This window comes from Micromonospora sp. MA102, from assembly GCF_025460765.1.
Taxonomy (GTDB): Bacteria; Actinomycetota; Actinomycetes; order Mycobacteriales; family Micromonosporaceae; genus Micromonospora; species Micromonospora halotolerans.
The window spans coordinates 170446-282709 of the sequence record NZ_JAMWEG010000001.1 but is presented as its reverse complement, the minus strand read 5'-3'; the positions used below and the strand labels follow the sequence as shown (position 1 = coordinate 282709).

Here is a 112264-nt window from a genome sequence, read left to right as displayed (position 1 = left end):
GCCGCCCCGGCGTTGCCGTTGGTCGGCATGGCGATCCGCTCGACGCCCAGCTCACGGGCCCGGCTCACCCCGACCGCCGCGCCCCGGGCCTTGAACGAACCGGTCGGGGTCAGTCCCTCGTCCTTCACGATCAGGTCCGGGATCCCGATCTCGTGCCCGTACGCCGGCGCGCGCAGCAGCGGCGTCCAGCCCTCGCCCAGCGTGGTGACGAAGCGGGGATCGGCCACCGGCAGCAGCTCCCGGTAACGCCACAGGTCGGCCGGGCGCAGCCCGAACTGCTCCGGGGTGACCGCCGCGGCCACGGCGGCCAGGTCGTAGCGGGCCAGCAGCGGGGAACCGCATCCGCACAGGTTCTGCAGCTCGTCGGCCGGATGCCGCTCGCCGCAGCGCGGGCACTCCAGGTGCGTCAGGTGCACGAGGCTCCTCAGCTCGGGTCGAGGCTCAGCCAGTGCCGGCTGCGCCGACCCGGCTCGTAGGGGGAGTCGAGGCGCTTGGCCACCACACCCGGGAGCCCCTGTTCGCGGGCGGTCCGCAGGGCGTCCGCGCCGACCCCCGGGAACCACGGCGGAGTCTGCCAGTGCGGGCCGGTCAGCGCCAGACCGTCGAGCAGTTCCCGGCGCTGCGCGTACGGCACGTCGAGGCTGGTCACGCCCTCCAGCCAGAGCAGGTCGACGGCGAGGAACTGCCCGTCGCGCTTCGTCGGCGGCTTCACCCGCCCGCCGGGGTCGATCCGGACCAGCACGCCGTCCAGCACCGCCTCGACCGGGGCCAGCTCCTCGGCCATCGCCCGCAGCCACGGGTACGCCCCGGTGACCTCCTCGTCGGAGGAGTCGAGCAGCCGGAGCCGGCCGCCGGAGACGTACGCCATCGCCCGCACCCCGTCCCAGCGCAGCTCGTACCCCCAGGCGGCCTCGTCCTTCGGCAGCCCCCTGCCGGCGGTGGTGTGCATCGGCCGGACCAGCTCGGGCATCGGGGTCCAGCCCTCCGGGGCCGGGTCGGTGCGGCGGACCATCCAGTCCCGGCCCCGGCCGCCGGTGGCGAAGAGGACGTACCGCCCCTTCGTCCGCCGGCCGTCCAGGACCACGATCACCTCGTCGTCACGCCACTTCTCCACGCGGTAGGTGCCGGTGTCGTGGACGGTCATCCTGCCGCCGCCGTACTCGCCGGCCGGGATCTCACCGTGGAAGGTGAGGTACTCCATCGGGTGGTCCTCGGTGTGCACGGCGAGGTGGTTGCGGCCCGGGTCGCGGGGCAGCCCGCGCGGCACCGCCCAGGAGGCCAGCACGCCGTCGTGCTCCAGCCGCAGGTCCCAGTGCAGGCTCCGGGCGTGGTGCTGCTGGATGACGAAGCGGGGCTTGCGCCGCGCGGCCCGCTTCCGCTCCGGGGTCTCCTCCGGCACCGGCTCCGGGGTACGCGCCGCGTCCCGTTTCCGCCGGTACTCCTCCAGCCGGTCAGCCACCCCCGCATTCTCCGGCAGGTTCGGCCCTGTCGCCCGGTTCCTGCCTCTTCCGTCCCGTTCGGCCGCCGCTCGGCGGGTCGCCGGCATGGCGGCGGCGATCACGGGTAGAAGCGTCCGTATGGACCTCGACCAGCCCACCGTCCCGCTCACCGGCGACGTCCGGATGCCGCTGCTCGGCTTCGGCACCTGGCAGGCCACCGGCAACGCCGGGTACGACGCCGTGCTCGCCGCCCTCGACGCCGGCTACCGGCACATCGACACCGCCACGATGTACGGCAACGAGAAGGAGGTCGGCCGGGCCATCGCGGAGAGCGGGCTGCGCCGCGAGGACCTCTTCATCACCACGAAGCTGCCGCCGGACCGGGTGGGCCGGGAGCGGCAGACCATCGAGGCGAGCCTGGCCGCCCTGGACACCGACCACGTCGACCTGTGGCTGATCCACTGGCCGCCGTCCTCGCCCGGCGACAGCATCCCGGTCTGGCGCGAGATGCTCGCGGCCCGGGACGCGAACCTGGCCCGGGCCGTCGGGGTGAGCAACTACAGCATCAGCCAGATCGACGAGCTCATCCAGGCCACCGAGGAGACCCCCGCGGTCAACCAGATCCGCTGGAGCCCCTCCCTGTACGACCGGCAGGTGCACGCGGCCCACCGGGACCGCGGGGTGGTGCTGGAGGGCTACAGCCCGTTCAAGACCAGCGACCTCTCCGACCCGGTGCTGGTCCGGATCGCCCAGGCGCACGACGTCTCGCCGGCCCAGGTGGTGCTGCGCTGGCACATCGACCACGAGATCGTGGTCATCCCGAAGTCGGTCACCCCCGACCGGATCCGGGCCAACGCCGACGTGTTCCGGTTCTCGCTCACCGCCGAGGAGATGCGCGACATCGACGCCCTCGGCGGGTCGGCGTGAGACGGGGCGCGGCCCGTGCGGACCGCGCCCCGGGATCAGGTGGGTGTCACGCCCTGGTGCAGGTGCTGCCGTTGAGGGTGAAGCTGCTCGGCGTGGAGAACCCGCCGCTCAGCGTCGCCTGGTAGCCGAAGCTGGTCGAGGCCCCCGGTGCCAGCGTGCCGTTGTAGCTCAGGTTCCGCGCGGTCACCGCGGACCCGCTCTGCGTCACGGTGGCGTTCCACGAGCCGGTGATGGTCTGCCCCGAGGGCAGGTTGTAGTTCAACGTCCAGCCGTTGACGGTGCTGGAGCCGGTGTTGGTGACCGTCACGTCGGCCGTGAAGCCGTTGTTCCACACGTTGGTGGCGTACCGCACCGAGCAGGCGGCGTTGCCGGGCGGCGGCGGGGTGGTGGCCGGCGGCGTGGTCGGCGTGCCGCCGCCGGTGTTGACGCTCTGCGAGAAGGAGTTGACCGCCAGGCCGACGCCGCCCTGCCACGGCTCGAAGCCGGCCTGGATGCTGGTCAGGTACCAGTCGCTGGTGATCGCGCCGCGGTTCTTCGTGTCGTTGATGAACGCCATGGCGTCGAAGCTCAGGCTCGTGATGGGGGACGGCGCCACGTACGAGATGACGTTGTTCGAGCCGTTGCTGCCCCGCCAGACCTCCCAGGTCCGGCCGGCGATGCTGGCGTTGCCGACCACGGAGCCGATCGGCTGGATCGGGCCCTGCCGGTTGAACCAGATCATGATCTCCATCTGGCTGACCCCGTCCTTCTTCGGCGTCGGGTCCAGCCAGATGTCGTAGGCGGCGTCGTAGACCGCGCCGCTGACGTAGTTGTAGCTGATGCTGCTCGGCGCGCTGCTGATGTTCTTCACCTGCAGCGGCAGGTTGGTGCCGGGCGAGCAGTTGGTGTAGTGGCAGCCCACGAAGATCGACGGGTACGACACCGGAGCGCCGCTGGTGTTCCCCGTTCCGTCCTGCCGGGTGATGGAGAAGCCGGTGGAGGTCACGTTGATGCACTGCTGCGCGCTGGTGCCCCAGCGGTTGTTCTGCACGACGTACTTTCCGCCGATGGTGGTCGAACCGTACTGGTCGCAGATCTGGGTGTCGGCGGAGGCGGTGCCGCCGAGCGCGACGGCGACGATCGAGCCGGCGGCCAGCAGGCCGGCCGCGGCGAGGGCCCTCAGTGGACGCTTCATGATGCTCCGATTCGTGTCGGTGGGCGGTGCCGGGAGCGCTCCCACGCTTCGCCCACACATTTACATGTCTGAAACTCCGGCGCAACCGTTCGGGCCGAGTTGATCACCTTGGACACGGTCTGTCATGGGGCGGTAGCTGGGTGCTGTCGGGTCCGGCGGCCGGGTCCCCCGGTCGGGGCGGGATTCCCGCCGGTGGGAGGGCTCCCGGCCGCTGACCGGGCGTCCACGCCGGGGCCGATGGGCACTTCCGCCGCTTGGTTGCGGCGAGTAATGTCTTGCCTCCAACGCGTTCCGAACCCCTCCGGAGGCGTACCCCACGATGGGTGGTTCCCCCCTGCGCATCCTCGTCGTCGGCGCGGGCATCGCCGGTCTCGCCGTGGCCCGTGCGCTGCGCCTCGCGGGATTCCGCCCCGACGTGACCGAGAAGCTCCCGCCGAGCGAGCGCGCCGACATCGGCCTCTACCTCCCGGGCAACGCGGCCCGGGCGCTGCGCCGACTCGGCCTCGACGGCCCGGTACGCCCCCTCGGCGCGGTCATCCACCGGCAGCGCTTCCTGGACGCCACCGGCGCGCCGCTCTGCGAGGTCGACCTCGACGCGCTCTGGGCCGGGGTGGGGGAGTGCCGCGCGCTGCCCCGCGCCGAGCTGCACCGGGTGCTGCTCACCGGCGCCGGCGGCGCCGTCCGGCACGGGGCCGAGGTCAGCACCGTCGACCCGCTCCCCGGCGGCGTCGCGGTCGGGTTCACCGACGGCACCAGCGGCGAGTACGACCTGGTCATCGGCGCCGACGGGCCCCGCTCGGCGGTGCGCACCCTGGCCGCGCTGGGCGGCCCGCCCCGCCCCGCCGGCCAGGTGGTCTACCGCAGCGTGGTGCGCGGCGGTCCCCGGGTCGCCGACTGGACCGCTCTGCTCGGCCAGCGCGCCGGCTTCCTGGTGGTGCCGCTCGGCGCCGGCCGGCTGCACTGCTACGCCGACGAGGCCGGCACCAGCCTGCCGGCCGACCCGCGCGCCCGGCTGCACGAGCTGTTCGACGACTACGGCGGCCCGGTGCCCGAGGTGCTCGCGGCCCTGGAGACCGTGGACGTGGAGCTCACCGAGGAGGTCGAGCTGGGGCGCTGGTTCCACGGCCGGGTGCTGCTCGTCGGTGACGCGGCTCACGCCACCGCGCCGTCGCTCTCCCAGGGCGCCGCCATGGCGCTGGAGGACGCCGTGGTGCTCGCCGAGTCGCTGAGGGCCGCCGGCAGCGTCGACGCCGCCCTGCTCGCGTACGAGAGTCGCCGCCGCCCGCGTACCCGCTGGGTGCGGGACCGGACCCGGGACCGCAACCGCACCCGCGACGTGCCGCCGGCGCTGCGCGACCCCTTGCTGCGCGGACGCGGCGGACGGATCTTCCAGGAGCACTACCGGCTGCTGACCGGCCCGCTCTAGAAGGGGCGGTGATCGTAGCCGCCACCCCACGAAGCGGGGCCACCTACCGGGGACTATCCTCCTTGCGGATGACGGCTGCGCAGATCAAGAGCGCGCCGAGCGGGACAACCCAGAACCGGAGGCCACTCGTGACCACCGTCGCACCCAAGCCGGTCGTGACCCGGCCCTGGCCGGTCCGCGAGCCGGTCAAGGGGTCGGCAATCGCGCGGCTGCTGCGCACCACGGACGCGAAGCAGATCGGGATCATGTACATGGTCACCGCGTTCGCGTTCTTCATGATCGGTGGGCTGATGGCCCTGATCATGCGCACCGAGCTGGCGCGGCCGGGCCTGCAGTTCCTGTCGCCCGAGCAGTACAACCAGCTCTTCACCATGCACGGCACGATCATGCTGCTGTTCTTCGCGACGCCGATCGTGTTCGCCTTCGCGAACTACGTGGTGCCGCTGCAGATCGGCGCGCCCGACGTGTCGTTCCCCCGCCTGAACGCCTTCGCCTACTGGCTGTACCTGTTCGGTGGCACCATGGCCACCGCCGGTTTCATCGCCCCGGGCGGCGCGGCCGACTTCGGCTGGACGGCCTACACGCCGCTGAGCACGGCCGAGCACTCGCCGGGCGTCGGCGCGAACATGTGGGTGGTGGGCCTGGCCATCTCCGGTCTGGGCACCATCCTCGGCGCGGTCAACCTGATCACCACGATCCTGACCCTGCGCGCCCCCGGCATGACCATGTTCCGGATGCCGATCTTCACCTGGAACATGCTGGTCACCAGCCTGCTGGCGATCCTCGTCTTCCCGCTGCTGGCCGCCGCGCTCTTCGCGCTCGCCGCGGACCGCCTGATCGGCGCGCACGTGTACGACCCCGCCACCGGCGGCCCGATGCTCTGGCAGCACCTGTTCTGGTTCTTCGGGCACCCCGAGGTCTACATCATCGCGCTGCCGTTCTTCGGCATCATCACCGAGATCATCCCGGTCTTCTCCCGGAAGCCGATCTTCGGTTACAAGGGCCTGGTCGCCGCGACCATCGCCATCGCCGCCCTGTCGATGAGCGTGTGGGCGCACCACATGTTCGCCACCGGCCAGGTGCTGCTGCCGTTCTTCAGCTTCCTGAGCTACCTGATCGCCGTGCCGACCGGCATGAAGTTCTTCAACTGGATCGGCACCATGTGGCGGGGCCAGATCACCTTCGAGACGCCGATGCTCTTCGCGATCGGCTTCCTGGTGACCTTCCTCTTCGGTGGTCTCACCGGTGTGCTGCTGGCCAGCCCGCCGCTCGACTTCCACCTGCACGACTCGTACTTCGTGGTCGCGCACTTCCACTACGTGCTCTTCGGCACCATCGTGTTCGCCGTGTTCGGCGGCATCTACTTCTGGTTCCCGAAGATGTTCGGCCGGATGCTCGACGAGCGGCTCGGCAAGATCCACTTCTGGCTGACCATGATCGGGTTCCACACCACGTTCCTGGTGCAGCACTGGCTCGGCGCCGAGGGCATGCCCCGCCGCTACGCCGACTACCTGCCCGGTGACGGCTTCACGTTCCTGAACACGCTGTCCACCATCGGCGCCTTCATCACCGGTATCTCGACCCTGCCGTTCATCTGGAACTGCTGGAAGTCGTACAAGACCGGTCCGGTGGTCGAGGTCGACGACCCGTGGGGCCACGGCAACTCGCTCGAGTGGGCCACCAGCTCGCCGCCGCCGCTGCGGAACTTCGACCGCATGCCGCGGATCCGCTCCGAGCGGCCCGCCTTCGACGCCAAGTTCCCGGAGCTGGCCGCCGGCCACTCCCTGGCCGGCCCGCCCGAGGGTGGCGCCAAGCCGCTGACCAGCGAGTCCGACGGTGGCGCCAGCTACCAGGAGGACACCGAGGGCCGGCTCGACAAGAGCTGACCCGGACCGACACAGCGACGGGCGCCGCACCCCACCGGGGTGCGGCGCCCGTCGCCTTCGCCTTCCCACCCGTCCCCTTGCCCAGCCCTCGCCACCCACCCCCGGCCGATTGATCATGAGGTTGGCGGCGGTTTCGGAGATCCACATCGCCGCTGACCTCATGATCACCCGGAGTGGGCGGGGGCCCAGGGGGTGGGGCGGGAGGTTATTGGGTGGCGGGGGCCAGCTCCGGAGTGGTGGGGGTGGTGGTTGCTTCGCGGCGGTGGCGGAGCTCGATCGGGAGGACGGCCAGGGCGACCAGCACGCCGATCGCCCCGGTGACCGCGAACCCCCAGGCCGGGGCCGAGGCGTCGATCACCGCGCCGGCCAGCGGCGCGCCGAGCGCGATGCCGACCGTGACGGCCGAGCCGTGCAGGCCCATGGCCTCGCCGCGGACGCCGGCCGGGGCGAGCCGGCTCACCGCGTCCGAGGTCGAGGCGATGGAGGGCGCGCAGAGCGCGCCGGCCGGGACGAGCGCCAGGCAGAGCAGCCACCAGTGCGCCCCGCCCAGCCCGACCGGGATGGTGGTCAGGCTCAGCGCCGCCACCAGGGCCAGCGGGGAGAGCGAGCGGGTGACCGCCCCGTACGCGAAGCCGCCCACCAGCGAGGCGACCGCCCACATGGCCAGGACGGCGCCCGTCCAGCCGACCTCGCCGCCCTCGCGCAGCACGGCGACCACCGCGACGTCGGTGCCACCGAGCACCAGGGTGGCGGCCAGGCTGACCGCCAGCACGGCGAGCAGCCGGGGGGTGACCCACTCCCGGCGGGGCACCTTGCGGGCCGGGCCGGCCGGCTCGTCGGCGGCGCGGGTGGGCGGGTCGAGCAGCCAGAAACAGATGCCGGAGGCGACGATCCCGGCGCCGACCGCCCACATGGTGAGCCGGGGCGACACGGCGGCGGCCATGGCCACGGCCAGCGCCGGGCCGACCATGAACGAGAGCTCCACCGACATCGAGTCGAGGGCGTACGCGGGGCGGCGCCGCTCGGCGGGCACCAGCGCGGCGACCGACTGGCGGACCACCGAGAACACCGGCAGCGCGAACAGCCCGGCCAGGAACGCGGTGGGCAGCAGCACCGGGTACGACAGGGTCGGCGCGGTGGCCCAGAAGAGGCCCTCGGCGATCGTGGTGAGCAGCAGCACCGGGCGCAGGCCGCGCCGGTCGACCAGCCGGCCGAGCAGCGGGGAGCCGAGCGCGGCCCCGACGGTGGAGGCGGCACCGACCAGCCCGGCCGCGCCGTAGCCGCGACCGAGGTCGAGCACGACGTGGAAGGTGAGCGTCACGCCGGTCGCGGTGAGCGGGATGCGCGCCAGCACCGAGATCAGCAGCAACGACCGGAGACCGGGCAGGGCGAGTGCCTCCCGGTAAGGCTTCAAGTTCACGACGGTCCGTACCTCCGGCCGCCAATCCTCGACCGGGGGTACGACAGCCGCAACCAATTACCTGCTCAAGCGGCCCTGATCACAGGCTCGCCGACCGTGGTGACCCCGGCGCCGTCGAGGGCCCGCAGCGCCACGTCCAGCGTGTCGGCCGCGACGGCCGCGGTCAGGTCCAGCAGCACGGTGGTCGCGAAGCCCTCCCGCGCCGCGTCGAGAGCGGTGGCCCGGACGCAGTGGTCGGTGGCGATGCCGACCACGTCGACCCGGTCGACGTCGTGCCGGCGCAGCCAGTCGGCCAGGCACTCGCCGTCGTCGGCGTGCCCCTCGAAACCGGAGTACGCGGCCGCGTGCTCGCCCTTGTGGAAGATCGCCTCCACCCGGTCGGTCGCCAGGTCCGGATGGAACTCGGAGCCGGCGGTGCCCACCACGCAGTGCCGGGGCCAGGAATCGACGTAGTCCGGCGGGTCGCCGAAGTGGGCGCCCGGGTCGATGTGGAAGTCCTTCGTCGCGACCACGTGGTCCCAGCGCCCCGGCTCGGCGGCGAGCAGCCGGGTGATGCCGGCGGCGACACCCGCCCCGCCGGTCACGGCCAGGGAGCCGCCCTCGCAGAAGTCGTTCTGCACATCCACGATGATCAAGGCGTTCGCCATCTCGGTCCTCTCAGCTCGCGGGTACGACGGTCACCGGGACGGCCGGGTCGCCGCCGGAGAGCTTGAGCCCCTCCCACGGGATGGAGATCAGGCACTCCCGCAGGTGCTCCCGTGACTCGTCGAGGGTGGGCAGCGCCACCGGCTCGCCCTCGACGACGAACGAGCGCTGGAGCAGCCGGTCGTTGGGCTGCCGGTCCGGCACGCCCTGCGGCACGATGACCTCCTCGGTGGCGGTGCCGGTCGGCTTGTGCCGGCGGACGGCCACCTTCCGGCCGCCGATGGTGGCCTTGTGCTCGGAGCGCTTGACCACCGGACGCCCCTCCACCTCGACAAGTTTGTACACCAGGCCGGCGGTGGGTGCGCCCGAGCCGGTCACCACGGCGGTGCCCGCGCCGTACATGTCGACCGGCTCGGCGGCCAGGGAGGCGATGGCGTACTCGTCGAGGTCGCCGGAGACGATGATCTTCGTTTCGGTGGCGCCGAGCGAGTCGAGCAGTTCGCGGGACTGCTGGGCGATGACCGCCAGGTCGCCCGAGTCGATCCGGACCGCGCGCAGCTCCGGCCCGGCCACCGCGATGGCGTTGCGGATGCCCTGGCTGATGTCGTAGGTGTCGACCAGCAGCGTGGTGTCCTTGCCCAGCGTGGCCACCTGCGAGGCGAACGCCGCCTGCTCGTCGTCGTGCAGCAGCGTGAACGCGTGCGCGGCGGTGCCGGCGGTGGGGATGCCGTAGCGCTGGCCGGCGGCCAGGTTGGAGGTGAACCGGAACCCGGCCAGGTACGCGGCCCGGGCGGCGGCCACCGCGGCCTCCTCGTGCGCCCGGCGGGAGCCCATCTCGATCAGCGCCCGGCCCCGGGCGGCCGTGACCATCCGGGCCGCCGCGGCGGCCACCGCGCAGTCGTGGTTGAGCACCGACAGCGCCAGCGTCTCCAGCACCACGCACTCGGCGAAGGTGCCGGAGACGGTGAGGATCGGGGAGCCGGGGAAGAACAGCTCGCCCTCGGCGTACCCGTCGACGTCGCCGGTGAAGCGGTAGTCGGCCAGCCACTGGGCGGCCCGGTCGTCCACCACACCGGTGCGGCGCAGGAAGTCGACCTCGTCGGGGTCGAACCGGAAGTCGCGGATCAGGTCGACCAACCGGCCCGTCCCGGCGACCACGCCGTAGCGGCGGCCGGCCGGCAGCCGCCGGCTGAACACCTCGAAGACGCAGCGACGGTCTGCCGTGCCGTCCCGCAGGGCGGCGCTGACCATGGTCAGCTCGTAGTGGTCGGTCAGCAGCGCGGGGCGAAGGGTGCTCACCGCTCCAGCCTAGAGTTCAGGCCGGATCCGTGCCGTCGTGGCCCGGCATCGCCCGCAGCGCGGCCCGCAGCTCGGCACGGCCCGCCACCCCGAGCTTGCTGTAGACCCGCTGGAGGTGGTTCTCGACCGTGCGGGTGGAGAGGAACAGCCGCTCCGCGATGGTGCGGCTCGTGACGCCGTCGGCGGCGAGCCGGGCGATCTCCCGCTCCCGGTCGCTCAGCGTCGGGCGGAGCAGCCGCAGCGCCGGGGTGGACACCTCGTCGCAGCGGCGGAGCAGCTCGGCGAGGCGCTCCCGGGCCGGGCCGGTCGCCCCGGGCCGGCCACCGCGCATCCGGTGCAGCGCCATGGCGGTCGCCTCGGCGGCGTAGACGGTCAGCTCCCGGGCGGCGAAGCCGTCGGCCACCGCGAGCAGGTCGTTGGGGCAGCCGTCGACGGCGGCGCGCGCGTACCGGGCGACCAGCGACGGCAGCACCCCGTCGACCTGCTCGGAGAGCTCGGTCAGGCGCTGCGCCACGGTCCGCCGGTCGCCGTCGGTGCAGGTCGGCCCGATCGACGCGGTGGCCTGGTCGAACCGGACCAGGTCGAGCAGGACCAGCAGCTCGTGCCCGGCCAGGCCGTCCTCGCGCAGCCGGTCGGCGAGCGCGGTGAGGTGCTTGGTGGCTGCCGGCAGGTCGCCGATCGCCGCGTGCACCGCGCCCCGGGCCTGCTCCAGCCAGGGGTAGAGCACCGCCATCCCGGGCGCGTGGGTGCGGTCCGCCTCGGCTATCGCCTCCGCCGCGTGCGTGGCGTCGCCGCGCAGCGCCGCCGCCTGGGCCCGCTCGGCGTGCGCCAGGCCGGCGTAGACCCGGCTCGTGGCGAGGACGGCGCAGGCGCCGAGGCTGGTCTTCAGCGCCTCGTCGCCGCGCCCGCGCAGCCGCGCCGCGTACGCCTGGAGGATGGCCAGATAGCCGGTGCCGAGCCGGAAATCCCCGGCGCCGGCCAGGTCGGCGAACTCGTCGGCGACGATCGCGTCGATGCCGGCCAGGTCGCCGGAGAGCGCCAGCCGGGTGCCCCGGGCCAGCTCCATGGCGAGCTGGAGGTACGGCATGTCGCCCCGCCAGCACGCCGCCTCGGCCTGCACCCGGGCGATCGCGGTGGCGCTGCGCCGGTACTGCCCCTGCGCCGCCTGGAGGTGCGCGAGGGTGCACCGGGCCAGCTCGCGCGCGGCCATCGGGGCCGCCGGCCGGTCCAGCACGGCCTGGGCCAGCCGGACCGCGGTGTCGGTGTCCAGCCGGTGCAGCCGCATGATCGCTTCGAAGGCGCGGACCCGGGCCTGGTCGGCGGCGTCGGTCAGCTCGGCGCCGCGCGCCGCGATCTCCTCCACCGTGGATTCCCGGCTCAGCCCCCAGTAGCTCACCATGCCCCAGGCGGTCAGCCACCGGCCGCGCCGCCGGTCGTCCTGGATCACCCCGGCCACCTGGTCGAGCACCGCGATGGCCTCGTCCGGCCGGTCAGCGAACATGAGGATCGTGGCGAGCAGCTCCGCCGCGTCCGAGCCGCCCTCGCCGTCCAGCGCCGCCCGGGCGAGCCTGGTGGCCAGCGGCACGTCGTACCGGCCGAAGGCCTGGGCGGCCGCGTCGAGCAGCAGGGCCGGATTCTGTGCCGTGCCCGAGTCGAGCCGCCACACGGCGACCCGCAGCAGGTCGTCGCGGCGCCGCTTGCCGACCCGTTCGAGCAGCCCGGCCAGGGTGGCCTGCAGCCGCCGGGTGCGGCTGACCGGGCACTGCCGGCGCATCACCTCGCCGTAGAGCGGGTGGGCGAGGCGCACGTTCAGCCGCCGGTCGTCGCGCACCATGGCGATCAGGCCGCGCTCCTCGGCGACCTCCACGTCGGCCGGGTCGACCGCCTGCTCCAGCAGGTGCAGGCCGAGCGGCTCGCCGAACGCGACCAGCTCGACCACCGCGCGCACGCCGGGCGTGAGCTGGCCGATCCGGGTGCCGATCAGGTCGGTGAGGCTGGGCGCCAGCTCCAGCCGGCCGGTCCACTGCCAGATCCCGTACGTCCTGCTCAGCTCGTCACCCCCGGAGGCGGCCAGCACCAGCTCGCGCAGCAGCAGCGGGTTGCCGGCGGAGAGCCGGTGCAGCCGCTCCGAGGAGCCGGCGTCGACCGGCCCGCCGAGGATCGCGGCGAGCAGCCCGGTGGTCTCGTTCGGGCCGAGCGGCCCCAGCTCGACCAGGTCGACCAGGTCGTCGGTCCACAGGGCGCGGATCGGCAGCGGGATCTGCTCGCCGTTGCGCAGCGTGCCGAGCACCGTGGCGTTCTGGGAGCGGGCGATGAGATGGACCAGCGCCGCCGACGGCGGGTCGAGCAGGTGTGCGTCGTCGATCGCCAGGACGATCGGCCGGCCGGCGGCCTGCTCCTGGAGCAGGTCGACCGCCCAGCGCAGGATGCCGGCGGGGGAGAGTCCCTGCGGCTGCGCGGCCGGCAGCACCTGGACGAGCCCGCCGAACGGCAGCGCGGCGGTCGTGGCGCTGGCCGCGACGGACCAGATCGCGTAGCGGTCGGGTGAGAGCGCGGCCACCCCCTCGCGCAGCAGCCGGCTCTTGCCGACTCCGGCGTTGCCGCTGAAGAGCAGCCCGCGTCCCTCCGGACCGCCGACCGCCGACAACAGACGGTTGAGCTCATCCGTCCGGCCGACGAAGTCCCACCGACTCATCGGTGCAGCATATCGATGGTGTTCCGTGCGCGCGCATACCGTCACGCTGCGAAGTTGAGTAATCTGGCGATTACTCGTGAGTATCGAATGTGTTCGGTGTCGGATCGGCGACAGCCGTAGGCTTCCGATATCGCCCTGTGGCCAGGGGAGTTTCCACGCGACCGGACCGCACCCGGTCGCCTGACCGGGAGGCCGCCTGATGAAGCCGGGTCCACTCCCCTCGGTCGACGTGCCCGAACCGGGCGGGCTGGCCGAGCCACCCCGCTGCGCCCCGCTGCCGACCCGGCTCGGGGTGACCGAGCCGGGGCCGGACGAGCCGCTGGGCGTCGTGGTCACCGGTCCGGCCGGCGCCGGCCGCCGCGAGCTGCTCGCCGGCCTGCTCGACCTGGATCCCGGCATGCTCGCCGTCCCCGCCGGCAGTCACCTCCTCGTCCACCACGCCAAGGTGCCCACCCGCGCCGCCTACGTGCCGGGCTACCGCCAGCCGCACTCCTACCGGGCCGACCCGCTCGCCGCCGGCCCGGCCCTCGCGCGTCCGCCGCGCCGGGTGGAGCTGAGCCTGCCGGACCCGCTGCTGCGCCACTTCACCGTGCTCGACACGCCGGACACCGGCGCCCTCGGGGTGGCCGGTGGCCGGGTGCTGCTCGACGCGGCGGGCCGGGCCGGGGCGCTGCTCTTCGTCATCTCCGCCGACCAGGCGTTCAGCGCGGCCGAGCTGCACCTGCTGGCCGAGGTGGCGCGCACCCGGGTCGAGGTGTTCTTCGCCGTCACCCCCGGCGTGGCCGGCTGGGCGGCGCCGGCGGACGGCACGACGACGGAGGACACGGGGGCGTCCGGGTCGTCTGCCGGCCGGTCCGGCCCGCCCGGCCCCGCCGCCCGCCGGTACGACGCCGTGGAGGTCTCCGTCGCGGCGCACCGGGCCGCGCTGCTGGCCGCGGTGCCCGCGCTCGCCCAGGCCCGCTGGTTCCCGGCCCGCCAGGGCGAGCACTCGGTGCTGCGCCGCGCGCTGGTCGGCTGGGCCGCCGACGAGGGACTGCGCCGGGCCAGCTCGCGCCCGCCGGAGCCGCCCGGCGCCCACGGCCGGGTGCCCGTGGTGGCCGGCGCCGAGCCGGCCGACCTCACCGAGCGGATCGACCGCCAGGCCCGCTCCTGTGCCCAGCGGATCCGCCAGCACCTCGCCCTGGAGCTCGCCAACATCCACCTCCGCGTGGTGCAGGAGATCGTCTTCGGGGTCGGCTGCGCCGGCCTGCCGCAGCTGCTCGACCGCGAGATGGAGGCGTTGTCGCTGCTCGCCACCGCGCAGTGCGACGAGGCGGTCCGCGGCATCGTCGACGACGCGGCCGCCCGAGTCTTCGGCGCGCCGCTCGCCGAGGGCGTGCGCCGGCGGATCGTGCACGCCGTCCGCTGGGGCCTGGCCGACCACCCGGACGGCCACGAGCTGGACCGCGTGCTCCTCGTCACGAGCACCGCCGGGGTGGCCGGGCTGGCCGGCGCCGGCGCCCTCGACGCGCTGGCCGCCTATCCGGGCGCCGAGCGCGGCGAGGCGCTCCCGCCCGTCGGGGTGGCGCTCAACGGCGGGTGCTGGCAGCACTGGCGGCTGCCCGGCAACGCCGACCCCAACGTGGCCCGCTCCTGGGCCCAGCGGGCGCTGCGCGAGGTCGAGCTGGAGCTCTCCCGCCAGGTGTCCCGTCGCTTCGAGGTGATCCGCCTCTCGCTCGCCGCGGTCCTCGCCGATGCTGTCGACCACGGCATCCTCCTCGCCTGAGGCCGGGGCCGCCGCACCGCCGTCGCGGTCGGCGTACGCGGCCCGGGCGGGTGATCCCGACCGCCGCGCCGTTCCGGTTCATCGGTTCCCCGGATCCGGTGGCACGATGGGGGGCATGGCGGCTCCACAGGTTGCGCCGGTCGAGACGCCGGACACCGACGAGGTGCCGGTCTCCGACCGGCCATGGGTGACCATCGTCTGGGACGATCCGGTCAACCTCATGACGTACGTGACCTGGGTGTTCCAGAAGCTCTTCGGATACAGCCGGGAGAAGGCCGAGCAACTCATGCTGGACGTGCACCACAAGGGCAAGGCGGTCGTCTCCAGCGGCGCCCGGGAGCGGATGGAGCACGACGCGTCGCAACTGCACGCGTACGGCCTCTGGGCGACGGTGGACCGGTCATGAGCATGTTCCGCCGGCAGGGCGACCGCTACGCGGCCATCTTCGCGGTCGACGAGGTCCGGGTGCTGCGCAAGGTCGCCTCCGAGGTGGTCGGCCTGCTCACCGACGGCTTCGACCACGGCGACCCGGTGGTCGGCCGGCTCTTCCCCGAGGTCTACCCGGAGGACGCGGCGGGCAGCGCCGAGTTCCGCCGCTACACCGAGGGTGACCTCAAGACCGCCAAGATCGACCAGGCCGGCGCGATCCTGGCCGCGCTGCCCGACGGCGAGGCCGGCGGCGAGGTGCGGCTCGACGCCGAGGCGGCCGAGGCGTGGTTGCGCGCGCTCAACGACGCCCGGCTGGCCATGGGCGTCCGGCTGGAGATCAAGGACGGCACCGACCTGGGCGAGGAGTTGGACGACGCGGTCGCGGAGGACCCCACCTCGTCGCGGGTGTTCCAACTGTCGGTCTACGCGTACCTGGGTTATCTCCAGGAATCCCTGCTCAACGCCCTGATCGACTGAGTGGTGACGGTCGCCACCTCGCGGGCCGGGACGGCCAGAGGCTAGGCTTGGCGGCGTGCTGAGCATCGACCGGTCGATCATCGACGCGATCGTGGCCCACGCGCGTCGGGACCACCCGGACGAGGCGTGCGGCGTGGTCGCCGGTCCTGTCGGCAGCGACACCCCGACCCGGCACATCCCGATGGACAACGCCGCCCGCTCCATGACCTTCTACGAGTTCGACTCGATGGAGCAGTTGCGGGTGTGGCGGGAGATGGACGACCGCGACGAGGAGCCGGTCGTCATCTACCACTCGCACACCGCGACGGAGGCCTACCCGTCCCGCACGGACGTGTCCTTCGCCGGGGAGCCGGGGGCGCACTACCTGCTCGTCTCGACCCGCGAGCCCGACACCGAGGAGATCCGCTCCTTCCGGATCGTCGACGGCGTGGTCACCGAGGAGCCGGTCGAGATCGTGGCTGCCGTGGACCCGCACGCCGTCCAGTCCTACATGTTCGGGCAGAGCCCGGCGACGGTCGACTACGAGTGTTCCGACCGCTGATCTTCCAGCGCCGGCACACCTTTTCTTCTTCCCGTCACCTGGCACGACCCGAACAAGGAGCACGAGACATCATGGCCATCGAGGTTCGCATCCCCACCATCCTGCGCAGCTACACCGGCGGCGCGAAGGTCGTCGAGGGCAGCGGCGACACCCTGGGCGACCTGCTCGCCGACCTGGACTCCCGGCACGCCGGCCTGCGGGCCCGGCTGGTCACCGACGCCGGCGCGCTGCACCGGTTCGTCAACGTCTACGTCAACGACGAGGACGTCCGCTTCTTCGGCGCGCTCGACGCCAAGCTCAACGACGGCGACAGCGTGACCATCCTGCCGGCCGTGGCCGGTGGCGCGTTCGGCTTCGCCGCGGCAGCGGCGATCGCGCAGCACAGTGCCGCGGCAGCGGCGATCGCGCAGCACGGCGTCGTGCGCGCAGCGCGCCGCTGAGGGCGGGCGGCATGGCACGGTACGACAGCCTGCTGGACGCCAGCGGCGGCACGCCCCTGGTCGGGCTGCCGCGGCTCTCGCCGACGGTCCCCGACGGCGCGCCGCCGGTGCGGCTGTGGGCGAAGCTGGAGGACCGGAACCCGACCGGCAGCATCAAGGACCGGGCGGCCCTGTTCATGGTCCGCGCGGCCGAGGAGGCCGGCCGGCTCCGTCCCGGTGACACGATCCTGGAGCCGACCAGCGGCAACACCGGCATCTCGCTGGCCATGGTGGCCAAGCTGCGCGGCTACCGGCTGGTCTGCGTGATGCCGGAGAACGTCTCCACCGAGCGGGTCCAGCTGCTCCGGATGTACGGCGCGGAGATCATCTTCTCGCCGGCGGCGGGCGGCTCGAACCAGGCCGTCGCCACCGCCAAGCAGATCGCCGCCGAGCACCCGGACTGGGTGATGCTCTACCAGTACGGCAACGAGGCGAACGCGCGGGCGCACTACGAGACGACCGGGCCGGAGCTGCTGCACGACCTGCCGACCATCACCCACTTCGTGGCCGGCCTGGGCACCACCGGCACGCTGATGGGCACGGGGCGCTACCTGCGGGAGAAGGTAGACGGCATCCAGGTCGTCGCGGCCGAGCCCCGCTACGGCGAGCTGGTCTACGGGCTGCGCAACATCGACGAGGGCTACGTGCCCGAGCTGTACGACGCCACGGTGCTCTCCCGGCGCTTCTCGGTGGGCACCCGGGACGCGGTGCTGCGGACCCGGCAGCTCGTCGAGGTGGAGGGGATCTTCGCCGGCTTCTCCACCGGGGCGATCCTGCACGCCGCCCTCGCGGTGGCGCACGAGGCGGTCCGGGAGGGTCGCCGCGCCGACGTGGCCTTCGTGGTCTGCGACGGCGGCTGGAAGTACCTGTCGACCGGGGCGTACGGCGGCACCCTGGCGGACGCCGAGGACGCCCTGGAGGGGCAGCTCTGGGCCTGACGGCTGGACGGTCGGTTCGGTCCGCGCGCGCCGCTGACCGAACCGACCGTTACCTCCCGGGACCGTACGTGTGCGGGTGTCACGTTGATGACAACTTCCGGCGGATGATTCTTGCCCGACCGGGCCGACGCGTAGGCTGCGCAGCGTGGCGAACGCGTCGGTAGAGATCATCGGCGGTGCGACCGCCGGCGTGTCGACTACCGAGCGTGAGATCGAGGCGACCGGATGCGACTGACCGTCCTGGGATGCGCGGGCAGTTTCCCCGGGCCCGAGTCTCCCTGCTCCGCCTACCTCATGGAGGCCGACGGGTTCCGGCTCCTGATCGACTTCGGGGTGGGTTCGCTCTCCACGCTCCAGCGCTACGTCGGGCTGCACGCCCCCGACGCCATCCTCCTCACCCACCTGCACTGCGACCACATGTTCGACGCGGTGTCCTACGTGGTGGTACGCCGGTACGCGCCGGACGGCCCGTACCCGGCCCTCCCCATGTACGCCCCCTCCGGCGCGCCCGACCGGCTGGCCAGCGCGTACGGGCAGGAGGAGGGCTCGGTGGAGGACGTCTACCAGTTCTACGGCCTGCAGCCGGGCACCTTCCCGATCGGCCCGTTCACCGTCACCGTCGACCGGATGAACCACCCGGTCGAGACGTACGGGGTGCGGCTGGAGCACGGCGGCCGGGTGTTCTGCTACTCGGCGGACACCGCGGCCTGCGACGCGCTGCTGCGCCTGGCCCAGGGCGCCGACGTGTTCCTCTGCGAGGCCAGCTACATGGACGGGGTGGACAACCCACCGGACCTGCACCTGACCGGCCGGGAGGCCGGCGAGGCGGCCACCAAGGCGGGGGTGGGCCGGTTGCTGCTCACCCACCTCGTCCCCGCCTGGGGCAGCGAGTCGCACACGGTGGAGTCGGCGGCCGGGGCGTACAGCGGGCCGCTCGAGGTGGTCCGCGCCGGCGCCTCCTACGAGGTCTGACCACGCTGGTCGGCGCGCCGCGTTGCCGGCGGCCGTCGCCGCGGACGTGATCCCCAAGCCGCTGTTCGTCTGGATCGCTCTGTGACACCCCGTGTCCGGCCCGGTCCGGCCGCAGGGTGCTGGCACCGGCCTTCGCTCTGCAGCCATCCACGCAGCGGTGCTGTGGGGAGACCGCGGGCCGGTTCGATCACGGCACCGCATAGGGTGCAGGCATGGCGCGACCTGACGGGCGGCGGCCCGACCAACTCCGACCGGTGACCCTGACCCGCGGCTGGAGCACCCACCCGGAGGGCTCGGTGCTCGTCGAGTTCGGCGCGACCCGGGTGCTCTGCACGGCCAGCGTGACCGAGGGCGTGCCCCGCTGGCGCAAGGGCTCGGGGCTCGGCTGGGTGACCGCCGAGTACGCGATGCTGCCCCGGGCCACGAACACCCGCTCGGACCGGGAGAGCGTCAAGGGGCGGGTCGGCGGCCGGACCCACGAGATCTCCCGGCTCATCGGCCGCAGCCTGCGGGCCTGCGTCGACCTCAAGGCGCTCGGCGAGAACTCGGTGGTGCTCGACTGCGACGTGCTCCAGGCCGACGGCGGCACCCGGACGGCGGCCATCACGGGCGCGTACGTGGCGCTGCACGATGCGGTGACCTGGCTCGCCGAGCGGAAGGCCCTGGCCGGCAAGGTCGACAAGGTCATGCACCGGTCGGTGGCGGCGGTCAGCGTCGGCATCATCGCCGGCGAGCCGCGACTGGACCTCTGCTACGAGGAGGACGTGGCGGCCGAGGTCGACATGAACGTGGTCTGCACCGGGACGGGTGACTTCGTCGAGGTGCAGGGGACGGGCGAGGCCGGCGTCTTCGCCCGGGAGCAGCTGGACGCCCTGCTCGACCTGGGCGTGGCGGGCTGCCTGGACCTGGCCGACGCGCAGCGGAAGGCGCTGAACTGATGAACCGGACGCGCAGCGGAAGGCGTTGAACATGAACACGGTGCTCCTGGCCACCCGCAACCGGAAGAAGCTCGTCGAGCTGCAGCGGATCCTCGACGGCGCGCTCGGCGCCCACCGGATCGCCCTGCTCGGCCTCGACGACGTCGAGGAATACCCGGAGCTGCCCGAGTCGGGCCTGACCTTCGGCGAGAACGCGCTCATCAAGGCCCGGGAGGGCTGCCGGCGGACCGGCCTGCCGACCATCGCCGACGACTCCGGTCTGGCGGTGGACGCGCTGAACGGCATGCCGGGCGTGTTCAGCGCGCGTTGGGCCGGTTCGCACGGAGACGACCACGCCAACCTGCAGCTCGTGCTGGACCAGATCGCCGACCTGCCGGACGAGCACCGGGGTGCCGCCTTCGTCTGCACGGTGGCGCTGGTCCTGCCCAGCGGCAAGGAGCACCTGGTCGACGGCCGGCAGCCGGGCCGCCTGCTGCGCGCCCCGCGCGGCGACGGCGGCTTCGGCTACGACCCGATCTTCCTGGGCGACGGGCAGGAGCGGACCAACGCGGAGCTGACCCCGGAGGAGAAGGACGCGGTCAGCCACCGCGGGAAGGCGCTGCGCGAGCTGGCAAAGCTGGTCGCCAAGGTGCTCCCGCCGGCCGCCTGACCGACCGCTCAGCGGTGGTGCAGCGTCGTCAGCTCACCGCCCAGCTCGCGTACGGCCACCCGGTCCTCCACCGACAGCGCCGTGAGCACCCGCTCCACCTCGGCCAGGGTGGCGTACCGGCCCACCGAGACGGCCGCCCCGGTGTCCAGGTGCTCCACCCAGAGGCCGCCGGGCTGCCAGGCGGTCTGTACGCAGCCGCCGGAGCGGCCCACGCAGGTCAGGAAGTCGTAGCTGGACGGGCGCAGGGCCCGAACCCGGGCCAGCAGCTCGGCCAGCTCCATCGGCACGTCCCGGTCCGAGCCCCTCGTGTGGTCGCCGGTGACCTCGACGTAGCCGGCCGGGGCGGGCACCGGCTCGCCGGCCGGGGGCAGGCCGCGTAGCGCCCGGACCAGCGTCAGGCCGTCGTGCCGGCCCACGGTCAGCTCCGGCACGTCCGGGTCGTCGTACGTGCCGACCAACGCGTCGCCGCTGCGCCGGACCTCCACCGCGCGACCCTCCCACCGCAGGCGGACCGGGACGGTGGCCGGCAGCCACGGCAGGTGCAGGGCGGTGAATCGGCTGGCCCGCCCCGGCCCCTCCACCGGAGCGTGCACACCGGTCCACGTGCCGAGCAACTCCACGTCGACGTCGGCGTCGTCCGCCACGGCGGCGGGTACGGCGGCGAGCCGGCCGGCCCGGCGCCGCCGCCACCGCAGCGGCACGTGGATGCGTCGGCCGACCTCCCCGTCCCAGTTGACGGTCAGCCCCGTGGACCGGAGCGCAGCTGCCACCTCCCCGCCGATCTCCGCTGCCGAGGCCCCCTCGAACGACCCGTACGCGAGCCACACCCCCGAGCCGTCGACGCCACGTTCGGCGTCCTGCCGGTGGTAGAAGGTGTAGCCGCGCGGCTTCAGGCCCCGCCGCGCCTCGCCACCGATCTCCTCGGCGCCGCAGTTCTGGCAGCAGGTGAAGCTCTCCCGGGCCACGATCCCGGCGGCGTCGAGCGCCCGGAAGGCGGTGGTGAGCCGGTCGCTGTCGGTCACCTCCGGCCAGGTCTCCTGGTCCGCCAGGTGCGCGGCCAGCTCCTCGGCGACCACCGCCCAGGCCAACTCCGCGACCCGGTCCTCCTCGGCCTCGCCGTGCAGGTACTCGACCGTCTCGGTGACGATGGCGGCGGCGGGCAGCTCGGCCAGCGCCACCTGCTGGCGTACGAAGGCCCGGATCTCGCCGAGCGCCGGCGCGGTGTCGTCGTGGGTCACGGCGGCGAACGCTAGCAGCCGCGGCGGTCAGCCCAGCGGGCCGACCTCGCGCTCGATGGCGGCGCGCAGCGCGGGGCCGCCCACCACGTCCCGCGCCGCCTCCATGAGCGGGGCGAGGAACACGTCCGGCCCCGGCTCGCCGATCGCCTCGCCGAGCGCGGCCACCGCGGCCCGGCCGGCCGGTGACGGGGTCAGCGGGGCGCGGAGCTGGAGCCCGCGCACGGCGGCCAGCAGCTCGACCGCGAGCAGGCTGGTCAGGTTGTCCAGCACGGTGCGCAGCTTCTTGGTGGCCGCCCAGCCCATCGAGACGTGGTCCTCCTGCATGCCGCTGGTGGGCAGCGAGTCGACCGAGGCGGGTGCGGCGAGCCGGCGGTTCTCCGCGACGATCCCGGCGGCCGTGTACTGGGCGATCATCAGACCGGAGTTGACCCCGGCGTCGGGGGAGAGGAACGCCGGCAGCTCCCGGGAGCGGGTGACGTCGAGCAGCCGGTCCACCCGGCGCTCGGCGATCGCGCCCACCTCGGACGCGGCGATGGCCAGGTAGTCGGCGGCGAAGCCGAGTGGCGCGCCGTGGAAGTTGCCGGTCGACTCGACCCGCCCGTCCGGCAGCACGACCGGGTTGTCCACCACCGAGAGCAGCTCCCGCCCGGCCACCACCTCGACGAAGTCGAGGGTGTCCCGGGCGGCGCCGGCCACCTGCGGCGCGCAGCGCATCGAGTAGGCGTCCTGCACCGCGTGCGCCAGGTCGTCGCGGTGCGAGTCCATCACGGCCGAGTTCTGCAGCAGCTTGTGGATGTTGGCGGCCGAGGCGGCCTGGCCGGGGTGCGGCCGGATGGCGTGCAGCTCGGGCAGGAACGGCCGCTCCGAGCCGAGCATCGCCTCGATGGCCAGCGCGGCGGTCACGTCGGCCATGGCGAACAGGTGGCGGGCGTCGTGGACGGCCAGGAGCAGCATGCCGAGCATGCCGTCGGTGCCGTTGATCAGCGCCAGCCCCTCCTTGGCGGCCAGCTCCACCGGCTCCAGCCCGACCCGGCGCAGCGCGTCGCCGGCCGGGATGCGGTCGCCCGCCGGGCCGAGCACCCAGCCCTCACCCAGCAGCACCAGCGCGCAGTGCGCGAGGGGCGCCAGGTCGCCGGAGGCGCCGAGCGAGCCGTGCTCCGGCACCCACGGGGTCACCTCGTGGTTGAGCAGGTCCACCAGGGCCTCGGCGACCAGCGGGCGGACCCCGGAGCGGCCGAGGGCGAGGGAGCGCACCCGCAGCAGCATCATGGCGCGGACCACCTCCCGGGGCATCGGCGCGCCCACCCCGGCGGCGTGCGAGCGGATCAGCGCGTGCTGGAGCTCGGCCCGCCGCTCGGGCGCGACGAACGTGTTGGCGAGCGCCCCGAATCCGGTGGACACGCCGTAGACGGGCCGGCCGGCGGCCTCGATGCCGTCCACGATGGACCGGCTGGTGGCCATCGCCGCCACCGTGGCGGGGTCGAGGACGACCTTGGCGGTGCCACGGGCCACGGCGAGCACGTCGGCGGGGGAGATCCCGGTGGGCTGGATGACTACGGTCGACATTGCGGCACTCCGTTGTGCAGAACCTGGCGGATCAGCGGGACACCGGGCCGGTAGGCCAGGTGCAGGTGGGACGGGGCGTCGAGGATCATCAGGTCGGCCCGCGCGCCCCGCGCGAGCCGTCCCACGTCGTCGCGGCGCAGCGCCGCCGCCCCGCCGGCCGTCGCGGCCCACACCGCCTCCGCCGGGGTCATCCGCATCTCGCGGACGGCGAGGGCGACGCAGAACGGCATGGACGACGTGTACGACGACCCGGGGTTGCAGTCGGTGGCCAGCGCCACGGCGGCGCCCGCGTCGAGCAGCCGGCGCGCGTCCGGGTACGGCGACCGGGTGGAGAACTCGGCCCCCGGCAGCAGGGTGGCGACGGTGGTCGGCTCGAAGCCGGAGACCCACGTCGTGCCGGTTGACGCGAGCGCGTCGACGTCGGCGTCGGTCAGGTGCGTGCAGTGGTCCACGCTGGCCGCACCCAGTTCCACCCCGAGCTGGACGCCCGGCCCGGGACCGAGCTGGTTGGCGTGCACCCGCACCCCCAGCCCGGCGGCCTGCCCGCAGGCGAGGATCGCCCGGGCGTGGTCCACGTCGAAGGCGCCCCGCTCGCAGAACACGTCGATCCAGCGGGCGTACGGCGCGGCGGCGGCGAGCATCGGCCCGCACACCAGGCCCACGTACTCGTCGGGGCGGTCGGCGTACTCGGCGGGGACCACGTGCGCGCCGAGGAACGTGGTGTCCTCGGTGAACTCGGCGGCGACCCGCAGCGAGCGGGCCTCGTCGGCGACGGTCAGCCCGTACCCGCTCTTGATCTCGATCGTGGTGGTGCCCTGCCGCATGGCCTCGTCGCGCAGCCGCCGGACGGTGTCCCGCAGCTGGTCGTCGGAGGCGGCCCGGGTGGCGCCCACGGTGGTCCGGATGCCGCCCCCGGTGTAGGGCTCGCCGGCCATCCGGGCGGCGAACTCGGCGGCCCGGTCCCCCGCGAAGACCAGGTGGGCGTGGCTGTCCACGAAGCCGGGCAGCACGGCAGCGCCCTCGGCGTCGATCCGCCGGTCGGCGGCCGGCGCGTACCGGGCCGGGCCGATCCAGGCCACCTGCCCGTCCTCGACCAGCACGGCGGCGTCCCGGCGGATGCCGAGCGGCCCGCCCTCGCCGCCGGTGTCGTTGGTGACCAGTTCCCCGATGTTGTCGACCAGCAGGCTGCCGCTGTTCCGCGGCGCCGGCCGCACCGGGTCGCCCGGCCGCACCGGTCGGTCGCCCGGGCTCATGACGTCACCTCCCGGATGGCGTCCCGCAGCTCGGCGGGCACGTCCACGGTCCGGTGCCGGCCGTCGGCCACGACCGTCCGCCCGTCCACCACCACGTGGGTCACGTCGGCGGCGGTGGCCGCGAAGAACGCGCCGACCGGCGGCACGCCGGCGGTACGGGCGCTGTCCAGCCGTACCGTCACGAGGTCGGCCCGGTCGCCGGCGGACAGCCGGCCCGCGTCGCCCCAGCCGAGCGCGGCGTGCCCGGCGACGGTGGCCGCGGTGACCAGCTCGGCGGCGCTGAAGTGCCCCCGCCGGCGCGTGCGCAGGCGCTCGTCCAGCTCCACGGCGCGGGCCTCCTCGAAGAGGTCCACCACGGCGTGGCTGTCGCTGCCCAGGCTGACCGGGCTGCCCGCCTCGGCCATCCGCCGGGCCGGCCCGATCCCGTCGGCCAGGTCCCGCTCGGTGGTGGGGCAGAGGCACACCCCGGTCCGGCTGTCCCCGAGCAGCGCGACGTCGGCGCTGGTCGGGTGGGTGGCGTGCACCGCCGTGGTGTGCGGGCCGAGCACCCCGTGGTCGGCCAGCAGCCGGGTCGGTGTGCAGCCGTGCACCGCCCGGCAGGCGTCGTTCTCGGCCGGCTGCTCGGAGAGGTGCACGTGCAGCGGCACGCCGTTGCGGTCGGCCCAGCCGGCCACGGTGGCGAGCTGCTCGGCGGGCACCGCGCGGACCGAGTGGATGGCCGCGCCCCGCCGGGCGTGGTCGTTCTCGGGGCGGAACGCGTCGACCCGCTCGACCCAGCGCAGCGCGTCGCCGTCACCGAACCGGCGCTGCGTCCCGACCAGCTCCGCGCCGTCCACGCTCGCGGTCAGGTACGCGGTGTCCAGCAGGGTGAGCCGGATCCCGGCGTGCGCGGCGGCCTCGACCAGCGCGGCGGACATGGCGTTCGGGTCGGCGTACGGCCGGCCCTCCGGGCCGTGGTGCAGGTAGTGGAACTCGCCCACGCAGGTGATCCCCGCGAGGGCCATCTCCGCGTACGCGGCCCGGGCCAGGGCCAGGTACGAGTCGGGGTCGAGCCGGGCCGCGACGTCGTACATGACGTCCCGCCAGCTCCAGAAGTCGCCCCGCCCGCCGTGGGTGCGCCCGCGCAGCGCCCGGTGGAAGGCGTGCGAGTGGGCGTTGGCCAGGCCGGGCAGGGTGAGCCCGGGCAGGCGTACCGCGTCGCCGAGCACCTCGACCCCGGCGGGGGCCGCGCCACCGCCGACCAGCGGGGTGACCGCGGCGATCCGCCCGGCCTCGGCCTCGATCAGCACGTCGGGGGTGGGCTCGGCGTGGTCGGGCAGCCAGGCGTACTCGGCCAGCCAGCGGGTCAGCGGCATGCCAGCTCCTCCAGCACCCGGGCCAGGGCCGTCACCCCGGCCGCGCAGTCGGCGTCGGTGGCGGACTCGGCGGGGGAGTGCGACACCCCGGTCGGGTTGCGCACGAAGAGCATCGCGGTCGGCAGGTGCGCGGCCAGCACCCCGGCGTCGTGCCCGGCCCCGGTGGGCAGCACCGGCGCGTCGAGCAGCGCGGCCAGCCGGCCGGCGAGCCCGCCGTCGAAGGCCACCAGCGGGGTGGCCGACTCCTCGGTGCAGGTCAGCTCGGTGCCGTCCCGCTTCGCCCGCTCCGCGGCCTTGGCCCGGACCGCCTCGACCAGGCCGTGCAGCGTCTCCGGCTCGGCCGCCCGGGCGTCCAGCCAGCCGGTCACCTTCGACGGGATGGCGTTGGTGGCGTTCGGCTCGACGGCCACCCGGCCGACGGTGGCGTGCGCGTCGCGCAGCCGGGCCTCCTTGTTCGCCGCGAGCACGGTGAACGCGTAGGTGAGCATCGGGTCGCGGCGGTCGGCCATCCGGGTCGTACCCGCGTGGTTGCCCTCACCGGCGAAGTCGAGGCGCCAGCGGCCGTGCGGCCAGATGGCGCTGGCCACCGCGACCGGCGCGCCCAGGTCGACAAGCGCGCGGCCCTGCTCGACGTGCAGCTCCACGAAGGACGCGAAGCGGCCGAGCAGACCCGGGTCGGCGCCCGCCGGCCGGTCGCCCAGCGCCTCGGCGAAGCTGACCCCGGCCGCGTCGCGCAGCCCGGCCGCGCGCTCCACCGGGATCTCCCCGGTGAGCAGCCGCGACCCCAGGCAGGGTACGCCGAACCGGCCGCCCTCCTCCTCCACGAACGCGGCCACCGCCACCGGCCGGGCCGGGGCGACCCCGGCGGCCCGCAGCTCGTCCACGGCCAGGAGCGCGCTGACGATGCCGAGCGGCCCGTCGTACGCCCCGCCGTGCGGCACCGAGTCGAAGTGGCTGCCGGTGAGCACCGCGTCCCCGGCGGCCGGGTCGCCCCACCAGGCGAACAGGTTGCCGTTGCCGTCCTCGGTGACCGGCATGCCCCGCTGCCCGGCCTGGTCGCGGAACCAGCCGCGCAGGGCGAGCTCCGGCTCGGTGAGCGCGTAGCGCAGGTAGCCGCCGCTGCCCGCGTCCCGCCCGACGGGCGCGATCTCGTCCCACAGCTTGCGGAACCGGACGGCGAGATCGCTCACGCGGCACCTCGGTTGTTCGCGACTGCGGGGCTCCGCTGCGCCGCGCCCCTCGCGCTCACGCCGTGCCCTCCGCCATGGGCACCCGGACACCGGTGCGGGCGGCGACCTCGCGGGCGTCGTCGTAGCCGGCGTCGACGTGCCGGATGACGCCCATGGCCGGGTCGTTGGTGAGCACCCGCTCGATCTTCTGCCCGGCCAGGGCGGTGCCGTCGGCCACGCAGACCTGCCCGGCGTGGATGGACCGGCCGATGCCCACGCCGCCGCCGTGGTGGATCGACACCCAGGACGCCCCGCTGGCGGTGTTGACCAGCGCGTTGAGCAGCGGCCAGTCGGCGATCGCGTCGGAGCCGTCGGCCATCGCCTCGGTCTCCCGGTAGGGGCTGGCCACGCTGCCGCAGTCCAGGTGGTCCCGGCCGATCACCACGGGCGCGCTCAGCTCCCCGGACGCGACCATCTCGTTGAACCGCACCCCGGCCTTGTCCCGCTCGCCGTAGCCGAGCCAGCAGATCCGGGCCGGCAGGCCCTGGAAGGCGACCCGCTCGCCGGCCATCCGGATCCAGCGGGCCAGGGACTCGTTCTCGGGGAACAGGTCGAGGATGGCCCGGTCGGTGGCCGCGATGTCCTTCGGGTCACCGGAGAGCGCGGCCCAGCGGAACGGGCCCTTGCCCTCGCAGAACAGCGGCCGGATGTAGGCCGGCACGAAGCCGGGGAAGTCGAAGGCCCGCTCGTAGCCGGCGAGCTTCGCCTCGCCGCGGATGGAGTTGCCGTAGTCGAAGACCTCGGCGCCGGCGTCCAGGAAGCCGACCATCGCCGCCACGTGCCGGGCCATCGACGCCCGGGCCCGGTCGGTGAACTCCGCCGGCTTCGTCGCCGCGTAGTCCCGGGCGTCGGCCAGCTCCACCCCCACCGGCAGGTACGACAGCGGGTCGTGCGCGCTGGTCTGATCGGTCACCACGTCGATCTCGACGCCCCGGACCAGCAGTTCGGGGAAGACGACCGCGGCGTTGCCGACCACGCCGACGCTCAGCGCCCGGCGCTCGCGCTTCGCGGCGAGCACCCGCGCGACGGCGTCGTCCAGGTTGTCGGCGATCTCGTCCAGGTAGCGGTCGCGCGCCCGGCGCTCCAGCCGGCTGCGGTCCACGTCGACGATCAGGCAGGCGCCGCCGTTCATGGTGACCGCCAGGGGCTGCGCCCCGCCCATCCCGCCGCAGCCGGCGGTCAGCGTCAGCGTCCCGGCCAGGGTGCCGCCGAACCGCTTCTCGGCCACCGCCGCGAACGTCTCGTAGGTGCCCTGGAGGATGCCCTGGGTGCCGATGTAGATCCACGAGCCGGCGGTCATCTGCCCGTACATGGTCAGGCCGAGCGCTTCGAGCCGGCGGAACTCCGGCCAGGTGGCCCAGTCGCCGACCAGGTTGGAATTGGCCAGCAGCACCCGGGGCGCCCACTCGTGGGTGCGCATGACGCCGACCGGGCGGCCCGACTGCACCAGCATGGTCTCGTCGTCGCGCAGGTCGGTCAGCGTCCGGACCAGCGCGTGGTACGACGGCCAGTCCCGGGCCGCCTTGCCGGTGCCGCCGTAGACCACCAGGTCCTCGGGGCGCTCGGCCACCTCCGGGTCGAGGTTGTTCATCAGCATCCGCAGCGCGGCCTCCTGGGGCCACCCCTTCGCGGTGCGTGCGGTGCCGCGGGCGGCGCGGACGGGCTGGTGCATCTCGTACTCCTCTCAGCCGAGGAACAACTGACGACGGGTGGCGGACGACTCGAACGCCTCGAGTCGGGCCTGGGTTTCGGCGGGTGTGGCGTCGCAGATCGCCTGGAGCACCACCATGGCCAGGGTCATCGGGGCGGTGTGCAGGTCGAAGACCAGGTCGGTGCCGACGGCGGCGGGGAGCACCACGTCGGCGTGGTCGGTGGCCGGGCTCACCGGGGAGTCGGTGATGGCCACGACGGTCAGCCCGGCGTCCCGGGCCTCGCGCAGCGCGTCCAGGGTCTCCCGGGGGTAGCGGGGCAGCACGAAGGCGAGCAGCGCGCGCGCCCCGGCCGCCGCGGCCTGTTCGAGCCGGTCGGCCAGGAGGCTGCCGCCGTCGTCGACGACCCGCACGTCCGGGTGCACCTTCGCGGCGAAGTACGCGAAGTACGCCGCGAGCGGCGCGGCGGCGCGCAGACCGAGCACCGGCAGCGGGCGGCTGGCCGCGAGGAGCTTGCCCACCTCGGCGATCCGGCCGGCGTCGGCGAGCTGCGCGGCGAGCCGGTCGAGGTTGCCCATCTCGGCGTGGACCGCCCGCTGGAGGGCGTTGCCGGCCTCGGCCGGGTCGGCGGCGCCGGTGGCGGTCAGCTCGCGCAGCCGGCGGCGCAGCGCGGGGTAGCCGTCGTGCCCGAGCGCCATGGCGAACCGGGTCACCGACGGCTGGCTGACCCCGGCCAGCTCGGCCACCTCCGCCGCGGACAGGTACGCCGCCGCGCCCGCCTGCTGGACCAGGCAGTGCGCGATGCGGCGCTGGGTCGGGGTGAGCCGGACGCCGTGGAAGAGGTCGAGCAGGCGGTCGGTGGGTGCCGCACCGCTTTCATTCACGGCCTGACTCTATGCATGAAAACTTTCACAACGCAACCTTCAGCCGGTGGGCGTGCGGCGACCGGAGGACGAGCCGGGAGGCGTGCGCTCTGTACTATCCGCACGGCGGAAAAACCAGAGGAGTTGTCGCATGCAGCCGGTCGGCCCGTACAGGTTCACCGAGGCGCTGGGCGTCTGCCAGGTCGGCACGGCGTGGTGGGCCATCGATGGACAGGACCGGCTGGTGACGGTGGCCGTGCTCGAGGGCGCGGCGGCGGCCGACCCACCGTGGCGGGAGGCCTTCGCCAACGCGGCCAACGCCATGGCGCTGACCTCGGGCGGGCAGCGTTACGTCAACGCCGACTTCGCCGCCGCCAAGCCGTGGGTGGCGTACCCGTCGGAGGAGGGGATGGGTGCGCAGCGGCTGTTCCAGACCCTCGGCATGGACCTGCACCCGGCGGAGTCCGAGACCCAGATCCTGATCCCCGAGTCCGGCGCCGTCGGCGGACCGCCCCAGCCGGTCTCCGGGGTGCCGACCTCCGGCACGCCGAGCCCCACCTCGGGAGCGCCGCTGCCCTGGGCCATGCACGCCGCCGTGCCGCACCAGGTGTCGTCCCCGCCCCAGCAGGTGTCCCCGTCGCCGCAGCAGGTGTCCCCCGCGCCGCAGCCGGTCAGCGCCCCGCCGCAGGACCCGTTCACCGCGCCGGTCCGCCGGATCACGCCGTCCGAGCCGCGCCCCCGCCGGACCGGGCTCTGGATCGGGATCGCCGCGCTCGTCCTGGTGATCGTGGCCGGTGTCGGCGGCGCCGTCGTCTGGTTCGGACCGGACGACCCCGGCACGCCGACGACCGAGGGGACCACCAGCCCGGCGCTGCAGCCGGAGCAGAAGACGCCGCCCCAGTCGCCCGGCCTCGAGCCGCCCAGCGCCGGCGACTGGCCGAAGGAGTGGCCGAAGTTCACTCCGGGCGACTCGGTGCGCACCTTCTCCGACCTCGAAGGCCTGGGCTTCGCCCTCAAGGTGCCGGGGGAGTGGGACTGCACGCCGGCCGGCCGCGCGCAGGGGTTCGTCAAGTACAACTGCGGCGTCTCGAACGACAAGCAGCAGATCGGCGGCGAGCTGATCGTGCGGGAGTGCCCGGTGCCGTGCGACGTGCAGCGGCAGACCGCCATGCGCCAGGAGGAGGAGGCCTGGGGTCTGCAGTGGATGCGGGGCGGCCAGTTCGTCTCGTACGCCGACTCCAGCAAGCTCCAGCTCGACGGTGAGCGCCGGTACGGCCTGGTGCTCGTCGCGTACTGGCGGGGCGGGAACAGCGGGCAGATCGACCGTCAGGTCGTCTTCCGGATGACCTCCCCGATCGACGGTGCGGGTCGGCTGCGCCGGGTGGCCAACCACCTGCGCGACACCCTGATCTTCTGACCGCCCGACCCCTCCTCGCCGCGCGGAGTTCCGACATGCCCTCTGGTACGGCCCTGGCACGTCGGTTCGCCGTCCTGCTGGGCACCGTCGCGATCGGCTGGGCCGCCGCCGTCCCCGCTGCGGCGGCGGTACCGACGTACGCCCGCAACGAGCCGGCGGTGGCCGTGGCCACCCCGGCGACCGCCTTCCTCGAGGCGCGGTACGCCGGCTACCTCCGCAACACCGCCACGGGTGCCCTGGTCCGCCCCGAACAGGTGGTCGTGGTGCGCCGGTGCAGCGGGGCGGTGGTGAACCCCGACGGCTACGTGGTGACCACCACGGTCTGCGTGCAGCCGAGCCGGGAGGTGCTGCTGGTCAACGCCCTCTACCGGCTCGGCCGCACGCTGGTGCAGCGCAACGAGCTGCCCGCGGAGCGGCTGGACGCGTTCGTCGCCGGCCTCCAGGGCTCGTCCGCGTTCACCGGGGCCCGGCGCGGCACCGCGCCGACCCTGCGGCTGACCGGCCAGTTCGGTGCGGCGACCTCGGGGGACGCTTCCGTCCCGGCAGTCGCCGGCGCGGTCACCAAGGCGCTGCCGGCGGTGGACGGCAACGTGGCGCTGGTGAGGCTGCGCCGCGCCGGCCTCCCGGCCGTCGAGCTCGCCCTCCACCCCGACCTGCGCGTCGGGTCCTCCGTGGACATCCTCGGCTACGCGCTCGGCGAGGGCACCGGCGACTCCGGCACCTGGACCGTCCGCGACCGCACGGTCGAGGTCATCGGGCGTACCGGGACCAACCGCACCGGAGTCAGCGGCCAGATCGGTCCCGACTCCCGGGGCGGCCCGGTGGTCGACTCGACCGGCCGGCTCGTCGCGCTCCTGGACACCGACACCTCCGCCGAGGGTGAACCGATCCGCGACCTGATCGGCACCGCCAACATCGACCGCCTGCTCGCCCAGAGCGGCGTCGCGAACCGGCTGAGCGAGAGCGACCGCGCCTTCCGGTCGGCCCTGGCCGTCTACTTCGCCGGCCACTACTCGCAGGCGATCGAGCGGTTCGACGACGTGCTCGGCCAGGACCCCGGGCACGCCGCGGCCCGGGCGTACCGGCAGCGGGCGCAGGAGCGGCTGCGGCTGGACGGGGACGCCACCGAGAACGCCGCGAACTGGTGGTCGTACCTCCTCTCCGCGGCGGGCGGCGTGCTGGTCATCGGCGCGGTGACCCTCGGGCAGCGCGCGCTCCGCCGCCGGCTGCGGCCGGTCGGTGCGGGCGGGCCCGGCACCGACGCGGAACCGGTGGCCGTCGGCGCGCCGCCGCCCATCCCGGCGGAGGTCGCCCCGCCGGCCACGAGCGCCCCGCCGGTGCCGCCGTCAGCCGAGGACACCCTCGTGCTGAGCGTGCCCGCGGCCCGCCGGACGGAGGCGCCCGCGCCGCCGGCGCCGGAGGACACCGCCGGCCCGGACCGGACGGACGTGCCGTCCGCCCTGGACGACACGGTGGTGCTGCACCTGCCCGAGGCGGGACCCGGTACGCCGGCGGCCGAGCAGGCCGACGGTGGCGGGCCGGCGACGCCCACCGACACCGCGACGCCCCGCGAGCGGCCCCGGAGCGCGTTCCGCCCGGACATCGAGGGTCTCCGCGCGCTCGCCGTGGTGTTGGTGGTGCTCTGGCACGCCGGCGTCCCGTACGTCTCCGGCGGCTTCGTCGGCGTGGACGTCTTCTTTGTCATCTCCGGCTACCTGATCACCACCGGGATGGCCGCCGAGGTGGCCGCCCGGGGTCGGCTGTCGCTCGGCCGGTTCTGGGCCAGGCGGGCCAAGCGCCTGCTGCCCAGCTCCGCGCTCGTCCTGCTCGCGGCCCTGGTCCTGACGTACCTCCTGCTGCCCGACATCCGCTGGCGGGACACCGCGGGCGACGTCGTGAGCAGCGCCCTCTACCTGGTCAACTGGCGGCTCGCCGACCAGTCCGTCGACTACCTGGCCGCCGGCCAGGCCCCGAGCATCGTGCAGCACTACTGGTCGCTCGCGGTCGAGGAGCAGTTCTACCTCGTGTGGCCGGTGCTGCTGGTGGGCGTCGCCTGGCTGGCCCGGCGGGGACGCACCCCGGCCTCCCGGTTCCGCACTCTCGCGTTCGTCGCGGTGGCTGTCGTCTGGGCGGCCTCCTTCGCCTGGTCGGTCCTGCTGGTCGAGGCCGAACCCGGCCGGGCCTACTTCGTCACCACCACGCGGATGTGGGAACTCGCCGTCGGCGCGCTGCTCGCGCTGGCGCCGATCCGGCGGCTGACCGGCGGGGTCGCCGCGGCGGCGGGCTGGCTCGGCGTCGCGGCCGTCGCCGCCTCCGCCGTGGTGCTGAGCACCTCGACCCCGTTCCCGGGCACGATGGCGCTGCCCGCCACCGTCGGCGCCGCCCTCGTCATCGCCGCCGGGGCCACCGCGCGGTACGGTCCGGTCGCGTTCCTGCGGCTGCCGCCGCTGCAGTTCCTCGGCGGGATCTCGTACACGCTCTACCTCTGGCACTGGCCGCTGCTGGTGGTCCTCACGGCGCGGATGCCCGAGCCGGGCACGCTGGCCGTGGTCGCCACCGTGGCGCTGTCGGTGGTGCTCGCGTACCTGACCAGCCGGCTGGTGGAACGGCCGGTCTGGCGCTCGCCGCGGCTCGCGGTGCGGCCCCGGGTGGCGCTCGCGGTCGGGGCGGCCTGCACCGTGCTGTCGGTCTGCGCGGGGCTGGCCTTCCAGACCGTCACCGGCCCGGCCGCGCCGGCCAGCGGGGGCGTGCGCGACGCGCCGGGCGCCGCCGTGCTCACCGCCGACGGCGCGACCGGCGCCGGGGTGCCCGTCGACCGCGCCTCATCCGTGGTGCCCGACCCGGCGGTGGCCCGGGACGACCTCCCGTCGGTCTACGCCGACCGGTGCCACGCCGGTCCCACCGAACCCGAGGTGCTGCGCTGCGCGTACGGCCCGCAGGACGCCACGGTCACCATCGCCGTGGTCGGCGACTCGCACGCCGCGCAGTGGGTGCCGACGCTGCGGGCGGTGGCGGAACGGCGGAACTGGCGACTGCTGACGTACACCAAGTCGAGCTGCCCGGTCCTCGACGTCGAGGTGGTCGGCGCGGACGGCCAGCGACCCGCCGACACCTGCGCGGCGTGGAACCGGGAGCTGCCCGGCCGGCTCGCCGCCGACCGCCCGAACCTGGTCGTGACGAGCAGCTACAACTACTCCGCCTACCGCGACGGCCGGACGCTCAAGGGGTCGGCGGGCCGCGCCGCGCTGGTGGACGGGATGCACCGGACCTGGCGGTCCCTTGCCGGGATCGCCCCCGTGGTGGTGCTGCGGGACACCCCGGCGCCGCGCCTGGACGTCGCGGAGTGCGTGTCGGCCCACCGGGAGGAGCTGACCAGGTGCGCGGTGCCGCGCGACAAGGCGCTGGCGGGCATCGGTCCGCTCCAGGTGGACGCGGCGCGGGGCCTGACCGGGGTACGGCTGGTCGACCTGAACGACGCCATCTGTCCCGCCGACCGGTGCGCGGCGGTGATCGGTGGGGTGCTCGTGTACCGCGACACCAATCACCTCACGGCGACGTACGCGCGGACGCTGGCGGCCCGGCTCGACGAGCAGTTGCAGATGGTGATGGGGTGAGCGGAATGATCAGCAGGGACGGCGACGCCGCCGGGGTCGATCCTGCTGGCGGGGGCGCCGCCGGCCCGCTGCTGGCCGGCCGGTCGGTCGCCCTCGTGCACGAGTGGTTCGGCGCCACCGGCGGCTCGGAGAACGTCTTCCTGGCCATCCAGGAGGTGCTGCCCGACGCGAAGGGGTTCGTGCTGTGGCGCGACCGCGACGCGCGACGCGGCCTCGACCTCCAGGAGTCGTGGCTGGCCCGGACCCCGTTGCGGCGGTCCAAGGCGCTGGCGTTGCCGCTCATGCCGCTGACCTGGCGCACGCTCAGCAGCGAGCGGTTCGACGTGGTCATCTCGTCGAGCCACGCCTTCGCGCACACCGTCAAGTTCCGGTCCGCCCCGGACGCGCGCTACCTGAGCTACATCCACTCGCCGGCCCGCTACCTGTGGAGCCCGGACTTCGACGGCCGCGGCTCGAACGGGGTGCTGACCGTGCCCCGGCGCGTGCTCCAGGGCGCCGACGTCCGCCTGAGCCGGCACGTCCACAGCTACGCCGCCAACTCGCGCGAGGTGCAGGCCCGCATCCAGCGGTTCTGGCAGCGCGACGCCCGCATCATTCACCCGCCGGTCGACGTGGACCACTTCGCCGACGCGCCGGCCGCGCAGCGCCGGCAGGACCGCGACTACCTGCTCGGCGTCGGACGCTGGATCCCGTACAAGAAGTTCGACCTGATGATCGACATCGCCGACGCCGCCGGGATGCCGCTGGTCATCGCCGGATCGGGGCCGGAGGAGGAGGCCCTGCGCCGGCAGGCCGCCCGCGTCGGCGTCCCGGTCACCTTCGAGCGGCAGCCGTCCCGGGACCGGCTCCGCGAGCTGTACTGGGGCGCGCGGTGCCTGCTCTTCCCCACCCACGAGGACTTCGGCATCATCCCGGTGGAGGCGATGGCCTGCGGCACACCGGTGCTGGGGCTGCGCCGGGGCGGGGTGCTGGAGACGGTCGTCGACGGCGAGACCGGCTTCCTGGTCGACTCGGACGACCCGCGGGCGTACGCCGCCATGCTGCGGCACGTCGACGCCCTGGACCGGGACCGGGTCCACGCCCACGCCGCCCGGTTCTCCACCGCGGTCTTCCGCGCCAACGTCGCCTCGTGGGTCGCCGATGAGACCGCCTGACACCGCCCCGCGCCTGCGCAGGCCGGGCGGCCGCGCCCTGGTCGTGGCCGTCGCGGTGCTGGCCGTCGTCACGGCCCTCGGGGTGACCACCGTGCTGCCCCGCCCGACCGTCGCCGGTGGGCTCGGCCTCGTCGTGGTGGCGGTGTGCCTGACGGCGCTCTACCAGACCACCCGGTCGGCGTCGTTCAGCCCGGTGTCCGTGACGTTCTGGGCCTTCGTCACGGTCTGGGTGGGCTTCGCGCCGCTGCTGCAGATCCGGGACCGGCGGCTGCCCTGGCCCGACCTGCCGCTGGACCAGTACTACGTCAGCGCGCAGGTCATCCTCCTGTTCGCGGTGCTGGCCTACTGGGCCGGCAACACCCGACGCCGGCCCGCGCCGCGGTCGGACACCTCGCCCCGCACCCGGATCACCATCGAGAAGGCGCTGGCGGTCACCGTCACCGCCGCGGTGCTGGCCGTCGTCTGCCTGCCGATGACCGGCGGCCTGGCCGTCCGGTTCGGCAGCCGCGACGACCTCCAGCGCGCCATCGCCGAGGCCGGCCTGAAGAGCCGGCAGGACCTGGCGCTGCTCGGCCTGCTCAGCACCTTCCCGGCCGCCGTCGCCGCGGTCGCCCTGGTGCTGTGCCTGCTCTGCTGGCGGAGCCGGACCTACGCCGGACCGAGGGCACGGTGGGTGCTGCTGGGCACCACGGCCGTCGCGGTGCTCCTCAACGTCGTCTACAACAACCCGCTCTCCGCGAACCGGTTCACCGCCTTCGGCGTGCTGCTCGCCGCCGGCCTGGCGATCGTGCGGTTCGAGCGGCAGCGCTGGCGGACCTTGTTCTCGCTCGGCATGCTCACCGGCCTCGCCGTGCTCTATCCGCTGGCGAACCTGTTCCGCAACGAGCGCTCGCGCGGCGACCTCCGGCTGGGCCTGGACGCCTACTACACGTGGGACTTCGACGGGTTCCAGCAGACCGTGAACGCCGTCTACTACGCCCGCGTGCACGGCCACAGCTGGGGCCATCACCTCGTCTCCGCGCTGCTGTTCTGGGTGCCCCGGTCCTGGTGGGAGGGGAAGGCAATCCCCGCCGGCAACGCGGTGGCGGCCAGCCGGGGCTACTCCTTCCAGAACCTGGCCCTGCCGTTCTGGGCCGAGACGTACCTGGAGTTCGCCTTCGTCGGCGTGGTGGTGCTGTTCTTCTTCTACGGGCGGCTCGCCCGGCGGCTCGACCGGGCGCTGAGCGCCACGCCGGCCGGCCTGGGGACGGCCCTCACGGTCACCTTCGCCGCCTTCCAGATCGGCCTGCTGCGCGGTCCCCTCGGCGCGCAGATCCCGTTCGTCGGCGCCGCGTTCGCGGTGCTCGTCGTGGGCGTGCTCGTCCTGCCCGACCGGGGCTGGCGGCTGACCCGACCGCCTCCACCGGTGGACCACGACCCCCCGACCGTGGCACCCACCCGAACCGAGGAGATGGCGCCCCATGACTGAACCACGGCCCCGGGTCGCCGTCCTCGCCGACTGGTGGTGGCCCGATGAGGTCGGCGGCGCGGAGCGCTCCGCCCGGGCGGCCGCGCGGGAACTGGCCGGCTTCGCCGACGTGTCGGTCTTCGTGCCCGCCACCAGCGACAACACGTACGCCGACGGTCCACTCACCGTGCACGCCGTCCGGCGGCCCTTCGCCCGGCGGCAGCACGCGGACACCCGGATCCGGCGCGGGCTGGAGTTCCTGACCGCCTGGCTGCTGCCCCTCGTCGCGTCCCGCCTGACCCGGCGGATCCGGACGTTCCGGCCCGACGCCGTGGTGGCCACCAACATCTCCCGCACCGGCCCCTGGCTGCCCCGCTGGGTGCGGGCGCGCGGCCTGCGGTACGTCCGGGTCTTCCACGACCTGAGCGACACCTGCTGGCGCCGGTCGCGGCTGAAGGACTCCCGCACCTGCGCGACCCTGTGCGGGGAGTGCCGGGTCAAGGCCGGGATCATGCGGGGCGCCACCCCGCGCGGCGCGGTGAGCGTCTGCGTCTCCGGGTTCGTCCGCGACGAACTCGCCGAGGCGGGCCTGACCACCCCGGCGGCGAGCCTCGTCGGCTACCCGCTGGTCGGCCCGCCGGAAGCGGTACGCCCGGCCCGGCGCGTCGACGAGACCCGGCTCGTGGTCGGCTACCTCGGCCGTCTCGACCCGGTGAAGGGCATCGAGTCGGCCATCCGCACGGCCGGCGCCCACCAGCGGAGCACCGGCACCCCGGTGCGGATGCTGGTCGCCGGGGAGGGGCAGCCCGACTACACCCGGACGCTGGCCGAGCTGGCCCGCTCGGAGGAGGTCGACCTGCACCTGGCCGGCCACATGACGGTCGACGCGTTCTGCGACGCGGTCGACGTCGTCCTCATCCCGTCCCGCTGGATGGAGCCGTTCGGCCGGGTCGCCGTCGAGGTCGGGCGCACCGGCAAGCCGATGCTGGTCGCGCCGCTCGGCGGCCTGCCCGAGGCGGCGGCCGTGTCCGGCGGCGCCTACGCGTACGCCGACTTCCAGGACCCGGCCGCGGCCGCGGCCGCGCTCGGTGAGCTGCTGGCGGGCGCGGCGCCCCCGGTCGCCAAGGGCGGCGGCGGCGCGGCGACGACGCTGCCGCAGGCCGTCGTGGCCGCCACCCGGCGGGCGCTGTCCGGCGTGGACGACGTGACGGTGGGGCGGCGGCGGTGACCGGGACGGTCGCCCCGCCCCGGGCCGCCGCCGGGCGCAACTGGGCCCGGCTCGCCCTGACCCTCGGGCAACTGGCCCTCATGGGCACGAGCCTGGTGTTCAGCCTGGCCCTCGGCTACGCCGGTGACCTGTCCGCGGTCGGCGCCACCGCGCCCGCGATGCTGGTGTTCCAACTGACCTGCGGCGTCCTGCAGCGGTCCCTCGCCGAGGCGACGCTGCTCGCCGAGGCGCACGCCGAGCGGACCGCCGAGCGGACGGACTGCCAGCGGTCGGTGGCCGCGGCGTTCACCGGCGGGCTCGCCGGCGTGGTCCTGGCGGTGGCGTCGGCGCTGGCCGTGTCCGGCGGGTCGATCGAGCTGGCCGTCGCCTACGCGGCCGGCATCCCGTTCGCGATCGCGCTGGACATCGGCCGGGCCGCGGGTGTGGCGGCCGGCGCCGCCCGGTCCGTGTTCCTGGAGACGGCCGCGTGGCTGGCCGCGCAGCTCGTCGTGCTGGTGGTCGCCGCCACCCGGTCGCCGCTGGCCGTCTGCCTGTCCTGGACCGTGGTGAACGTGGTGTTCCTGCTGGCCGCCGCCGGCCGACCCGAGCGGCGGCCGCGCTTCGCCGGGCTGCTTGGCTGGGTGCGGTCCCGGCGGGGCGTGATGGGCGCGGCCTCCCTGGACGCCCTGCTCGTCGGTCTCACCCCGGTGCTCGCCCTGCAGGCCACCGCGTTCGTCGCCGAGGCCGCCACGCTCGGCGTCATCCGCCTCACCCAGCAGCTGTTCGGGCCGTTGGCGTTCGTGTCGATCACCGTCCGGCGGGTGCTGGTCTACCAGCGGACGGCCGACGTCGGCACGACCCGGCGGCAGGACCTGCGGGACGGGGTGCAGGCGTGGGCGTTCATGGCCGCCGGTTCGGCCGCACTCGGGCTGGCGGTGCTCGTCGGGCAGGAGTTCGTCCCCGCGCTGTCGTTCCTGCCGGTGGGCTGGGTCCTGGTCGCCGCCGGGCTGGAGAAGACCGCGCTGGGGTTCTCCTACGGCTGCTCGCTGAGCAGGTTCATCCGGGGGGAGTTCGCGCTGCTCCTGCGCGCCCGCTACGTCATGCTCGGCCTGACGGTGCTCGCCGCGCCGCTGCTGACCGTCCGATTCGGAGCGCCCGGCTACCTGGTCGCGTCGGCCGTCGGGATGGTCGTCTACTCGCTGGTTCTCGTCGCGCTGCCGGCCCGTGACCGTCCACGGCCGACACCTGTCGCGTCGGACACCGGTCTGTCCTGACCGGCGGCCCTCGCTAAGGTTGTCGGCATGAGCGACAGTGTCGGCCTGCTGCTGCGGCGTGCCGGATTCGGCCCGACCGCGGTCGAGCTGGCCGCCGCTCGCCAGGCCGGCTACGCCGCCGCCCTGACCGGTCTGACCGCCCCGCCCGGTCCGGACGTCGGCGCGACGGGCGCGCCCGTCCCGGACCTCGGGCCCGACGCGTACGCGGGCAAGCGCGACCTGACCTACGAGGAGAAGGTCCGGCTGGAGGACCTGCGCGACGCGCAGACCGCGCAGCTCACCGAGTGGTGGCTGAACCGGATGACGGTGGCCAGCCACCAGGCCGTCGAGAAGCTGGTCTTCTTCTGGCACGGGCACTGGGCCACGTCGGTCAAGAAGGTGCGCAGTCCCCAGCTGATGCTCAGCCAGCACCGGACGCTGCGCGGCGCCTCCGACTTCACCGTGCTGGCCCGGCGGATGGTCGTCGACGCGGCGCTGAACCACTACCTGGACGGGCACCTCAACACCCGGCAGGCACCCAACGAGAACCTCGCCCGCGAGCTGTGCGAGCTGTTCCTGCTGGGGATCGGCAACTACACCGAGAAGGACGTCAAGGAGGCCGGGCGGGCGCTGACCGGCTGGCGGTTCAGCCTCACCATGGGCCGCTCGGTGTTCGACCCGCGGGCCCACGACCCGGGCCGCAAGACCATTCTGGGCCGTACCGGGAACTTCACCGCGCAGAGCCTCGTCGACCTGCTGGTGACCCAGGAGGCCTGTCCCCGGTTCGTCGCCGCCCGCCTCTGGTTCCGGTACGGCTCGTCCACCCGGCCCATCCCGAAGGAGCTCCAGGAGAAGATGGCGCGCGCCTTCCCGGCGCCGATGGCCATGCTCCGGGTGCTCCTCGCCGACGAGGCGTTCCAGGCGACCGCCGGCACCATGGTGAAGCAGCCGGTCGAGTGGCTCGTCGGTGCGCTGCGGCAACTGGGTGTGCGGCCGGCCAACCTGCCGGCGGAGACCCGCAAGGCCGTCCTGCACGACCTGGAGAACCTGGGGCAGTTGCCGTTCGCGCCCCCCAACGTGGGCGGCTGGCCCTCCGGCGGCTCCTGGTTGACCTCCGCCGCCGCGCAGGTCCGCCTGCGGCTGGCCGGCCGGGTCGCCGAGCAGGCGCCGGTCGACCAGTTGACCCCGGAGAGCCTGGCGTACCTGCTGGGTGTCGACAGGTGGACGAATCGCACCTACGCTGTGCTACGCGGCACGCAGGACCGGCGGCAGCTGTTGACCCTGGGTTTGGCGAGTCCGGAATACCTGGTGACATGACGATGAACCCACAGACCCGACGTCGGTTCCTGCTCGCCTCGGGCGTCACCGCGGGCGCCGCGCTCGCCGCCGGCGCCGGCGGGATGGGGCTCGCCCAGCTGCTGCGGACCGCGGGGCGGGACGGTGCCGCCGCGCCGTCGAGGAAGCTCGTCCTGGTGACCCTCTACGGCGGCAACGACGGGTTGAACACCGTCGTCCCCTACGCCGATCCCGCCTACCACGACGCGCGGCCGGAGCTGGCCTACGACCCGGAGAAGGTGCTGCACCTGGACGACGCCCTGGGCCTGAACCCGGTCATGCGGGGCATGAAGCAGCTCTGGGACGAGAAGCGGCTGGCGGTCGTCCTCGGGGCGGGCTACCCCCGGCCCGACCGCAGCCACTTCCGGTCCATGGACATCTGGCAGACCGCGTCTCCGGCCGAACCGGTGACGACCGGCTGGGTGGGCCGCTGGCTCGACGGCACGAAGGCCGCCCCGGAGGCCGCCGTCAGCTTCGAACCGGTGCTGCCACCGGTGCTCGCGGGGGAGAGCCGGGCCGGTTCCTGCGTCAACGTCGGCGGCCTCGAACTGCCCCCGGGCGTCAGCGCCGACGCCGTCGCCGCCCTCGGCCGCGGGGAGCCCGGCGAGCCGGAGCTGCAGGCCCGCGCGGCTCGCGCCTACGGCGACCTGCTCCGGGTGGAGCAGCTGGTCCGCGACGCCGAACAGCACCAGAGCCCCACCCCGGGCGGCGTCGAGCAGGAGGTCCTCACGACCGGCCCCGGCAGCCGCAGCGTCCTGGAGACCCAGCTGGCGCTCGTGGCCCGCTGCGTCGAGGCCGGCGTGCCCACCCGGGTCTACTCGGTGAGCCTCGACGGGTTCGACACCCACGCCATGGAGCGGGCCGGGCACGAGAGCCTGCTCACCCGGCTCGACCGCGCGCTGTCCGCGTTCGTGGCCCGGATGGCGCGCACCGAGGCGGGCCGCCAGGTGACCGTGGTCGTCTACAGCGAGTTCGGCCGGCGGGTACGCGCCAACGCCTCCCAGGGCACTGACCACGGGACGGCCGGGCCGGTGTTCGTCCTGGGGCCGGCGGTGGCCGGCGGGCTCCACGGCGAGCAGCCGAGCCTCACCGACCTGGACGACGGCGACCTGAAGGCAACGGTGGACTTCCGCGACGTCTTCGGCACGGTCCTGGCCTCGGTGCTCGGCGCCGAACCCGACCGCTACCTGGGCGGCGGCTACCGGGCCACGCCGCTGCCGCTGCTCACCGTCGACTGAGGACCGGTCACCGCCCGCCCGCCCGGAACACCTCCGCGACGGTCCGCAGGACCACCTTGACGTCCAGCCACAGCGACCAGTTCTCGATGTAGTAGTTGTCGAACCTCGCCCGGTCCGAGATCGGCGTGTCCCCCCGCAGGCCGCTGACCTGGGCCAGCCCGGTCAGCCCGACCGGCACCCGGTGGCGCATCGCGTAGTTCGGGTATTCGGCGGAGAACTTCTCCACGAAGTACGGCCGCTCCGGCCGGGGCCCCACCACGCTCATCTCCCCGCGCAGGATGTTCCACAGCTGGGGCAGCTCGTCCAGGGACGTACGGCGCATGAACCGCCCGATCGGCCCGACCCGCCGGTCGTGCGCGATGGACCATTTCGTCTGCGACTCGTGCTCGTCCACCGGCCGCATCGACCGGAACTTCACCACCTGGAACGGCTTGCCGTAGCGGCCGATCCGCTCCTGGTGGAAGAAGATGCCGCGACCACCGTCGAGGAACGTGGCGATCGCGCACAGCAGCAGCACCGGGCTCAGCAGCAGCAACGCCGTCGTGGCGAGGACCACGTCGGAGGCGCGCTTCACCGCCCACCGCGGGCCGGAGAAGGTGGTGTCACCGATCTTCACGATCGGGATGGCGCCGATGTGGTCGGGGTAGCCGCCGTGCGACCGGGAACCCCACAGCCGCGGCACCGCCCACAGGTCACGCGCCGAATCGGCCTGCCGGAGCAGCGCCTCCATGAGCACCGACTCGGGACAGTCCGGGTCCGCGATGACCAGCACCTCGCACTCCAGCAACCGGACCAGATGCTCGAGGTCGTCCAGGGTGCCGAGCAGCGGGACCGCCGCCCCGTGGTCCGGCGGCGCGGTGTCGACCGAGCCCACGAAGCGCAGACCGTACTCGGGGTAGCGGCGCAGCAGCCGGGCCAGCTCCACCCCGATCGGGCCGGCGCCCACGACGATCGCGTTGTGCTCCACCCACCGGCGCCGGCGGGCCAGGAGGGTCACCTTCCGGCTGCACGCCCGCCCCAGGACCACGAGCGCCGCGGAGAGCGCCACGCCGTGCATGAAACCGCTGACGTACGGCACCGAGTCGTGCCGGTAGGCCGCCACGATGGCGACCACCGCGCCCGAGGCCAGCAGCCGCCCCGAGAGGCTCGGCAGCTCGTCCAGGATGCTGAGGTGCCGGCGCGCCCGGTAGAGCCCACCGGCCGCGAAGACGGACACCGTGAGGACGGCGTTGGCCAGCGTGCCGCGCCAGTAGTTCTGGGTCACCAGCAGCGGCGCGAGCAGCGCGACGACGTCGACCGGGGCCGTCATCATCCAGGCCCGGAGCCAGCGCGTGCGCGTCGAGGCCCGGGAACTGGCGTACGGCAGCACCGCGGTCGTGTCGAGACCGGCGCGCGGCTCCGCGGCGGCCGCCACCGGGCCGTTCTCGGACCGGGCCCCGGGGACGGCCGAGGGCAGACCGGTGCCCTTGTCCGTCTCCGGCCGCCGCATCATCATCTGCGGTGACTCGTGCCAGCGACCGGTCGCCGCCGGCTCTGTCGTAGCCGGTTGGCCTGACATGGTCGATCCTCCCCCGTGACAGCCCTCCCCGGCGCGAGCACAGTGAGGGCGATCGAAGGATATGAGCGCGCGGCTCCCGCCGCCAGAGCCGGGACGCCAATCCGATGTCCTACTTGTCGGCGGAAAGGATCTCCGAGACCGAGTCGCGGCGGACCGCGTCGAAGAGGGTCCTGGCCTTCGCCGAGTCCGCGAACACCACGCTCTCGCTGCCCACCCGGCCGGTTCCCTTCACCGGGCAGGTGTAGAACCCGAGGTTGCCGCTGCGCAGGTGGCGCATCTCCATGGCCAGGTCCACAAGCGACATCGACTTGTCGACGGCCACCGAGTTCGCGGTGGCCCGGACGAACGAGTTCAGCTTGGTGGGGCTGCTCAGCGTGCCGCCGGAGGCCGCCTTGTCGAGGATCGCCTTGATGACCTGCTGCTGATGCTTGATCCGGGTGAAGTCGCCGTTGGCGAAGGCGTACCGCTCCCGGGCGTAGTCCAGCGCGGTGGCCCCGTCCATCGTCTGCCGGCCCTTGACGAACTCGCGCTTGCCACTGGGATCCAGCGAGTGGGTCGAGGTGAAGTTCTGCTCCACATCGATGTCAATGCCGCCCAGGGCGTCCACAATCTCCTTGAAGCCGGCGAAGTCCACCATGGTCACATGGTCGACGCGCACGCCGGTGAACTTCTCCACGGTCTGCACCATGAGCGGCACGCCGCCCCACGCGTACGCCGCGTTGATTTTCGCGTCGCGGCCGCCCCGGCCCTCCTTGGACCGCGGGATCGCCGTCCACGTGTCCCGCGGGATCGAGATGAGCTGTGCGCTCGACCGGTCCTTCGGCAGGTGGGCCAGGATGATCGTGTCGCTCCGGGAACCCCCGGTGTTCTCCGGGTCGCGGGAGTCGCTGCCCAGGATCATGATGTTCATGGCGCCCTTCGCCACGACCGGCGGCCGGGCCTCCTCCGGCACCCCGGTGAACGCGTCCACCCGGTCGATCGAGGAGTTGACCGACCGGTAGTACAGGCCGCCCGCCAGCAGGCCGCCGCCGGCGAGCAGCACCACCACCAGCAGCACGATCAGGGCGATCCGCCGGCCACGGCGGCGACGTGGCGCCGGTGTCGGGTTCTCCTCCGCCGCGCCGGTGTCCACTCCCGACGACGGGAAGCGGGTGTCCGGGTGGGCGAGCGGGTGGCGATCTGACATGGCCGCGATGCTACTGACTCACGCTCCGTCACGGGGACCCTCGTCCGACCGGCCAGGCCCACCCGTCCGTTCGGCGCTTTCCTCTCGACCGATGCCGCGAACCTGATACAACGGCACGGGTGGATGCAACGAAGCTCCGCCGGGCCATCGCCCGGACCCGGCTCGCGCCGGTCGCCGCCTTCCCGAAGCGCCTGGCCCGGGTCGCCCGGCACGACGCCCGGGTGCTGCGCACCTCCGCCCGGTGGCTGCTCACCTCCCGGGAGCACCACAACTACACCTACGAGCTGACCAAGCTCAGCCGGCACCACCTGGCCTGGTTCGTCAGCGTGGTCTGCGACGTCCCCGTCGGGCAGGTGCGCCGCTGGTTCGCCGAGATCGAGGGCGACGACAAGCTGCGCACCCACATCGAGGCCGCCACCGCCGCCGCCTCCCGCCGCGGCCTGGCCGACCGGCAGGTCCGCTACGCCCGCCGCATCGGCTGGTACGCCATCGTCCGCGCCCGCAAGCCCACCCACGTCGTGGAGACCGGAGTGGACAAGGGCCTCGGCAGCTGCGTCCTGGCCGCCGCCCTGCTCCGCAACGCCGCCGAGGGCCACCCCGGCCGGGTCACCTCGCTCGACATCAACCCCGAGGCCGGCTACCTGGCCCGGGCCACCCCCTGGGCCGACGTGGTCGACCTCGTCATCGGCGACTCGGTCGCCTCGATCGGCGCGCTGGAGCGGCCGGTCGACCTCTTCCTGCACGACAGCGACCACAGCCGGGTGCACGAACGCAGCGAGTTCGAGGCGGTCGAACCGAAACTTGCGCCCGGCGCCATGCTGCTCACCGACAACGTCACCGCCACCAACGTCCTCGCCGAGCACGCCGAACGCACCGGCCGCCGGTTCCTCGCCTACCGGGAAACCCCCGCCCGGCACTGGTATCCGGGCGACGGCATCGGCGTCGCCTGGTGACGAACCCGCCTTAGCTTTCGCTTAGCCCGCTTGTCCGGCGCCCCACCGGTCCGGCAGCATCGACCGGCGTGACCGACGGCAGCGCTCCCGGCCGCACCCCGCCCACCGCCGACCAGGACCCACCCACCCGGGCCGGCCGCCGCCGAGCCCCGGCCGAGCCCCGCCGCCGGCTCGCCGTCGGCGGCCTCGCCGCGCTCGCCGCCGTCGTCGCCGTGACCCTCGCGGTACGCGGCGGCGCCACCCCCGCCTGCGCCGCCCCACCCCCGCGCGCCCTGCCCGCCGCCCCACCGCTCGGCAACACCGTCCACAGCGGAAAGGCGACCTTCTACGACTCGAAGGGCGCCGGCGGCAACTGCTCCCGCCCCGCCGCACCCGCCAACCGGCTCTACGTCGCCCTCGGCCCCGGCGAGTACGCCGCCGGCGCCTCCTGCGGCGGGCACCTCGACGTCACCGGCCCAAAGGGAACCGTCCGCGTCCTCGTCATGGACCAGTGCCCGGAGTGCGAACCCGGCCACCTCGACCTCTCCGCCGAGGCGTTCGCCCGGATCGCCGACCCGGTGCAGGGCGTCGTCAAGGTCAGCTACCGCGCCGTGGTCGACCCGCCACTGCCCGGCCCGCTCACCTTCCGCGTCAAGGAGGGCGCCTCGCAGTGGTGGTTCGCCGTCCTGGTCGGCGACCACGGCAACCCGCTACGCGCCGTCGAGGTACGGCAGGGCGACTCGTGGCGGGCCGCCACCCGCCAGGACTACAACTACTGGCTCATCGCCTCCGGCGCCGGCCCCGGGCCGTACCGCATCCGCGTCTCCGCCACCCCGACGGTCACCACGCCGCCCGGCACTCCCGCCGCCGTGCTGGACGCGGCCGCCGCCCCGCCCGCCACCCCCGCGCCGGTCGCGGCCGCCTGCGACTGACCTGGTCCGTGCATCGCCAAGGTCGCCCAAGGCTCGGCGGCCGCGGCGGTCAGGCCGCCTCGGCGCCCAGGTCGAGCCACATGAAGACCTCGTCCCGGTCGTCGCCCGGGGCGAGCCGCAGCGCGCCGGGCAGCCGCCCGACCTCCCGGTACCCGAGGCGCTCGTAGAACCCGCCCAGGCCCAGCCCGTCCCGGACGGTCACGTGCAGTGCCGCCAGGCCCAGCTCCCGACCGATCCGCTCGGCCTCGCGCATCAGCGCCGCGCCGTAGCCGCGTCCCTGCGTGTCGGGGTGCACCATGACCCGCTTCAGCACCCGCCAGTGCGTCTTCAGGTGGAAGCGGTTGTGCGCGATGATCAGGACGCCGACGAGGCGATCGCCCTCGTAGCCGACCAGCAGCCGGTCCGGCCCGTCGGCGATCGCGGCGAAGGTCGCGGCGGCCATGGGCCGCACGTCGGCGTCGGTCACCGGGGCGACGAAGCCGACGGCGCCGCCGGCGTTGGTCACGTCCACCCAGAGCGCGATGATCTGGTCGCGCAGCGCAGGCGTGAGATCGGGGTCGAGGACGAAGCGCAGGTTCACGCCCGCCATCCTCCGCGAGCCGACGCGGCGCCGACCCGGGTTCGTGATCCACGTGACACCGCTGCTGGTGCGGGAGAGGGGAGTCGAACCCCCACGTCCTTTCGGACAATAGGACCTAAACCTATCGCGGCTGCCTGTTACGCCACTCCCGCAGACCCGCTGAGTCTAGTGCGTCTGGTCTCCAGGTTGGTGAGCCCAGCCTCCCGGAGGATCGCCTGGACGGTGCGATGGCTGATCGCCGCGCCTCCGCCGGACGCCTCGGTCAGCGCCTCGGCGATCTTCCGGGATCCGGCCTCGGGGTGCGCGAGTGCGAAGCGAATGACGGGATCCCGGAACCGGCGCTGGATCGGTCGGTCACGGACCCGTGACGGCGCTGCGATGGTTCCAGTTGCTTCCAGGCGCCGCCGCAATCTGCTCACGTGGTCTCTCGTGCAGTCGAGGAGGTGGGCGGCCTCCATGGTGGTCATGCGACCGGCGCTGACCTCCCTGACCAAGGTCTCGGCGTCCCGCGACGGCCCGTCGCCCGAGTTGCAGCGGGCCGAGACGTTCGGCGAGTCGGCCGGGCCGGCCTGCGTGCGGACCCGGCCGGCGTAGGTCGCGGTCTGGCTGTGGCAGTTGGGACACAGTAGGCGCAGGTTGGATGGCCTGTTGTCGAGCCGGTCGCCGTTGATGTGGTCGACGTGGAGGATCAGTGGCGCACCTTGCCACCTCGGGCCGAGGCCGCAAATCTCACATCGTTCGGGGACGCCGGTGGCGGCCAGGGCGCGCCGGAGTCGGAAGCCGGGCGTTCTGGCCGCGTCCGGCGGTAGTCGGACCAGAATGCCCGACGGTGCCTGTCGCTGGCCCCGCACGCCGCGGTTGTGCCCCTGCCCGGTGAAGTGGGAGGTGTCGACGCCGAAGCGCTTCAGCTGCCGACTGATGTGGGCGTGCGAGCCGCCGCTCATCGGTATGCCCAGTATCCGGAGCACCGCCGCGATGCTCCGTGCCTCCGCCGCCGCTGCCGCCAAGGTCTCGGGCGAGTACTTGTAGCGAGGCATGCGCCGACGGTAACGGCGCCCTCCGACAGGCTCAGTCGAGCCCGAGGTCGCGGCGCAGCTTGGCGACGTGCCCGGTGGCCTTGACGTTGTAGAGCGCCCGCTCGATCTTCCCGTCCTCGTCGACGACGAAGGTCGAGCGGATCACGCCGGTGACGGTGCGGCCGTACATCTGCTTCTCGCCGAACGCGCCGTACGCGGTCAGCACCGACTTGTCGGTGTCGGCGACCAGCGGGAAGGTGATGGCGTCGCGGTCGCGGAACTTGGCCAGCTTCTCGGGCTTGTCGGGGGAGATGCCGACCACCTCGTAGCCGGCGGCCTGGAGCGAGGCGAGCGAGTCGCGGAAGTCGCAGGCCTGCTTGGTGCAGCCGGGCGTCATGGCGGCCGGGTACGCGTACAGGATGACCTTGCGGCCGCGCAGGTCGGCCAGGGACAGGGTCCCGCCGCTGTCGGTGGGGAGGGTGAACTCGGGGGCGGGGTCGCCGGGGCTCAGGCGGTCGGTCATGGCGCAGACGATACCGCCGTCGCCGGGTCCGGGGCGGGTGGCGACGCGCCGGCCCGCGTGATGATCACCATGGCTTGTTGCAATGGATTGGCAACAGCGACTCCCTACAAATAAGCTCGGTCCGTGGAAACCCTGGCGATGCACATCTCGAACGGGATCATCGACGGTCCCGTCGCCGCGGTGTTCGCGGCCCTCGCGCTTGCCGTGCTCACCTTCTGCGTGCTGCGCGGCCGCCGTGACCTCGACGACCGGCTGGCTCCGATGGCCGGCCTGGTGGCCGCGTTCATCTTCGCCGTGCAGATGCTCAACTTCCCGATCTTCACGGCCGGGGTCAGCGGCCACCTGCTGGGTGGCGCCCTCGCCGCGCTGCTGGTCGGCCCGTGGGTGGGCGCGCTCTGCGTCGCCGTGGTGCTGGTCGTGCAGGCGCTGGTGTTCGGCGACGGCGGGGTGGCCATGCTCGGCCTCAACATCACCAACATGGCGCTGCTCGGCACCGCCGCCGCCTACCTGCTGATCGCGCTGCTGCTGCGGGTGCTCCCGCGCACGCCGGCCGGGCTGGGCGTCACCGCCTTCGTCTCCGCGCTGGTCAGCGTCGTGGTGGCGTCGCAGGGGTTCGTGCTGGAGTACTGGCTGGGCGGCACCACCGACCTGGGCGGCAACCTGGCCGGGCTGTCTGGCACGATGGCCGGCGTCCACCTGCTGATCGGCGTCGGCGAGGGTCTGATCACCGCGACCACCGTGGTCACCGTCGCCAAGGTCCGCCCCGACCTGGTGTACGCGCTGCGCGCCCTCAAGCCAGCCGTGCCGGCTCCCGCCGTCCCGGTCGCCGGAGGTGCCCGATGAGCAGGCGTTCCTGGCCGTTCCTGCTCGGCGGCCTGCTGGTCGCGCTGCTGCTGGCCGGCGTGGTGAGCAACTACGCCTCGGCGCATCCGGACGGGCTCGACTCGTCGCTGCTCAAGGGCTGCACGGTCAACGCCGACGGCGAGATCACCGGCGGCAGCTGCCCGGCGCAGCAGGCCAAGGACCACGAGCTGGCCGACAGCCCCCTCGCGGACTACGGCGTGCGCGGGGTGGGCAACGACTTCCTCTCCACCGGCCTGTCCGGCGTGCTCGGCGTGCTGCTCACCTTCGCTCTCGGCGGCGGCCTGTTCTGGCTGGCCCGCCGCCGCGGCCCGGCGACCGGCCCGGCGACCGACCCGGGAACGGACCCGGCGGGCGGCGCGGCCGGCCCGACCGGCGACGCGACCACCGGCGACCCGGCCGCCGACGAGCGTCCGGCGCGCGCCGCCGGCACCCGCTGAGTCCCGGATGGGTGCCGGCCACGCCCACGTGCTCTACCGCGAGTCGTCCTCGCCGGTGCACCGCCTCCCGCCGGAGGTGAAGATCGCCGCGATGGTGCTGTTCACCCTCGCGGTGGTCGCCACGCCCCGGGCGGCGTACTGGGCCTTCGGCGGTTACGCCCTGCTGGTCGTCGCCGTGGCGGCGCTGGCCCGGGTGGGGGCGCGCTGGCTGCTCGGTCGGGCGCTGATCGAGCTGCCGTTCGTGCTGTTCGCGTTCGCGCTGCCGTTCTTCGGCACCGGGGAGCGGGTCGACGTGGCCGGGTTGAGCCTCTCGGTCGACGGGCTGCACGGCGCGTGGAACATCCTGGCCAAGGGCACGCTCGGCGTACTCGCGTCGCTCCTGCTGGCGGCGACCACGACGACGCGGGACCTGATCGTGGGCCTGGACCGGCTGCGGTGTCCGCAGATCCTCACCCAGATCGCCACGTTCATGCTGCGCTACCTGGACGTGCTGGTGGGGGAGGCGCGGCGGATGCGGGTGGCCCGGATGTCCCGGGGCGACGACCCGCGCTTCCTCTGGCAGCTCCGCGGTTTCGCCGCCGGGGTCGGCGCGCTGTTCCTGCGGGCGTTCGAGCGGGGCGAGCGGGTCTACCTGGCCATGGTCTCCCGTGGCTACACGGGCCGGATGCCGGCGGTGTGGCAGGGCGCGGGCGCGGCCACCGCGGGCCAGTGGGCGGCAGCCGCCACGGTGCCGGCGATCGCGGCCACCATCGCCGCCGTCGCGCTCGTGCTGACATGATCGGGTACGTGCAGCAGCCGCCCTCCCTGGACGTCCGTGGCGTCCGGTACGCGTACCCCGACGGTCACGTCGCCCTGCACGGGGTGGACCTGACCGTGCCGCGCGGCGAGCGGGTGGCGCTGCTCGGGCCGAACGGCGCCGGCAAGACGACCCTGGTGCTGCACCTCAACGGCATCCTCACCCCGACCGGGGGGACGGTCAGCGTGGGCGGCCTGGCGGTGAGCCGGGACCGCGACACGCTGGCCGAGATCCGCCGCCGGGTGGGCATCGTCTTCCAGGATCCGGACGACCAGCTCTTCCTGCCCACCGTCGCCGAGGACGTCGCGTTCGGGCCGGCGAACCTGGGGTTGCGCGGCGCGGAGCTGGCCGCCCGGGTGGACGAGGCGCTCGCCGCGGTGGGGATGGCGGAGCACCGGGACCGGGCGCCGCACCACCTGTCGTTCGGGCAGCGCCGCCGGGTGGCGGTGGCCACGGTGCTGGCCATGCGCCCGGAGATCCTGGTGCTGGACGAGCCGTCGTCCAACCTCGATCCGGCGGCCCGCCGGGAGCTGGCGGAGATCCTGCGCGGCCTCCCGGTGACCCTGCTGATGGTCACCCACGACCTGCCGTACGCGGCGGAGCTCTGCGACCGCTCGGTGATCCTGGACGCCGGCCGGGTCGTCGCGGACGCGCCCACCCTGGAGCTGCTCTCCGACCAGCGCCTGCTCGCCGAGCACCGCCTGGAGCTGCCGTACGGCTTCGTGCCCCGCCCGTCCTGAGTCAGCGCGCGGCGGGCGCCGCGGGCGTGACGCGGGCGGCCCGGGAGGCGGTGCGCAGGCGCAGGAGGCCGGCGGCGACCGCGCCGACGCCGGTGGCCAGGGCCACGGTGACCAGCACCCGGGCGAGGGTGGGCGGGCCGGCGACCGGGGCCACCGAGCGGGACAGGACGGCCAGGTTCGAGACGCCGGCGAACAGGGTCAGGCAGGCGCCGGCCAGGGCCAGCGCGAAGTCGGCGGCCGGGCGGCGGGCCAGCGCGTAGCCGCCGGCCGTGAGCGCGCCGAGCCCGGTGAGCAGTGTCCACGTCTGCCCGGTGAGCAGGTCGAGCAGCATCCCGCCGGCGCCGGCGGCGCCGGCGTCCACGGCCTTGCCGACGGTGAGCGCCACGGTCGCGGCACCGCCCAGGGCGAGCAGCGCGCCCACCCCGCGCAGCGCGCGGACGCCGGTGGCGGTGCCGGCCGGGACCAGGCCGGCCGCGCCGATCACCAGGAAGCCGAGGGTGGCGGCCACCCACCAGGGGTACGCGTCGGGCGGCGGCACCCAGTCCAGGGTGCCGTGCACCTCGACGGTGCCGGTGCCGGCGCGCAGCGGCACCACCCAGTCGCGGACCCGCTGCTCCCGGTCGGGGGCGGCGGCCACCTGGACCGGCGGGTCGGACTCCAGCCAGAGCGTCCGCTGGTCGTGCCAGCGGGCCGTCGGCCCGTCGGCGATCCGCCGCCAGACCGGGGCGGCGGCCGGGTCGGCCTCCGGCGGGAGCTGGGTGTCCCCGGCGAGGGTGCGGTTGAGGTAGGTGGCGGGGGAGCGGCTGTTCTCGTACACGCCGCCGGGCCCGATCCGCAGGTACGGCTCGCCGGAGTAGCCGAGCACCTGGACGTCGGCCGCGGTGCGGTTGGTCAGTTCGAGGCGGGCGCCGGCCTCGACCATCCGGGCGGTGAGCCCGGGCCGGGCCGGAGCGATGCCGGTGACCTCGGCCCGGTAGTCGGTGCCGTCTGGGGCGTCCGCGCCGTGCGCGGCGGCGGGGGTGGCGAGGGCGAGGAGGGTGGTGAGCGCGGCGGTGACCACCAGAGCGGCCCGCCGCAGCGGCGCGGGGATCACTTGCCGGCCGCCTCCACGGCCGCCCTGATCCCCTCCGGGCTGCGGTCCGTGACGTCCTTGCCGTCGACGCGGATGGTCGGGGTGCCGGTCACGCCGGACTTGCTGGCGTCGTCGGTGACGTGCTCGGTCCACGCCTTGTATTTTCCGTCCTTCACGCAGGAGCCGAAGTCGTCGCGGTCGAGCCCGACGCCGGCGCCGATGTCGATCAGCTCGTCGTCGCTGAGCCCGGCGCTGCCCTCGGCCGGCTGCCGGGCGAAGAGCTGGTCGGTGAACTCCTTGAACTTGCCGCCCTGTGCGGCGCAGCCGGCGGCGGCCGAGGAGCGGGTGGAGTATTCGGTGGTGGAGAAGCGGTTGAGGAAGGCCACCGGGTGGAAGTTCACCCGGATCTTGTCCTCGTTGATCAACTGGTTGATCGTCTCGCCGCTGGTCTGCTGGAACTGCTTGCAGACCGGGCAGAGGTAGTCCTCGTAGAGGTCGACGGGGACCGGGCCCTGGCCGAGGACGATGGCGGTGCCGGGCGGGTTGGCGCCGGGCGGGGTGGTGAACGTGTCCGACTTCTGGCTGGAGTAGACCGTCCAGCCGATCAGACCGGCGATCACCAGCACCACCACCGCGGCGACGGAGGTCCAGATCGTGCGGGTGCGCCGCTTCTCCCGGGCGATCTGGGCGCGGACCACCTGGGCGGCGTTCTTCCGTCCCTTGCGACTACTCATCGTCGACCTCCACGGTGTCGCCCGCCAGCCAGCCGTCCACGGAGAACGGGGTGCGGGGCCAGGTCAGCAGGAACCCGGCCAGTACCAGGAATCCCAGGTCCCGGAGGATCTCCGGGAGGTAGCTCGGTGCCTGGCCGGCGGCGAGTTGCCCGCCGCTGCCGAAGCATCCGCAGTCGATGGCCAGGCCACGGGACCAGGCGGAGGTGATGCCGGCGATGAAGACGACGAGCAGCGCTGCGGAGACGCCGGCGGCGAGCCGGGTGGCCAGCCCGAGCAGCAGGAGCACGCCGAGGGCCAGCTCGACGAAGGGCAGCGCGGCGCCGATCACGGTGGCCAGGTCGTACGGCATCACCTGGTAGGCGTTGACCGCCCGGCCGGAGGCGGCCAGGTCGCCGACCTTGGCGGCGCCGGCGACCAACCAGACGGCGGCCAGGCCGAGGCGGGCCGCGATGCCGAGCCAGGGCCGTACGGCGGGCCAGCGGGAGGCCCGGGTGGGTGGTGCGGTCACGGTCATTGGTCGTCCCGTTTCCGAGGAAAGTTCCATGATCAGCCGGTCAACGCGTCGCCGGCGGCCTTGACCAGGTCGTCGCGGGCCCGGGCGACGCGGGAGCGGATGGTGCCCACGGGCACCCCCTCCACCGCGGCGGCCTCGGCGTACGACAGGCCGAGCAGCTGGGTGAGCACGAACGCGGAGCGCCGTTCGGCGGGGAGCCGGCGGACCAGGTCGGTGGCGCCGAGCTGCCCGGCCGGGTCCGGGTGGGGCCGGTCGGTGGCCGCGTGCGCGGCGAGCCGCGCGTCCAGCCGCCGGCGGCGGATCACGGTGCGGAGGTGGTCGGCGCAGGTCCGGCGGGCGATGCCGAGCAGCCAGGTGCGCGCGGTGGACCGCCCCTCGAAGGCGGGCAGCGCCCGGAACGCGCGCAGGTACGTCTCCTGGGTCAGGTCGTCCGCGCTGTCCGGGTCGACCAGGGCGGCGGCGAAGCGCCACACCTCGGCCTGGGTGGCCCGGACGAAGGCGGCCTGGGCCACCGGGTCACCCGCCCGGGCGGCCAGTGCCCAGTCGGTCGCGGCGTCCCGCGCAGCCTCGCGTTCCGGCGCCGCGGGGCGGCCGGCGGAGGTGTCGCGCGGGGCGGGGATCACGACAGACGAGGTTACGCGGCGTACCTGTGCCGGACAGGGTCCTTCGGCCCATTACGTGGTCCCGCCCACGCCGGGAACTTTTCCCACCCGCCCGCCGACTACCCGATCATGACGTGCGACGACGTACGCGTGGCGCTTCCCGGCCGGCCGGGCGGGGAGGAGCCGTGGGCTCGGGCCCGGCGGCTCCGGGTGGCGGAGCTCCGGCCGCGTACGGCGCCGGCGCCGGGGCGCGGATGAGGTCGGGTCGCCGGGGGCCGCACGGTTCGGGAAGCATGATGGTCATGACTGCTGCCGTACGCCGCCGCCCCGTGGCCGTCGCCGACCGTCCGTGGGCCGCCCGGCTGGGGACCGCCGCCGGACTGCTGGTCACCCTCGTCGCCCTGCTGCTGGCCCCGGCCACCCCGGCCAGCGCCCACGCGGTGCTGGTGAGCAGCAGCCCCGCCGCCGCGGCCGTGGTGTCCAGCGCGCCCGCCGAAGTGGTGATCACCTTCAGCGAGGGGGTCCGCAAGGTCCCCGACAAGATCCGGGTGATCGCGCCCGACGGCTCCCGGGCCGACCGGGGCGAGCCCACCTTCAAGGGCGCGGTGGTCACCATCCCGGTGGACCCGTCCGGCGCGCGCGGCACCTACCTGGTCAGCTACCGGGTGATCTCGGCCGACAGTCACCCGGTCTCGGGCGCGTTCACCTATTCGGTCGGCGCGCCGTCCACCCCGCCGACCGACACCGGCACGGACACCCGGGCGAACCCGGTGGTGGGCAACGCGGTCAAGGTGGCGAAGTACCTCGGCTACGTCGGGCTGCTGCTGCTCGTCGGCCCGGCGCTGGTGCTGGCCGCGCTCTGGCCCCGCCGGCTGTCCCGGCGCGGCCCGGCCCGGCTGGCCTGGTCGGCGCTGGGCCTGCTGGCCGTGGCCACGCTCGCCGAGCTGTGGCTCCAGGTCCCCTACACCAACGGCGGCGGCCTGTTCGACGCCACCGGTGCCGGCTTCGGCGACGTGCTGGGCAGCACCTACGGCGCCACGCACCTGGTCCGGCTCGGCCTGCTGGCCGCGGCGGCGTTCCTGCTCCGCCCGCTCTTCGCCGGGCCGGTCAGCCGCACCGACGGGCTCATCCTGGCCATCCTCGGCGGGGCCGCGCTGTTCACCTGGTCGCTCGCGGGCCACCCGGCCGCGTCGCCCGCGCCCGCCGTCTCGGTGGTGGTGGACGCCGTGCACCTCGGCAGCATGGCCGTCTGGCTGGGCGGCCTGGTGATGCTCGCGGTCTTCCTGCTGCGCCGGGCCGACGAGCGGGAGCTGGACGCCATCCTGCCGATCTGGTCCCGCTGGGCGGCGCTGGCGGTGGCTGCGCTGCTGCTCGCCGGGACCGTGCAGGGGCTGATCGAGGTGGCAACGCCGAAGGCGCTGGTCGACACCACCTACGGGCAGCTGCTGCTCGCCAAGATCGTGCTGTTCGCGCTGGTGATCGGGGTGGCCGCGTACTCCCGGGCGCTGGTCCGCAAGCGCACCGCCGCGGGCCGTCCGGGGTCCATGCGGCGGGCGGTGGTGGCCGAGCTGGCGATCACCGCGGTGGTGCTCGGCCTCTCGGCGACCCTGGTGCAGACCACCCCGGCCCGGACCGCCTCCGCGACCGTGGCCGGCGCCCCGGACGGCTTCTTCTCCACCACGCTGAGCAGCCCGCTCTACTCGCTGCAGGTCGAGCTGGACCCGGCCGAGAGCGGCAGCAACTCGCTGCACCTCTACGCGTACACCCCGAAGGACAACCGGCCTCAGCCCGTGCAGGAGTGGAAGGCCACCGCCGCGCTGCCGTCGGCCGGCATCGAGCCGATCACGATCCCGCTGCTTCCGCTGACCGACAACCACGCCTTCGGCGAGATCAACCTGCCGGCGGCGGGGCAGTGGCAGCTCCGCTTCACCGTCCGCACCTCCGACATCGACCAGGCCACGGTGACCGCCACCGTGCCTGTCAGGTAACCGAAAGGCTCGCCCACATGACCCGTCTCCGGCGTCCCGCAACCGCCGCCGCGCTCACCCTCGCCGCCGTGGCCACGGCCGTGCTCGGCCTGGCCGGGCCGGCCTCGGCGCACGTCACCGTCAACCCGAAGGAGGCCACGCAGGGCAGCTACGGCCGCTTCGCCTTCCGGGTGCCGAACGAGAGCGACGCGGCGTCGACCACGAAGGTCGAGGTCAACCTGCCGGAGAACGCCCCGGTCGGCTCGGTCTCCACCATGCCGGTCCCCGGGTGGACGGTCGCGGTGGAGAAGCGCAAGGTCGACCCGCCCGTCGAGGTGCACGGCAGCCAGCTCACCGAGGCGGTCTCCAAGCTGACCTGGACGGCCGCGCCGAACGGCGGGGTCAAGCCGGGCGAGTTCCAGGAGTTCCCGGTGTCGATGGGCCCGCTGCCGCAGGTCGACCGGATGGTGTTCAAGGTGCTCCAGACCTACTCGGACGGCAACGTCTCGCGCTGGATCGAGGAGCCCACGCCGGGCGGGGAGGAGCCGGAGAACCCGGCGCCGGTGCTCACCCTGGCCGCCGCCTCGGCGTCCGCCTCGCCGGTCGCGAGCGCCCCGGCGGCCGCCGCTGCCGACGACGACGATGACGACGCCGACACCGGCGCGGCCACCGCGTTCGGCGTGGCCGGTCTGGTCGCCGGCCTGGCCGGCCTGATCCTCGGCGGGCTGGCCTTCCTGCGTACCCGCCGGGAGCCCACCGCGAAGTCCTGACCTGCGCCGTCACGCCTGGCCCGTCGACCGTTCGGGTCGCGGCGTGGCGTCAGACACGCCGAGCCGGAATGGTCGCAGGATCTTCCGGCGGTCGTTCCGCCGGTCCTTGGGGTGCTTGCCGTGGATATGCGGCGATTCGTCGGTCCGCGTCGGTAATGTCGGCCGGGTACTTCGCTACCGAGGGGGACGACGCGAATGCGTTTCGTGCGCACGATCGCCGGCATGCTGCTGTTGACCGTGGGGCTACCGGCCCTGCTGGCGGGCGCGGGGCTGTGGCTCGCCGCCCGGCACGCCGACCCGGACGGCGGCTTCGGCGCCCGCTTCGAGGCGATCCGCACCCCCGCCCGGGCGGTCGTGGTGACCGACGTGGACGCCCTGCTCCGCGCCGACGCGCCGGTCGCCCGGGCCGGGCAGGCCCGGCTCCGGCTCACCGCGCGGACCGCCGACGGTCCCGCCTTCCTCGGCCTCGCCCCGACCGACCAGGTGCGACGGTGGCTGGCCGACGTCCCGCACACCACCGTGCGCCGGGTGGCGCTGTCCCGGGGGCCGTTGCCGGTCCGCCTGGACCCGCCCACGGCCGGCACCGCGGCCGCCGTCCCGCTCGGCCAGGACCTCTGGGTACGCGAGGGCGTCGGCGCGCTGGAGTGGACCCCGGGCGAGCTGGCCGGCCGGTCCCTGAGCCTGGTGGTGATGCGGCCGGACGGGCGGGCCGACCTGGCCCTGGACCTGCGTGCCGAGCTGCGCGCCGGCTGGTTTCCCGGCGTGGCCTGGGCGCTGCTGGCCGGCGGGACGCTGCTGGTGGTGCTCGCCGTGCTGATGCTGCTGCGCCCGGTCCGCCCGCGCGAGGTGGTCTTCGTGGTCGAGCCGGACCAGGTTCCGGTGCTGGCCGGCCGGCTGGGCGTCAGCTCGCTCAGCGGGCTGGGCCAGCGGGCCGAGCCGTCCACCCTGCCCGACCGGCAGCTGGTCTCGGTCGGGTCGGTGCCCGCCGAGCGGTCCCGCGCGGCCATCGGCCCGGTGCCGAGCCGGCGGCCCGAGAGCCTGGCCGACCTGCCGGCCGACCCGGACTGGTCATGGCCCCCGGTCACCACCGCCGGGGCGCCGCGCCCGGTCCGGCCGGCCACGCCGGTCGACGAGTGACCCGGCCCCTACGGCGGTGGCCCTCCGCGCTGCCGACGCGGAGGGCCACCATCACCGGGGGATCGGTGCTACCTGGGAGAAACCTGAGGTAGTTGGGACCAGATTAGCGCTGAACGGCGCTTGTCGCGAGATCTGTCCGGTTACTGCCTTTTTCCGACCGGTACGTCGGCCGGCTCGCGCACCGGCCGGCGGCTCGGCAGCACGGCCAGCAGCAGCAGGCTGAGCAGGACGTACGCGTTGCGGACGACGAAGTCCACCGGATCGTCGGTGCGCGCCGGGGCGACGCCCCAGTCCTGGAAGGTGACCACCCCGTAGACGATCACGAAGCCGGTGCCGGCGGCCAGGACGAGCAGCCGGCGTCGCCGGCGGGCACCCTCCACCGTGGCCGGGTCCGCGTCCAGCGCCGCGTCGACAAGCACCACCACCGCCGGGATGAACCAGTACAGGTGGTGGGTCCAGGTGATCGGGCTGACCAGCCCACCGACCAGGCCGGTCAGGGTGAGGCCGGCCAGCGCGTCGCCGGCCCGCGCCGCCCGGGCGGCCCGCCACAGCCCGTACCCGGCGACCAGCAGCGCCAGCAGCAGCCAGGGCAGCTGGCTCGGCTTGTCCGGCGCGGTGATCCGGCTGAGCAGGCCGAACAGCGACTGGTTGCCGGTGTAGTCGGTCCGGCCCACCCGGTCGGTCGCCCACAGCTCGTGGGTCCAGAACCGCCACGAGTCGCGGGGCGCCACCGCCGCCGCGAGCAGCGTCGCCAGCGTCGCGGTCACGGCCGCCACCACGGCGGCCCGCCAGCGCCGGGTGGCCAGCAGGTAGAGCACGAAGATGCCGGGGAAGAGCTTGAGCGCCGTCGCCAGCCCCACGCCCACGCCGGCCCAGCGCCGCCCCTGGGGTACGGCGAACAGCAGGTCGCCCAGGATCAGCACCACCAGCAGCATGTTGATCTGGCCGAAGGTGATCGTCTCCCGGGTGCTCTCCACGGCGAGGACCAGCAGCACGGCCACCGTGACGCTGAACATCTTCGGCAGGCCGTGCCGCCGCACCATGGGCAGCACCAGCCAGCGGGTGGTCACCACCACCCCGATCACGGTGAGCACCGTGAAGATGGCGATGGTGACGCCGAGCCGCGGGAGCGCGAACGGCCACAGCACCAGCCCGGCGAGCGGGGGATAGGTGAAGTACAGCAGGCCCTGGACCCGGTCCGGCTGCACGTAGTCGTAGAGCGGATGGCCGGCCCGCCACCAGTCCATCGCACTCATGTAGATCTTGAGGTCGAGGAAGTTGTGGTTGAGGCCCGGACGGTAGAGCGCCGGCAGCAACGCCGCGAGTGCCACCACCGTGACCAGCCGACGGGCCGTACGCCCGCCCGGATCGTCCTCGGTGACGGCTGGTGGTGCGACGGGTTCGGCTGGCACGGGGAAACCCTAGCGGTCCACCTCGGCCAGGGTGCTTCAGGCGCGGGCGGGTCGGCGGCGCGTAGTCTGTGGCGGTGGCTGATCTTCTCGTCTGGATCGACTGTGAGATGACCGGGTTGGACCTCGGCCGGGACAGGCTGATCGAGGTCGCCGCGCTCGTCACCGATCCCGACCTCAACGTGCTCGGAGAGGGTGTCGACGTGGTCATCCACGCTGACGAGGCGGCGCTGGAGGCGATGCCGGAGATCGTGCGCACCATGCACGGCAAGTCCGGCCTCACCGAGGAGGTGCGCCGCTCCACGGTCACCCTGGCCGAGGCCGAGGACATGGTGCTCGACTACGTGTCCAGCCACGTCAAGGACCCGCGCACCGCCCCGCTGTGCGGCAACTCGATCGCCACCGACCGGGGCTTCATCGCCCGCGACATGCCCCGGCTCGACGCCCACCTGCACTACCGGATGATCGACGTCTCCTCGATCAAGGAGCTGTGCCGGCGCTGGTACCCGCGGGTGTACTTCGGCCAGCCGCAGAAGGGGCTGGCCCACCGGGCGCTGGCCGACATCCGGGAGAGCATCCGGGAGCTGGAGTACTACCGGCGGACGGTCTTCGTGCCGCTGCCCGGCCCGGACGTGGAGACCGCAAAGGCCATCGCCGCCCAGCTCTGAGCCCCGCCGGGCGGCCCGCCCGAACCCGGTGGACGGGGCCGGCCGGGGTGTGGCTATTATTAGTCCGCGCCCCGCCCGGGTCGACCGGCGCGGAGAGCATGGTGGCTGTAGCTCAGTTGGCAGAGCACCGGGTTGTGGTCCCGGTTGTCGTGGGTTCAATTCCCATCAGTCACCCCAGATGACGCGAGCCCCCTCCTCCGGGAGGGGGCTCGCGTCGTTTCCGGTCTGCTGAGCGGGAAACGGCCCCCTCCCGGTGGGAGGAGGCCGTCGGGTTGCCCGCCGGTCAGGGGGTCGGCTCGACGCTCGGCTCGTCGGCGCCGGGGCTGGTGTCGTCGCCCGGCGCGGCCGGCGGCTCGTACGGCACGGCGCTGCCCTTGACGTACTCGTCCCAGCTCATGTTCCAGTCGGTCCAGCCGTTGCCGTTCTGGAGCTTGCGCTCGGTGCCCTTCACGGTGATCGGGTCGCCGATGCGGGTGTTGGCGAAGAGCCAGTTGCCGTCCTTCATCGAGACGTTCACGCAGCCGTGCGACACGTTCGTCCTGCCCTGCACGCCCTCGGACCAGGGCGCCGCGTGGATGAACTCGCCACCCCAGGTGAGCCGTTGGGCGTAGTCGATCTCGGTGCGGTAGCCCTCCTCGGGGCCCAGCTCCTCCATGGTGTCGAAGACGGTGTGGCGGAGCTTCTCGATCACCACCATGGTGCCGCTGGACGACGGGGTGGTCTTCTTGCCGAGGCTCACCAGGATCGTCTTGACCACCTTGCCGTCCTTGGTGACCGTCATCTTCTTGGTGCGGTTGTCCACGGTCATCACGAACGACGGGCCGATCTTGACGTCGACGGTGAGGTCGGAGCGGCCGTACCAGCCGTCGCCGAGCGGCAGCCCACCCGCCTGCACCTTGTAGGTCACCGTGCTGTTGGCCTTCCAGAACGCCTTCGGCCGGTAGCGCACCTCGGTCGGGCTCACCCAGTGCCAGATGCCCTCCTGGGCCGGCTTCGCGGTGACCGTCATCCGGCGCTGCAGGTCGTCGCGGTAGTCCTCCGGGATGGCCCGGCCGAACTTGACGATCAGCGGCATGGCCACCCCGACGACCTGGTTGTCGCCGAGGAAGCTGCTCACCCGGATCTGCTTGCCCGGCTTCGCCATCGTGGTGAAGGTGCTGGTCGCGGTGGCCGGCTTGCCGTCGTCGCCGGTCGCGGTGACGGTGGCCGTGTACGTCTCGCCGTAGGCCAGCGCGCCGTCCGGCAGCCAGCTCTTCCCGTCCTTGGCGAGCTGACCCTCCACGACCTTGCCGGCGGAGTCCTTCAGCTCGACGGTGGTCTCCTGCGCCTCCTTCGTGGTGAAGGTGACGGCGGTGGAGGCCGGGACGTCCTTGGCGTCGGCCGCGGGCTCGGTGATGGTGGCCGCCGCCTTGGGGCCGCTCTCGCCGCCCCCCTGCCAGCTCGACGACTTGTCCCCGTCGTCGCCCCCGCCGCTGGTGCAGCCGGTCAGGGCCATGGCGGCGGCGAGCACCGCGGCCGCGAACACGCGGCGTCGCCCGCCGCGCCGGGCCGCCCCGCCCCGGATCAGCTCGTCCTGGCTAGCTCGCATGTTTCCCTCACAGTCGTGGTCCGGGTCCCATCGTCCTTACAGACGCGCCGGAACGGTTACCCGTTGCCGGAAGTGAACCGAAACACCCCGCCCGCGATGTAACGATTCTGATATCGTGCGGCGCTTTGTCGGGCGGAGTGGTCTCCCCTCCGCCCGAGGGTACGCGGACGAACGACCACCGCCGGTGGCGCATCCGCCCACGTTACGCCTGCTCAGAAGGGCGACCCCTGGCCACCCTCGGGCACCGGCACGGCGCTGCCGGCGACGAACTGCGACCAACTCATGCTCCAGGCCGTCCAGCCGTTGCCCGGCTCCAGCCGCCGCTCGGTGCCCTTCACCGTGATCGGGTCGCCCACCAGCGTCTTGCCGAAGAGCCACCGGCCGTCCGCCATCGAGACGTTGACGCAGCCGTGCGAGACGTTCACCCGGCCCTGCACGCCCTCCGACCAGGGTGCGGCGTGGATGTACTCGCCGCCCCAGGTCAGCCGCTGAGCGAAGTCGATCTTCGTGACGTACTGGTTGTTGGGGTCCGGCTCGTCCCGGGTGTCGAAGACCGTGGACTCCTTCTTCTCCATCACCACCATCGTGCCGCTGGAGGAGGGGGTGCTCTTCTTGCCCAGGCTCACCGGCACGGTGCGGACCACCGACCCGTTCTCGTACACGGTCATCCGCTTGGTCGCGTTGTCGACCTTCATCTCGAACGCGCGCCCGATCTTGGCGGTGGCGCTCCGGTCGACGTTGCCGTAGCGGCCGTTGCTCAGCGGGATCCCGGCCAGCGCGAGTCGGACCGTGATCGTGGTGCCCGGCTTCCAGTACTCCGGCGCCCGGTAGTACGCCTGCGTGCCGTTGTAGACCCAGTGCCAGGCGCCCGGCTGCGGCGGGTCGGTCTGCACGAACATCCGCTTCTGCACCGCGGCGCGGTCCTTCTTCGGGATGCCCGGCGAGAACTCGGCGACCACCGGCATGGCCACCCCGTAGGTCTTGCCGCTGAACATGTAGAGCCCGGAGCCGATCATCGACTTCGGCTTGGCCATCGTGGTGAAGCTGCTGGTGCCCTGCCGGCTCTGGCCGTCCGTGCCGGTGCCCGTGACCGTGGCGGTGTAGCGGGTCCCGTACTTCAGCGGAGCCGACGGCACCCAGGACGAGCCGTCCCGGCGCAGCCGCCCCGCGACGGTCGCACCGTTGGCGGCCGTCAGGACGACCTTCGACACCTTGCCGCCACCCGGGATCCGCGCGCTGATCTCGGTGCTGACCGGGCGCTTGTCGGACCCGTCGGCCGGGTTCACCGTCAGCGCCGGCAGGGCGGGCCGGCTCGGCTCGCCCGTCGCGTCCGGCGACGCGGTCGCCGCCGGGTCGCCCTGCTGCGCGCCGGCCACGAACGCCGGCTTCTTCTGGTCGTCACCGCACCCGGTCAGTGCCAGTGACGCCGTGAGGACCAGGACACCCACCAACGCCCCGGACCGCGCGAACCTGCCCATCCCCACCTCTGTTCTCGCGTGCCTGGCGGACATCGTGCCGCATGAGGGCCCGCGTCCCGCGCCCCTCGACCGGACAGACGCGAACTTTGGGGGCTTTCGCCGGTTAAGCTCGACCGAAGGGTGGAGCCCGGTATCGGATTGGAACCCGGGTCGGCGTGCGTGCTAAGGTTCTTCCCGTTGTCAGCGAGCGCCGCTAGCTCAACTGGCAGAGCAGCGGACTCTTAATCCGCGGGTTCGGGGTTCGAGTCCCTGGCGGCGCACACTTCAGGTCAGGCCCGGTGCAGTGCACCGGGCCTGACCTTTTTCCGCCTGCCAACGCCGGCCGGCACGGGCGGTGGAACGGCGGCGGCCCCTGGCGGGGGCGGGATCGGCGGCGTGTTAACGTTCCTGCCGTTGCCGGCGAGCGCCGCTAGCTCAACTGGCAGAGCAGCGGACTCTTAATCCGCGGGTTCGGGGTTCGAGTCCCTGGCGGCGCACGGTTCACCCAGGCCCGGTCCCTCGCGGACCGGGCCTGATGCATTCCGCCCTCACCTGCCCCGTCGAGATCCTGGGTCGGGGCGGTATGCGGCATTCGCCGGGCGGCGCCGGCGCCAGCGCGTGGGTAGGGTTTCGCGGTCGTCCTGATTACGGGGGTTTTCGCATGACCGCACGTTTCGCCGCCCGCCTCGCCCTGGGGGCTTCCGTCCTCGCCGCCGGCGTCACCGCTCTGCCGGTCGCCGGGAACGCCGCTCCGGCCCCGGACAGCGCCACGCTGGCCGCCGTCACCGAGCGGGATCCGGCCACCGGGCTCAACAAGAGGTACCCGGTCAAGCCCGGTGAGGTGGTGCCCGCTGCGCTCGGTGTGACCAACCTGGGCGACGCTCCGGTGTCGGGTCTCGTGGTCCAGATCCGCGTGCTGGACGACCTGGACCTCGCCGTCAAGCACGACAACTGCTGGTACGCGGTGGACAGCAACCTGGAGGCCGCATGGTGCGAGTTCGACAGCGAGCTGGCGGCGAAGCAGACCCTCGCGATCGTCGGTGACGTGGTGACCGTCAAGGCCGACGCCCGGGCCGGCAAGGTGACGTCGATTGTCTTCCGCTGGTACAGCAGGCAGTGGGTCGACGCCCAGGGTGGCGTCCAGCGGCTCGCCGACGGCGACGCCGGCCAGGGCACCAGCGCGGTACGGGGAAGCGGGGCGGCCCTGACGCTGGCCGAGCGGGAGCTGCCGCTGCCGGAGACGCCGCGGCCGATCAACTTCGCGTACCCGCAGCTGGTCACGCCGCCGACCACCCAGCCGACCGCCACCCCCATGCCCGGAGGGACCCCGAGCGCCACTCCGACGGGCGGCAGCGGGCCGACGGCCGTGCCCACCGGCACCGCGGGCGCTCTGGGTGACGGTGGCACGGGCGGCAACGGCGGCGGTCTTCCGGTGACCGGCGCGAACATCGGTGTCATGGCCGGCGTCGGCGGTGCTCTGCTGCTGCTCGGCGGCGGTGGTTACCTCGTCGCCCGGCGCCGCCGCACCCGCTTCGTCGCCTGACCGCACGTCCTCCGGCGCCCCGGCCCGCACCCGCGGGCCGGGGCGCTTCGCCGTGCAAGGCCAAAATCGTCAACCGGCGGTTGACGATTCGGCGTCGTCAACCTATGGTTGACGCATGACGGACGAGATCGAACCGCTGAAGATGACCCAACCGATACGCCTCGACGAGCTGATCGAGGGCATCAAGAAGGCGCACGGCGACGCGCTGGACCAGCTCACCGACGCCGTCCTGGTCGCCGACCACCTGGGCGACCTCGCCGACCACCTGATCGGGCACTTCGTCGACCAGGCCCGCCGCTCGGGGGCCTCGTGGACGGAGATCGGCCGCAGCATGGGGGTGAGCAAGCAGGCCGCCCAGAAGCGGTCCGCCGCGAAGGCCGAGACGGCGGCGGCCCTCGACCCGAACGCCGGCTTCGGCCGGTTCACCACGCGGGCCCGCAACGTGGTGGTCGCCTCGCAGGAAGAGGCGCGGGCTGCCGGCAACGCCGAGATCACCCCGGGACACGTGGCCCTGGGCCTGCTGGCCGAGCCCGAGGGGTTGGCGGCCGCGCTGATCGTCGCTCGGGGCGTACCCCTGGAGCGGCTGCGGGAGGCGGTCACCGCGACCCTGCCGGCGAAGGCCGACACGGTCCCGGAGCTGATCCCCTACGACGCGCGGGCCAAGAAGGTCCTGGAGCTGACCTTCCGGGAGGCGCTGCGACTGGGCCACAACTACGTGGGCACCGAGCACATCCTGCTGGCCCTGCTCGAGGAGGAGGACGGCGACGGCGTGCTCACCGGGCTCGGGCTCGAGAAGGGGGCCATGGAGTCGGCGGTCGAGGGCGCCCTCGCCGAGATCACCCGCAAGCGGGCCTGACCCGCACCGGGTCCGGAACCGAACCGGCCGGGCACGCGCCACGGGGGCGCGCGCCCGGCCGGTGGCGTTCAGGCGGTGGGGAAGCCGTAGCGGGCGGCGTGCTCCGGGTCGGCCGGGTCGACCTGGCGGATCCCCGCGTCGGCGAGGCGCTTGTTCACCTCGTCGAGCTGCTCGCGGACGAGTCGGGCCTCCTCCTCGGTGACCCGGCCCCGGTGCGGCCTGCCGGCGTGCTCGATGGTGCCGTAGTCGACCTTCTCGGCGGAGCGCCGGGCCTTGGGCGGCTTGACCCGCTCGGCGGTGCGCAGCAGCTGCGCCATCGGCATGTCGGTGGCCATGGCGTCGAACTCGCTGGCGGTCAGCACCACCCGGCGCGGCTCGCCCCCGCCGTGGCGGTCGTGGATCTCCACGACGGCCACGTCCAGGGCCGCGTCGTCGATGCTCTCCACCTCGACCGGGGTGGCGTCGAGTTGCACGGGCCCGGCGACGAGGTCCGGGTGCTCCAGCACGACGACCTTGACCACCTCGTCGTCGGGGCGCAGCACCTGGCCGCTGAAGTCGGAGACGTGGATCGTCTTCTTGCCCATGCGCGGAGCTTCTCCTGTGGTAGCCGGATTCGGACCACAAGACGCTACCGGAATGCGCCACCTGGGCGTGACGACACACCCTTGAGGCTGTTGACGCGCGCGCCAGTTGCTCAACTTTCGGTCGTAGGGTAATGCCAGACTGTCCAATGTGCAGCTCCGGTACAAGTTCCGCGCCTACCCGACGCTCGTGCAGCAGGAAGCGCTGGCTCGGGCATTCGGGTGCGCTCGGGTCGTGTTCAACGACGGGCTGCGCGCACGGCAGCAGGCCCGTGCGGCGGGCGAGGCGTACCTGTCGGACGGCGAGCTGTCGAAGCGGGTCATCACCGAGGCCAAGCGCACTACCGAGCGGAAGTGGCTGGGCGAGGTGTCGGTGGTCGTGCTCCAGCAGGCCCTGGCGGGCCTGAACACTGCCTACCGGAACTTCCTCGCCTCGCTTTCCGGCAAGCGCGAGGGCCGCAAGGTTGCCCCGCCGCGGTTCCGGTCGCGCAAGGACAACCGGCAGGCCATCCGGTTCACCAAGAACTCTCGGTTCGGGTGCTGGACAACGGGCGGCTGCGGCTGCCGAAGATCGGGGACGTGGTAATCCGGTGGTCACGGCCGTTGCCGGTCGAGCCCACGTCAGTAACGGTGATCAAAGACGCCGCCGGTCGATATTTCGTCTCGTTCGTCGTGACCGTCGTCGGCGAGCCGCTGCCGCCGGCCGACACGCAGGTGGGCATCGATCTGGGTTTGACCCACTTCGCGGTTCTGTCCGACGGCACGAAGATCGCGGCGCCGAAGTTCCTGCGCCGGGCCGCCCGCAAGCTGCGCCGGTTGCAGCAGGACCTGTCCCGCAAGCAGCGGGGCGGCAACAACCGCACCAAGGCCGTCGTCAAGGTCGCCAAGGCGCACGCCCGGGTGGCCGACACTCGGCGGGACTAGCAGCACAAGCTCTCCACACGGATCATCCGCGACAACCAAGCGGTGTACGTGGAGGACCTGTGCGTGGTCGGTCTCGGCCGGACCCGGCTGGCGAAGTCCGTGCACGACGCCGGCTGGGCGTCCTTCGTCGGGATGCTGGAGTACAAGGCCGCCCGATACGGGCGAACCTTCGCCAAGACCGATCGGTTTGCGCCCACGTCGCAGACGTGCTCGACGTGCGGCCGTGTCGACGGACCCAAGCCGCTGAACGTGCGGTCGTGGACCTGTCCGTGCGGGGCGGCCCATGACCGGGACGTCAACGCGGCGATCAACGTGCTCGCGGCGGGACGCGCCGAGAGCCTAAACGCCTGTGGAGCGCAGGTAAGACCGGCATCCGTGCCGGCGCAGCGCCGTGAAGCAGGAATCCACCCGGACGCCGCGCGTTCCACGCGCAGCGTGGAGGGAATCTCCGCCTGTTGAGGGTGGAGAGATCGTCAAAGGACAGGTGTGCGAATGGCTCTCGTGAGGTGTCAACGGGCGGTGAGGCCGCGCCGGGGCGAGGCGCCCGCCGGCAGCGCGTTCAGCTCGGCCCAGGACAGCGTCCCGCGGCGAGCCCCCCGGTAGTCGGCCTGCGCCGGGAACCGCCCGGCGGCCTCGACGGCCCGCCAGCGCTGCTCGGCGTCCTGCTGGTACCGGTCATTCGGCTGATTCGGCATGACCATTACCGTCCCAGAGAAACTTGTACATGTATGGAAATGAATATGACGCGGCATCGATGCCTGAGGTTCCCGCCGTCGCCGGTGCTGTGCTGAGGTCGTCTACCCGCCCGCCGGGCATTCCAATCACCCCGGTGGATCCGGCCCGCCGGAGGGCCGCGGTGGGCGTACCATGATCACGTGCTCGACCGGCGGCTGTTCCTGCACCTGGCGACCTGGTTGGGGCAGTGGCCGGCGGGTCCCGGGCTGCACGTGGTCCGCTCGCACCGGCGGGCCCGGCCGGCCTGGGACGGGCGGCTGCGCCCGGCCGTCGCGGTCGCGTCACCGGAGTGCGCGATCCTCTCGGTGCCGCCGGACCGGGCGGGCGTGGTGCGGGACCTGGTCCGGGAGCGGCCCGGCGAACGACTGCTGCCGGCCCTTCCGTCGGCGGTCGGCACGCCCGACTTCATCACCCACGCCGGGCTGTTCCGGTGGAGCACCGCACCGGCGCCGCTGCCGGACGCCGGTGAGTGGGTCGCGCCGACCACGCCCGGGCTGCCGCCCTGGCTGCGGCTGTTCGAGCGGGACGTGCTGGTGGTCCGGGACGCCGACGGGGCGTACCTGGCCGGGGCGGGGATCAAACGGCACGACGCGTACGGGCACGAGCTGGCCGTGGGGACCGCGCCGGCGGCGCGAGGGCGGGGGCTGGCCCGGCGGCTGGTCGCCCAGGCGGCCCGGCGGGTGCTGGACGAGGGAGCGATTCCCACCTATCTGCACAACCACGACAACCGCGCCTCCGCGCGCGTGGCCGAGGCGGCCGGCTTCCCGGACCGGGGCTGGACCTCGTACGGGGTGTTCCCGCGCTGACCGGGGCAGGCGCGGACCGTGGATCCCGGGCCGGATCCACGGTCCGCGGCCTCTCCCCCCAGGTCCCGACCCTGGTAACGCTATGTGTCCGCCGCGTGTCGAGCAAGGGGTGAAGGGCTGCTGACCCCTGTCCGGTTGCGGACTTGACCTGCGGTTCAGCCGATGGGGCGGGCGCGGCGGTCAGTGACGCAGCGTGTGGATCAGGCCGACCACCTGGCGGGTCACGGGGCGCAGCACCCGGAGCCGGGACAGCTTCACCAGCCGGTCGACCAGCGGGACCGCGCCGTCGATGAGCTGGCGGGTCTTGGCCTGGCCGGGGGAGCGGTCGTGCACCCAGTAGAGCACCACGCCCATGTAGCCGAGCCAGAGCAGCTCCGGCAGGGGTTCGCGCAGGTCGGCGTCCACCGTGGCGGTCGAGCCCTCCAGTACCTCGCGGAACAGCGACACCGAGGCGTCCCGCGGGCCGGACGACTCGGTGGAGAACGGGCTGAGCGGCGAGGTCGGTTCGGCAGCCGTCTTGAAGAAGCTGGCGGCGAACGAGTGGTACGGCGTGAGCACGTCGACTCCGGCGTGCAGCACGGCGGCCAGCCGGGCGGCGAAGTCCCGCTCCCGGGCCAGCGCGGGCGCGACCGCCACCCGGTGTTCCCGCTGGGTCTCCGCGTAGAACTCCTGGATCAGGTGTTCCTTGGAGCCGAAGTAGTAGTAGGCGTTGCCCACCGCCACACCGGCCTCCTGGGCGATGGCGCGCATGGTGGTGCGCGCGTACCCCCGCTCGCGGAACAGCCGCAGGGCGGTGTCCAGGATCAGCTGGCGGGTCTGCTCACCCCGGGCCGTCGCCCCGGTGCTCGGGCCACCCGCAGCGGTCGTCGGCGCAGTCTGCTCGGTCATCGTCGTCACCGTATCCCGGGTCCGGGTGTGGTTCCCGGACCAGCTCACGTGCCGCGGAGGCGGTCGTCACCATCCGCCGGGCCAGCGGCAGCAGGTGCGGGCGGGCCAGCCGCTCGGCGGTGCTCCGGTGGTCAACCAGGGCCCAGAGGCAGGCGAACCAGGCGCCGTCGCCCGCGTAGACCGCGCCGGTGTCGGCCACCACGGTCAGGTCCCGCAGCGTGGCGTCGTGGTCGAGCCCGGGGAAGCGCCGCCGGGCCTCCGCCGAACCGGCCGGCACGAACTCCAGGGGTACGAGCTGGGCGCGCGACGCGAGCCACTGCCGGGCGGCCCGGCACAGCGGGCAGTGCGCGTCGTAGAGGACGGTGAACCCGCGGATCCCACCGGCCCCGTGCCCGGTGGGATCCGTCGGGCGCCCGCCCGGGGCGGACGTCATCGTGGCGGGGCCGGCGGCGCCTGCCCGGGCGTGGGTCCGGCCGGCGCCGGTGCGGCCGGGTGGGCCGGCCGGGGGCCGCCCTGCGGCGGGAGGTAGCCGACCGGTGCGAGCGGCGGGTGGGTGGCCGCCTGCTGGCGCAGCCGCCCGCGCCGGTAGCGGCCGAGCGCGAAGACGTTGAAGAAGTGCAGGGCGCCGAGGACCAGCAGCACCCAGCCGACCTTCATGGACAGCTGTTCCAGCGCCTGGCTGGTGGTGCCCACCGGGGCGGCCTCCTTCATGGCCACCGTGACGTAGCCGAGGTTGAGCAGGTAGAAGCCGACCACCAGCAGGCTGTTGACCGCGTCGGCCAGCCGCTTGTCGGCGAAGACGTCCTCCAGGAACACCAGCCCGTTGCGGGCGAGCGACCGGGCCACCCACACGGTCAGCCCGATGCTGACCGCGAGGTAGGCCAGGTACATCCAGACCTTCACGTCCATCCCCGCCGCCTTTCTTGAACGCGTTCAAATCGCTGTCCGGCTGAGCGTACGACAGGTCTTGAACATGTTCAAGTTCGTTGCGGGGCGCTCGGCCGGTATGGTCGCGACGACGTGGAGCGGGAGCGGACGGGCGGGTCATGGAGATCGGTACGCGGGACGCGGGGACGGGACGACTGGTCGTCAGCCCGGTCGGCGACCTCGACATGGCCGCGGCCCCCGCGTTCGACCGGGCGCTCGACGCCGTGCTGGACCGGCCCGACCTCGTGGAGATCCTGGTCGACCTCGGCGCGGTCACGTTCCTCGACTCGACCGGGGTGGCCGCCCTGCTGCGCGGCGCCGCGGAGGCGGTCGGCCGGGGCGCCACCCTCCGGGTGACCGACCCGCGGCCCCCGGTGGCCCGGGTCCTGCGGATCACCGCGGTCGACGTGCTGCTCGGCTGGCCGGGCGGCCGGGACGACGACGGCAGCGCCCTGGAGCCCGGCTGGCGCCGCCTGCGCTGAACCGTCCTACGGCTCCGTCCGGGCCGCCGCCGCGCCGGACCACTCCACCAGCACCATGCTGGCGTCGTCGCGGGAGGCGCTGCCCCGGTACGCGGCCACGGCGTGGCTCAGCCGGCGCAGCGTCTCCGGCCCGGGCAGGTCCGAGCCGATGAGGCGCTCGGCGAGATCGGCGAGCCGGGGCAGCCCGAACATCTCCCCGGCCGCGTCGCGGGCCTCGGTCACCCCGTCGGTGTAGAGCAGCAGCCGGTCGTCCGGCTCCAGCCGGGCCGCACCCGGCTCGCCGCCCGGCAGGTTCAGCCCGAGCGGCGGGCGGCGGCCGCCGGTGAGGGCGCGTACGGCCCGTCCCCGGCGCAGCAGCACCGGGGCGGGGTGCCCGGCGTTGACGTACCCGATCCGTCCGGTGCGGACGTCGATCTCGGCCAGGACGGCGGTCACGAACCGCCCGTCCCGCCACTGGCTCAACAGGGCCGCGTCGACCGCGGCGACCTGCTCGGCCAGCCCGCCGCCGTCGCGCCGGGCGGCGCGCAGCGCGGCGAGCGCGACCGCGGTGGTCAGGGTCGCCGGCAGCCCGTGTCCGACACCGTCCAGCACGGCGAGCGTGAGCCGGCCGCCGTCCAGCGCGTAGTCGAACGCGTCCCCGCCCACCTCGTAGCAGGGCTCCAGGATCGCGTTGACCGCGACGGTGTCGGTGGCGAAGGTGAGCGGGGGGAGCAGTTGCCAGAGCAGCTCGGCCGAGACGGCCATGGGTTCGCTCCGCCGGGCCCGGACCAGGGCGTCGCCGTACGCGGTCTTGCTGGCCAGCAGGTGCCCGATGAGGCCGGCGACGATCCGGCAGCCGTCCCGGACGGCGGGGTCGTCCGGGTCGGTCCCGGCCGGCAGCCGGACCTCCAGCAGGCCCAACCGCTCGGTGCCGTCGACCACCGGCACCCAGAGCCGGCCGTCCTGCCCGGCCCGCGCCCGCACCTCGGTGTAGGCGCGGCCGGGCAGGCTCGTGTCGATCGGCAGCGGATCCGGCAGCGGCCGACCCGGCTCGGGCAGCGGGCGCAGCAGCTCCTGCTCGACGTCCACCACGTACGTGCTGACGGTCACGCCGAGCTCGCGCAACGCCTCCGTCACCGCTGTGGGCAGCGCGTCCGGGGGCACCCGGTGGGACCGGGCCAGCAGGTCGGCCACCGCTCGGTGCCAGGGCTCGACGGCGCTCATCGGGGTGGTGTACCCCGAAAGCGGGCCGCGCAGACCTTCAGCCGGCCAGGCCGAGCACCTGTGCCGCCGCGCGGCCGTTGGCGTGGCTGGCGCCGTACGTGGTCACGAAGGCCCGCGCGCCGGCCGGCCGCCAGCCGCCCGGCCAGCCCATCTCCACCACCGTCACCTGGTGCGTGGCGGCCAGCGCGTCGACCAGTTCCCGCGCACCGGGCAGCCGGTGCAGGTGGCGGCCGACCAGCACGACGGGCCGGTCCCCGGCGAGAGCGCGCAGCTCGTCCGGGTCGGTCTCGCCGGCCACCGCGCGGACCACCTCCGCACCGGCCAGGTGCGGGCCCAGCCCCCACGGGACCCGCCCCTCGGCGATCGTGGAGGTGGCGTGCACCTGCACCACGAGCGGCGCGGTCAGGCCGGTCACGTCGCCCTCGACCCGCACCGCGCGCAGGGCGGCGGCGTAGCCGAGGCCGTCCGGGGTCTCCGCCGCGGCGCCGGCCGCGCCGGTCCAGGCGGCCAGCTCGGCGGCCCGGCCGGCGGCCTCCTCGACGCGGGCCCGGTCCAGCCGGCCGTCGGCGAGCGCGGCGACGATCTCCTCGACGACGTGCTCCACCAGGCCGGCGTCGACCTTCGCGCCGATGCAGAGCAGGTCCGCCCCGGCGGCCAGGGCGCGGACCGCGGCCGGCCCCACCCCGCCGGCGGCCAGCGCCGCGCCCTTCATCTCCAGCGCGTCGGTGATCACCGCGCCGGTGAAGCCGTACTCGGTGCGCAGCAGGTCGACCAGGACCGCCCGGCTGAACGTGGCCGGACCGTCGCCGGTGAGCGCGGGCACCCGGATGTGCGCGGTCATGACGGTGCGTACCCCGGCGTCGACCACCGCGGCGAACGGCGGCAGGTCCCGCTCGCGCAGCACGGCGGGCGGCACGTCGACGGTCGGCAGCTCGTGGTGGGAGTCGGCGACCGTCGCGCCGTGCCCGGGGAAGTGCTTGGCGCAGGCCGCCACCCCGACGGACTGGAGGCCGACGACCGCGGCGGCCGAGTGGACGGCCACCCGGACCGGGTCGGCGCCGAACGAGCGGGTGCCGATCACCGGGTTCTCGTCGGCGGTGTTCACGTCGACGGTCGGGGCGAGGTCCAGGTTGATGCCGAGGGCGGCCAGCTCCGCGCCGATGGCCGCGTACACCTGGCGGGTCAGGGTCGGGTCGTCGACCGCGCCGAGGGCGGCGTTGCCCGGGTACGGGCTGCCGGTGGCGTGGGCCAGCCGGGTGACGTCCCCGCCCTCCTCGTCGATCGCGATGAGCACGTCCGGGCGGCCGGCGCGCAGCGCCGCGGTGGTCGCCGCCACCTGGGCCGGGTCGTGGATGTTGGTGCCGAACAGGGTGTGCCCGGCGAGCCCGTCGGCGAGCAGGTCGACCGCCCAGTCGGGCGGGACCGGGCCGGGGTACGCCGCCAGCAGGGTGCCCAGCGCGAGCCGACGGAGTCCTTGATCCAACCCCACGAGTATCCCCTTTCCCTGCCGGGTCGTCCGACGGCCCCGGATCGGGGTGGCCGATACGCTAACGGACACCCTCGGCAGGCGTTTGTGGTTAGAAACCTTACTGAAAATTGAGGACGTGGCATGAGTGCGACCCGGCTGCCCGGCACCCCCCGACTGTTGCGGGCGCTCAACGACCGCGCGGCGCTGGAGCTGCTCCTCGAACAGGGGCCGCTGACCCGGGCGCGGATCGGGGAGCTGACCGGGCTTTCCAAGGTCACCGCGTCGCAGCTGGTCGAACGGCTGGAGGAGCGCGGCCTGGTCGCCCGGGTCGGCGAGCAGGCCGGCGGGCGGGGCCCGAACGCCCAGCTCTACGCGGTCCGGCCGGGCAGCGCGTACGTGGTGGGTGTCGACGTCGGCGCCGAGCGGGTGGTGGCCGCCTGCGCCGACATCACCGGTGCGGTGGTCGGCCGGGTCGAGCAGTCCACGAAGGACACCGACGACCCGGTGGGCGTGGTGCACAACGCGGTGGTCCAGGCGGCCAGCAGCGCCGGCGCCGAGCTGTCCAGCGTGCGGCGGATCGTCCTCGGCACCCCGGGTCTGGTGGACCCGGGCACCGGCGACATCACCTTCGCGTTCAACCTGCCGCGCTGGCACAGCGGCCTGCTCGCCGCGCTCCGCGAGGACCTGCACACCCCGGTGGTCTTCGAGAACGACGTGAACCTGGCCGCCGTGGCCGAGGCGCAGTCCGGCGCGGCGCAGGGGACGGCGGACTTCGTGCTGGTCTGGGTGGATGCCGGCGTCGGCCTGGCGATCATGCTGGGCGGGCGGCTGCACCACGGCAGCAGCGGCGCGGCCGGCGAGATCGGCTACCTGCCGGTGCCCGGCGTGCCCATCCCGCGGGACGTGTCGAAGCGGGCCAAGCCGGCGTTCCAGCAGCTCGCCGGGGCCGACGCGGTCCGTGCCGTGGCCGCGGAGCACGGGTTCGCGGCGGCCGGCGCGGCCGGCGCGGTGCGTGCGGCGATCGAGGCCGGCCCGGCGGGCGGCCCGTTGCTGGACGAGTTGGCGCGCCGGCTGGCGCTCGGGGTGGCGAGCACCTGCGTGGTGCTCGACCCGCCGCTGGTGGTGCTGGCCGGCGAGGTGGGGCGGGCCGGCGGGGCGGCGCTGGCCGAGCGGGTGCAGCACGAGGTCGCCGCGATCACCCTGGTCCGGCCGCGGGTGGTGAGCACCGGGCTGACCGAGGAGCCGATCCTGCGCGGGGCGCTGCGCACCGCCCTGGACGCCGTGCGCGACGAGGTGTTCGGCTCGACGGTCGGCTGACCGCCGGCCCGCCGCCACCGGTGCCACCATGTGAAGGAATTCTTCACCAGGTGGCGAATCTCTGCAAGGAGTTGCCGGTGCGGTCCCGGATCCGGGACCGCACCGGCGCCCCTCAGATCAGGTCCCGGCGGCGGAACACCGAGAAGGCCGCCACGGTCAGGGCGGCGGTCAAGCCGAGCAGGACCACCAGCCCCGGCGCCCAGCCCACCGTGTAGGAGCTTTCGCAGAAGCCGCCGGTGCTGTAGTCGCAGGCGCTGGCGTCCCAGAAGTGGGCCTCGCCGCTGAGCCACGCCGCCAGGTAGCTGGAGAGCATGAACCGGTCCGGGCGGGTCACCGACAGGATCTGGAACACCAGTCGCGCGCCCAGCTCCCACACCACCAGGTAGGCGGCCACCGTGCCGAGCGCCGCCGAGGTGTGCCGGCCGAGCGTGGCCACGGCGAACCCGAGCGCCGCGGCGAGCAGCACCAGCACCAGGCCGCGCACCCAGACCGCGGCGAGCGACGACCAGAACTCGCCGCTCAGCCGGCCGGCCAGCCCGGAGGCCTCGCCGATCAGCCAGAACACCCCCAGGTACGCCACCGAGGCCAGCGCGGAGAGCCCGAGCAGCCCGCCGAGCAGCGTGCCCAGCTTCGCGCCGAGCACCACGAGCCGGCGCGGCCGCCAGAGCAGCAGGTTGACCACGCCACCCGAGTTCAGGTCGGCGCCGATGTAGGAGGCGCCCACCAGGAACCCGAACATCGCCAGGAACGCGATCAGGAAGTAGAGCAGCGGTTGGGCCTCGTTGGCGAAGACGAACACCCCGGTCAGATAGTCGGACGCGGCCGGCAGCTTCTCCATGCGGGCCGGGTCGATCTGGGCGCAGTCCCGCGGCAGGTAGTCGTTCTCGTCCGGCGTCACGGTGCCCGCCTTGATCCGCAGGCAGCGGTCGTGCGCCAACTCCATGTTGCGCACCTCCTCGGCGGCCTGCGCCTGGGCCCGGCCCAGCTCCACCGGGGTGGGCCGGTGCGAGCCGGCCAGCGTGGTCGCCAGGGTCACCGCGAAGGCGGCCACCAGCAGCAGCATCATGAGCTGGACGAAACGGCGGGCGGCCAGCCGCTCCAGCTCGGCACGGACCAGGTTCACGCGTCCACCTCCCGGCTCTCCCGGACGTCCAGGTCGATCACGCCGTCGTTCGGCGGTGCGCCGTCCACCTGGCGGGGCAGCGCCGGATGCGGGTGGTCGCCGGTCAGCTCCAGGAAGACGCTCTCCAGGTCGGGCCGGAGCGGGATCAGCTCGCGCACCCAGAGGCCCTGCTCGCCCAGCGTGCGGCTGATCAGCTCGGGGTCGACGACCCCGGTCACCACCAGGTGGTCGGGACTGGCGGTCACCACCATGCCGGCGCGGCCGAGCAGCTCCGCGGCCCGCTCGGGCTCGGCCACCCGGACCTGCCACTGGTGCTGGTCGAAGCCGGCCAGCACATCCGCCACCGGCCCGTACGCGACCCGCCGGCCCCGGCTGATGATCGTCACGTGGTCGCAGATGAGCTGGATCTCGGCCAGGATGTGGCTGGAGAGCAGCACGGTCACCCCGGCCGCGGCCAGCGACCGGGTGAGATCCCGCATCTCCCGGATGCCGGCCGGGTCCAGGCCGTTCGCCGGCTCGTCCAGGATCAGCAGCTCCGGGTCCTTGAGCAGCGCCGAGGCGACCGCGAGTCGCTGCTTCATGCCCAGCGAGTAGCCCTTGACCCGCTCGTCGCCCCGGTCCCGCAGGCCCACCTGCTCCAGCACCTCGTCGACCCGGGCGGTGGGCACGCCACCGGCCAGGGCCAGCAGCCGCAGCGTCTTGTGTGCGGTGAAGTTGCCGAAGAACTGCGGGCTCTCCACGATCGCGCCGACCCGCCCGGCCACCTCGGCCAGCCGCTCCGGCGACTCGGCCCCGAGCACCCGCATCCGGCCCGCGTCGGCCCGGACCAGCCCGAGCAGGGCGCGCAGCGTGGTGGTCTTCCCCGAGCCGTTCGGGCCGAGGAAGCCGTGCACCTGACCGGTCTCGACCAGCAGGTCGAACCCGTCGACCGCGATCCGGCGCCCGTGACGCAGGGTGTGGAACGTCTTGCGGAGACCGGCGATCTCGATGACCGCGCTCATCCGCACGCCTCCCGGCAGCGGTTGGGCATGAGGCGTCCTCCCGGATTGGTGACCAACGACACGGCGCCCCACCCTATGGCCGCGACGCCGCCCGTGGGGGGCACCGTGCCGGCTGCGTGGTTGGATGGACCGGTGACTGGTGACCTGATCCCCGGCGCCGCCGGCGCCCCCGCCCCCGCACCCGTGGACGCGGATCTGGTGGTCAGCCTCGACGGTGTCGGCGTCCGGCGCTCCGGCAGCACGCTGGTGCAGGACGTCGACTGGCAGGTCGAGCTGGACGAACGCTGGGTGGTGCTCGGCCCGAACGGCGCCGGCAAGACCACCCTGCTCAACCTCGCCGCCGGCCGGCTGCACCCCACCACCGGCACGGCACACGTGCTCGGCGAGCGGATCGGCCGCACCGACGTCAACGAGCTGCGGACCCGGATCGGCCTCTCCACCGCCACGCTCGCCGAGCGGATCCCCGGCGACGAGCGGGTCACCGATGTCGTGGTGACCGCGGCCTGGTCGGTGGTGGGGCGCTGGCGGGAGAGCTACGACCGCACCGACGAGGCCCGCGCCCGCGCCCTGCTCGGCCAGCTCGGCGTCGCCCACCTCGCCGAGCGGACGTACGGCACGCTCTCCGAGGGCGAGCGCAAGCGGGTGCAGATCGCCCGGGCCCTGATGACCGACCCGGAGCTGCTGCTGCTCGACGAGCCCGCCGCCGGGCTCGACCTGGGCGGCCGCGAGGACCTGGTGGCCCGCCTCGCCGAGCTGGCGTACGACCCGGACGCCCCGGCCATGGTGCTGGTCACCCACCACGTCGAGGAGATCCCGCCGGGCTTCACCCACGCGCTGCTGCTGCGCGAGGGTGCCGTCGTGGCGCAGGGCCTGCTCGCCGAGACGCTCACCGCCGACAACCTGTCGAAGACGTTCGGCCTGCCGCTGGTCGTCGCGCGGGCCGGCGAGCGCTGGACCGCGCGCGCCGCCTGAGCCGGACGGGAGCCGACGCCGTGCCGCAGACCCGGATCGCCGTGGTGGGCAGCGCGAACATGGACCTCGTCGGCACCGCCGCGGCGCTGCCCCGGCCGTGGGAGACGGTGCTCGGCGACGACTTCGTCATGCTGCCCGGCGGCAAGGGCGCCAACCAGGCCGTCGCCGCCGTGCGCGCCGGCGCGTCCTGTGTGTTCCTCGGCGCGATCGGCTCGGACGCCTTCGGGGTCACCCTCAAGGCGCGGATCACCGCGGCCGGCGTCGACACCGGCCACCTCCGGGTGGTGTACGGCGCCTCCGGCGTCGCCCTGGTGATGGTCGGCGGCGCGGGGGAGCACGCCATCCTGGTCACCCCCGGCGCCAACGGCGCGTTCACCGGCCTCACCGAGGGCGAGCTGGCCGCCGTACGCGAGGCGGACGTGCTGGTCGCGCAGCTGGAGGTGCCGGTGGAGACGGTGACCGCGGCGGCGCTGGCGGCCCGGTCGGCGGGCACCCGGGTCGTGCTCAACGCGGCGCCGGTGCGGCCGGTGCCGGCGGAGCTGCTGGCCGCGACCGACCTGCTGGTGGTCAACGAGACCGAGGCGCAGGCGCTCACCGGCCGGGGCGGCGACGAGCCGGGGGCGCTGCTGGAGCTGGTGCCCCGGGCGGTGCTCACCCTCGGCGGTGCGGGTGCCTGGTACGTCGAGCGCGACCGGCCGGCCGTGCACGTGCCGGCCGTGAAGGTCGACGTGGTGGACTCCACCGCCGCCGGTGACGCCTTCACGGCCGCCCTGGCGGTGGCCTGGGGCGAGGGGCGCGAGCTGGTCGAGGCTGTCCACTGGGCGGCGGCGGCCGGGGCGGCCTGCGTCCGCAAGCTGGGCGCCTCGGTGGCGCTGCCCCACCGGACGGAGATCGACGAGCTGTTCAGCCGGCCGGTCTGACCTCAGGCGGCGCCCGCCCGGAACGCCCGCCGGTACGCCGACGGCGACGTCCGCATGGCCCGCCCGAAGTGGTGCCGGTAGGTGACCGGGCTGTCGAAGCCCACCGCCCCCGCGATCTCGGCGACGGGGGCGTCGGTGGTCTCCAGCAGGGCCAGGCTGGCCCGCACCCGCTGGTCGATCAGCCAGCGGATCGGGCTGGTCCCGGTGGCCCGGGCGAAGTGCCGCAGGTAGCTGCGGGTCGACAGGTGCGCCTGCCGGGCCAGCGCCGCCACGGTCAGCGGCTCGGCCAGATGCCGGACCGCCCAGGCCAGGCTGGCGGCGATCCGGTCGTCGTCCGGGTCCACGCTCACCGGCGCCTCGATGAACTGGGCCTGCCCGCCGTCGCGGTGCGGCGGGATCACCAGGCGGCGGGCCACCGCGTTGGCCACCGCCGCGCCGAAGTCGCGCCGGACCACGTGCACGCAGAGGTCCAGCCCGGCGGCGCTGCCCGCGCTGGTGAGGATGTCGCCGTCGTCCAGGTAGAGCACGTCCGGGTCGACCGTGACGGCCGGGTGGCGGCGGGCCAGCAGGTCGGCGTACCGCCAGTGGGTGGTGGCCCGCCGGCCGTCGAGCAGGCCGGCGCCGGCCAGGGCGAAGGCGCCGGAGCAGATCGACATGAGTCGGGCGCCGCGGCGGTGCGCCCGGCGCAGCGCGGCCACCAGCTCCGGCGACGGGTCGGCGCTCACGTCCGGCACGCCGGGCAGGATCACCGTGCCGGCCCCGGCGAGGGCCTCCAGGCCGTACGGGGTGTGCAGGGCGGCCCCGCCGACGACCGGCACCGGGCCCGGGCGCTCGGCGCAGACGGTGAGCCGGTACCAGTCGACCTCCAGCTCGGGCCGGGGCAGCCCGAACACCTCGGTCACGATGCCGGTCTCGAAGACCGACATCCCCGGGTAGGCGAGCACCGCCACGGTCCGGTCCACGGGGGTCATGGCGGGATGTTAGCGAAGGACGGCGATCACGCCACTCCCGCCGGTGTCCACGCGGGCCGCAGGATCGGCACATGACCTTCTCCGTGCCGCCGGCCGACCCGGCCGCCGCCGTTGCCCACTTCCACGCCCGACTCAGCTTCGAGACCGACGTCAGCGACGTGCACGCCGCCCTGGAGGCGGGCAGCCCCGGTCTGGTCGTGGTCGACTCCCGCGGCGACGCCGCCTGGCGGCAGGGCCACCTGCCGGGCGCCCTGCACCTGCCCACCGCCCAGATCGCCGACCGGGCCGCCGACCTGGTCCCGGCCGGGTCGACCGTGGTGACGTACTGCTGGGGGCCGGGCTGCAACGGCGCCACCCGGGCCGCGCTGGAGTTCGCCCGGCTCGGCCACCCCGTGAAGGAGATGCTCGGCGGCTTCGAGTACTGGGCGCGGGAAGGGCTGCCGGTGGTCACCCCGAACGGCACGGTGCGGCGGCGGGTGGACGAGCTGACCGCGCCCCGGTCCGCCGCCGTCTGCGACTGCTGACCGGCTCAGTCGACGGGCTCGTCGGTGCGGCGTTCGCCCCGCCGGCGCAGCATGCCGAGCCCGGGGATGCCGGCCACCGCCAGCTTGAGGTCCCGGGTGACCGCCAGCAGGTCGTGCAGATCCGGGCCGACCCGGTCCAGGGTGGCCAGGATCGGCAGCACGTCCGAGGTCAGGTGCTCCTTCAGCTTCGGCAGCTCGTCGACCAGCCGGATGGCCGCGGTCACCTCCTCCGGGCTGAGCTGCTCGATGAACCGGGTCGCCATGGGAGCGCCCCGGCGCAGCGCCGGCTCGTACGCGCCCAGCAGTTCGGCCGCCGTGCCGGCCGCCTCCTCGGCGGTGACCACCGTGCCGGCGGCCCGGACGGCCACCGCGTCGGCCTCGGCGACCAGGGCGGCCGCCGCCCGGGCCACCCGGTCGGCCTCGCCCACCACCGCGGCGGCTGCCGTGGCCACTCCGGTGGCGGTCTCGATCGCCTCGGTGGCGGCGGCGCTGATCACGGCGACCTCCCGGACCGCCGCGTCGGCGTCGTCCAGCACCCGGTCGGTGCGGTCCAGGGTGCCCTCGATCCGGTCGACCACCCCGTTGATCCGCCGCAGCAGCGTCTCCACCTCGTCGAGCACCGCGAAGGCGCGGGCCGGCACGGCGGCGAACGCGGCGGCCGAGCCGAGCGCCTGGTCCAGGGCGGAACGGGTGAGCCCGACGACGGCGCCGGGACGGGGGAGGGGAATCGCCATGCCACCCAGTGTGCGTGCCGCCGGCCAGGCCCGCCGGGTGGCGGCGGGGCGGCCACCGTCACACCCGCCGCGCCGGTCGGTCAGCGGCGGTCGCCCTGCTGCTCGACGGCGCGCTGCACGGCCCGGTAGATCTGCCCGAACCGGAGCGCGTCGGGCGTGCGCAGCAGCAGGACCTCCCGCCCGTGGTGCTGCACCCACAGCTCGTGCACCCGGTTGCCCCGCTCGTAGGAGCGGTCCAGCCAGCTGAGCGGCACCTCCAGGAACGGGGTCAGGGCCAGCCCGACCACCACGAACGCGGCCACGATGACCAGCGCCAGCTTCCAGTCGCCCCGGTCCTGCGCGGCCCAGGCGAGGGAGAGCACGCAGACCAGCGCCACGAGCGGCGGCAGGGAGAGCAGCAGGACCAGCACCCCGCGCCCCAGGACCCGGCCCCGGACCGCCAGGCTGGTCGCGCCGCGGGCGTGCCAGACGTACGTGATGTTGGCGAGCGCGACGACGTGCCCGCCGGCGTGGATGGCCTCGGAGGTGACCTGTACCGCGTCGTCCCGGTAATAGAGGGTCATCACTCAGCCTAACCACCCGAGGTCCAGTGGGGACGGTGCCGACCGCGCGACGGGGTGGTGGGGTGAGCGCCTTCGAGCTGAGTCGTCCGCACGACGCGCGCCCGGGCCCGGCCCCGATTGGCGGCGGGTCGCTAGCGGGGCACCGAGGAGCGCGGCCCCCGTCGCTCCGGGTGCGTCTGTTGTCGCTCCGGCGACAACAGACGCACCCAAACGTGGGCCCGGACCGGACGGGTCGGCGGCGGCCGGGGCGAGGGGGCGAGGGGGCGAGGTGATGGGGTGGGTGAGTCGTTGGTGACATCAGCTCGGCAGGCGGCGAGCAACAGGTCGGTAGCCGGCCCGGCGGCCGGGCATCGGGGTCGAGGAGCCGGTGGCCGACCGGCGCCCGGCTGTGCAGCGCGAGGAGGTGGGCGGCCGCGAACCGGCCGCCGAGGGCGGCGCGGGTGGGGGCCGCCGGGGTACCGTCCCGGCATGGTGGACCGGGACGGGGCCGGGGCGGCCGGCACCGAGCAGGAGCGCAACGTCGAGGTGGTCCGGCGCTATCTGCGGACCTTCGTCACCAAGGACCTGGCCGAGCTGGCCGAGGTGGTCGCCGAGGACGTGGAGATCTACGGCTCGGGCCTGGCGGTGCGCGGGCGGCGCTACCCGGAGGCGGCCGTCTCCTCGCCCGGGCTGACGGTGCTCGACCAGCGGATCCTGGAGATCTTCGCGGCCGGGGACCGGGTGGTGGTCTCGATGGCGCAGACCTACCGGCGGGACGCCACCGGGGCCACCACGGTGCAGAGCGCGTGCAAGATGTACCGGCTGGCCGGCGGCCGCATCGTCCAGTTCTGGGGCGAGCAGGACACCTACGGCCTGCTGCGCGGCCTCGGGCTGTTGCCCGACGTGCCGATCGCCTTCTGACCGGCGCGCTGGGCGCGCTGACCGGCGGGCGTGCTCTCCATGGCCCGCTGCACCGCACGGTAGATCTGGCCGAAGCGCAGCGCGTCGCCGGTGTGCAGCAGCCGCACCGGCCGGCCGCGCCAGCGCGCCCACATCTCCAGCTCGCGGCTGCCGCGGGCGTAGGACCGGTCGAGGTGCTCGAAGAGCACGTCGGCGAGCGGCCCGATGCCGAGGCCGACCAGCACGGACGCCCCGACGATGGCGATCGTGACCACGGCGGAGCGGTGCAGCCAGACCGCCAGCCCGATGCCGAGCACGGCGGCCACCAGCGGGCCGGCGAGGGCGGCGCCGATCGCGCCGCGGCCGGCGAGGACCCGCCAGGAGCGGTCGCCCCGCCGGTGCCACACCATGCTCAGTTCGGCGAGGGGATAGCTGAGCCCGTCCACCCGGACGGCGGTGGAGGTGACCTGGACCGACTTGTCGTCGTAGTAGGTGATCATGGCCTCACTCCCGGTGCAGGGGCGGCGACAACTCCAGCCCGGCGCGTCGGACGCCGCGCGCAGCGACCCGGAGCCGTCGACACCACACTGTCTACCCCAACGACCCTGGTCGTAAGGTTGGCACGCGACTTCGACGAGGAAGTGAGGGCAGCGTGGGCGAGTTCGTCAGGCTGGAAGTGAAGGACGGCATCGGCACCATCCGGCTGGAGCGGCCGCCGATGAACGCGCTCAACACCCAGGTGCAGGAGGAGTTGCGCGCCGCCGCCGCGGCGGCCACCGCCGACGCCGAGGTCCGCGCGGTCATCGTGTACGGCGGCGAGAAGGTCTTCGCGGCCGGCGCGGACATCAAGGAGATGGCCGACATGTCCTACGTGGACATGTCCGGTCGGGCCGCCGACCTGTCCAGCGCCCTGGGCGCGATCGCCCGGATCCCCAAGCCGGTGGTCGCCGCGATCACCGGGTACGCCCTGGGCGGCGGCTGCGAGCTGGCCCTGGCCTGTGACTGGCGGATCGTGGCCGAGGACGCCAAGCTCGGCCAGCCGGAGATCAAGCTCGGCATCATCCCGGGCGCCGGCGGCACCCAGCGGCTGGCCCGCCTGGTCGGCCCGGCCCGCGCCAAGGACCTGATCATGACGGGCCGGATGGTGGACGCCGAGGAGGCGCTGCGGATCGGCCTGGCCGACAAGGTGGTGCCGGCCGCCGAGGTCTACGAGGCCGCGGTCGCCTACGTGAAGCCGTACCTGACCGGCCCGGTGCAGGCGCTGCGGGCGGCCAAGCTGGCCGTCGACGGCGGCCTGGACATGGACCTCAACTCCGGCCTGGCCTGGGAGAGCCAGCTCTTCGCGGCGCTGTTCGCCACCGACGACCGGCGCGAGGGCATGGCCGCGTTCGTCGAGAAGCGCAAGCCGGGGTTCACCGGCCGCTGAACCGCCGGTCCGGGTCGGCGGCCCACCGTGGCCGCCGACCCGAGAACGGGTTCACATCCCGCCTACCGGCCAGTAGCGTGTGACTCCGGTCATGACGAAGGGAAGTGGCGATGACGGAACGGGTCGAGGGGCACGGCGGCGAGCTGGCCCTCGCGGCGCTGCGCGCGCACGGCGTACGGGAGATGTTCACCCTGTCCGGGGGGCACGTCTTCCCGCTCTACGACGCCGCGCACCGGACCGGCTTCCCGATCTACGACGTCCGGCACGAGCAGTCCGCCGTCTTCGCCGCCGAGGCGGTGGCCAAGCTCCAGCGCCGCCCCGGCCTGGCCGTGCTCACCGCCGGGCCCGGCGTCACCAACGGCGTCTCCGGCCTGACCAGCGCCTTCTTCAACGCCTCACCGGTGCTGGTGCTCGGCGGGCGGGCGCCGCAGTTCCGCTGGGGCTCCGGCAGCCTCCAGGAGATGGACCACCTGCCGCTCGTCGCCCCGGTCACCAAGCACGCCGAGACGGTGTTCAGCGCCGACGACATCCCGCGCGCGGTCACCGCGGCCCTCACCGCCGCGCTCACCCCGCACCGCGGCCCGGCCTTCCTCGACTTCCCCCTGGAGGCGGTCTTCTCGGTCGGCGACGCGGACCTGCCGGCGGTCACCCCGCCCGCCCCGATCGAGGCCGACCCGGACGAGGTCGCGAAGGCCGCCGTCCTGATCGCCGCCGCGTCCCGGCCGGTGATCATCGCGGGCTCCGACGTGTACGCGGGTGACGCCGTCGAGGCGCTGCGGGCCGCCGCCGAGTCCCTCCAGGTGCCCGTCTTCACCAACGGCATGGGCCGCGGCGCGCTGCCGCCGGAGCACCCGCTCGCCTTCGCCAAGGCCCGCCGCGTCGCCCTGAGGAACGCCGACGTGGTCGTGGTGGTCGGCACCCCGCTCGACTTCCGGCTGGCCTTCGGCGACTTCGGCGACGCGCGGGTGGTGCACGTCGTGGACGCGCCCAGCCAGCGCGCCGGGCACGTCCAGCCGGCCGCCGCTCCCGCCGGCGACCTGCGGCTGATCCTCACCGGGTTCGCCGAGCACCCCGGTGACCGGGCCGACCACGCCGACTGGATCGCCCAGCTGCGCACCGCCGAGGACGCCGCGAAGGCGCGCGACGCCGAGGAGATGGCCGCCGAGACCGACCCGATCCGCCCGGCCCGCGTCTACGGCGAGCTGCGCAAGGTGCTGGCCCCCGACGCGATCACCATCGGCGACGGCGGCGACTTCGTCTCCTACGCCGGGAAGTACCTGGAGCCCGCCCAGCCCGGCACCTGGCTCGACCCCGGCCCGTACGGCTGCCTGGGCACCGGGATGGGCTACGCCATGGGGGCGCGGGTCAGCCACCCCGACCGGCAGATCTGCGTGCTCATGGGCGACGGCGCGGCCGGCTTCTCGCTGATGGACGTGGAGTCCCTGGCCCGCCAGCGGCTCCCGGTCGTGATCGTGGTCGGCAACAACGGCATCTGGGGCCTGGAGAAGCACCCCATGCGGGCCATGTACGGCTACGACGTGGCCGCCGACCTCCAGCCCGGGCTGCGCTACGACAAGGTCGTCGAGGCGCTCGGCGGCGCGGGCGAGACGGTGGAGAAGGCCGCCGACCTCGGCCCGGCCCTGGCCCGCGCGTTCGACGCCGGCGTGCCGTACCTGGTCAACGTGCTGACCGACCCGGCCGACGCGTACCCCCGCTCGTCGAACCTGGCCTGACCTCGACGCCGCGACCGCCGTCGCCCGCCGGCCGCGCTCAGACCTCCGGCCGGTCCCGGTCGTCCTGCCCGCGGCGCAGCTCTTCCTCACGCCGGCGCAGGTCCTCCTCCCAGCGGCGGAGGCGTTCCTGGTCGTCGGCCCGCTTGCGCTCCGCGAGCGAGGAGAGGAACTCGGGGTCGTCGTCCGGCGCGACCGGCCGGGGACGGTGCTGCTCGGAGAAGCCGTTCCCCATGGGCCAGGCGGTCCGCGTCCGCCGGGCGCCGGTCTCCCGGCCGGCCACGAACCAGGCGATGGAGCCGACCAGCGGGAAGAACAGGATGATCAGCACCCAGGCGACCCGGGGCAGCGCGCGGATCTCGCCCTCCTCGGCGGAGAGGCAGCTGATCAGGGCGCAGACGGCAAGCACGAGCTGGGCCAGGAAGAGCAGCCCGTAGAGGCGAACCATGCCGGACATCATGGCGCACCGGGGACGCTCAGCGCAGCCCGCGCAGGACGTGCAGCACGCCCAGCAGCGCCAGCCCGGCCGCCGCCAGCGCGGTGAGCGGGATCGACCAGTGCTCCGGGCCTCGCGGCCCGACGCCGGTGGCCCGCCGCCAGTCGACCAGCAGGACGCCCAGCCAGATGACCACCGCCAGCCCGGCCAGCAGCGCGTCGACCGTGCGCCCGGTGAACGCCAGCCGGAGTTCCAGCACCAGGATCGCGGTGACCGCGAGCAGCGTCCGCCGCCAGGCGAGCCGGGTGCGTTCCGGTTGCAGCCCCGGGTCCCGGCTCACGCGAGGGCCCGGGCCAGCACGACGGCCACCAGCAGCAGCGCGCCGAGCGCGACCACGAGGGCCAGGACGGCCGGGAAGCGGGACGCGGGCAGCTCCTCGTCCAGCCGGATGGCCCGTTCGGTGCGGGCCCAGTGGTCCACCGCCCGGACCGCGACGGTGGCGCCGAGCAGCAGCAGCGCGACGGCGATCACCTCGCGCAGGTGGGCCAGGGGGAGCCGGGGGAGGAACTGCGCGGCGGCCAGCCCACCGGCGATCAGCGCGAGCCCGGTGCGCAGCCAGGCCAGGAAGGTCCGTTCGTTGGCCAGCGAGAAGCGGTAGTCCGGCCTGCTGCCGACCGACCGCAGCTCGCGCGGGTCGAACCAGCCCTTGATCGCCTCCCACACGTCGTCGATTATCCGCTTTGCCCGGTGCCTAGCCTGAAGGGATGACCGATCTTGACGCGCGGAGCCTGCGCGACGCCTACGACACCCAGATCCGCCCCGAGCTTCCGGACCCGGTGCCGGCCGGGGTGACCATCGACCGGGACGGTCCGCTGTTCCGCATCCTCAACCTGGACCGGGGCGGTTTCCTCACCTACCGCACGCTGGACGGGCTGGCCGGCGCCGAGCTGGACGCGCTGATCGCCCGGCAGGTCGAGTTCTTCCGCGCCCGGGGCGAGTCGGTCGAGTGGAAGCTCAACGGGCACGACGAGCCGGCCGACCTGGGCGACCGGTTGCGCGCCGCCGGCTTCGTGCCGGAGGACCTGGAGACCGTCGTGGTCGGCCCGGTCGCGGCCCTGGCCGCCGCCGTCCCGACACCCCCCGAGGGGGTACGCCTGCGCGAGGTCACCAGCCGCGAGGACCTGCGCCGGATCGCGGCCATGGAGGAGGCGGTCTGGAACGAGGACCGGAGCCACCTGGTGACCGGGCTGGCCCGGGAGGTCGAGGCCGACCCGCAGTCGATCACGATCGTGGTGGCCGAGGCGGGCGACACCGTGGTGAGCGCCGGTTGGGTGCGCTACCTGCGCGGCACCGGCTTCGCCACGCTCTGGGGCGGCTCGACGCTGCCGGAGTGGCGGCGCAAGGGCATCTACCGGGCGCTGGTGGCCTACCGGGCGCGGCTGGCCGAGCAGCGCGGCAAGACGCTCGTGCAGGTGGACTGCTCGTCGGACAGCCGGCCGATCCTGGAGCGGCTCGGTCTCGTTGCGGTCACCACGACCACCCCGTACGTCTACACTCCGTGATCATGGAGCGGTTGACGGCGGACGAGCAGCTCACCCTCAAGACCGGGGCCTTCGGGGCCGTGTTCCTGGTGTCCAACGCGGTGCCCGGGATGCTGGGAATGGTGCGGGAGAGCATCGCGGCGTCCGGGGCGCTGGGCGACGCCAGCGGCGTGGTCAAGGAGGCGCTGACCACCGGCCCGCTGCCGCAGCTGCCCCGCGACTCGGCGCTGGAGGTCGAGGCGACCGTGCTGCCGGCGCTGGGCCGGGCCGTGGAGATCCTCCGCGCCAAGTCGCCGGGGGACGTCGAGGCGTACCGGTCGGTGGTGCTGGCGGCTGCCGACCGGGTGGCGCAGGCCCACCGGGGTGTCGCGCCGGCCGAGGCCGCGGTGATCGACAAGATCAGGCACGCGCTGGCCGAGCCGGCCTGACCGGCTCGGCCGACCACAGCGCCCGCACGCTGGCCCGGACGCAGCGGTCACGGACCCGGCCGCACGCGCAGCGGTAGGTCTCGGGGAGCATGCGGCGGCAGGCCCGGCGGGCGGTCCGGGGGCCGTCCGCCGCGCCCCGCCGTCCCGTCGAAACGCCCTTTTCTGGCATATCCGTCACCTCCCTGTTTCGGGAGCTTACCCGCCGCGACGGACCCCGGTGACCTGTGTCACTCTGAGGCACCGGGGAGCGGATGCTACTTGCGGGTAACATAGCCGTCGTGGGCAACTGCACAGCTGCGCGCGGTTGACCGAACGTTAAGTCACGCGCAAGGCTGCGCCCGTGACCGGGCGAGTGATCGCTACACCAAACAGGAGGGTCGTCGAAGCGCGATGAACATCGTCGTACTCGTCAAGCAGGTGCCCGATTCGGGCGCGGACCGCAACCTGCGTCCTGACGACAACACCGTCGACCGCGGTTCGGCGAACAACGTCATCAACGAGATGGACGAGTACGCCATCGAGGAGGCGTTGAAGATCAAGGAGGCGCACGGCGGCGAGGTGACCGTCCTGACCATGGGTCCGGACCGGGCGACCGAGTCGATCCGCAAGGCGCTCTCCATGGGCCCGGACAAGGCCGTGCACGTGGTGGACGACGCCCTGCACGGGTCCTGCGCCGTGACCACCTCGAAGGTGCTCGCCGCCGCCCTGGGGCAGCTCAACGCCGACCTGGTCATCTGCGGCGCCGAGTCGACCGACGGCCGGGTCCAGGTCATGCCGCACATGATCGCCGAGCGGCTGGGCGTGGCCGCGCTGACCGGCGCGCGCAAGCTCACCGTCGACGGCGGCACGCTGACCGTCGAGCGGCAGACCGAGGAGGGCTACGAGGTGGTCACCGCCTCGACGCCCGCCGTCGTCTCCGTCTGGGACACCATCAACGAGCCGCGCTACCCCTCCTTCAAGGGCATCATGGCCGCCAAGAAGAAGCCGGTGCAGACGCTCTCCCTCGGTGACCTGGGCGTCGCTCCCGCCGAGGTGGGCTTCGACGGCGCCACCAGCGCCGTGCTCGAGCACACCAAGCGCCCGCCGCGCTCCGGCGGCGAGAAGATCACCGACGAGGGCGAGGGCGGCGTGAAGCTGGTCGAGTTCCTCGCCACCGAGAAGTTCGTGTGAGAGGTCTGGGACATGTCTGAGGTTCTCGTCGTCGTCGAAGCCACCAAGGAATTCGGCGTCAAGAAGGTCACCCTGGAGATGCTCACCCTCGCCCGCGAGCTGGGCACCCCGAGCGCGGTCGTGCTCGGTGGCGCCGGCGCCGCCGAGGCGCTGAGCGCCAAGCTGGGCGAGTACGGCGCGGAGAAGATCTACGCCGCCGAGGGTGAGGAGATCGACGGCTACCTGGTGGCCCCGAAGGCCACCGTGCTGGCCGAGCTGGTCCGGCGGGTGCAGCCGGCCGCCGTGCTGCTCGCCTCCTCCCAGGAGGGCAAGGAGATCGCCGCCCGCCTGGCCGTCAAGCTGGACAACGGCATCCTGACCGACGTGGTGGCCCTCGCCGCCGACGGCACCGCCACGCAGGTCGCCTTCGCCGGCTCCACCATCGTCAAGTCCAAGGTCACCAAGGGCCTGCCGCTGGTCACCGTCCGGCCCAACTCGCTCAACCCGGCCCCGGCCGCGGCCACCCCGGCCGTCGAGCAGCTCACCGTGTCGGTCGCCGACGCCGACAAGCTCGCCAAGGTCGTCGAGCGGGTCGCCGAGCAGAAGGGCTCCCGCCCGGAGCTCACCGAGGCGTCGGTCGTCGTCTCCGGTGGTCGCGGTGTCGGCAACGCCGACAACTTCAAGCTGGTCGAGGAGCTGGCCGACCTGCTCGGCGGCGCGGTCGGCGCGTCCCGCGCGGCGGTCGACTCCGGCTTCTACCCGCACCAGTTCCAGGTGGGCCAGACCGGCAAGACCGTCTCCCCGCAGCTCTACGTCGCGCTGGGCATCTCCGGCGCGATCCAGCACCGGGCCGGCATGCAGACCTCGAAGACCATCGTCGCCGTGAACAAGGACGGCGAGGCGCCGATCTTCGAGCTGGCCGACTTCGGCGTGGTCGGCGACCTGTTCAAGGTCGTCCCGCAGGCCGCCGAGGAGATCCGCAAGCGCAAGTGACCCCGTCACACCGCGAGCCGCCGTCCGGTGATCCGGGCGGCGGCTCGCGGTGTGTCGCGGGCCCTTCCGTGGAAGGGAGCTGATCGGCGGGCCGGGGAGCTGAGCCGGCCCGCCGATCAGCCCGTCAGGGTGCCCCTCAGCAGACTGTCGCCGGAGTGGGCGGGCTTGTTGTCGAACTGTTCGGCGGAGACGTCGACCACCGAGTAGGTCCGGAGGTCCACGTTCGGGGGCATCGGCAGCAGTTCGTCTCCCGACGCCTTGTTCAGCGTACCGACGGGGAACATCTCCATCGTCCGAGGGTCGATCAGCCAGACCTGGTAGTACCCCGGAACGCGCGGGAGATTCGCCACGTGCAGGTGCAACTGGTTGTCGTCGAGAACCCGGGCGTCGCCGGAGGCATCCGGTGGCGTCGATCCGTACGCGGCCAGCGCGGCCCGGGCCAGCACCGCCGGCTGCGGCGGGCCGCCGTCGCCCGGGCGGAGCACCGCCAGGGTGCCCACCACGCCGAGCACGGCGGCGGCCGCGGCGGTGACCGCGGTGGTCGCCCAGCCCGGCCAGCGGCGGCCCCGCCGGCGGGCGGGCCGGGCCGGCGCCGGTGGATCGGCGGGATCGGCGGGCCGGGCCGGCGCCGGTGGATCGGCGGGATCGGCGGGCCGGGGCACGCGCCGGTCGGCCAGCGCGGGCAGCTCCTCGGCCGCCCGCACCTCCGCGACGATGCCCTGCCAGATGTGCTCGGGCGGGTCGGGCAGGTCGTCCAGGCCCTGGGTGCCGGCGCCGAGCCCGGCGACGTGCCGGAGCGACGTCAACTCGGCCCGGCAGTGCGCACAGGTGTCGAGGTGGGTGGCCTCACCGCCCTCGGCCTCGCTCTCACCGAGCGCCAGAAAGACCAGCCGGTCGTGGTCCACGTGCGGCACCGTCCACCTCCCATCTGCGTCGCAGGCTCTGCATGCCGCGTCGGATGTGGCTCTTGACCGTGCCGAGCGGCACTCCGGTCACGGTCGCGATCTGCTGGTGCGTCAGGTCGTCGTAGAACGCCAGCTCCAGCATCCGGCGCTGCTCGTCCGGGAGCTGGGCCAGCTCGTCGGCGACCACCAGCCGGTCGACCACGGTGTCCGGGTCCGGACCGGTGGTCACCGGCTCGGGCAGCCGGCGGACCGTCTCCACCGCCCGGGTCTCCCGGGCGGCGGCCCGGATCCGGTCGACCACCTTGCGCCGCCCGATCCCGAGGAGCCAACCGACCAGCGACCCCTTCGCCGGGTCGAACGTCTCCCGGCCGAGCCAGGCGGCCACGAACGTCGCCTGGGTCACGTCCTCGGCGTCGCTGCGGTTGGCCAGCGTAGTGGTGGCCAGGTGCAGCACGGCCCGGCCGTACCGGTCGTACGCCTCTCGCAGGGCGGTCTCGTCCCCGGCGCGGAACCGTGCGGCGAGGTCGTCGCCGTCCGGCGGCTCGGGGCCCTGCCGGACCGCCGTCACACGGTCCGCCTTCGTTGGGGCATGCCCGACTGTAGCTGCCACAGCCCTCGCCCCACTCTCCCGGTCAATCTGCGCTCCCTCGTCCACCTCCTCTTCGTCGCGGGGGGCCGGTCCGGATGCGGTCCGACCCGAGAAAAAGAAATCGGATCCGGCCGCATCCGGGTGGCACGGAGCCGGCGTAACCCGTTCTGCACGCCAGTCCTGACGAACCAGCACGAACCACCAGGAGGCAGACAATGCAGTTCGCCATGTTCCGTCGGGTCGCCGCGATCGGCGCGGTGTCCGCCCTGACGTTCGCCGGCGTCGGCGCCGCCACCATGAGCCCGGCCTACGCCGCCTCGTCCAAGGTCTCCGTGGTCCACGGCATCCCGGACACCCCGGTCGACGTGTACGTCAACGGCAAGAAGACGCTGGACAACTTCCAGCCCGGCGACGTGGCCGGCCCGCTCACCCTGCCCGAGGGCACGTACGACATCGCCCTGACCAAGCCGGGCGAGGCGGTCGACAAGGCGATCCTCACGGTCGACGACGCCGCGGTGCCGGGCGGGGCGAACATCAGCCTCGCCGCCCACCTGAGCGCCGACGGCAAACCCCGGATCACCCCGTTCGTCAACGACGTGTCCAAGGTGGACGCCGGCAAGGCCCGACTGATCGTCCGGCACACCGCCGCCGCCCCGGCCGTCGACGTACGCGCCGGTGGCAAGCCGGTCTTCGAGGACCTGACCAACCCGAAGGAGGCCAAGGCCGACGTGGCCGCGGGGACCGTCAAGGCCGACGTGGTGCTCGCCGGCACCGACACCGTCGCCATCGGCCCGGCGGACCTGAACCTCAAGGAGGGCACCGCCACGATCGTCTACGCGATCGGCTCCGCCCAGGACAAGAACCTGGACGTGGTCGCCCAGACGATCAGCGGGCTGCACTCGGCCCCCGGCGGCGTGCCCAGCGGCACCGGTGGCCAGGCCGGCACCGGCGTGGACGCGTGGTGGTACGTGCTGGCCGGCGCCGGCGCGCTGCTCCTGCTCGGCGGCGGGGCGCGGGTGGCCACCACCCGGACCGGTCGCCGGTGACGGTGCGGCACCGCGGGGCGCTGGCGGCGATGGCCGCCGGCGCCGCCGCGCTCACCGTCGCGACCGTGGTGGCCTGCGGCTCGCAGCCGGCCGAGGACGTCGGCGCCGGCGAGGCGGCGGCCCTGGCCAGCGCCACCCCCACGCCCACCCCCACGGCCGCCGCTGGCCCGTCGGTGCCCGTGAACGCGGGCAGCCTGCCCGCGGCCGGGGCGGTCGTCCCGCCGGTGCGGCTGCGCATCCCGCCGATTGGGGTCACCGCCACGGTCAACCCGGTCGGCATCAACCCGCGGACGGACGAGTTCGAGGTCCCGCCGAGCGTCGACCAGGTCGGTTGGTACCGCTACGGCCCGGGCCTGGAGGCCGGGACCGGCTCGGTGGTGATCGCCGGCCACGTCGACAGCTCCGACCAGGGCAAGGGGGCGTTCTTCCGGCTGCGCGAGCTGGACCGGGGGGACCTGTTCACCGCCACCGGCTCCGACGGCCGGGAGCGCCGCTACCGGGTGGTGGCCCGCGAGGAGTACGCGAAGACGCGGATCCCGCTCGACCGGTACTTCGCCCGGGACGGCAGCCCCCGGCTCACCCTGATCACCTGCGGCGGCCCGTTCGACGCGAAGACCCGGCACTACCGGGACAACATCGTCGTCACCGCGGTTCCCACCTGAGTGTCCGGACCGCCCGCCCCGCCCCCGTACGGGACGGGCGGTCCGGCATCGGGCGGCACGCCGGTGGGCCGTTAGGCTGAGCGGTGATGGCATACCTGGATCACGCGGCGACGACCCCGATGCTCGACGAGGCACTTGAGGCGTACGTCGCCACGGCCCGCGAGGTGGGCAACGCGTCGTCGCTGCACGCGGCGGGCCGGCGTGCCCGGCGGCGGGTGGAGGAGTCCCGGGAGCGGGTGGCGGCCGTGCTCGGCGCCCGCCCGTCCGAGGTGATCTTCACCGGGGGTGGCACGGAGAGCGACAACCTGGCCGTGAAGGGCATCTTCTGGGCCCGCCGCGCCGCCCGGGCCGAGCGGGTGCGGGTGGTCTCCAGCGCCGTCGAGCACCACGCCGTGCTGGACGCGGTGGACTGGCTGGTCGGGCACGAGGGCGCCGAGGTCGGATGGCTGCCGGTCGACGCCGCGGGCCGGCTCGACCCGGAGCGGCTCCGCGCCGAACTGGCCGCGCACGGCGACCGGGTGGCCCTGGTCACCGCGATGTGGGCCAACAACGAGGTGGGCACCGTGCAGCCGGTGGCCGAGCTGGCCGCGGTCGCCGCCGAGCACGGGGTGCCGTTCCACACCGACGCGATCCAGGCGGTCGGCCAGGTGCCTGTCGACTTCGCCGCCAGCGGCGCCGCCGCGCTCACCGTCACCGGCCACAAGCTCGGTGGCCCGACCGGGGTCGGCGCGCTGCTGCTGGCCCGCGACGTGGCCGCCACCCCGCTGCTGCACGGCGGCGGCCAGGAGCGCGACGTCCGCTCCGGCACCCTCGACACGGCCGGCATCGTCGCGTTCGCGGTCGCCGTGGAGGCCGCCGTGAAGGGCCAGCAGGAGTACGCGGCCCGCGTCGCCGGGCTCCGCGACGACCTGGTCGAGCGCGTCCGGCAGGCGGTCCCCGAGGTGATCTTCAACGGCGACCCGGCCGACCGGCTCCCCGGCAACGCGCACTTCTCGTTCCCGGGCTGCGAGGGGGACGCGTTGCTGCTGCTCCTCGACGCCCAGGGCATCGCCTGCTCGACCGGCTCGGCCTGCTCGGCCGGGGTGGCCCAGCCCTCGCACGTGCTGCTGGCGATGGGCGCCGACGACGACCGGGCCCGCTCGTCGCTGCGCTTCACCCTCGGCCACACCAGCACCAGGGCGGACGTCGACGCGCTGATCGCCGCGCTGCCGGGCGCCGTGGAGCGGGCCCGCCGCGCGGCCGCCCTCCGCACGCCCCGCTGACCCGGATACCCTCGGTGATGACGAGGGGAGCGAGCTGGTGAGGGTTCTGGCGGCGATGTCGGGCGGGGTGGACTCCGCCGTGGCGGCGGCGCGCGCGGTCGAGGCCGGGCACGACGTGACCGGTGTGCACCTGGCGCTGGCCCGCAACCCACAGACGTACCGCACCGGCGCCCGGGGCTGCTGCACCCTGGAGGACTCCCGGGACGCCCGCCGCGCCGCCGACGTGCTCGGCATCCCGTTCTACGTCTGGGACATGGCCGACCGGTTCCACGAGGACGTGGTGGACGACTTCGTGGCCGAGTACGCGGCCGGCCGTACCCCGAACCCGTGCCTGCGCTGCAACGAGAAGATCAAGTTCGCGGCGGTGCTGGACCGGGCCGTGGCCCTGGGCTTCGACGCGGTGGTCACCGGCCACCACGCCCGGCTCGGCGCGGACGGCCTGCTGCGCCGCAGCGTCGACGCCGCCAAGGATCAGTCCTACGTCCTCGCCGTGCTGACCCGGGCGCAGCTCGACCGGTCGATCTTCCCGCTCGGCGACTCGACCAAGGCCGAGGTGCGCGCGGAGGCCGCCCGGCGCGGTCTCGCCGTGGCCGACAAGCCCGACTCGCACGACATCTGCTTCATCGCCGACGGCGACACCCGGGGCTTCCTGTCGCAGCGGCTCGGCGAGGCCCCGGGCGAGGTGGTGGACGCGCTCACCGGCGCGGTCGTCGGCAGCCACACGGGCGCCTACCAGTACACCGTCGGGCAGCGGCGCGGCCTGCACCTGGACCGTCCCGCGCCGGACGGCCGCCCGCGCTACGTGCTCTCCATCACCCCGAAGACCAACACGGTCACCGTCGGCCCGGCCGAGGCACTGGAGGTCGCCGAGGTCCGCGCCGCCCGCCCGGTCTGGACCGGCGGCGCGCGTCCCGACCGGCCGATCGAGTGCGAGGTGCAGCTCCGGGCCCATGGCGACGTGGTGCCGGCGACCGTGTCGGTCGACGCCGACGGGTTGCACGCCGACCTGCGCCGCCCGGTCCGCGGGGTGGCCGCCGGCCAGGCGATCGTGGCGTACCGCCCGGACCCGGCCGGCGACGTCGTGCTCGGCTCGGCCACCATCACCGGCTGAGCCCCGGCGCGCGCAGGCCGGTGGCATAGGCTGCGGCGGTGACTGAGACGACCTGGCCGTGGGCAGTGGGCACGGCGACGGGGATCGGGTCGTTGCCCGGCACCGACGTCGCCGAGGCGCAGCGCATCGTGCTCGGTGAGCTGCCCGACCTGCCGCACCTGCCGGAGCTGCCCGCCCGCGGCCCCGGCGCCGACCTGATCGGCCGCACCGGAGGGCTCCTCGTCGAGCTGCCGGTCGAGCTGTACGCGGCCCGCTGGCGGATCGCACCGCGCCCCGGCAAGGACCTGCGCCGCGCCCGCGACCTGATGGAACGCGACCTCGACCAGCTCGCCGAACAGGCCGAGGAGTACGCCGGCCCGGTCAAGGTCCAGGCCGCCGGCCCGTTCACCCTGGCCGCCTCGCTGGAGCTGCCGATCGGCGGCCGGCTGCTGCGCGACCCCGGCGCGGTCCGGGACCTCGCCGGCTCGCTCGGCGAAGGGCTGCGCGGGCACGTCGCGGCGGTGGCCCGGCGGCTGCCCAACGCCGCGGTGCTGCTCCAGCTCGACGAGCCGTCGCTGCCCGCCGTGCTGGCCGGCCGGGTGCCCACCGAGAGCGGCCTCGGCACCCACCGGGCGGTCGAATCCGAGGCGGCCCGCACGCTGCTGCGCGGCGTGATCGAGGCGGCCGGCGTGCCCACCGTCGTGCACTGCTGCGCGCCGGACGTGCCGCTGGAACTGATCCGCACCGCCGGTGCCGTCGGCGTCGCCCTCGACCTGGCCCTGGTCACCGACCTGGACCCGCTCGGCGAGGCCATCGACGCCGGGTTCGGCCTGCTGGCCGGCGCCGCTCCCGCGCTGCCGCCGCCGGCCGGTCGCGCGCCGACGTCGGCCCAGGTCGCCGACCGGGTACGCCGGGTCTGGGACCAGCTCGGCTTTCCCCGCCGCCGGCTCGCCGAGCAGGTGGTGGTCACCCCCGCCTGCGGCCTGGCCGGTGCCACCCCGGCGTACGTGCGGGAGGTCCTCGCCGCCTGCCGGGACGCCGGCCGCCGGCTCGCCGAGGAATGAGGTTTCCTGTCGCAGGGCGGGGGCAGGATGACCGGCATGATTGGACAGCTGCGTTCCGTGGTGATCGACTGCCCTGATCCGCGCGCGCTGGCCGGCTTCTACGCGGAGCTGCTCGGCCTTCCGCTGATCGAGGACAACTCCGACGGCGACGAGTGGGTGGTGCTCGGCGGCCCACCGGGCCACCAGCCCCGCGTCGCCTTCCAGAAGGCGCTCAACCTGCGTGCCCCGGCCTGGCCCGACCCCGAGCGGCCGCAGCAGTTCCACCTCGACGTCACCGTCGACGACATCGAGGTGGCCGAGAAGGCGGCGCTGGCCCTCGGCGCCCGCCGACTGCCCGGCGAGGGGGAGGGCTTCCGGGTCTACGCCGACCCGGCCGGCCACCCGTTCTGCCTCTGCTGGGACTGATCACACCGGGCCTGCGCGGCCGGGTCGCGCCCGGCTCGCGTGGGCGTGCCGTGCTCGGTTTGCGTGGGCGGGGCATGATCGCCACCGTGATCGACTCCGCCCCGCGCCGCGCGTCCGGCTCGCTCTTCGGCCTCGCCTACGGCGACGCCCTGGGCAAGCCCACCGAGTTCCTCACCGTCGCCGAGATCGTCCGCCGCCACGGCCCGACCGGCCCGCGCGAGCTGACCGGTGACCCGGCGCTGGTCACCGACGACACCCAGATGGCGCTCGCGGTGGCGTGGGCACTGCACGACGCCCCGGCCTTCACGGCGGAGGCGGTGGAGCCGTTGCTGCGGCGGCGGTTCCTCGACTGGGCGGTCAGCCCCGACAACAACCGCGCGCCCGGCATGACCTGCCTGCGCGCCTGCGCCGAGCTGGACCGGGGGACCCGCTGGCAGGACGCGACGGTCGCCGGTTCGAAGGGCTGCGGGGCGAATATGCGGGTCACCCCCGTCGGGCTGGTCGACGTCGACCTCGACACCCTGGCCGGGCTGGCCCAGCTCCAGGCCGGCCTGACCCACGGCCACCCGACCGGCCTGGCGGCGAGCGAGCTGACCGCGTACGCGGTCCGGCTGCTGCGCGACGGCGCCGCGCTGCCCGAGCTGCCCGGGCTGCTCACCGACCGGGCCCACGCCCAGCGCACGGTCTACCGGGGCGACTGGCTCGGCGACCTGTGGCAGCGCTCGGGCGACCCGACGCCGGCGGAGTTCATCGCCCGGGGCTGGGACGACTGCCTGCGGGTGCTCGGCCGGCTCGACGCGGCGCTGGCCCGCCCCGACGACGGCGGCGACCCGTGCCGGCTCACCGGCGAGGGCTGGATCGCCGAGGAGGCGCTGGCCACCGCGTTGCTCTGCGCGCTGCGCCACCCCGACGACCCGGTCGGCGCGCTGGCCCGCGGGGCCACCACGGCCGGTGACTCGGACTCCATCGCCGCCCTGGCCGGCGCCTTCGTGGGCGCCGCGCACGGCATGTCGGCCTGGCCGGCCGGCTGGTCCACCCGCATCGAGTACGCCGACCAGCTGCGTACCCTCACCACCCCCCTGGACTGACCCGCCCCCTGGACCGCCCCGGGCCCGCACCGCCTCCACCCGTGTTGATCATGAAGTTGTTGCCACGACACGCCGACGGCCGGGGCAACAACTTCATGATCGACGGGGTCGGGGTCGGGGGCGTGGTCGGGCGGGCGGGGCCGGGGGTGGGGGTGGGTGCCGGGTCAGGGCGTCAGGTGGGGGAGGCGGCGGATGCCGTGCCAGAGGTCGGGGTCGCAGGCGCCGGCCCGGTTCTCGAAGGCCGTGCGGGGCAACGCGATGGGCTCGCTGATGTCGAGGAAGCTGTCGTGGTCGGCGTCCGGGTCCCAGCTCCGGGTGGGGATCGGCAGGTGGTCGTCCCGGCCCGACTTGTCCTGACTGGTGATCTTCAGGACGTCGGCGTCCCGATCGCCGACCCGCAGCACCAGGCAGGGGCGCACCTTCGAGCCGGTCCCGTCGGCATAGGGCACGTCGGCCCACCAGATCTCCCCGGGGCGGGGTGCGGTCGCCGGACTCTGCCCGGAGTCCCGGGGCCGCGGTGCCGCGCCGGTCCGCCCGCGCGCCGGCTCACCGTCCGTCCGGCCGCGCGCCGGGTCGCCGCCCGGCCGAGCGCCGTCCGGGCGGCCGCCGCGCCGGGAACCGCGGCGCCCGGTCCGGGCGCCGCTGCCCTGCCGGGCCGCCGTCCCGGAGCGGTCGTCCGCCGCGTCCGCCCGCCCGTCCCGACGCCCCGCGCGCGGGCCCGCCTCGGCGGACCGGTCCGCCGCCCGGCGGCGCCACTCGCCCCACAGCCAGCCGGCCGCGACACACGCCACGATCACCGCGGCCCAGAGCAACCCGTCGCGCATGCGTACCCCCGCCTCTCGCCCGTGCCGGCCCACCACCGCCCGGCGATCGTCGCACGCCGACCACCCACCACCAGTCAGCCGCCCGCACCCGGTCGCCCCGGCGATCATGAGGTTGGCGGGGTGGGATGTCCGGTTCGGGTGCCGTCAACCTCATGATCGGCGGTGAACGCACCGGTCTGCCGGCGGCGGTTGTCAGCCCCGCCCGATACCGTGCGGAGGTAGCACGATCACGGGAGGTCGACAGCGGTGTCCGAAGGCGGCAGCGTGTCCGAAGAAGCGATTCCCCAGGCGGTCAGCCCCGCGCAGGAGGCGGCGGCCGGTGCCGAGCCGACCCCGGAGGCGCGGGAGCGGCACGCCACGCTGAGCCAGGAGCTCACCGAGCACCAGTACCGCTACTACGTGCTGGACGCGCCGACCATCTCCGACGCCGAGTTCGACAAGCAGCTGCGGGAGCTGGAGGCGCTGGAGGAGCAGTACCCGGCGCTGCGCACCCCCGACTCGCCGACCCAGCGGGTCGGCGGCACCTTCTCCACCGACTTCACCCCGGTGACCCACGCCGAGCGGATGCTCTCGCTCGACAACGCCTTCGCCGACGAGGAGCTGGCGGCCTGGGCCGAGCGGGTCGAGCGGGACGCCGGCGGCCCGGTGCCCTACCTGTGCGAGCTGAAGGTCGACGGCCTGGCCATCAACCTGACCTACGAGAAGGGGCGGCTGGTCCGGGCCGCGACCCGGGGTGACGGGCGCACGGGCGAGGACGTCACCGCCAACGTGCGCAGCATCCGGGACGTGCCGGCCCGGCTGACGCCCTCCGACGACTTCCCCGACGTGCCGGAGTTCCTCGAGGTGCGCGGCGAGATCTACTTCCCGGTGGCCGCCTTCGCCGACCTCAACGCCGGTCTCGTCGAGCAGGGCAAGGCGCCGTTCGCCAACCCGCGCAACGCGGCCGCCGGCAGCCTGCGCCAGAAGGACCCGCGGATCACCGCCTCCCGGCCGCTGCGCCTGGTGGTGCACGGCATCGGCGCCCGCCGGGGCTTCCAGCCGGCCGCGCAGTCCGAGTCCTACGCGGCGCTCCGGGCGTGGGGGCTGCCGACCAGCGACCGCTGGCGGGTGGTGCCCGACCTGGCCGGGGTCGCGGAATACATCGCCTACTACGCCGAGCACCGGCACGACGTCGAGCACGAGATCGACGGCGTGGTGGTCAAGGTCGACCCGGTCTCCATCCAGGGGCGGCTCGGCTCCACCAGCCGCGCGCCGCGCTGGGCCATCGCCTTCAAATACCCGCCGGAGGAGGTCACCACCAAACTCCTCGACATCGACGTCAACGTCGGGCGCACCGGCCGGGTCACCCCGTTCGCCGTCCTCGAACCGGTCCGGGTGGCCGGCTCCACGGTCGCCCTGGCCACCCTGCACAACGCCCGCGAGGTCGAGCGCAAGGGGGTGCTCATCGGCGACACGGTGGTGCTGCGCAAGGCCGGCGACGTCATCCCCGAGGTGCTCGGCCCGGTGGTCGACCTGCGCCCGGCCGACGCCCGCCCGTTCGTCATGCCCACCGCCTGCCCCGCCTGCGGCACCCCGCTCGCGCCGGCCAAGGAGGGCGACGTCGACATCCGGTGCCCCAACTCGCGCAGCTGCCCGGCGCAGCTCCGGGAGCGGGTCTTCCACCTGGCCGGTCGGGGCGCCTTCGACATCGAGGTGCTCGGCTACAAGGGTGCCGCCGCGCTGCTCGACGCCGGGATCATCCAGGACGAGGGCGACCTGTTCGCGCTCGACACCGAGCAGCTCTCCCGCTCGCCGTTCTTCGTCAACAAGGACGGCACGCTGGGCAGCAACGCGACAAAGCTGCTCGACAACCTGGCGGTGGCCAAGGAGCGGGAGCTCTGGCGGGTGCTGGTCGCGCTCTCCATCCGGCACGTCGGCCCGACCGCGGCGCAGGCGCTCGCCCGGCACTTCCGCTCGGTCGAGGCGATCGACGCGGCCAGCGAGGAGGAGCTGTCCTCGGTGGACGGGGTCGGCCCGACCATCGCGGCCAGCATCAAGGAGTGGTTCGCCGTCGACTGGCACCGCGAGGTGGTGCGCAAGTGGGCCGAGTCCGGCGTGCGGATGGCCGAGGAGGCCGGCGAGGAGGGCCCACGCCCGCTCGAAGGGGTGACCGTGGTGGTCACCGGGACGCTGGCCGGGTTCAGCCGGGACCAGGCCTCCGAGGCGATCCAGAGCCGGGGCGGAAAGGTCACCGGTTCGGTCTCCAAGAAGACCGGCTTCGTGGTGGTGGGCGACAACCCCGGGTCCAAGGCCGACAAGGCCGCCGACCTCAAGCTGCCGATCCTCGACGAGGAGGGTTTCCGGGTGCTGCTGGAGTCCGGCCCGGACGCGGCCCGCGAGGTGGCCCGCATCGAGGGCTGACCCGCCTACCGGCGGCCCTGCCGCGCATTCCAACTTAATTACGACTACGACCGATTCGTGACTGTCATGTCGGGGAAATCGACACCGAGGGCGTTTCATTGGCGTACGACGCGTGACGGCGCGCGCCGAGGCCGACCCCGGGAGGTGCGATGGAGACCGGCGACCCGCGAAACTCCGTCCCGCCCGGGCGGGCCGGGCCGTTCTTCGGCTTCGTCACCGTGGTCGGCGTCCTGGCCCTGCTCGTCTCGGCCGGGCCGCTGGCCGCGCTTCCCGATGACCTGCCCCACCTGCCGGCCGCCTTCTGGACCATGGCGGCGCTCGCCGTCGCCTGCGACGCCCGCCCGTTCGTGCCGCCCGGTCGACGGCAGACCTCGGCGGTCTTCCCGTCGACCTGCTTCACGTTCGCCATCCTCCTCGGCTGGGGGCTCGGCCCGGCCGTCGCCGTGCAGGCCGTGGCGGTGGCCGTCTCCGGCTGGCGACTCGGCTACGCCGGCTGGCGCACGGCCTTCAACGGCGCCCAGTACGCGTGCGCGCTGGCCGCCGCGTACGCGGTCAGCCGGCTCGGCCCGGGCGAACTCTTCGGCGACGGCCGGCTGCGCTGGACCGACGTGGCGGCGGTGGGTGGCGCCACGGCGACCTGGTTCGTCGTCAACTACGGCCTGGTCAGCTGCGCGATCCGGCTGCGGTTCGGCGACCGCTGGTGGCCCAGCGTCCGGCAGGGCCTGGCCTACGAGCTGCTCTCCACCGGCTCGCTGCTGCTGCTCGCCCCGGTGCTGGTGGCCGCCGCGCGGGCCAGCGCCGCGCTGATCCCCCTGGTGCTGGTGCCGCTGTTCGCGGTCTACCGGATGGCCCGGCTCTCCGCCGAGCGGGAGCAGCTCGCCGACCTCGACCCGCTCACCGGGCTGCCCAACCGCAAGGCCCTGCTCACCGAGGTGGCCGAGCAGGTGCACCTGCACGCCGAGCGGGCCGCCCGCGGCGAGCCGGACGCCCACCTGGCCCTGCTGCTGCTGGACCTCGACCGGTTCAAGCACGTCAACGACGCCCTCGGGCACGCGGTGGGTGACCGGCTGCTGGTCGAGGTGAGCGCCCGCCTCATCGAGGTCGTCGACGGGGAGGATCTGGTGGCGCGGCTCGGCGGCGACGAGTTCGCCATCGTCGTACCCGGGCTCACCGGCACCGACCAGGCCCGCGAGCGGGCCGACCGGGTGGTGGCCGCGCTCGCCGAGCCGGTGCCGCTGGACGGCCTGCCGCTGGACGTGGGCGGTTCCATCGGCATCGCCCTCTTCCCGGAGCACGGTGAGGACTTCGCCACCCTGATGCGCCACGCCGACGTGGCCATGTACGACGCGAAGCACCGCAACGACACCGTGGCCGTCTACGCGCCCGAGTCCGACCACAACTCCGCCGAGCGGTTGAGCCTCCTCGCCGACCTCCGCCGGGTGCTGGAGTCCGGGCCGCCGGCCCGGGCCGAGGAGCCGACCGGCGTCCGCGGCGGCGACGGCGCGGCGCTCGCCCCGGCGCCCGGCCTGTCCGCCCCGGCGGCTCGGCCGGCCCTGCCCCGCAACGGTGGCCGGTCCGGCGGGGCGCGGGCCGGGTCCTCCGGCGGGGCGCGCCTGACGCCGCGCCGGGACCCGGAGCCGCCGGCGCGGTGGCGGCTGCGGCGGCGCGAGCGGGTGGAGGTGCGCCACGACGACGAGCTGATCAACCGGATCGTCACGGGCGCCGACCCGATCCGCCGCCGGGCCGCCCGCGCGACCCCGGTGGAGACCCCGCCGGAAACCCCGTCGCCCGGCGACGGTGACCGGCTGAACCCGGCCTACGGCGGCGACCCCGGAGCGGTGCCCGACGCCCGGCCCGCGACGGTGGCCGACGCCCCGCCCGGGACGGTGGCGGACGACCTGTCCGGGGCGGGGTCCGACGCCCGGCCCGGCGTGGTGGCCGGCGACCGGTCCGGGGCGGCGCCCGACGCCCCGCCCGGCGCGGTGCTCGGTGGCCGGACCGGAACGGTGTCCGCCGCGCGTCCGGAGCGCGGCGCTCCCGATCTCCCGGCCGGCGGGGTCGGGCCCGCCGGCGTTGCCGCGATCCGGGCGGCCGAGCAACGCGGCGGCACCGGTTCGGCCGGGCTCGACGACCCGGCCGGGGACCCGGGCGAGATCACCATGTACTACCAGCCGCAGATCGCCATCGCGACCGGCGAGGTGGTCGGCGTCGAGGCGCTGCTGCGCTGGCGGCACCCGCGCCGGGGCATGGTCGACCCCGGGGAGCTGATCCAGGTCGCCGAACAGAGCGCGGTGATGCGGCTGCTCACCCGCCGGGTGGTGGACGACGTGGTGGAGCAGGTCGCCAAGTGGTCCGCGGCCGGCGTCACGCTGCGCGCCGCGCTCAACGTCAGCGTCCGGGACCTGCACACCGGGGAGATCGCCGACCAGATCGCCGACCGGCTGGCCCGGTACGGCCTGCCGCCCGACCGGTTGCAGGTCGAGATCACCGAGGGCGCGCTGATGGCCGACCCTCGGCGGGTGCTGGCCAGCATCACCCAGCTGCACCGGATCGGGGTCGGCATCGCGCTGGACGACTTCGGCACCGGCTACTCGTCGCTGCAGCACCTGCGCCGGTTGCCGCTGTCCGAGGTGAAGGTGGACCGGTCGTTCGTGCTCGGGATGGCCGACGACGCCGACGACGCGGCGATCGTCCGCTCGATGATCGAGCTGGCCGGGGCGCTCGGGCTGCGGGTGGTGGCCGAGGGCGTCGAGGACGAGCGCACCTGGCGGCTGCTGCACGCGGCCGGCTGCGACGTGGCGCAGGGCTGGTTCTACGCCCGGCCCATGCCGGCCGGGGAGCTGGTCACCTGGCTGTCCCGGTACCGGCCGGTCCACCCGGCCGCGGCGGCGGACGGCGAGGGACCACGCCGCCCGGCCCGCTGACCGGCACACCGGCCGGCGTGCGCGGCCGGCTGACCGGCACACCGGCCGGCAGGCCGGCGGGCGGGCACCCGGGAGTCGGAGGCGTCGACCCGACCGGAGGGCAATAGACTCGCTCCGGTCACCGCGTGTCATCGTCCCCGGCGAGCGCGCGGCCGGCACACCGCAGACGCAGCAGGACAGCCACGAAGGGGGCACCCGATGGCCGCCATCTCCCGCGAGGAGGTCGCGCATCTCGCGCGACTGTCGCGGCTCGCCGTCACCGAGGAGGAGTTGGACACCTTCGCCGGCCAGCTGGACGTGATCCTCCAGTCGGTCGCCCAGGTCGGCGAGGTCGCCGCGGCGGACATCCCGCCGACGTCCCACTCGGTGCCGCTGACGAACGTCCTCCGCGAGGACGTGGTGACGTCGTGCCTGACCCCGCAGGAGGTGCTGTCGGGTGCGCCCGACGCCGAGGAGCAGCGGTTCCGCGTCCCGCGGATCCTGGACGAGGATGTGGCTTCATGACTGACCTGACCCGGCTCACCGCCGCCGAGATCGCCGGCCTGGTGGCGACGGGCGAGACCTCCGCCGTCGAGGTCACGCGGGCCCACCTGGACCGGATCACCGCCGTCGACGAGCAGGTCCACGCCTTCCTGCACGTCGACACCGAGGGCGCGCTGGCCGCCGCCCGCAGCGTGGACGAGCGCCGGGCCGCCGGCGAGGAGCTGGGGCCGCTGGCCGGCGTGCCGGTCGCCGTGAAGGACGTGCTCACCACGAAGGGCGTACCGACCACGGTCGGCTCGAAGATCCTGGAGGGCTGGCGCCCGCCGTACGACTCGACGATCGTCGAGCGGCTGCGCGCCGCCGGCACGGTGATGCTCGGCAAGACCAACATGGACGAGTTCGCCATGGGCTCCTCCACCGAGTACTCGGCGTACGGCCCGACCCGCAACCCGTGGGACCTGGAGCGGATCCCGGGCGGCTCCGGTGGTGGCAGCGCCGCGGCGCTGGCCGCGTACGAGGCGCCGCTGTCGATCGGCTCGGACACCGGCGGCTCGATCCGCCAGCCCGGCGCGGTCACCGGCACCGTCGGGGCGAAGCCCACCTACGGCGGCACCTCCCGGTACGGCCTGGTGGCGTTCTCCTCCTCGCTGGACACCCCCGGCCCGTGCGCGCGCAACGTGCTGGACGCCGCGCTGCTGCACCAGGTGATCGGCGGTCACGACCCGCGCGACTCCACGTCGATCCCGGCCCCCGTGCCGGACGTGGTCGGCGCGGCGAAGCTCGGCGCGTCCGGCGACCTGACCGGGGTGAGGCTCGGTGTGGTCACCGAGTTCACCGGCGAGGGCGCCGAGCCGGGCGTGATGGCCGCGTTCCGCGAGGCGGTGGAGGCTCTGGCGAAGCTGGGCGCCGAGATCGTCGACGTCTCCTGCCCGCACTTCAAGTACGCGCTGCCGGCCTACTACCTGATCGCGCCGAGCGAGTGCTCCTCCAACCTGGCCCGGTTCGACGGCGTCCGGTTCGGCCTGCGGGTCGGCGACGACGGCAACCGGTCCCTCGAAGAGGTCATGTCGCTGACCCGGGAGGCGGGCTTCGGCCCCGAGGTCAAGCGGCGCATCATGATCGGCACCTACGCGCTGTCCTCGGGCTACTACGACGCCTACTACGGGCAGGCGCAGAAGGTCCGGACGCTGATCACCCGGGACTTCACGGCCGCGTTCGAGGGGGTGGACGCGCTCATCTCGCCGACCACCCCGTTCGTGGCCTTCCCGATCGGGGCGCGCACCGCCGACCCCTACCAGATGTACCTGGCCGACCTGTTCACCATCCCGACCAACCTGTACGGCGGACCGGCCATCTCGGTGCCGTGCGGCCTGTCCGAGGGCCTCCCGGTCGGCTTCCAGATCATGGCCCCGACGATGGCCGACGACCGGATGTACCGGGTCGCCGCCGCGCTGGAGTCCACGGTCGGCACGTTCACCCCACCGGCACTGTGAGGCAGGAGCACCGATGACGACGACACTGCCCGCGTACGACGAGGTCGTGGCGCGCTGGGAACCGGTGATCGGCCTGGAGACCCACGTCGAGCTGGGCACGAACACCAAGATGTGGTGCGGCTGCCCGACCGACTTCGGCGGCGAGCCGAACACCCGGGTCTGCCCGGTCTGCCTGGGCCTGCCCGGCTCGCTGCCGGTGGCCAACAAGGCGGCCATCGAGGCGACCATCCGGATCGGCCTGGCGCTGAACTGCTCGATCGCCGAGTGGTGCCGGTTCGCCCGGAAGAACTACTTCTACCCGGACATGCCGAAGAACTTCCAGATCAGCCAGTACGACGAGCCGCTCTGCGTCGACGGCTACCTGGACGTCGACGTCAACGGCGAGACCGTGCGGATCGGCATCGAGCGGGTGCACCTGGAGGAGGACACCGGCAAGACGCTGCACGTCGGCGGCGCCACCGGCCGGATCCACGGCGCCACCGAGTCGCTTGTCGACTACAACCGGGCCGGCATCCCGCTCGTCGAGATCGTCACGAAGCCGATCCCCGGCACGGGAGCGCTCGCGCCCGACGTGGCCCGGGCGTACGTCACCGAGCTGCGTGACGTGATCCGCTCGCTGGGTGTCTCCGACGTCCGGATGGAGGAGGGGTCGCTGCGCTGCGACGTCAACACGTCGCTGAACCGGCCGGGCGAGGAGTGGGGCACCCGCACCGAGACTAAGAACGTCAACTCGCTGCGTTCGGTCGAGCGGGCGGTCCGCTCGGAGATGCTGCGCCAGGCGTCGGTGCTCGACGCCGGTGGCAGCATCACCCAGGAGACCCGGCACTTCCACGAGGACACCGGGGACACCACCCCCGGCCGGTCCAAGGAGACCGCCACCGACTACCGGTACTTCCCGGAGCCGGACCTGGTCCCGCTCGCCCCGGACACCGCCTGGGTGGCCGAGCTGAAGGCGGCCCTGCCGGAGCTGCCGCGGCTGCGCCGCAAGCGGATCCAGCAGGACTGGGGCCTGTCCGACCTGGACATGCAGTCGGTGGTCAACGCCGGCGCGGTCGAGCTGATCGAGGCGACCGTGGCCGCCGGGGCGACCCCGGCCGGCGCCCGCAAGTGGTGGCTGGGTGAGCTGTCCCGCCGGGCCAACGAGAGCGGCGTGGAGCTGGCCGACGTCGGGGCCACCCCGGCGCAGGTCGCCGAGCTGCAGGGCCTGGTCGACGCCGGCAAGCTCAACGACAAGCTGGCCCGTACCGTGCTGGAGGGCGTGGTGGCCGGCGAAGGCTCGCCGACCGACATCATGACCAACCGCAACCTCGAGGTGGTCTCCGACACCGGCGCGCTCACCGCCGCCGTGGACGAGGCGATCGCCGCCAACCCGGGCATCGCCGACAAGATCCGCAGCGGCAAGGTGGCGGCGGCCGGCGCGCTGGTCGGCGCGGTCATGAAGACCACCCGCGGGCAGGCCGACGCCAAGACCGTCCGCGAGCTGATCCTGGCACGCCTCGGCGTCCAGGGCTGAGTTCCGTCCCGAGGGCCGCCGTCGTGACCCGGCGGCGGCCCCCGGTCTGTTCCGCATACGCGGCCACCCCGCACCCCTCGCGCGTGGGCGTCAACGGCGACGCCCGGATGGAGTCACCGTGAACCAGCACGACCTCGACGTCCTCGACGAGATCCAGCGGCGGGTGCTCTGGCTCGCCACCCGCATCGTGGACGCGGCGAACCACGACCGGGACACCGGCGACGGCGTGAAGGTCGGCGGACATCAGGCGTCCAGCGCCTCGCTGGTCACCGCGATGACCGCGCTCTGGTTCGCCCACCTGGACGCCGAGGACCGCGTCGCGGTCAAGCCGCACGCCTCGCCGGTCTTCCACGCCGTCCAGTACCTGCTCGGCAACCTGGACCGGTCCTACCTGCCGAAGCTGCGGGCGCGCGGCGGGCTGCAGTCGTACCCGTCGCGGACCAAGGACCCGGACGGGGTGGACTTCTCGACCGGCTCGGTCGGCCTGGGCGCGGCCGCGCCGCTGTTCGCGGCGGTCACCCGCCGCTACGTCGACGCGCACTTCGGCGAGCGGCCGCACTCCCGGTTCATCGCCCTCATCGGCGACGCCGAGCTGGACGAGGGCAACATCTGGGAGGCCGTCGCCGACCCGGCCACCACCGGGCTGGGCAACGTGATGTGGCTGGTCGACTTCAACCGCCAGTCGCTGGACCGGGTCGTCCCCGGGGTGCGGATCAACCAGTGGCGCGGGCAGTTCGAGGCCGCCGGCTGGCACGTGGTCGAGGTCAAGTACGGCCGCAAACTCGCCGAGGCGTACGAGCGGCCGGGCGGGGCGGCGCTGCGCGACTGGATCGACCTGATGCCCAACGAGCAGTACCAGTCGCTGTTCGGGCTGGCCGGGCCGGCCCTGCGCAAGCAGTTCCTGGACGGCGCCCCGGCCGAGGTGGCCGCCTTCGTGGCCGACATCCCCGACGACGAGCTGGGCCCGCTCGTCACCGACCTGGGCGGGCACGACCTCCAGGCGATGCTCGACGCGTACGCCCAGTGCGACGCGGTCACCGACCGGCCCAGCGTGGTCTTCGCCTACACGGTCAAGGGGTGGGGGCTGCCGATCGCCGGCAACCCGCGCAACCACTCGGCGCTGCTCACCACCGAGCAGGTCGACGCGCTGCGCGCCGCGCACGGCCTGACCCGCGACACCGAGTGGGACCGCCTCGACCCGGCGTCCCCGGCCGGCATCCGGGCCGGCGAGCGCCGGGAGGCGCTGGCCCGCGCGCCGCGCGAGCGGGCGCTGGGGGTCACCGTCCCGGAGACCACGAAGGTACGGGTGAACAAGCCCGTCTCCACCCAGGAGGTCTTCGGCCGGGTGCTGGTCGACCTGGCCCGCGACCCGAAGGTCGCGCCCTACCTGGTCACCACCGCGCCGGACGTCGCCACCTCCACCAACCTGGCCGGGTTCATCAACAAGACCGGGGTGTTCGCCCCCACCGAGCAGCGTTCCTGGACCGAGGACCGGATGCTGCGCTGGACGGAGACCCCGGCCGGTCAGCACATCGAGCTGGGCATCTCCGAGATGAACCTGTTCCTGCTGCTCGGCCAGCTCGGCCTGTCGTGGGACCTGTCCGGGCAGCCGCTGCTGCCGGTCGGCACGGTCTACGACCCCTTCGTGCTGCGCGGCCTGGACGCGTTCCTCTACGGCACCTACTCCGGCTCCCGGTTCGTGGTGGCCGGCACCCCGTCCGGCATCACCCTGGCCCCCGAGGGCGGTGCCCACCAGTCGACCATCACCGCCTCGGTGGGCCTGGAGCTGCCCGGGGTCACCTTCTGCGAACCCGCGTACGCGGGCAGCCTCGACTGGCTGCTCTGCGACGCGCTCGGCCAGATCGCCGGGGGAGCGGCCCCGGCCGCCACGGCGGCGCCGGCCGAGGACGGGGCGTACTACTTCCGCCTCAGCACCCGGCCCATCGACCAGGCGCCGTTCGAGGCGGCCCGGGCGCGGATCGGGGACGCGGTGCTGCGCCGGCAGGTGGTGGCGGGCGCGTACCGGCTCGTCGACGCGCACGAGGCGTACCCCCACTTGGCGGACGCCCCGGTCGTGCAGCTCGCCGCCTCCGGCGCGGTGCTGCCGGAGGTCCTCGCCGCCGCCGCGGAGCTGGCGGAGGAGGGCGTCGCGGCGCACGTGGTCGACGTGACGAGCCTGGACCGGCTCTACCGGGCCTGGCAGCGGACGCTGCGCCAGGGCGTGCGGACGGCGACCGTGCCGAGCGTGCCCGGCGCGCTGCGGTCGGCCTTCGCCGACCGGGTGCCGGTGGTCACCGTGCACGACGCCGCCTCGCACGCGATGGCCTGGCTCGGCTCCGCGCTCGGCGCCCCGGCCGTGCCGCTCGGGGTCGACGAGTTCGGCCAGTCCGGCAGCGTCGGCGAACTGTACGAGCTGCACGACCTGCTGCCCGGCAGCATCGTCAACGCGGCGCTGGCCGCCCTGTCGCTGCGCTGAGCCTCAGCCCGTGGGGCTGGGCGTCGCGGTCGGGCTGCCGGTCGGGGCGGGCGAGACAGGCCCGCCCCGGGTCGGGGTCGGGGTGACCGGCACCTGGTCGCCCTTCGTCGGGTCCTGGATGATGTGCCGTTCCAGGTTGACCTGCGACTGCCCGGTGCCGCCCACGGTGATGTCGTCGTAGGCCTGGAGCAGCTTCTGCTGGTCGAAGTAGAGCACCGACATCGACAGCGGGGTGGGCTTCTCGCCCTCCAGGCCGCGCAGCCCGGCGCCGCCCGTGGAGCCCTCGACGAAGAGCTGGGTGGGCTGCTTGCCCGCCACCTGCGGCAGCTTCGACACCTGCCGGGCGTGGGTGTGCCCGGCGAGCACCAGCGGGCAGGTGCCGGAGAGCGGGCCGGCCGAGGCCGGGTCGTGCACCAGCGCGATGTTCACCTGCTTCGGCGAGTTCCGCACCGTGGCGGCGAGCTGCTCGCCGGCCCCGATCACCTGGTCGGCGACCACGTTGGTGAGCCCGCTGCCGGCCGGCGAGGTCTCCTTGTCCGGGGTGAACCGGGGGTCGCCGATGCCGGCGATGGTCAGCCCGGCGACGGTGGTCGTGGAGTTGTTCAGCACGACGGCGTTCGGCTGGGCGGCCACCGCGGCGGCGGTGCGCGCCGAGTCGTGGTTGCCGCGGATGTAGACGTACGGCTTCTTGAGCAGGCCGATCGAGCCGACGAAGGACGCCTCCGGCTCGCTGCCCCAGTCGGTGATGTCGCCGGTGTCGATCACCACGTCGATGCCGAACTGCTCCACCACCGTGCGGATGAGCTGCCAGCCGGTGGGGTTGAGGTGCATGTCGGAGACGTGCAGCACCCGCGTGGTGCCGGGTGACGGCTGGACCACCGGCAGCGCGGACACCGTCGTGTAGAGCTTGCTGACGTTGCCGACCAGCCGTTGCAGCTGCTCGGCGTACTTGGTGTAGTCGTTGGCGATCCGCCGCGCGTCACCGACGATCGCCGGCGCGTTGACCAGCAGCCCCTCGTAGCGCGGCTCCTCGATGGCCTGGGGCCGGATGGTGGCGGCGGCCAGGCCGAGGCTGCCGGCGGTGACCACCAGCGCCAGCCCGCCGGCCCACGCGGTGCGTCGCACGTCGCGGAAGACCAGCCCGGCCAGCAGCAGGGTGGCCAGCACCGCGGAGGCCAGGGTCTTCAGGCCGAGCCGCATGACGCCGGCCCGCACGTCCTCGACCGCCGACTGGCTGGCCCGGCTGATGCTCGCCGGGTCGTCGATCAGCGCCTCGGTCCGCCGCTGGTCGAGCGCCCCCAGCTCGACGGTCAGGTAGGCCGGCCCGTCGTGGCTGTCCAGCAGCAGCGCGCCCAGCGGCGGGATGTCGACGGTGGTGCCGCCGGTCAGCGATGGGCTGAGGTTGAGCTGGGCGCGGAACGGCCCGATGTCGGTGCCCACGTGCCCGCCCGCGTACGTGCCGGCCACCACCCCCGTGAAGGTGACCGCGAGCACGGCCAGCACGACGCCGAGCCGGCGCAG

Annotated in this window: 104 protein-coding genes, 4 tRNA genes and 2 pseudogenes (2 of these 110 running past the window's edge); 63 read left to right on the top strand and 47 right to left on the bottom strand. The window is 74.2% G+C overall.

The annotated features are described in order from the left end of the window. A protein-coding gene (locus NFX44_RS01350) for a threonine synthase (protein WP_262281608.1) crosses the window boundary here: on the bottom strand, window positions 1–416 show its 5' portion. 772 nt of this gene lie to the left of the window's left edge; only the first 416 of its 1188 coding nucleotides appear in the window; its start codon is at window positions 414–416; its stop codon lies beyond the left edge, outside the window. An 8-nt stretch (window positions 417–424) separates the two neighbouring features. Continuing rightward, a complete protein-coding gene (locus tag NFX44_RS01345; RefSeq protein WP_262281607.1) occupies window positions 425–1459 on the bottom strand; it encodes a DNA polymerase ligase N-terminal domain-containing protein in 1035 nt (344 codons plus the stop codon). A gap of 118 nt (window positions 1460–1577) precedes the next feature. Here NFX44_RS01345 and NFX44_RS01340 point away from each other — a divergent pair, with 118 nt between their 5' ends. Further along, a complete protein-coding gene (locus NFX44_RS01340) occupies window positions 1578–2366 on the top strand; it encodes an aldo/keto reductase (protein ID WP_262281606.1) in 789 nt (262 codons plus the stop codon). A 46-nt stretch (window positions 2367–2412) separates the two neighbouring features. Here the strand turns inward: NFX44_RS01340 and NFX44_RS01335 are convergent, their stop codons facing one another. After that, complete coding sequence (locus tag NFX44_RS01335) at window positions 2413–3540, bottom strand: cellulose binding domain-containing protein (protein WP_262281605.1); 1128 nt, start codon at window positions 3538–3540, stop codon at window positions 2413–2415. Window positions 3541–3859: 319 nt separating this feature from the next. Between NFX44_RS01335 and NFX44_RS01330 the strand changes: the two genes are divergently transcribed. After that, window positions 3860–4966, top strand: coding sequence for an FAD-dependent monooxygenase (locus NFX44_RS01330; RefSeq protein ID WP_262281604.1), 1107 nt, complete (start codon window positions 3860–3862; stop codon window positions 4964–4966). A 128-nt stretch (window positions 4967–5094) separates the two neighbouring features. Next, window positions 5095–6852, top strand: a complete 1758-nt coding sequence (gene ctaD / locus NFX44_RS01325; RefSeq protein ID WP_262281603.1) for a cytochrome c oxidase subunit I — start codon at window positions 5095–5097, stop codon at window positions 6850–6852. Between the two features lie 205 nt (window positions 6853–7057). Here ctaD and NFX44_RS01320 read toward each other — a convergent pair whose 3' ends face one another. The 4 genes from NFX44_RS01320 to NFX44_RS01305 form a co-directional block, all read right to left on the bottom strand. After that, the gene (locus NFX44_RS01320; protein WP_262281602.1) at window positions 7058–8272 is read right to left on the bottom strand and encodes an MFS transporter; all 1215 of its coding nucleotides are present in this window, start codon (window positions 8270–8272) and stop codon (window positions 7058–7060) included. A gap of 65 nt (window positions 8273–8337) precedes the next feature. Continuing rightward, window positions 8338–8919: an isochorismatase family protein gene (locus tag NFX44_RS01315; RefSeq protein WP_262281601.1), complete on the bottom strand. Its 582-nt coding sequence runs from the start codon at window positions 8917–8919 to the stop codon at window positions 8338–8340. 10 nt (window positions 8920–8929) lie between these two features. After that, window positions 8930–10216: a nicotinate phosphoribosyltransferase gene (locus NFX44_RS01310; RefSeq protein ID WP_262281600.1), complete on the bottom strand. Its 1287-nt coding sequence runs from the start codon at window positions 10214–10216 to the stop codon at window positions 8930–8932. A gap of 16 nt (window positions 10217–10232) precedes the next feature. Then, window positions 10233–12911 carry a LuxR C-terminal-related transcriptional regulator gene (locus tag NFX44_RS01305; protein WP_262281599.1) on the bottom strand — a complete coding sequence of 893 codons (2679 nt, stop codon included), beginning with the start codon at window positions 12909–12911 and terminating at the stop codon, window positions 10233–10235. 199 nt (window positions 12912–13110) lie between these two features. Here NFX44_RS01305 and NFX44_RS01300 point away from each other — a divergent pair, with 199 nt between their 5' ends. The 9 genes from NFX44_RS01300 to rdgB all read left to right on the top strand — a co-directional run bounded on the left by NFX44_RS01300 (window position 13111) and on the right by rdgB (window position 20099). Beyond that, window positions 13111–14676 (top strand): hypothetical protein, encoded by a 1566-nt coding sequence (locus NFX44_RS01300; protein ID WP_262281598.1) that lies wholly within the window; start codon window positions 13111–13113, stop codon window positions 14674–14676. Between the two features lie 115 nt (window positions 14677–14791). Beyond that, window positions 14792–15082, top strand: a complete 291-nt coding sequence (gene clpS / locus NFX44_RS01295; protein WP_091201734.1) for an ATP-dependent Clp protease adapter ClpS — start codon at window positions 14792–14794, stop codon at window positions 15080–15082. Continuing rightward, window positions 15079–15582, top strand: a complete 504-nt coding sequence (locus NFX44_RS01290; protein ID WP_262281597.1) for a DUF2017 domain-containing protein — start codon at window positions 15079–15081, stop codon at window positions 15580–15582. The genes clpS and NFX44_RS01290 overlap by 4 nt, the downstream gene beginning before the upstream one ends. Window positions 15583–15637: 55 nt before the next feature. Then, window positions 15638–16123, top strand: a complete 486-nt coding sequence (locus tag NFX44_RS01285) for a Mov34/MPN/PAD-1 family protein (RefSeq protein ID WP_154224998.1) — start codon at window positions 15638–15640, stop codon at window positions 16121–16123. Window positions 16124–16194: 71 nt separating this feature from the next. Further along, entirely contained in the window at window positions 16195–16563 is a 369-nt protein-coding gene (locus NFX44_RS01280) for a MoaD family protein (RefSeq protein WP_262281596.1), read from the top strand. Between the two features lie 11 nt (window positions 16564–16574). After that, entirely contained in the window at window positions 16575–17540 is a 966-nt protein-coding gene (locus NFX44_RS01275) for a PLP-dependent cysteine synthase family protein (RefSeq protein ID WP_262281595.1), read from the top strand. Window positions 17541–17765: 225 nt separating this feature from the next. Further along, entirely contained in the window at window positions 17766–18512 is a 747-nt protein-coding gene (locus NFX44_RS01270) for an MBL fold metallo-hydrolase (protein WP_262281594.1), read from the top strand. Window positions 18513–18724: 212 nt separating this feature from the next. Then, window positions 18725–19450: a ribonuclease PH gene (gene rph / locus NFX44_RS01265; protein WP_262281593.1), complete on the top strand. Its 726-nt coding sequence runs from the start codon at window positions 18725–18727 to the stop codon at window positions 19448–19450. Between the two features lie 31 nt (window positions 19451–19481). Next, entirely contained in the window at window positions 19482–20099 is a 618-nt protein-coding gene (gene rdgB, locus NFX44_RS01260) for an RdgB/HAM1 family non-canonical purine NTP pyrophosphatase (protein WP_262281592.1), read from the top strand. An 8-nt stretch (window positions 20100–20107) separates the two neighbouring features. On the opposite strand, the gene NFX44_RS01255 is transcribed toward rdgB, so the two are convergent. Genes NFX44_RS01255 through NFX44_RS01225 form a run of 7 tightly spaced genes read right to left on the bottom strand, consistent with a single transcriptional unit; the run spans window position 20108 to window position 29273 of the window. After that, the gene (locus NFX44_RS01255) at window positions 20108–21337 is read right to left on the bottom strand and encodes a hypothetical protein (protein WP_262281591.1); all 1230 of its coding nucleotides are present in this window, start codon (window positions 21335–21337) and stop codon (window positions 20108–20110) included. Window positions 21338–21364: 27 nt separating this feature from the next. Continuing rightward, the gene (hutH, locus tag NFX44_RS01250) at window positions 21365–22903 is read right to left on the bottom strand and encodes a histidine ammonia-lyase (protein WP_262281590.1); all 1539 of its coding nucleotides are present in this window, start codon (window positions 22901–22903) and stop codon (window positions 21365–21367) included. Beyond that, window positions 22891–24156, bottom strand: a complete 1266-nt coding sequence (gene hutI, locus NFX44_RS01245; RefSeq protein ID WP_262281589.1) for an imidazolonepropionase — start codon at window positions 24154–24156, stop codon at window positions 22891–22893. Before hutI ends, hutH begins: the two co-directional genes overlap by 13 nt. After that, the gene (locus tag NFX44_RS01240; protein ID WP_262281986.1) at window positions 24153–25505 is read right to left on the bottom strand and encodes a formimidoylglutamate deiminase; all 1353 of its coding nucleotides are present in this window, start codon (window positions 25503–25505) and stop codon (window positions 24153–24155) included. The genes hutI and NFX44_RS01240 overlap by 4 nt, the downstream gene beginning before the upstream one ends. Further along, entirely contained in the window at window positions 25502–26701 is a 1200-nt protein-coding gene (locus tag NFX44_RS01235; RefSeq protein ID WP_262281588.1) for an allantoate amidohydrolase, read from the bottom strand. The genes NFX44_RS01240 and NFX44_RS01235 overlap by 4 nt, the downstream gene beginning before the upstream one ends. A gap of 55 nt (window positions 26702–26756) precedes the next feature. Further along, on the bottom strand, window positions 26757–28412 hold the full coding sequence (gene hutU, locus NFX44_RS01230; RefSeq protein WP_262281587.1) for a urocanate hydratase: 1656 nt from the start codon (window positions 28410–28412) through the stop codon (window positions 26757–26759). Between the two features lie 12 nt (window positions 28413–28424). Continuing rightward, on the bottom strand, window positions 28425–29273 hold the full coding sequence (locus NFX44_RS01225) for a MurR/RpiR family transcriptional regulator (protein WP_262281586.1): 849 nt from the start codon (window positions 29271–29273) through the stop codon (window positions 28425–28427). A gap of 130 nt (window positions 29274–29403) precedes the next feature. Between NFX44_RS01225 and NFX44_RS01220 the strand changes: the two genes are divergently transcribed. The 8 genes from NFX44_RS01220 to NFX44_RS01185 are packed head-to-tail and all read left to right on the top strand — an operon-like array spanning window position 29404 to window position 41917. Further along, entirely contained in the window at window positions 29404–30669 is a 1266-nt protein-coding gene (locus tag NFX44_RS01220) for a hypothetical protein (protein ID WP_262281585.1), read from the top strand. Between the two features lie 35 nt (window positions 30670–30704). Then, window positions 30705–34283 (top strand): SGNH hydrolase domain-containing protein, encoded by a 3579-nt coding sequence (locus NFX44_RS01215; protein ID WP_262281584.1) that lies wholly within the window; start codon window positions 30705–30707, stop codon window positions 34281–34283. A gap of 5 nt (window positions 34284–34288) precedes the next feature. Beyond that, window positions 34289–35437 carry a glycosyltransferase gene (locus tag NFX44_RS01210; RefSeq protein ID WP_262281583.1) on the top strand — a complete coding sequence of 383 codons (1149 nt, stop codon included), beginning with the start codon at window positions 34289–34291 and terminating at the stop codon, window positions 35435–35437. Beyond that, the gene (locus NFX44_RS01205; RefSeq protein WP_262281582.1) at window positions 35424–36905 is read left to right on the top strand and encodes a hypothetical protein; all 1482 of its coding nucleotides are present in this window, start codon (window positions 35424–35426) and stop codon (window positions 36903–36905) included. Before NFX44_RS01210 ends, NFX44_RS01205 begins: the two co-directional genes overlap by 14 nt. Next, the gene (locus NFX44_RS01200; protein ID WP_262281581.1) at window positions 36898–38112 is read left to right on the top strand and encodes a glycosyltransferase; all 1215 of its coding nucleotides are present in this window, start codon (window positions 36898–36900) and stop codon (window positions 38110–38112) included. The genes NFX44_RS01205 and NFX44_RS01200 overlap by 8 nt, the downstream gene beginning before the upstream one ends. Beyond that, window positions 38109–39365 carry a hypothetical protein gene (locus NFX44_RS01195; RefSeq protein WP_262281580.1) on the top strand — a complete coding sequence of 419 codons (1257 nt, stop codon included), beginning with the start codon at window positions 38109–38111 and terminating at the stop codon, window positions 39363–39365. Before NFX44_RS01200 ends, NFX44_RS01195 begins: the two co-directional genes overlap by 4 nt. Window positions 39366–39392: 27 nt before the next feature. Then, the gene (locus tag NFX44_RS01190; RefSeq protein WP_262281579.1) at window positions 39393–40661 is read left to right on the top strand and encodes a DUF1800 family protein; all 1269 of its coding nucleotides are present in this window, start codon (window positions 39393–39395) and stop codon (window positions 40659–40661) included. Continuing rightward, a complete protein-coding gene (locus tag NFX44_RS01185) occupies window positions 40658–41917 on the top strand; it encodes a DUF1501 domain-containing protein (protein ID WP_315974547.1) in 1260 nt (419 codons plus the stop codon). Before NFX44_RS01190 ends, NFX44_RS01185 begins: the two co-directional genes overlap by 4 nt. 7 nt (window positions 41918–41924) lie before the next feature. Here NFX44_RS01185 and NFX44_RS01180 read toward each other — a convergent pair whose 3' ends face one another. Next, on the bottom strand, window positions 41925–43475 hold the full coding sequence (locus NFX44_RS01180; protein ID WP_262281578.1) for a sugar transferase: 1551 nt from the start codon (window positions 43473–43475) through the stop codon (window positions 41925–41927). Window positions 43476–43584: 109 nt separating this feature from the next. Further along, the gene (locus tag NFX44_RS01175; RefSeq protein WP_262281984.1) at window positions 43585–44670 is read right to left on the bottom strand and encodes an LCP family protein; all 1086 of its coding nucleotides are present in this window, start codon (window positions 44668–44670) and stop codon (window positions 43585–43587) included. Between the two features lie 110 nt (window positions 44671–44780). Between NFX44_RS01175 and NFX44_RS01170 the strand changes: the two genes are divergently transcribed. Further along, window positions 44781–45614: an O-methyltransferase gene (locus NFX44_RS01170; protein WP_262281577.1), complete on the top strand. Its 834-nt coding sequence runs from the start codon at window positions 44781–44783 to the stop codon at window positions 45612–45614. 68 nt (window positions 45615–45682) lie between these two features. Continuing rightward, a complete protein-coding gene (locus tag NFX44_RS01165) occupies window positions 45683–46525 on the top strand; it encodes an expansin EXLX1 family cellulose-binding protein (protein WP_262281576.1) in 843 nt (280 codons plus the stop codon). A 49-nt stretch (window positions 46526–46574) separates the two neighbouring features. Here the strand turns inward: NFX44_RS01165 and NFX44_RS01160 are convergent, their stop codons facing one another. The 4 genes from NFX44_RS01160 to bcp all read right to left on the bottom strand — a co-directional run bounded on the left by NFX44_RS01160 (window position 46575) and on the right by bcp (window position 48644). Then, on the bottom strand, window positions 46575–47114 hold the full coding sequence (locus tag NFX44_RS01160; protein WP_262281575.1) for a GNAT family N-acetyltransferase: 540 nt from the start codon (window positions 47112–47114) through the stop codon (window positions 46575–46577). Window positions 47115–47170: 56 nt separating this feature from the next. Then, a tRNA-Leu gene (locus tag NFX44_RS01155) sits at window positions 47171–47257 on the bottom strand. Continuing rightward, on the bottom strand, window positions 47243–48142 hold the full coding sequence (locus tag NFX44_RS01150) for an HNH endonuclease (RefSeq protein WP_262281574.1): 900 nt from the start codon (window positions 48140–48142) through the stop codon (window positions 47243–47245). Before NFX44_RS01150 ends, NFX44_RS01155 begins: the two co-directional genes overlap by 15 nt. A 31-nt stretch (window positions 48143–48173) precedes the next feature. Further along, the gene (gene bcp / locus NFX44_RS01145) at window positions 48174–48644 is read right to left on the bottom strand and encodes a thioredoxin-dependent thiol peroxidase (RefSeq protein ID WP_262281573.1); all 471 of its coding nucleotides are present in this window, start codon (window positions 48642–48644) and stop codon (window positions 48174–48176) included. Window positions 48645–48767: 123 nt separating this feature from the next. Between bcp and NFX44_RS01140 the strand changes: the two genes are divergently transcribed. The 4 genes from NFX44_RS01140 to NFX44_RS01125 are packed head-to-tail and all read left to right on the top strand — an operon-like array spanning window position 48768 to window position 51481. Beyond that, a complete protein-coding gene (locus NFX44_RS01140; protein ID WP_262281572.1) occupies window positions 48768–49487 on the top strand; it encodes an energy-coupling factor ABC transporter permease in 720 nt (239 codons plus the stop codon). After that, window positions 49484–49945, top strand: coding sequence for a PDGLE domain-containing protein (locus NFX44_RS01135; RefSeq protein ID WP_262281571.1), 462 nt, complete (start codon window positions 49484–49486; stop codon window positions 49943–49945). The genes NFX44_RS01140 and NFX44_RS01135 overlap by 4 nt, the downstream gene beginning before the upstream one ends. Window positions 49946–49952: 7 nt before the next feature. Next, a complete protein-coding gene (gene cbiQ, locus NFX44_RS01130) occupies window positions 49953–50723 on the top strand; it encodes a cobalt ECF transporter T component CbiQ (protein WP_262281570.1) in 771 nt (256 codons plus the stop codon). After that, a complete protein-coding gene (locus NFX44_RS01125; protein WP_262281569.1) occupies window positions 50720–51481 on the top strand; it encodes an energy-coupling factor ABC transporter ATP-binding protein in 762 nt (253 codons plus the stop codon). Before cbiQ ends, NFX44_RS01125 begins: the two co-directional genes overlap by 4 nt. 1 nt (window position 51482) lies before the next feature. Here the strand turns inward: NFX44_RS01125 and NFX44_RS01120 are convergent, their stop codons facing one another. From NFX44_RS01120 to NFX44_RS01105, 4 genes are read right to left on the bottom strand one after another with little or no spacing between them, the layout of a single operon-like run. Beyond that, window positions 51483–52574 (bottom strand): hypothetical protein, encoded by a 1092-nt coding sequence (locus NFX44_RS01120; RefSeq protein WP_262281568.1) that lies wholly within the window; start codon window positions 52572–52574, stop codon window positions 51483–51485. Continuing rightward, window positions 52571–53287 (bottom strand): DsbA family protein, encoded by a 717-nt coding sequence (locus NFX44_RS01115; RefSeq protein WP_262281567.1) that lies wholly within the window; start codon window positions 53285–53287, stop codon window positions 52571–52573. Before NFX44_RS01115 ends, NFX44_RS01120 begins: the two co-directional genes overlap by 4 nt. Beyond that, window positions 53280–53801, bottom strand: coding sequence for a MauE/DoxX family redox-associated membrane protein (locus NFX44_RS01110; RefSeq protein WP_262281566.1), 522 nt, complete (start codon window positions 53799–53801; stop codon window positions 53280–53282). Before NFX44_RS01110 ends, NFX44_RS01115 begins: the two co-directional genes overlap by 8 nt. Window positions 53802–53833: 32 nt before the next feature. Next, window positions 53834–54424, bottom strand: a complete 591-nt coding sequence (locus NFX44_RS01105) for a sigma-70 family RNA polymerase sigma factor (protein WP_262281565.1) — start codon at window positions 54422–54424, stop codon at window positions 53834–53836. 281 nt (window positions 54425–54705) lie between these two features. On the opposite strand from NFX44_RS01105, the gene NFX44_RS01100 reads away from it, so the two are divergent. The 3 genes and pseudogenes from NFX44_RS01100 to NFX44_RS01090 all read left to right on the top strand — a co-directional run. Beyond that, a complete protein-coding gene (locus NFX44_RS01100) occupies window positions 54706–56391 on the top strand; it encodes a copper resistance CopC/CopD family protein (protein WP_262281564.1) in 1686 nt (561 codons plus the stop codon). A 17-nt stretch (window positions 56392–56408) separates the two neighbouring features. Further along, on the top strand, window positions 56409–57140 hold the full coding sequence (locus NFX44_RS01095) for a YcnI family protein (RefSeq protein ID WP_262281563.1): 732 nt from the start codon (window positions 56409–56411) through the stop codon (window positions 57138–57140). A 708-nt stretch (window positions 57141–57848) separates the two neighbouring features. Then, window positions 57849–58139: pseudogene (locus tag NFX44_RS01090) on the top strand (hypothetical protein); the annotation flags it as partial. Window positions 58140–58417: 278 nt separating this feature from the next. On the opposite strand, the gene NFX44_RS01085 reads toward NFX44_RS01090, so the two are convergent. Then, window positions 58418–59689 (bottom strand): glycosyltransferase family 87 protein, encoded by a 1272-nt coding sequence (locus tag NFX44_RS01085; protein WP_262281562.1) that lies wholly within the window; start codon window positions 59687–59689, stop codon window positions 58418–58420. A 68-nt stretch (window positions 59690–59757) separates the two neighbouring features. On the opposite strand from NFX44_RS01085, the gene orn reads away from it, so the two are divergent. Beyond that, window positions 59758–60354, top strand: a complete 597-nt coding sequence (gene orn / locus NFX44_RS01080) for an oligoribonuclease (RefSeq protein ID WP_262281561.1) — start codon at window positions 59758–59760, stop codon at window positions 60352–60354. Window positions 60355–60455: 101 nt separating this feature from the next. After that, window positions 60456–60531, top strand: a tRNA-His gene (locus NFX44_RS01075). Between the two features lie 106 nt (window positions 60532–60637). Here NFX44_RS01075 and NFX44_RS01070 read toward each other — a convergent pair. Both NFX44_RS01070 and NFX44_RS01065 read right to left on the bottom strand, forming a co-directional pair. Further along, entirely contained in the window at window positions 60638–61942 is a 1305-nt protein-coding gene (locus NFX44_RS01070) for an Ig-like domain-containing protein (RefSeq protein ID WP_262281560.1), read from the bottom strand. A 212-nt stretch (window positions 61943–62154) separates the two neighbouring features. After that, a complete protein-coding gene (locus tag NFX44_RS01065; protein ID WP_262281559.1) occupies window positions 62155–63420 on the bottom strand; it encodes an Ig-like domain-containing protein in 1266 nt (421 codons plus the stop codon). A 187-nt stretch (window positions 63421–63607) separates the two neighbouring features. Between NFX44_RS01065 and NFX44_RS01060 the strand changes: the two genes are divergently transcribed. The 4 genes from NFX44_RS01060 (at window position 63608) to NFX44_RS01045 (ending at window position 65798) form a co-directional block, all read left to right on the top strand. After that, window positions 63608–63680, top strand: a tRNA-Lys gene (locus NFX44_RS01060). Window positions 63681–63823: 143 nt separating this feature from the next. Then, a tRNA-Lys gene (locus NFX44_RS01055) sits at window positions 63824–63896 on the top strand. A gap of 164 nt (window positions 63897–64060) precedes the next feature. After that, a complete protein-coding gene (locus tag NFX44_RS01050; RefSeq protein WP_262281558.1) occupies window positions 64061–64942 on the top strand; it encodes an LPXTG cell wall anchor domain-containing protein in 882 nt (293 codons plus the stop codon). 115 nt (window positions 64943–65057) lie between these two features. Continuing rightward, window positions 65058–65798, top strand: coding sequence for a Clp protease N-terminal domain-containing protein (locus tag NFX44_RS01045; protein ID WP_262281557.1), 741 nt, complete (start codon window positions 65058–65060; stop codon window positions 65796–65798). A 68-nt stretch (window positions 65799–65866) separates the two neighbouring features. Here NFX44_RS01045 and NFX44_RS01040 read toward each other — a convergent pair whose 3' ends face one another. Continuing rightward, on the bottom strand, window positions 65867–66382 hold the full coding sequence (locus tag NFX44_RS01040) for a hypothetical protein (protein ID WP_262281556.1): 516 nt from the start codon (window positions 66380–66382) through the stop codon (window positions 65867–65869). Window positions 66383–66530: 148 nt separating this feature from the next. On the opposite strand from NFX44_RS01040, the gene NFX44_RS01035 reads away from it, so the two are divergent. Together NFX44_RS01035 and NFX44_RS01030 are read left to right on the top strand one after the other, a co-directional pair. Next, entirely contained in the window at window positions 66531–66965 is a 435-nt protein-coding gene (locus tag NFX44_RS01035; protein WP_262281555.1) for a helix-turn-helix domain-containing protein, read from the top strand. Then, window positions 66917–67762: pseudogene (locus NFX44_RS01030) on the top strand (RNA-guided endonuclease InsQ/TnpB family protein). The gene NFX44_RS01035 and the pseudogene NFX44_RS01030 overlap by 49 nt, the downstream one beginning before the upstream one ends. 50 nt (window positions 67763–67812) lie before the next feature. Here the strand turns inward: NFX44_RS01030 and NFX44_RS01025 are convergent. After that, a complete protein-coding gene (locus NFX44_RS01025) occupies window positions 67813–67998 on the bottom strand; it encodes a DNA repair protein (RefSeq protein WP_262281554.1) in 186 nt (61 codons plus the stop codon). Between the two features lie 180 nt (window positions 67999–68178). On the opposite strand from NFX44_RS01025, the gene NFX44_RS01020 reads away from it, so the two are divergent. Continuing rightward, entirely contained in the window at window positions 68179–68844 is a 666-nt protein-coding gene (locus tag NFX44_RS01020; RefSeq protein ID WP_262281553.1) for a GNAT family N-acetyltransferase, read from the top strand. Window positions 68845–69024: 180 nt separating this feature from the next. Here NFX44_RS01020 and NFX44_RS01015 read toward each other — a convergent pair whose 3' ends face one another. The 3 genes from NFX44_RS01015 to NFX44_RS01005 are packed head-to-tail and all read right to left on the bottom strand — an operon-like array spanning window position 69025 to window position 70641. Further along, complete coding sequence (locus NFX44_RS01015) at window positions 69025–69732, bottom strand: TetR/AcrR family transcriptional regulator (RefSeq protein ID WP_262281552.1); 708 nt, start codon at window positions 69730–69732, stop codon at window positions 69025–69027. After that, entirely contained in the window at window positions 69665–70165 is a 501-nt protein-coding gene (locus NFX44_RS01010; protein WP_262281551.1) for a thiol-disulfide oxidoreductase DCC family protein, read from the bottom strand. The genes NFX44_RS01015 and NFX44_RS01010 overlap by 68 nt, the downstream gene beginning before the upstream one ends. Beyond that, entirely contained in the window at window positions 70162–70641 is a 480-nt protein-coding gene (locus tag NFX44_RS01005) for a hypothetical protein (RefSeq protein ID WP_262281550.1), read from the bottom strand. Before NFX44_RS01005 ends, NFX44_RS01010 begins: the two co-directional genes overlap by 4 nt. Window positions 70642–70778: 137 nt before the next feature. On the opposite strand from NFX44_RS01005, the gene NFX44_RS01000 reads away from it, so the two are divergent. Continuing rightward, entirely contained in the window at window positions 70779–71141 is a 363-nt protein-coding gene (locus tag NFX44_RS01000; RefSeq protein WP_262281549.1) for an STAS domain-containing protein, read from the top strand. Window positions 71142–71147: 6 nt separating this feature from the next. On the opposite strand, the gene NFX44_RS00995 is transcribed toward NFX44_RS01000, so the two are convergent. Next, window positions 71148–72344, bottom strand: a complete 1197-nt coding sequence (locus NFX44_RS00995) for a PP2C family protein-serine/threonine phosphatase (RefSeq protein WP_262281548.1) — start codon at window positions 72342–72344, stop codon at window positions 71148–71150. 37 nt (window positions 72345–72381) lie between these two features. Continuing rightward, complete coding sequence (locus tag NFX44_RS00990) at window positions 72382–73833, bottom strand: glycoside hydrolase family 3 N-terminal domain-containing protein (protein WP_262281547.1); 1452 nt, start codon at window positions 73831–73833, stop codon at window positions 72382–72384. Between the two features lie 120 nt (window positions 73834–73953). Here NFX44_RS00990 and NFX44_RS00985 point away from each other — a divergent pair, with 120 nt between their 5' ends. Then, entirely contained in the window at window positions 73954–75129 is a 1176-nt protein-coding gene (locus NFX44_RS00985; RefSeq protein ID WP_262281546.1) for an ROK family transcriptional regulator, read from the top strand. Between the two features lie 112 nt (window positions 75130–75241). Here the strand turns inward: NFX44_RS00985 and NFX44_RS00980 are convergent, their stop codons facing one another. Together NFX44_RS00980 and NFX44_RS00975 are read right to left on the bottom strand one after the other, a co-directional pair. Beyond that, a complete protein-coding gene (locus tag NFX44_RS00980) occupies window positions 75242–76252 on the bottom strand; it encodes an ABC transporter permease subunit (RefSeq protein WP_262281545.1) in 1011 nt (336 codons plus the stop codon). After that, a complete protein-coding gene (locus NFX44_RS00975; RefSeq protein ID WP_262281544.1) occupies window positions 76249–77253 on the bottom strand; it encodes an ATP-binding cassette domain-containing protein in 1005 nt (334 codons plus the stop codon). The genes NFX44_RS00980 and NFX44_RS00975 overlap by 4 nt, the downstream gene beginning before the upstream one ends. A 75-nt stretch (window positions 77254–77328) precedes the next feature. On the opposite strand from NFX44_RS00975, the gene NFX44_RS00970 reads away from it, so the two are divergent. Both NFX44_RS00970 and NFX44_RS00965 read left to right on the top strand, forming a co-directional pair. Further along, a complete protein-coding gene (locus NFX44_RS00970; RefSeq protein ID WP_262281543.1) occupies window positions 77329–78225 on the top strand; it encodes an ABC transporter ATP-binding protein in 897 nt (298 codons plus the stop codon). 20 nt (window positions 78226–78245) lie between these two features. Further along, window positions 78246–79145: a ribokinase gene (locus NFX44_RS00965; RefSeq protein WP_262281542.1), complete on the top strand. Its 900-nt coding sequence runs from the start codon at window positions 78246–78248 to the stop codon at window positions 79143–79145. Between the two features lie 2 nt (window positions 79146–79147). Here NFX44_RS00965 and NFX44_RS00960 read toward each other — a convergent pair whose 3' ends face one another. Next, window positions 79148–80116: a helix-turn-helix domain-containing protein gene (locus NFX44_RS00960; RefSeq protein WP_262281541.1), complete on the bottom strand. Its 969-nt coding sequence runs from the start codon at window positions 80114–80116 to the stop codon at window positions 79148–79150. Window positions 80117–80187: 71 nt separating this feature from the next. Between NFX44_RS00960 and NFX44_RS00955 the strand changes: the two genes are divergently transcribed. Then, entirely contained in the window at window positions 80188–80640 is a 453-nt protein-coding gene (locus tag NFX44_RS00955) for a rhodanese-like domain-containing protein (RefSeq protein WP_262281540.1), read from the top strand. Window positions 80641–80645: 5 nt separating this feature from the next. Here the strand turns inward: NFX44_RS00955 and NFX44_RS00950 are convergent, their stop codons facing one another. Beyond that, window positions 80646–81374 (bottom strand): hypothetical protein, encoded by a 729-nt coding sequence (locus NFX44_RS00950; RefSeq protein ID WP_262281539.1) that lies wholly within the window; start codon window positions 81372–81374, stop codon window positions 80646–80648. 80 nt (window positions 81375–81454) lie between these two features. Next, a complete protein-coding gene (locus NFX44_RS00945; protein ID WP_262281538.1) occupies window positions 81455–81937 on the bottom strand; it encodes a DUF6232 family protein in 483 nt (160 codons plus the stop codon). Window positions 81938–82405: 468 nt separating this feature from the next. Between NFX44_RS00945 and NFX44_RS00940 the strand changes: the two genes are divergently transcribed. Then, complete coding sequence (locus NFX44_RS00940) at window positions 82406–82837, top strand: nuclear transport factor 2 family protein (RefSeq protein ID WP_262281537.1); 432 nt, start codon at window positions 82406–82408, stop codon at window positions 82835–82837. Here NFX44_RS00940 and NFX44_RS00935 read toward each other — a convergent pair. Further along, entirely contained in the window at window positions 82783–83316 is a 534-nt protein-coding gene (locus tag NFX44_RS00935) for a DUF6232 family protein (protein ID WP_262281536.1), read from the bottom strand. The genes NFX44_RS00940 and NFX44_RS00935 overlap by 55 nt on opposite strands. A 152-nt stretch (window positions 83317–83468) precedes the next feature. Here NFX44_RS00935 and NFX44_RS00930 point away from each other — a divergent pair, with 152 nt between their 5' ends. Together NFX44_RS00930 and NFX44_RS00925 are read left to right on the top strand one after the other, a co-directional pair. Beyond that, a complete protein-coding gene (locus NFX44_RS00930; RefSeq protein ID WP_262281535.1) occupies window positions 83469–84242 on the top strand; it encodes an enoyl-CoA hydratase-related protein in 774 nt (257 codons plus the stop codon). A 110-nt stretch (window positions 84243–84352) separates the two neighbouring features. Then, window positions 84353–85975, top strand: coding sequence for an acetolactate synthase (locus NFX44_RS00925; protein WP_262281534.1), 1623 nt, complete (start codon window positions 84353–84355; stop codon window positions 85973–85975). A gap of 37 nt (window positions 85976–86012) precedes the next feature. Here NFX44_RS00925 and NFX44_RS00920 read toward each other — a convergent pair whose 3' ends face one another. The 3 genes from NFX44_RS00920 to NFX44_RS00910 are packed head-to-tail and all read right to left on the bottom strand — an operon-like array spanning window position 86013 to window position 87131. Continuing rightward, window positions 86013–86420: a PLD nuclease N-terminal domain-containing protein gene (locus NFX44_RS00920; protein WP_262281533.1), complete on the bottom strand. Its 408-nt coding sequence runs from the start codon at window positions 86418–86420 to the stop codon at window positions 86013–86015. A gap of 28 nt (window positions 86421–86448) precedes the next feature. Then, window positions 86449–86748: a DUF202 domain-containing protein gene (locus tag NFX44_RS00915; RefSeq protein WP_262281532.1), complete on the bottom strand. Its 300-nt coding sequence runs from the start codon at window positions 86746–86748 to the stop codon at window positions 86449–86451. Beyond that, window positions 86745–87131, bottom strand: a complete 387-nt coding sequence (locus tag NFX44_RS00910) for a YidH family protein (protein WP_262281531.1) — start codon at window positions 87129–87131, stop codon at window positions 86745–86747. The genes NFX44_RS00915 and NFX44_RS00910 overlap by 4 nt, the downstream gene beginning before the upstream one ends. A gap of 41 nt (window positions 87132–87172) precedes the next feature. Here NFX44_RS00910 and NFX44_RS00905 point away from each other — a divergent pair, with 41 nt between their 5' ends. From NFX44_RS00905 to NFX44_RS00890, 4 genes are all read left to right on the top strand, one after another. After that, a complete protein-coding gene (locus NFX44_RS00905; protein ID WP_262281530.1) occupies window positions 87173–87970 on the top strand; it encodes a GNAT family N-acetyltransferase in 798 nt (265 codons plus the stop codon). A 2-nt stretch (window positions 87971–87972) separates the two neighbouring features. Further along, window positions 87973–88377 carry a hypothetical protein gene (locus NFX44_RS00900; protein WP_262281529.1) on the top strand — a complete coding sequence of 135 codons (405 nt, stop codon included), beginning with the start codon at window positions 87973–87975 and terminating at the stop codon, window positions 88375–88377. Between the two features lie 390 nt (window positions 88378–88767). Next, window positions 88768–89547, top strand: a complete 780-nt coding sequence (locus tag NFX44_RS00895; RefSeq protein ID WP_262281528.1) for an electron transfer flavoprotein subunit beta/FixA family protein — start codon at window positions 88768–88770, stop codon at window positions 89545–89547. Window positions 89548–89559: 12 nt separating this feature from the next. Further along, window positions 89560–90519, top strand: a complete 960-nt coding sequence (locus NFX44_RS00890) for an electron transfer flavoprotein subunit alpha/FixB family protein (RefSeq protein WP_262281527.1) — start codon at window positions 89560–89562, stop codon at window positions 90517–90519. Window positions 90520–90635: 116 nt separating this feature from the next. Here the strand turns inward: NFX44_RS00890 and NFX44_RS00885 are convergent, their stop codons facing one another. Further along, window positions 90636–91433 carry an anti-sigma factor gene (locus NFX44_RS00885; RefSeq protein WP_262281526.1) on the bottom strand — a complete coding sequence of 266 codons (798 nt, stop codon included), beginning with the start codon at window positions 91431–91433 and terminating at the stop codon, window positions 90636–90638. Continuing rightward, a complete protein-coding gene (locus tag NFX44_RS00880) occupies window positions 91387–91992 on the bottom strand; it encodes an RNA polymerase sigma factor (protein WP_262281525.1) in 606 nt (201 codons plus the stop codon). The genes NFX44_RS00885 and NFX44_RS00880 overlap by 47 nt, the downstream gene beginning before the upstream one ends. A gap of 236 nt (window positions 91993–92228) precedes the next feature. Between NFX44_RS00880 and NFX44_RS00875 the strand changes: the two genes are divergently transcribed. From NFX44_RS00875 to NFX44_RS00845, 7 genes are all read left to right on the top strand, one after another. Further along, on the top strand, window positions 92229–93059 hold the full coding sequence (locus NFX44_RS00875) for a DUF4397 domain-containing protein (RefSeq protein WP_262281524.1): 831 nt from the start codon (window positions 92229–92231) through the stop codon (window positions 93057–93059). Next, the gene (locus NFX44_RS00870) at window positions 93056–93721 is read left to right on the top strand and encodes a class F sortase (protein ID WP_262281523.1); all 666 of its coding nucleotides are present in this window, start codon (window positions 93056–93058) and stop codon (window positions 93719–93721) included. Before NFX44_RS00875 ends, NFX44_RS00870 begins: the two co-directional genes overlap by 4 nt. Window positions 93722–93807: 86 nt before the next feature. Next, entirely contained in the window at window positions 93808–94983 is a 1176-nt protein-coding gene (locus NFX44_RS00865; RefSeq protein WP_262281522.1) for a cysteine desulfurase family protein, read from the top strand. Window positions 94984–95020: 37 nt separating this feature from the next. Next, window positions 95021–96094: a tRNA 2-thiouridine(34) synthase MnmA gene (gene mnmA / locus NFX44_RS00860; protein ID WP_262281521.1), complete on the top strand. Its 1074-nt coding sequence runs from the start codon at window positions 95021–95023 to the stop codon at window positions 96092–96094. 38 nt (window positions 96095–96132) lie between these two features. Then, window positions 96133–97137, top strand: a complete 1005-nt coding sequence (locus tag NFX44_RS00855) for a methionine synthase (protein ID WP_262281520.1) — start codon at window positions 96133–96135, stop codon at window positions 97135–97137. A gap of 36 nt (window positions 97138–97173) precedes the next feature. Beyond that, a complete protein-coding gene (locus NFX44_RS00850; protein WP_262281519.1) occupies window positions 97174–97542 on the top strand; it encodes a VOC family protein in 369 nt (122 codons plus the stop codon). A gap of 74 nt (window positions 97543–97616) precedes the next feature. Further along, a complete protein-coding gene (locus tag NFX44_RS00845) occupies window positions 97617–98630 on the top strand; it encodes an ADP-ribosylglycohydrolase family protein (protein WP_262281518.1) in 1014 nt (337 codons plus the stop codon). A gap of 164 nt (window positions 98631–98794) precedes the next feature. Here the strand turns inward: NFX44_RS00845 and NFX44_RS00840 are convergent, their stop codons facing one another. After that, window positions 98795–99454 (bottom strand): type II toxin-antitoxin system PemK/MazF family toxin, encoded by a 660-nt coding sequence (locus NFX44_RS00840; protein ID WP_262281517.1) that lies wholly within the window; start codon window positions 99452–99454, stop codon window positions 98795–98797. A gap of 264 nt (window positions 99455–99718) precedes the next feature. Between NFX44_RS00840 and ligA the strand changes: the two genes are divergently transcribed. From ligA to NFX44_RS00810, 6 genes are all read left to right on the top strand, one after another. Next, window positions 99719–101854 carry an NAD-dependent DNA ligase LigA gene (gene ligA / locus NFX44_RS00835; RefSeq protein WP_262281516.1) on the top strand — a complete coding sequence of 712 codons (2136 nt, stop codon included), beginning with the start codon at window positions 99719–99721 and terminating at the stop codon, window positions 101852–101854. A 149-nt stretch (window positions 101855–102003) separates the two neighbouring features. Continuing rightward, on the top strand, window positions 102004–104778 hold the full coding sequence (locus NFX44_RS00830) for an EAL domain-containing protein (RefSeq protein ID WP_262281515.1): 2775 nt from the start codon (window positions 102004–102006) through the stop codon (window positions 104776–104778). 198 nt (window positions 104779–104976) lie between these two features. Beyond that, window positions 104977–105282 carry an Asp-tRNA(Asn)/Glu-tRNA(Gln) amidotransferase subunit GatC gene (gene gatC, locus NFX44_RS00825; RefSeq protein ID WP_262281514.1) on the top strand — a complete coding sequence of 102 codons (306 nt, stop codon included), beginning with the start codon at window positions 104977–104979 and terminating at the stop codon, window positions 105280–105282. Continuing rightward, window positions 105279–106754 carry an Asp-tRNA(Asn)/Glu-tRNA(Gln) amidotransferase subunit GatA gene (gatA, locus tag NFX44_RS00820; RefSeq protein WP_262281513.1) on the top strand — a complete coding sequence of 492 codons (1476 nt, stop codon included), beginning with the start codon at window positions 105279–105281 and terminating at the stop codon, window positions 106752–106754. Before gatC ends, gatA begins: the two co-directional genes overlap by 4 nt. 13 nt (window positions 106755–106767) lie before the next feature. Continuing rightward, entirely contained in the window at window positions 106768–108267 is a 1500-nt protein-coding gene (gene gatB / locus NFX44_RS00815; RefSeq protein ID WP_262281512.1) for an Asp-tRNA(Asn)/Glu-tRNA(Gln) amidotransferase subunit GatB, read from the top strand. Window positions 108268–108385: 118 nt separating this feature from the next. Continuing rightward, a complete protein-coding gene (locus NFX44_RS00810) occupies window positions 108386–110743 on the top strand; it encodes a pyruvate dehydrogenase (RefSeq protein WP_262281511.1) in 2358 nt (785 codons plus the stop codon). Window positions 110744–110746: 3 nt separating this feature from the next. Here NFX44_RS00810 and NFX44_RS00805 read toward each other — a convergent pair whose 3' ends face one another. Then, window positions 110747–112264 carry the 3' portion of a metallophosphoesterase gene (locus tag NFX44_RS00805; RefSeq protein WP_262281510.1) on the bottom strand. The gene runs 93 nt beyond the window's last position, so the window shows 1518 of its 1611 coding nt (coding positions 94–1611); its start codon lies off the right edge, out of view; its stop codon occupies window positions 110747–110749.

Excerpts from the sequence above, each read along its gene's own strand:
- NFX44_RS01000 (WP_262281549.1), top strand. The coding sequence starts at position 70,779 with ATGGAGATCGGTACGCGGGACGCGGGGACGGGACGACTGGTCGTCAGC.
- NFX44_RS00925 (WP_262281534.1), top strand. The coding sequence starts at position 84,353 with ATGACGGAACGGGTCGAGGGGCACGGCGGCGAGCTGGCCCTCGCGGCG.
- NFX44_RS01025 (WP_262281554.1), bottom strand. The coding sequence starts at position 67,998 with ATGCCGAATCAGCCGAATGACCGGTACCAGCAGGACGCCGAGCAGCGC.
- NFX44_RS01200 (WP_262281581.1), top strand. The coding sequence starts at position 36,898 with ATGACTGAACCACGGCCCCGGGTCGCCGTCCTCGCCGACTGGTGGTGG.
- NFX44_RS01050 (WP_262281558.1), top strand. The coding sequence starts at position 64,061 with ATGACCGCACGTTTCGCCGCCCGCCTCGCCCTGGGGGCTTCCGTCCTC.
- NFX44_RS00840 (WP_262281517.1), bottom strand. The coding sequence starts at position 99,454 with ATGCGCGACGGGTTGCTCTGGGCCGCGGTGATCGTGGCGTGTGTCGCG.
- gatA (WP_262281513.1), top strand. The coding sequence starts at position 105,279 with ATGACTGACCTGACCCGGCTCACCGCCGCCGAGATCGCCGGCCTGGTG.
- NFX44_RS00985 (WP_262281546.1), top strand. The coding sequence starts at position 73,954 with ATGAGTGCGACCCGGCTGCCCGGCACCCCCCGACTGTTGCGGGCGCTC.
- NFX44_RS00935 (WP_262281536.1), bottom strand. The coding sequence starts at position 83,316 with ATGATCACCTACTACGACGACAAGTCGGTCCAGGTCACCTCCACCGCC.
- hutH (WP_262281590.1), bottom strand. The coding sequence starts at position 22,903 with ATGTCGACCGTAGTCATCCAGCCCACCGGGATCTCCCCCGCCGACGTG.
- NFX44_RS01015 (WP_262281552.1), bottom strand. The coding sequence starts at position 69,732 with ATGACCGAGCAGACTGCGCCGACGACCGCTGCGGGTGGCCCGAGCACC.
- NFX44_RS00960 (WP_262281541.1), bottom strand. The coding sequence starts at position 80,116 with ATGACCCCCGTGGACCGGACCGTGGCGGTGCTCGCCTACCCGGGGATG.
- gatB (WP_262281512.1), top strand. The coding sequence starts at position 106,768 with ATGACGACGACACTGCCCGCGTACGACGAGGTCGTGGCGCGCTGGGAA.
- clpS (WP_091201734.1), top strand. The coding sequence starts at position 14,792 with ATGGCGGCTCCACAGGTTGCGCCGGTCGAGACGCCGGACACCGACGAG.
- NFX44_RS01300 (WP_262281598.1), top strand. The coding sequence starts at position 13,111 with ATGAAGCCGGGTCCACTCCCCTCGGTCGACGTGCCCGAACCGGGCGGG.
- NFX44_RS01185 (WP_315974547.1), top strand. The coding sequence starts at position 40,658 with ATGACGATGAACCCACAGACCCGACGTCGGTTCCTGCTCGCCTCGGGC.
- NFX44_RS00850 (WP_262281519.1), top strand. The coding sequence starts at position 97,174 with ATGATTGGACAGCTGCGTTCCGTGGTGATCGACTGCCCTGATCCGCGC.
- NFX44_RS01040 (WP_262281556.1), bottom strand. The coding sequence starts at position 66,382 with ATGGGCAAGAAGACGATCCACGTCTCCGACTTCAGCGGCCAGGTGCTG.
- hutI (WP_262281589.1), bottom strand. The coding sequence starts at position 24,156 with ATGAGCCCGGGCGACCGACCGGTGCGGCCGGGCGACCCGGTGCGGCCG.
- NFX44_RS01070 (WP_262281560.1), bottom strand. The coding sequence starts at position 61,942 with ATGCGAGCTAGCCAGGACGAGCTGATCCGGGGCGGGGCGGCCCGGCGC.
- NFX44_RS01115 (WP_262281567.1), bottom strand. The coding sequence starts at position 53,287 with ATGAGTAGTCGCAAGGGACGGAAGAACGCCGCCCAGGTGGTCCGCGCC.
- NFX44_RS01100 (WP_262281564.1), top strand. The coding sequence starts at position 54,706 with ATGACTGCTGCCGTACGCCGCCGCCCCGTGGCCGTCGCCGACCGTCCG.
- NFX44_RS01095 (WP_262281563.1), top strand. The coding sequence starts at position 56,409 with ATGACCCGTCTCCGGCGTCCCGCAACCGCCGCCGCGCTCACCCTCGCC.
- NFX44_RS00830 (WP_262281515.1), top strand. The coding sequence starts at position 102,004 with ATGGAGACCGGCGACCCGCGAAACTCCGTCCCGCCCGGGCGGGCCGGG.
- NFX44_RS00900 (WP_262281529.1), top strand. The coding sequence starts at position 87,973 with ATGGAGCGGTTGACGGCGGACGAGCAGCTCACCCTCAAGACCGGGGCC.
- cbiQ (WP_262281570.1), top strand. The coding sequence starts at position 49,953 with ATGGGTGCCGGCCACGCCCACGTGCTCTACCGCGAGTCGTCCTCGCCG.
- NFX44_RS00945 (WP_262281538.1), bottom strand. The coding sequence starts at position 81,937 with ATGACCCTCTATTACCGGGACGACGCGGTACAGGTCACCTCCGAGGCC.
- NFX44_RS01340 (WP_262281606.1), top strand. The coding sequence starts at position 1,578 with ATGGACCTCGACCAGCCCACCGTCCCGCTCACCGGCGACGTCCGGATG.
- NFX44_RS00970 (WP_262281543.1), top strand. The coding sequence starts at position 77,329 with ATGGCCGCGACGCCGCCCGTGGGGGGCACCGTGCCGGCTGCGTGGTTG.
- NFX44_RS01110 (WP_262281566.1), bottom strand. The coding sequence starts at position 53,801 with ATGACCGTGACCGCACCACCCACCCGGGCCTCCCGCTGGCCCGCCGTA.
- NFX44_RS01160 (WP_262281575.1), bottom strand. The coding sequence starts at position 47,114 with ATGGCGGGCGTGAACCTGCGCTTCGTCCTCGACCCCGATCTCACGCCT.
- NFX44_RS00940 (WP_262281537.1), top strand. The coding sequence starts at position 82,406 with ATGGTGGACCGGGACGGGGCCGGGGCGGCCGGCACCGAGCAGGAGCGC.
- NFX44_RS01215 (WP_262281584.1), top strand. The coding sequence starts at position 30,705 with ATGCCCTCTGGTACGGCCCTGGCACGTCGGTTCGCCGTCCTGCTGGGC.
- NFX44_RS00920 (WP_262281533.1), bottom strand. The coding sequence starts at position 86,420 with ATGGTTCGCCTCTACGGGCTGCTCTTCCTGGCCCAGCTCGTGCTTGCC.
- NFX44_RS01010 (WP_262281551.1), bottom strand. The coding sequence starts at position 70,165 with ATGACGTCCGCCCCGGGCGGGCGCCCGACGGATCCCACCGGGCACGGG.
- NFX44_RS00955 (WP_262281540.1), top strand. The coding sequence starts at position 80,188 with ATGACCTTCTCCGTGCCGCCGGCCGACCCGGCCGCCGCCGTTGCCCAC.
- NFX44_RS00865 (WP_262281522.1), top strand. The coding sequence starts at position 93,808 with ATGGCATACCTGGATCACGCGGCGACGACCCCGATGCTCGACGAGGCA.
- NFX44_RS01275 (WP_262281595.1), top strand. The coding sequence starts at position 16,575 with ATGGCACGGTACGACAGCCTGCTGGACGCCAGCGGCGGCACGCCCCTG.
- rph (WP_262281593.1), top strand. The coding sequence starts at position 18,725 with ATGGCGCGACCTGACGGGCGGCGGCCCGACCAACTCCGACCGGTGACC.
- NFX44_RS01330 (WP_262281604.1), top strand. The coding sequence starts at position 3,860 with ATGGGTGGTTCCCCCCTGCGCATCCTCGTCGTCGGCGCGGGCATCGCC.
- NFX44_RS01305 (WP_262281599.1), bottom strand. The coding sequence starts at position 12,911 with ATGAGTCGGTGGGACTTCGTCGGCCGGACGGATGAGCTCAACCGTCTG.
- NFX44_RS00995 (WP_262281548.1), bottom strand. The coding sequence starts at position 72,344 with ATGAGCGCCGTCGAGCCCTGGCACCGAGCGGTGGCCGACCTGCTGGCC.
- NFX44_RS01150 (WP_262281574.1), bottom strand. The coding sequence starts at position 48,142 with ATGCCTCGCTACAAGTACTCGCCCGAGACCTTGGCGGCAGCGGCGGCG.
- NFX44_RS01280 (WP_262281596.1), top strand. The coding sequence starts at position 16,195 with ATGGCCATCGAGGTTCGCATCCCCACCATCCTGCGCAGCTACACCGGC.
- NFX44_RS01290 (WP_262281597.1), top strand. The coding sequence starts at position 15,079 with ATGAGCATGTTCCGCCGGCAGGGCGACCGCTACGCGGCCATCTTCGCG.
- NFX44_RS00890 (WP_262281527.1), top strand. The coding sequence starts at position 89,560 with ATGTCTGAGGTTCTCGTCGTCGTCGAAGCCACCAAGGAATTCGGCGTC.
- NFX44_RS01045 (WP_262281557.1), top strand. The coding sequence starts at position 65,058 with ATGACGGACGAGATCGAACCGCTGAAGATGACCCAACCGATACGCCTC.
- NFX44_RS01210 (WP_262281583.1), top strand. The coding sequence starts at position 34,289 with ATGATCAGCAGGGACGGCGACGCCGCCGGGGTCGATCCTGCTGGCGGG.
- NFX44_RS00905 (WP_262281530.1), top strand. The coding sequence starts at position 87,173 with ATGACCGATCTTGACGCGCGGAGCCTGCGCGACGCCTACGACACCCAG.
- NFX44_RS01190 (WP_262281579.1), top strand. The coding sequence starts at position 39,393 with ATGAGCGACAGTGTCGGCCTGCTGCTGCGGCGTGCCGGATTCGGCCCG.
- NFX44_RS00875 (WP_262281524.1), top strand. The coding sequence starts at position 92,229 with ATGCAGTTCGCCATGTTCCGTCGGGTCGCCGCGATCGGCGCGGTGTCC.
- NFX44_RS00895 (WP_262281528.1), top strand. The coding sequence starts at position 88,768 with ATGAACATCGTCGTACTCGTCAAGCAGGTGCCCGATTCGGGCGCGGAC.
- hutU (WP_262281587.1), bottom strand. The coding sequence starts at position 28,412 with ATGCACCAGCCCGTCCGCGCCGCCCGCGGCACCGCACGCACCGCGAAG.
- NFX44_RS01335 (WP_262281605.1), bottom strand. The coding sequence starts at position 3,540 with ATGAAGCGTCCACTGAGGGCCCTCGCCGCGGCCGGCCTGCTGGCCGCC.
- NFX44_RS01270 (WP_262281594.1), top strand. The coding sequence starts at position 17,766 with ATGCGACTGACCGTCCTGGGATGCGCGGGCAGTTTCCCCGGGCCCGAG.
- NFX44_RS01315 (WP_262281601.1), bottom strand. The coding sequence starts at position 8,919 with ATGGCGAACGCCTTGATCATCGTGGATGTGCAGAACGACTTCTGCGAG.
- gatC (WP_262281514.1), top strand. The coding sequence starts at position 104,977 with ATGGCCGCCATCTCCCGCGAGGAGGTCGCGCATCTCGCGCGACTGTCG.
- NFX44_RS01180 (WP_262281578.1), bottom strand. The coding sequence starts at position 43,475 with ATGTCAGGCCAACCGGCTACGACAGAGCCGGCGGCGACCGGTCGCTGG.
- NFX44_RS00975 (WP_262281544.1), bottom strand. The coding sequence starts at position 77,253 with ATGAGCGCGGTCATCGAGATCGCCGGTCTCCGCAAGACGTTCCACACC.
- NFX44_RS01135 (WP_262281571.1), top strand. The coding sequence starts at position 49,484 with ATGAGCAGGCGTTCCTGGCCGTTCCTGCTCGGCGGCCTGCTGGTCGCG.
- NFX44_RS00845 (WP_262281518.1), top strand. The coding sequence starts at position 97,617 with ATGATCGCCACCGTGATCGACTCCGCCCCGCGCCGCGCGTCCGGCTCG.
- rdgB (WP_262281592.1), top strand. The coding sequence starts at position 19,482 with ATGAACACGGTGCTCCTGGCCACCCGCAACCGGAAGAAGCTCGTCGAG.
- bcp (WP_262281573.1), bottom strand. The coding sequence starts at position 48,644 with ATGACCGACCGCCTGAGCCCCGGCGACCCCGCCCCCGAGTTCACCCTC.
- NFX44_RS01065 (WP_262281559.1), bottom strand. The coding sequence starts at position 63,420 with ATGGGCAGGTTCGCGCGGTCCGGGGCGTTGGTGGGTGTCCTGGTCCTC.
- NFX44_RS01220 (WP_262281585.1), top strand. The coding sequence starts at position 29,404 with ATGCAGCCGGTCGGCCCGTACAGGTTCACCGAGGCGCTGGGCGTCTGC.
- NFX44_RS01205 (WP_262281582.1), top strand. The coding sequence starts at position 35,424 with ATGAGACCGCCTGACACCGCCCCGCGCCTGCGCAGGCCGGGCGGCCGC.
- NFX44_RS00950 (WP_262281539.1), bottom strand. The coding sequence starts at position 81,374 with ATGGCGATTCCCCTCCCCCGTCCCGGCGCCGTCGTCGGGCTCACCCGT.
- NFX44_RS01125 (WP_262281569.1), top strand. The coding sequence starts at position 50,720 with ATGATCGGGTACGTGCAGCAGCCGCCCTCCCTGGACGTCCGTGGCGTC.
- NFX44_RS01005 (WP_262281550.1), bottom strand. The coding sequence starts at position 70,641 with ATGGACGTGAAGGTCTGGATGTACCTGGCCTACCTCGCGGTCAGCATC.